This is a genomic window from Clostridium kluyveri, from assembly GCF_001902295.1.
Classification (GTDB): Bacteria; Bacillota; Clostridia; order Clostridiales; family Clostridiaceae; genus Clostridium_B; species Clostridium_B kluyveri_B.
Map to the genome: position 1 here is coordinate 2710562 of NZ_CP018335.1, position 115343 is coordinate 2825904.

Genomic DNA, 115343 nt, shown 5'->3' on the forward strand with positions numbered 1-115343 from the left:
GTTACATCCATAGGATAATCCGACCTTGCAATTCCAAGTCCCGTTAAATCCTGAAGCACATCTGTTATCTCATATATAAATTTATTGGTGGCATTAAGTCCTGTACCTATGGCAGTACCTCCTATATTAATTTCTCTAAGCCTTTCTTCCACCTTATATATTCTCCACCTGTCTCTGGCTATTGCTTTCGCATAGGCTCCAAATCCCTGTCCTACCATCATAGGCAATGCATCCATAAGCTGAGTTCTTCCAAGCTTTATTATGTCTGAAAATTCATTCTCCTTTACCTGCAATTCTTCCTGCAAATCAGCCAGACAACTGCTCAGCCTTCTTATGCTTCTTATAGCTGCAATCCTTAAAGCTGTGGGATAAACATCATTAGTTGACTGTGACATATTTACATCATTTAATGGGTGCACCAGATTATAATCTCCTTTTTTTCCTCCCAGTATTTCTATCGCCCTATTGGCTATAACCTCATTTACATTCATGTTTGTAGATGTACCAGCACCTCCCTGAAATGCACTGAGAAAAAACTGGTCATTAAAATTTCCTTCTATAACCTCTTCACTGGCTTTAATTATAGCTTCTGCCTTATCTTCTGGAAGTTCTTTTAAATCTTCATTTACTATAGCAGCTGCTTTCTTTATAAGTGCAATTTCTTTTATCAGATTTAAATTTACGGTTTTTCCTCCTAGATTGAAATTTTCAAGAGCCCTTTTGGTATTAATGCCAAAATAAGAAGAATTATCAATTTCTTTTTCTCCGAGTAAATCCTTTTCTATTCTAATCTGCATACCAAACCTCCTAATACTAAGCTGAAAATTATTATATACTCACTTTTCTAGGTTTTTCACAAGGGGTAAAAACTTTTTATAATTAGCAATTATGCCTAAGTCTAACTCTAATTCTATGTTCATATTGGCCTTACTTATCAACATTTCATCATATATATTCAATTCATCCTGTTTTTTATAAAGAATATCTAGTTTTTTCCTTATATCCTTCTTTTCTTTTTCACAGGAATGTTCCATTTTATAGGACAAAAATTGTATGTCTTTATATATTTTATCCTGAATCTTATTTACATAACAGTTTCTTATTATAGATAAAACTCCCTTATGGTACCTGTGTACATAAACCAAACAATTGAAGGCTTTATATTTACCTGATGTAAACAACCAATATATAGGCCTTTTTTTATATATTTGAACATGGTCTTTAAAAAAATTATTTATAAAATATCTTCTTAGGGTGTCTTCATCTGTTTCCCCTTCCTTTTTTCCAAGAGTATTTGCTATAAAACTTAAATTTTCATATAAAGTTTCTTTGCCAAAAACTACAGATACAAACTGTATAAATCTATCCACTATATCATTTTTAAAACAACTGTGACAAAGTATGGGAATAATATTATCTTCATCTGGTAAATACCTTGTGAAATCTGTATTTTTCTGCCCGCAAAAACTATAGATACCTTCATCAGAACAGATAACACCTTCTCTATCAATAGAATACCTGCCAAACATACATCCTACCCCATAGGAAATGAATGATTTAACATCTCTTTTTTTATCCGCTCTCCTAATAGTAATGTCTTTATCCAAAACTTCCGGTGTCAATTCATCCTGTAGACCATAAATATGGATAAATATTTTATTTAGTTCTTCTTCCTTTTGTTTTAACCGGTTGAACTGATTCTCTGCAAATGATTCCCAGATGTTAAATATATGCCCTATATAATAGTGAATCTGTGAATCATAACTGTTTGGTAAACTCCATCTGTCTTCACACATTAATATAAAAGGATGCTTTTTAAAATTCCAGGATGTCTCAAAAAAATCCCACTCCATTTTTGATATACTTATACATTCTTCACACAGGTCATTAATTTTCTTTTTCATATCTGGATCTTTTTCAATATATATGGGAATTTGCTTAACCGTTCCTGCAGTGAGATTTAAGGTGGGGGATATAAATTTAAATATATTCATCATTATCTTGGTGTTAAAGAAAGCCAATATATAATTATAATCCTCTGGATTTTTAACAAATATAGAATCTGCAGATTGGTCAAAAATAAATCCTTTATTTAAAACTCTTATGGTATTATTTCCTGAGGTTATTCTCTTCCAGCTTATACCCTTCTTAAAAAAAAATTTTTCATTTCTTATAAGGGAACCTTGATCCCTTCTTACCTTTTCTCCATTGTTTCTCCAGTAGATTACTTCTGAAATATTGCCATACCATTTTCGGGCTTCTCCTCCCATTTGATAGGGTATCCAATATTTTATATTATTACTTTCTCCCTTAAAATTTATAAGTTTATATTTTACTTCAAACCAATGTCTTATATATTTATTATTATTTCCGGTTTGCATACCGGTACATGGAAAGGCTGCATCTCCTATTATACTTGCCCTGCTTAGTATTTCAATTTCCCCTCTGGTAAGCCAGTACCCAAACCTGCTTCCGGGAATGCTTTTCATTTTGTCTTGATTTAAGGTAAATCTATAATTCACATATGGATTATCTACGGCTTCCCTAGCCTTAACCGGTTGATTATTAGATCCCTTAAAATCTGATAACTTAATATAACTGCCTTTCATGTTAACTTTATAATTTCTTAAAGTAAATGTACATATGGGTACTGTGGCTTCTTCAAATCCAGAGTACTCCAATTGAATTAAACTAGTTATACTTTTATGGTCAATTATCTTTTCCCTCAACTTTTGATAAGACTGTATGAACATCCATACAAAAGGAGTCATAAATGCCAATTGACCATTATATTTTACCTTCGAAAAGCCATATGCCATAAAAGCAGAAAATATATCACTTTTGGCCTCTGGATAATTTTTTCCAATATACTTTGCCAGAAGTTCAGGTAAATATTTATTACTGATATAAGGAGGATTTGTTACTAAAATATCATATGTATACCCCATTATGCGAGCCTGTTTTATTAATTTTGACAGCTCTCCAATAATTTTCTTTCTTCTTTTTTCCTTAAGTAAGTTACTTTCCCTTATATTTTTTATATATTCCAGTGTATTTAATAGAATATCCTCTTTAAACTCCCTTAATTCTATAAGAGAGCCATATATCTTTGCATCCTTAAATTGGTCTATGAAATTTTTTAAAATATTATAATGTGTATTATAATTATCACCTAATACATATTCTATATCCTCATCACTGAAATTATTAGTTTCCCTTATAGATACTATATTAAATTTTACCGCTTTCCTCTTCATTTTTTCAAGAAGATATTTGTCATATTTCATTCCTTCCATACCAATAATGAAACAGGCAAGCTGGCAGGCTCCATCATGTATATCCATCCCATAAATATTATTTTGTATAATCATCTCTGGTATTTCATCTTCGCCATATCCACATTTTCTATATATCTGATATAATAATCGAAACATATATACCAGTATGTGTCCAGATCCACAGGCAGGGTCAACACATTTTATGTCCCTAACTTTTAAATCCTTATCTATGTAGTATTTTAATTCCTGCTGCAGTTCCAAATTTTCTATATAAAATTCCCAGCTTTTTTTTAGAGACTGATGTTCTGGGTGAGCTTCTATCCAGTACCTTCCCAGTGAATTCTGAACCATATATTTTACTATCCAGTCTGGAGTGAACAGTTGAGTGGCATAAGGTATTTCTTGTTTTGTATATTTTTTTTTTGAACTTATTATTCTATTTTGTTCCTCAGATATGTAATATTCATAAAGCCACCCCATAATTTCTACATGATACCATAACTTTTCTGGTATGGTATGGATAAGTTTAAATACAAAATTTTTTTCACCTAAAAGTTCCTCCGGAAATAATAATTCTGTATAATCCGGCCATCCTCGAAATACAAAAGGCAGAAACTCCTTTAAATCACTGCACCTTGATAATACTATATACCTCAAGATACCCTCTGAATCGCTGTTTAATTTTATACTCTGAATTTTTTTTAAATCTAAAGAAAAATTTATTCCATGAATATTCTGCATTGAATCGTATTCATTATATTTTACAATAAAGGTTTCAGGTATGTATTTATTAACTTCCATGAATCTTAAAGCAATAAATCTAATAAACCAGGAGTAGGCAATTTCTTCAATAACTATGTCATAGCCTTTCTCTCCATTTTTATTTAGGGATTCTATTCTGTTTATAATTATTTCTCTCTGAATTTTTTCCTTTTCACTAAATATTGTTTCTCCAAATCCTCTAATTATATACAAGTCTTCAGTATAACCATTCTCTATACCTTTTCTTGCAGCTTTTATTTTAACTCTTTCTACAAGTTCCTTTCTGCTTTTAACTGCAAAATTTTTTAATATATTCTTATTCATATACCATATCCTCATTTTAAAATACTTATAACAAAAACACTATTAAAATCAATGAATTTTAATAGTGTTCTTTAATTTTAAGCTTTATTAAAATCCTTTTCCTCTTCAGAATTTAATGTATCCTTAATAGATTCAAATATTGATTTTATAGTCTTACTGGTAAAGTCCTCTATTTCATTCATTATTTCATCCTTACTTTTTAATTTAGATATATATACATCCAGCTCCCCTTTATGCAGATTTTTTATGGTTCTAACCACAGCATACTCTCCGCTATTATCCCCAAGTATTATGGAATCCCCTGATTGAAGAGTTAGATATATAGGGTTGGTTGTCTTTATCTGGCTATGGAATTCCTTTGAAGTTTCCAAAATATCGTCTGAAATAATATAAAAATTTACAGTAATTTCCATGATTTTGTATACCCTCCTGTTTTCAATCTGTTTCACTGTATTATATTATTTCAAATTTAAAAATGTTACCTTTGAACTTTTAAGCTAGTCTTTTTTATTTGAATATGATTTAACCAGTATTGCAGATACAACTGCAGTAATTGGAACTGCAAAAACTAACCCAATGCTGCCTGCGAGAGCTTTTAATATCTCTGCGGCTATAATATCTTGATCTATGGCAGTAGAAATAGATGTACTATAGGAATATGCAGAAACCATAATCATTATATACATGGCTCCTCCTGCATAGGCGAGTATGAGGGTATTTGCCATAGTGCCCATAATATCCTTTCCCACATTCATACCTGACTTTATAAGCTCTTTTACAGTCATATCCGGTTTGGCACTTCCAATTTCCTTTATGGAAGAAGCTATAGACATACTTACATCCATAACTGCCCCTAAAGCCCCCATAATTATACCTGCAAAAAGCAATCCTGAAAAGTCAAAATTGGCACTTTGTGCCGTATATATAATGGACTGCATTTCTTCATCAGTAAGTCCATTAACCCTTATTATAAAATTTGAAAATACCGCTATAATTCCTGCAATCAAAACTCCTCCGGAAGTTCCTATAATAGCAGCCAGAGTCTTTTCATTTTTTCCGCTTATTATGAGAAGATTTACTACAATTACAAAAATACATACTAGAGAAGACACCAATGTAGGATTAAATCCCTGTATTATAAGAGGTATAAGTACTTTTATTACCACAAATCCAGTTATAATCAAAGTTATAATGGATTTTAGTCCTTTTTTCCCTCCAATAACCGCCAGGGATATGATAAAAAACAATGCCAGTCTGTATAAGTACTTATACCTTACTATTTCATATATATAGGCATCTTCTACATTTCCTTTTTCATCATACCTATCTATGTTAACTAATACTTCATCTCCTACTTTTACAAAACTCTGAGTACTGCTGCTCTCATCTTTAATCTTTCCTCCTACAAAATTTTGAACTGTAATTACTTTGCCTTTAAGTTTTCCTGAGATTATTTTAACATCTGCATTGGAAAATCTCTCAGAGCCCTTATTTTCTGTGGAATGTATTTTGATAACTTTTCCGTGAACAGCACTGTTATCCCCATCTTCACCGCTTAAAGATGACATTACAAAAAATATAACTATGAGTACTGCAATAAATGCTATTAAAAAAATTACATTTTTTTTATCCCTCTTTAATATTTTAACTCATCCCTCTCAACATAAGTCATCTTATAAGCTATTGTTCCTCACTTTTGATTTTTATACTATCATTTTCTACATCTATAATACTAATTGTATTTTCAATATTGTCATTAAAAAGTACTTTATCTACAAAATAAGGTTTTATATCCTGCTGAACTATTCTAATTATTTCTCTAGCTCCGTATTCCAGTGATACCCCTTTTTTAGACAGCCATCTATAACATTTATCTGTTACATTTATCTTTATATCTTTAGATAAAAGTTGTTTTTCAAACTGACCTACAACTTTTTTTGCAACTAAATATGCCATATTATCATTCATTGAATTAAAGTATATTATATCATCCAATCTATTTCTAAACTCTGGAGAAAATATTCTATTTACCTCTTCACTAATAGCATCTTTTTTTACAATTCTCTCTCCAAATCCCATAAGTGCTTTTCCCACAGATCTGGCACCGGCATTTGAAGTCATTATAATTGTAGTGTTTTTAAAATCGGTTTTCTTTCCTGTATTATCGGTAAGAGTTGCATAATCCATGATCTGAAGCAGTATATTCAATACATCTGGATGAGCCTTTTCTATTTCATCCAAAAGTAACACGCAATAAGGAGTTTTTCTTATAACATCTGTCAAAAGTCCTCCTTCTTCGTAGCCTACATATCCCGGTGGGGAGCCTACAAGCCTAGCTACTGTATGCTTTTCCTGATACTCACTCATATCAAATCTAATAAAAGGAATATTTAAAGCCTTTGCCAGCTGTTTACTTATCTCTGTCTTTCCCACCCCTGTAGGGCCCACAAATAAAAGACTTGCCACAGTTTTATTATCTTCATTAAAACCTGCTCTGGATCTTTTTATAGCCCTTACCAGAGAATCTATAGCTTCTTCTTGACCAAACACTTTTTCCTTAAGAACCTTATCTAAATTTTTTAACACCTTGGTTTCATCTTGGGATAATGTCTGCTCTGGTATTTTAGCCATGGCAGCTATAGTTTTTTCTATGTGTACTTTATCAATAACTATTTTTTTATCATCGCTGCTGTGAAGTCTTACATAGGCTCCTGTTTCATCTATTACGTCGATAGCCTTGTCTGGAAGGAATCTATCATTTATATATTTTACAGATAGGTCTACTGCAGATTTTAAAGCCTCTTCTTTATAAATTACATTATGAAATTTTTCATAATTCTCTTTTATACCTAAAAGTATGCTGTAGGTATCCTCTACACTAGGCTCTGGCACTTCTATTCTTTGAAATCTCCTAGCCAGTGCCCTATCTTTTTCAAATATCTTTTTATACTCATCATAGGTAGTTGAACCTATAAATTTAATCTTCCCACTGGTTAAAAAAGGCTTTAAAATATTTGCTGCATCTAAAGATCCTCCAGACACAGAACCTGCCCCTATTATAGTATGAATCTCATCTATATATACAATAGGTTTATCTTCCTTTTGAATTTTTTTAAGTGTATTTTTTATTCTATCTTCAAAATCTCCCCTATATTTGGTTCCTGCTAAAATAGACCCCATATCCAGAGAGTATATCTTACTATCTTTTAATAAATTAGGTACTTTATTTTCCACGATTAATTTTGCAAGACCTTCTGTAATGGCAGTTTTACCTACTCCTGGCTCTCCAACATGAATAGGATTATTTTTATTTCTCCTTGACAGCACCTGTATAGTCCTGTAGATTATATCCTCCCTTCCGATTAGTGGATCCATGTCTCCCATTTTAGCTTTTTGTGTAAGATCTACTGCAAAATCTCCTATATTTAAAACACTTTGTGTATCTTCTTCATCTACTAAGTATTTAGAATCTTCTTCAATGTTATAATCAAACATAGTTGCTGAAATTCCATGGGTTATATAATTTAATATGTCAATTCTCCTTATGCCCTGTTTCCTAAGAAAAAAACTGGCAAAACTCTGTTCCTCATCATATATGGATATAAAAATATCCCCCAGCTTTATCACTTCTTTTTCAGCAGCTAAAACATGTTCTCCTGCAGAAGTCAATATATTTTGAAGACCTATGGTTTCAAGAGGTTCTTTTTTTTCTGTAGTTTCTATATTATCATTGAAATACTGTAATAAATCTCTCTTGATATTCTTAACATTGCCTCCACAACTTTCTATTATATCTATTCCTTCTGGAAAAAATAACGCAGCATACAATACATGTTCAGGCGTAAAGTATTCATGTTTACAATACCTTGCTTCATTATAAGCTGCAGTTATAATTTCATTTACTATTTTATCTAGTTTCATAACAACTATTCCTCTTCCATACTAAATTTTAGTGGGAATCCACTATTTCTTGCCATACTGATAGCCTGCGCCGTTTTAGTAGCAGCTATATCATAAACATATATGCCAGCTATACCTATACCTTTTCTGTGAACATCGTACATTATTTGCACAGCCTCTACATCACTCTTTTTAAATATTTTCACTAAAACATTCACTACAAATTCCATGGTAGTATAGTCATCGTTGTATATAATAACCTTATACATAGGTGGTCTTTTAATTTCAACTTTTGAATTTTGTTTTAAAATAGTTTTTTGCGGCATCTCAAACAACCCCATAAGCTTTTAAAATATACTTATACTTAAAATCATTTTAACACACTTTAAATTTAAAGTGTATAATATTTAAATTTTCAAAGTAAAAGCACTGTACTAAAGTTCAATAAAAATTTTACTATGATAGTAACCTGAATTTATAAAGATAATTTCACCCTAAAATGCAAAAAATCCCATGAAGATGTTTTATTTATAGTAAGTAAAATGTAAAATAAAACAAATATGAGACTTTCACAAAAAAATTATTGACAAAACTATATTAGTTAATAATTTTTATTATCTTTTCAATTTTAAATATTAATTTTTTAAAAAATCACAAGCTATCTGGGCATATACTGAAGCCCCTACTGAAAGACAATCTTCATCAATTGTGAAATAATTGGAATGTTGGGAATACATATACCCCTTTTCCTTGTTTCCACCGCCAAGTATTAAAAAAGTACCTGGTACTTTTTTTAAATAAGACGCAAAGTCTTCGGAACCCATAATCGGTGGTATCTGAATTATATTTTCTTCCCCTATGACTCCAACTACTGATTTCTTTACAAATTCAGTTGATACAATTTCATTAACAGTAGGACCACACCCCATTTCATATCCAAACTGAGCTTTGCAGCCATATGTATCACATACATTATCTATCATTTTCTTCATCCATTTAGGTATCATTTCTCTAGAATATTCTGAAAATGTCCTATTTGACCCGGTTATTTCAACTTTTCCAGGAACCACATTAAACCTTTCACCTGCATTTACAGTACCTATATTAATAACTACGGGATTTCTCGCATCATTGAATCTAGTCACAATAGTCTCAAATCCCTTCATTACTGATAATGCACATGGCATTGCATCTATCCCCTGCCATGGTGAAGACCCGTGGCAGGATTTTCCTTCTATAGTAAGGTGCCAGGTATCTATGGAAGCCATAAGAAATCCTTCCTGAACTACTACTTTCCCTATTTCGATTAATCCAAAAGTGTGCATTCCTACGATCATATCAACTTTAGGATTCTCAAGGACTCCATGTTCTATCATATATGCTGCACCGGCTCCAAGTTCCTCTGCCGGTTGAAAGATGAATTTTACACTGCCGCACAATTCATTTTTAAAATGGGACAATATCTTTGCAGCCCCCAAAAGTTTCGTAATATGAGTATCATGTCCACAAGCATGCATATATCCCGGATTTTTTGAGCTGTAGGAAAGGCCTGTTTTCTCTATAACTGACAGGCCATCGATATCTGCACGAAGTGCAATGACTTTTCCCTGATTTTTTCCTTTTAGCAATCCAATAACACCTGTTTTACCTACAGCAGCAACATCTATCTCCATGTTTTTAAGTTCTTCAGCTATTACTTTTGACGTTCTTACTTCTTCAAAAGATGGCTCAGGATACATATGAAAATCTCTTCTAAGTTTCACCATCCATGACTTCAGTTTCCTAGCTTCATCCAAAGTATTCATTTTCTTATTACCTCCAATTTTAAAATTAAGCTTTTAAGAAATCTAAAGCTGCCTGAACATAAGCTGCAGCTCCTATAGGTAGACAGTTCTCATCAATGGTAAATCGATTGGAATGCTGGGAATGCATATAGCCTTTTTCTTTGTTTCCCCCGCCAAGTATCAAAAAGGTACCTGGCACTTTTTCCAGATAAGAGGAAAAATCTTCAGAACCCATAATTTTTCCTATCTGAATTATATTTTCTTCACCTATTAATTTAGCTATTGATTTTCTTATAAATCCAGTAAAGCTGTCTTCATTGATAATAGGCTTAAATCCCTGTTCATACTTAAAATCATATGTACAGCCATATGCACTACATATGCCATCTATTATTTTCTTCATCCATTTTGGCATCATTTCTCTTGAATAACTTGATAATGCTCTATTCATGCCCGTTATTTCAACTTTTCCTGGGACCACATTAAACCTCTCACCTGCATTTACAGTTCCTATATTAATAACTATAGGATTTCTTGCATCATTAAATCTAGTCACAATGGTCTGAAATCCCTCCATTATTGCTACAGCACAAGGCATTGCATCTATTCCCTGCCACGGCGAAGAACCATGACAGGATTTTCCCTCTACAGTTAAACTCCATTTATCTCCATATGCCATAAAAGAACCTTTTTGGACTACTATTTTACCAGTTTCTATCATTCCAAAAGTGTGCATACCTACAATTATATCAACTTTAGGATTCTCAAGAGCCCCATGTTCTATCATATATGCTGCGCCAGTTCCAAGCTCCTCTGCTGGTTGGAAGATGAATTTTACACTGCCGTACAATTCATGTTTTAAATCAGATAATATTTTTGCAGCTCCTAAAAGTTCCGTAATATGAGTATCATGTCCACAAGCATGCATGTACCCAGGATTTTTTGAACTGTAGGGAAGTCCTGTCTCCTCTGTAACTGACAGGCCATCAATATCTGCACGAAGTGCAATGGCCTTTCCCTGATTTTTTCCCTTTAGCAATCCAATAACGCCTGTTTTACCTGTGGTAATAACTTCTATGTCCATTTTTTTAAGTTCTTCAGCTATTACTTTTGACGTTCTTACTTCTTCAAAAGACGGCTCAGGATACATATGAAAATCTCTTCTAAGTTCTATCATCCAAGATTTTATATCTTCAGCTTTTTTTAAAGTATTCATTTTTACAATCACTCCAATTTAGTAATAAAATAATTATTTATTGAAATTTTTATTTATATAGTTTCACATTTGTAAAAGTTTAATTATCTTGTATTTCTGGGATCAAGAGCATCCCTCAAACCATCACCAATAAAATTAAATGCCAATACAGTGAATATAATCATAATTCCAGGTGGGAACCATAACCAAGGTTTGGTTGTCAAAACAGTAAGAGCCTGAGCATCCGTAAGCATATTTCCCCAACTTGCAGTAGGCGGCTGTACACCCATGCCCAGAAAGCTAAGTGAGGCCTCATATATAATAGCTCTGGCAATTCCAAAAGTTGCATTTACTAAAATAGGTGCCATAGTATTTGGAAGTACATGAGAGAATAACAGTCTTGGAGTATTAAAACCCAGAACTACCGCTGATTTTATATAATCCATTTGCTTGATGGAAAGCACATTCCCTCTAACTAGACGTGTTACACCTGGCCATCCAAGAAAACCTAAAACCCATATAATATTTTTAAGTCCAGGTCCAACGATACTTACTACAATCAATATAAGCATCATTTGGGGAAAGGACATGAAAATATCGGTTATACGCATAATAATCATGTCAATTTTACCTCCAAAATATCCTGATATAAGGCCAAGTATCGTACCTATGCTTACACTTAAAATCATAGTTCCAATACCTACAATCAAAGAAACACGAACACCATACACAAGGCGACTTAATACATCCCTACCAACCTGATCCGTTCCAAGTACATGACTAGAGGATGGTGCAGCCCCAAACAAATTTTCTACAGCATATGGACTTTTAGGAGCTATAAGTGGAGCAAATATTGCAATTACCGCTAATATACATATGAATATAACTCCAGCTACAGCCATTTTATGCTTTTTAAATCGTTTCATAATTAAATATATATAATTCTCACTAGTTACAGCTGTTTCGACAGCTAATGCAGTTGAACCTGAATCATTTTGCAATTCCGCTTCCATTTTGCTCATAACATTAATTTCCCTCCTAGTTATATCTAATACGTGGATCCACAATAGAATATATAATATCAATTAATAGATTAGCAATTATGACAACTACGGTTCCAAATAAGATAAGACCCATTAAAGTAGTATAATCACGACTCATTACAGAAGATATGGTAAGCTGGCCTATTCCTGGCCACTGAAATACCTGTTCGGTAACTACGGAACCACCAAGTAGTGTAACAATCTCCAATCCAGTTACAGTTATAATAGGCAGTACGGCGTTTCTAAAAGCATGTTTATTTATAACAATAGATTCTTTTAATCCTTTGGATCTTGCTGTACGCAAATAATCCTGATCCAGTATTTCAAGCATACTGGAACGTACATATCTAACAAGCGTGCCTGCTTCATTTACTCCAAGGACAACAGCAGGCAGTATTAAGTGTTTAAGTACATCTGAAAAGCCGTTATCCTGGCCTAAAGTTATCATTCCTCCAGAAGGCAATAATTTTAACTTTAAAGCAAAAATATATATAAATACAAGACCTAAGAAAAAAGTTGGAACTGATATTCCAATAAGTGATCCTGTTGAAGATATATAATCTAATTTTGAATACTGTTTGGTAGCACTTAAAATTCCAAGTGGAATAGCAATTACAAATCCAATTATAAGTGCGGAAAACATAAGTAAAAAAGTTGGAAATATCCTTTGTCCTATTATTTGTGATACAGGTTGGAATGAAGTCAATGAATATCCTAAATTTCCGTGAAGTAGATTTTGAAGCCAACTTAAATATCTTATATATAGAGGTCCATTCAATCCAAGTGCAGCTTTTCTAGCTGCAATATCAGCTGCAGTAAGATGCGGATCAATCATTTTATCCAGCGGGCTGCCTGGTGCCATATTAATAATTATAAAACTTATTATAGTTACACCAATTAAAACTGGAATGCTTATTAATATTCTCCGAACAATATAGTTAATCATTTAAAATGTCCTCCTTATTAATTAAAACTATCCTGAAAAAAACAAGCTGACAGATGTTCCTCCTTTTCCACACCCTTTACCTGTTTTAACTCTGGAGTTTCCCTACTGCATATATCTTTAGTAAATTTACATCGGGTATGGAATCTACAACCGTTTGGTGGATTTGCCGGACTTGGTACATCACCTTCCAGAATAATTCTCTTTTTATCACGCATGTGGGGATTAGGTATTGGATATGCACTTAAAAGCGCTTTAGTATATGGATGTTTTGGATTTGCAAAAATTTCTTCTGTACTTGCAATTTCAACAATTTTACCTAAATACATAACTGCAATTCTATTACTTATATACTTTACTGCTCCTAATCCATGAGCTATAAAAAGATAAGTGAGTTTTAATTTTTTTTGTAAATCCTTTAAAAGATTTAATACTTGTGCCTGTGTGGATACATCCAATGCTGACACAGGTTCATCGCAGACAATAAGTTTTGGTCTTAAAGCAAGTGCCCTTGCAATACCAACACGCTGTCTTTGACCACCTGAAAATTCATTAGGATACCTATTTTTAAAACTTTTAGGTAATTCTACCCAATCCAGGAGTTTGTCAATTTCATCGGATATTTTATCCTCAGGTATAATTTTGTGAACTTTAAGAGGCTCTGCCAATATATCATATATACGTTTTTTAGGATTTAAAGAAGAATAGGGATCTTGAAATATTATCTGTAAATCAGTGCGGATATTAATCATACGTTTATTAGAATATGCTGCGATATCTTCATCATTAAAAAATATACTGCCTTCTGTAGGATCTTCAAGTCTTAAGATTGTACGACCTATGGAGGATTTTCCACACCCTGATTCTCCTACTAATCCTAATGTTTCTCCAGGATAAATTTTAAAGTTCACTCCATCAACTGCTTTTATATACCCTACAGTTTTGGATAAAACACCCCTCTTTATGGGGTAATAAGTTTTCAATTTTTCAACAGAAAGTAAAAATTTCACTCGTTTTTCTGCCTCTTTAATCATGTATCATATTGCCTCCTTATCCACTTCCTCTATACTTTTAACTAAAAAGCACCGTACTTTATGTCCATCAGCAATAGAATTTAAAGCTGGAGCTTCATTTATACACCTTTCAGATGCATAAGGACAACGATTGTGAAAACGGCATCCCACTATGTTTTGATAAGTAGATGGAACCATTCCTCTTATGGTTTCAAGCCGTTTATTTATATCTAAATCAATTTGAGGAATTGATTTTATAAGTGCGCTGGTATATGGATGTTTTGGATGATCAAATAGTGTAAAGACATCTGCTTCTTCAACTACCTGTCCTGCATACATTACAATAACCTTATCTGCCATTTCTGCCACTACTCCTAAATCGTGGGTAATAAGCATAACCGACATTCCCATCTCTTTTCTGAGCTTCTTAATCAAATCTAAAATTTGAGCTTGAATAGTTACGTCCAATGCAGTTGTAGGTTCATCCGCAATTAAAAGTTCAGGTTTGCAACAAAGAGCCATAGCAATCATTACTCTTTGCCTCATTCCCCCTGAAAGAGTATGCGGATAATCATTAATTATTTTATTTGCCCTGGGTATACCTACCAGATTCAACATATTTACCGCATATTTTTCAGTTTCTTTGTAATCCATATCCTGATGTAGTTTTATAACTTCCGTTATCTGATTTCCTATTGTAAAAAGAGGATTTAATGATGTCATTGGTTCTTGAAAAATCATGGATATTTTATTTCCTCTAATCTCTCTCATTCCTTTATCATCCAGTTTTACAATATCTTTATTGTTAAATTTTATCTCACCTTTACGTATATATCCTTTCTTTCCCAACAACCTCATTATAGATAGAGAAGTTACACTTTTACCACATCCAGATTCACCAACTACGCCAACTGTTTCTCCAGAATTTATATCGAAACTTACATCCTCAACAGATATCACTTCTTTTTTATTTGATTTAAATGCTGTTTGAAGGTGCCTCACAGAAAGTAAACAACTCATATTTATCACCCTTTCTATAAATATTTATGATTTAATATGGCAAAAGACTATAGGTTTAATTAGCATATAATCTTTTGCAAATTTAAATTATTTACTCTGTACATCCCATTTATATACATCAATAAACATTCCATAATTTTTAGGCTTTCCATAAGTTACCCTTTTATTTACAGCCCTTAACTGATTTTGAACATATATTGACGGACAAGGTAAATCCTGTGCAAATATTTCCTGTACTCTGTCATAAGTTGCTTTTACTTGAGCTGGATCGATTTGATTTAAACCACTTGTAAGTAAACTATCCATTTCTGCATTACTATACTGTGATAAGTTAAGCCCAAACCCAGTTTTTAATATGGATGATATATCAGGATTCATAGGATAAACAGGTATACCTACCAGGTATATATCAAAATTATGTTTTTTAGCTGTAGCAAGACTTGTAACGAAATCATATTTTTGAGGATTTACTTTTATTCCCACGCTCTCTAAATTTTGAGTTATGATATCTGCTACTTGTTCACGGACCTTGTTTCCTGTGGGTATATCAAAATTTACAGCCTTATTTGAATCCCATCCCGCTTCTTTCAAAAGTTCCTTAGCTTTTTCCGGATCATATGGAGTAGGTTTTAAATTTTTATTTATAAATTTACTTTCTTTCAAATATGGTAATTCAATCACTTGACCTTGACCTTTTAACAAACTGTTTATTATCATATCTCTGTTTATAGCATAGGAAATTGCTTTCCTAATCTTTGAATCAGGTATAGTCTTTGTATTTATCATCAATGTCTGTATAGTGCCTTGAATACCTGATGAATCTGTATTAAGATTACTCATAGCCTTTACTTTTTCATTATCTTCAAAAGGTATTTGCCCTAACTGAGGATCATTCATATCAATTTCTCCACTTTGCAATTGAGCAGTTATATTAGCCCCAGGCATAATTTTGAAAATCAATCCATCTAATTTTGGTGTTCCTTTGAAATAATCTTTATTAGCTACAAATTGCACATACTGATCTTTTACATATTTTTCAAGTTTAAAAGGTCCATTACTTACATTTGGATTTTGGATAAAGGAACTCTCATAAATCTTGTCCGGTGAAGTGCTTTCAAGAATGTGTTTAGGAAGAGCTTTAAGTTTGGTACCTATTGTATCTTCAAATAAAGTCAATTCCATAGGTGCTTTCGTTGTAATTGACATAGTATGATCATCAATTTTCTTTATACCGGATATATCAGTGCTGCCGGTAGTATTTTTACCTGAATCATTTAATCCTTCAACAATATTAAAATTTGATGCCACAGTAGATGGTACTTTAGGATCAGATATAAGACCAATGGTATATATTTCATCATCTACAGTTACAGGTTTTCCATCACTCCATTTAGCCTTTGAATTGAGCTTAATTGTAAATGTCTTATTATCATCTGTAGTAATGGAATCCGCTAGCATAGGCTTATACTTCATATCATCATCTAATTCAACTAAAGCTTGAAATAGCAGTCCACAATTTACTTCCTGTGCGATGTCTGTCCATTCCAGTGGATTAAAGCCACTTGGAGCATTCATCATTCCTACATTAATAACTTTTTTGGCACCTTCTCCAGAACTCGTAGATGAACTCCCACAACCAGGTAGAATTAATGCAACTATACATATAAATAAAATTAATATTTTACTTTTAATGAACTTTTTCATTCATTATCAACCCCCAAAAAATTATTTTTTTGATATCAAACTAATAATTAATTTGATTTACAAAGCTTGTCTCCCTCCTAATATCATTAAAAATATTTCACACATAATTTACATGTTTTTATAATAATACCACCATTTTTTATACAATTCAACATAATTTGTGAAATTAATGCATTGTTTGTTATAAAATTATTAACATAACAGCGTAATATTGATAATTTCGTAATACAAAAACAAGCTCCCGAATTTATAATACTATACAAATGCATATAATTGATTTTTTATAATAATTACAAAATTATAAATTATGATTTACCATATATAACATTTTCACCATATAAAAAAACACTATTAAATTCATTTTATATAATGACTTTAATAGTGTTTTTTATTAACATTTATTTTAATTAAAATTGCTTTTCAATATATATATTACTTTCTTTCTGCTCTACAATAACTTTAATTGTCTGATCTTTATTTATATAAAATGTAACGGGTATATTTAAAGTTCCCTTTGGACTTTCCTTTAACCCTAAAACATTTATTACACCTATCTTCTTATTATGCTGACATTCTTTATGTTCTCCCTGATAGATTTCTATACTTATTTCCCTCTCATTATCCTCTGAATTTGTAAATGTCACAGTTTCCTTATATGGAATTGCCACATTCTTAGGAATAATCTCTACAAAATCTCCCTTATCATCTTTTAGCCCTAATGCATGGGAATTTATAAGAGTTACCTCCAGTTTTTTATTTTGGGAAGCTCTGTTGTTTAAATAAGCTCCATAAATAGCCGCTCCCTGACAAACTGCAAGTTCTGGATTTATATCTCCATATATTTTTCCATCTCCTACAACATCATTTATAATCTCATCTATGAACTTTATTTTGCTGGAGCCGCCTATTTTTATTACCTTGTCAACACTTCTAGGGCTTATTCCTCTTTCTTCAAACATCTCTCTTATAATTCTCTTTATTTTCTGGGTATATTCTCTAATACAATTTTTTAGTTCGTACAGAGTAACTGTACAATCTACAAAATTTCCCGGCGGCACATCAAATGCCTGTATATATGCACTATTGTCAAAAGATAATGCCTCCTTTGCCCTTATAATCTGTTCCATTAATTTATTTTTAGCTATGTTCTGCTGCCGTTTATCCTTACAGGCAGAAAGTCTGATTCCCTCTCTATCTACTATATAATTGTAAAGTTCCTCATCAAAATCCATACCTCCCAATCTATCATCACCACTTGTGGCTAACACATTAAAAGATATTCTATTTGAGGAATTATTTAGATTAAATAGTGTCAGGTCAAAAGTACCTCCTCCAAGGTCAAATACCAATATATTTTCATCTTTTAAGGCATCACTACTTAAATGAAGTCCGTAGGCCAGTGCTGCAGCTATAGGTTCTTGAATTATTCCTATTAAATTCAATCCTGCCATTTTAGCGGCCTTTATTGTATTTGAAATTTCATTTGCCCTAAAATGGTAGGGAACAGTTACTACCACTCCTTCTGATTTAAACTTGCCCTGTGGAAACATTTCCTCCACATTTCTATAAAGGTATTTCAAAATTTCTGCTGATATCTCTATAGAATTATAATCCTTATCTCCCAGCTTTACGGGAGCATATTCATTTCCAATTAGACGTTTTACCCCTCTGCACATATTTTCAGGATTCATAATCCCTTTCATAAATGCAATTTTTCCTATAACAAACTGACTTCCATCATTATATACCACAGAAGGAATATTATATTCTCCTTTCAGAGAATAAACTTCTGCTTTAGTTCCAGTCCATCTGGCAATGGAACTAAAAGTTGTTCCTAAATCTATTCCTACTACAGGTGAATGTACACTATCATAAATCACTAAAATATCCCCCCATTTTAAGTCAACTTCATTACTTCAGTTTTATTTATCCCGCTTTGTATTTCTTCAATTGTTACTTTCACTTCTTGAGAGCGTCCTACTTCAAAGGTAATTTTTATTTCCAGTTGATATTTAGCCATAGCTTTAAGTCCCATAACTTTCACAGTTCCCACATGTTCATTGTCTCTGGCTCTTTTAGCTGTGCCCTGATATACTTTAACATCAATTTCTGTCTGATTGTCTTCATCTGTTGTAAAGGTCAATGTTCTCTTTGCCGGTGTCTTTTGATTCTGGTGAATAAGTACAACAAAATTCCCTCTTGAATCTTCTACTCCAAGTGCGTGAGCGGCGGCAGTTTCTATTTTTATGTTTTTACTATAATTTAAGTTATTTGAAATATAGGCAGCATATATAGCCGCTCCTTCCCCAACACACAAGCTAGGGTCAATATCTGAATAAGTCTTGCCCTCTCCTACTTCATCTTCTATTATTTTATTCATTATTGGTATCTTACTAGATCCCCCAACCTTTATTATCTTGTCAACTTCATAAGGAGCTATACCTGCACTTGCTATAGTCTTTTTTATAATATTTTTGATTTTAGCTATGTAGGGTTCTATGGAAGTTTCAAAATCTCTCCTGGTATATTCAGCATCTACATGTACTCCAGGCACTACATCAGGCACTGCAATATAAACACTCTCTGTAGCACTTAAAGTCTCCTTGCTTTTTATAATTGAATCAAGAAGTTTTTTCTTTCCTATTTTTTTTATCTTTTCATCTTTTACACTTTCAAAATTAATTTTCTCCCGATGAATCACATAGTCCATAAAGGCCCTGTCAAAATCCATTCCACCTAATCTGTCGTCTCCCCCTATGCCTAAAACATCAAAAAACAGATTCTCATTATCCTCTTTTACTTTTATTATGGTTAAATCAAAAGTACCTCCGCCAAGATCGAATATTAAAAGTTTTTCCTCTCTATTTAAATGTTTATTTGAATGATGAAATCCATAGGCCAGTGCCGCTGCAATAGGCTCCTGTATAATTCCCAGTAATTTAAGCCCCGCCTCTTTAGCAGCTTCAGAAGTATTCTGAAACTGATGAGCTTTGAAATAATAGGGAACTGTAACCACTACCCCTGAAGCCTCGTACACTCCAGAGGGAAACATGGATTTTACATTATTGTACAAATTCCTTAATATCATAGAAGATATCTCTATAGGATCATGTACTTTACTTCCAAGCTTTATTTTGGCATTTTTATCATCCATGAGTCTTTTAACTCCTACAATTACATTTTCAGGATTTAATATACCACTCATAAATGCTGTATTTCCAAAAATATATTTGTTGTTTTTTTCATCATAATAAACTACGGATCTTACCATTCTTTCACCTTTTGGACTGTAGGTTTCCGCCTCTTCTCCAGTCCATCTAGCAATGGAACTGAATGTAGTTCCAAGATCTATTCCAATTACAGGTGAATTTTGAGCATCATAGGCCAATTTTCACACCTCTTTCTTTTTAAACATCTTTAAATCTTTACACTATACAGAAGTATTTTCAGGTGCCTTAAATTTATAAGCTATAACCTGCACTTGCCTTACAATATAATTAATACCAGTACTATATATATCTTCTAAGTATTCATACCCTTTTCTAATAACTTCTGCCACAGTTTCGTCCATTTCTTGTATTTTTGTATATTCTATGTCTATAGCCTGATGTAAATTAAAATTTATGGTCTCACTTTTATCTGTCTTTATCTCTCTTATTTTGATATTTTCCAATAATTTTTTTAATACCCTATCCATATCTCCATATATGTCTGATATTATATATTTCAAAGCTGTTATATTGTTTGTATTTAAATATTGAATGCCGGAATCCACCCCGTCAATTATAGGTAACAGCTGTGAATTGATAAATTTAAAATATGCCCTTACAATAGAATCCTTTTCATTTCTAATACTGGTTATGATATTATAATTTGAATTAAATATATTGGTAATTTGCTCTTCTGTTAAATTTTGAAAATCCTCTATAGTGCATAGTTTATCATAACTTTTTTCCTCAATATTTTTTATTTTATTCAATCCCATATTCAACATGTTTCTGCACATTTTATTTATCATATTTATACCTTTTATTCTATTTGTTAAAAGTTCTTTGTCTTTTTCCTCCAACATATCAATTTTATGCTCTATACTGACATTGAACTCTTCTATAATATGGGATATATCCATACAATTTTTTTCAAGGCATACGACTAATTCCTTATTCCTTACAATCCATGTTTTATACTCTAATAAACTCTTCTCATAGGCTATATCATCACTTTGAAGCTGCTCTTTATATTTTTTAATTTTTTGTAATTCTCTCTGTTTTTTTTCTTCAACATCCGTACCTATAGATGATTTAAAATTGAAATTATCTATAAGAGGAAACATATACGAATTTACAAGAACAAAATATTTGTCAATGAGACTATCCCTTTCTTTTATACCATCTTCTATTATATTACGGTTAGCATTGATATAACTTTTAATTTGTTCTTCCATTGAATTTCTAAAATTATCCACATTGAAAAGTTTATTGCAGCTTACCTCATCTATCTGGATCATTTTTTCTAATTTTATATTCAATTCATTTCTTCCTGATTCTTTTCCAATATTTTCATAACCTTTTTTAATATATGCCACAAGTTCCTGGATTCTAGATATCCATTTTTTATAGTCTAATATTACATTTTCATATAATACATGTTGGTTTTTAAATTCCTCTTTATATTTCCCAACTTTATTTGAAGAAAACTGAAATCTTATATTATATTCTCCTGAAGAATCGATTGCCGTTTCATCTATTTTTTCTTCTATTTCAGCTTGTTTTTTATCTTCACCTTCTTCTATAATCTGATTTCCCTTTTCCTCCGGCTTTTCAATGTTTTCAGTTTTCTCTTCAAATATATATTCTTTTTGTATTTTTTCTACATTTTCAGGTGAATTCTTAGCTAACTCATTTAGAATTTTCATATGGATGTAATCTTCTTCAAGGGGCTTTTTATAATCCCTATAGTTTTTTTCAAAATCATTGGATTTTTCATCATAGACATTATTTTCTTTTTCATTATCCAATAAATTTCACCACCTTAAATTCTGTCTACTTTAAGTGTTATTTCGTTGCTCTCATTATTACTTGCACAAGTTGCTTTTATCCTGATCATATTCTCTTCATTAACTTCAAATTGAACCGTTATTTTTTCCTTTCCTTTAACCGCTTTTGGTATATTCTTTAATTTAAATTCACCTATGCATACAGCCTTGTCAGTATCATCCTCATTTTTCTCATTTATATATTCAATATCCTCATCACATTGATATATGATTATATTAAGCTCCGTTTGATTTTCAAATTGTGTAGAATACTCCTTTTCCTCTATAACAGATCCTTCTTCTGGTATTTCCGTTCCTTTTTCTATAAGCTTAGAAAACCTCATACCGGAAATCATAATACCCAGATTATGGGTAACTATCTGATTTATATTTATGTCTCCTTCTGGTTTTTCCTCATAATTGTCTATACAATCCGAAGGAACAGACATTGTAGCTCCAAAAACAGCAGCCCCTTCTGCCACTATGGTTATAGGATTAAAATTAGAATAAGGTTCAACTCCAAACATTTCCTTTATTTTTTCTTTTATTATAGGAACAAGAGTAGACCCCCCAACAAGTATGATTTTATCTATATCGTCAATAGTAAGCCTTGCATTTTCCAGAGCCTTTTTTACAGTATCCTCAGTTTTATAAATCAGATTTTCTATTCTATCGTTAAATTCTTCCCTCTCAATTTCTACATCTACATTAAGCCATTCCCCTTTTTCATTTTGAATTATATTAGGTATCATAACATTGCAGGCATCTGCTTCGCTTAATTCTATCTTGGTCATTTCCGCAGCTTCTTTTAGTTTTTGCATGGCTTCTTTTAATTTTTTTCTGCTTACTCCCTGATCCTTTTGTGTATCTAAAAGATCCATACCGCATTCATCCTGGAATTTTTCATTAATAAGTTCCATTAGTTTTCGGTCAAAATCATCTCCACCTAGTTTATTAATACCTTCCTTTGCAAGTATTTCATAGTTGGCATTTCCCTCTTCTTGAGTTTCAGCCTTCAAAATGCATACATCAAAAGTTCCCCCACCTAAGTCGTATACTAAAATGTTTTGATCCTTTGAGGAATTAAATCCATACCTGATAGCCGCTGCTACAGGTTCTTCCAGTAGGTACAATACCTCAAGTCCTGCAATTTCAGCAGCTTCCATAGTTGCCCTTTTAGCATTATCTGTAAAATTGGCCGGTACACATATAACTGCATATTTCAATTTTCCCATGGAATCAAAATCTTCCGAATTCATAGCAGCTTCCACTATTTTTTGAATTATTTCTGCGGATATCTGCTGAGGGGTATATTCCTCATCAAATACCTTAACTGTATAGCCATCTTCTCCCATATGCCTTTTTATAGATTCTATAGTATTTTCTGAGTCTATTATAGCCCTTCCCTTGGCCTGCGCCCCTACAATTATGGTTTCACTATCTAAAAATGAAACTACAGAAGGTATGTACTCCTTACCATCTATTTTAATAATTCTGCTTTTACCTTTTGTATATACGGACGCAATAGAAGTAGAGGTTCCTAAATCAATTCCTAAAACATACGAACTCTTTGTTTCCACTATACCCATAATTACCCTCCTATTTCAAATGAGCTTTTGCATCAATTTCTATTTTTTTGCCCTTTAATTTACCTTCAAGTAAACATTTATTTATTAAATCCACATCCATATTTCCACCATCATTTCCTGCACTGTCCATAAGTTCCCTATATTCTTCTGTCATAGGTATTTCAATACTTGTAAATGTAATTATCATATTTTCATCTATTTCAAATAAAGCACATACCGGTACATTCTTCTCAGAAACATTCACTATGTCAAGCTCCAATTCGCCTAAATACTGATTTTCTTTTACAGATTTTGATTCTCCCCGATAAATTGTTATGACTACACTTTTTTGAAGAGGTGTTGAAGTATATCCAAGTACTGCCCCTTTAGCAGGTAGTGTAGACCCTCTTTTAATTATAGACCTAAAATATAATTTACGATTTTCATCCAGCATATCTATTCCATAGGTAAATACCACTTTTTCTTTTACTATAATTTTTTTGTCTAAATTGACTCCATTAATTTCATTGACTCTATTGACTTCATTGGTTCTATTAATTCCATTATTTGTCTGTGCCATGTCATAAGTTTCAGGTACACACAAACTTGCAGCCATTATAGCTGCACCTCTTGAAACCACTTCATCCACATTAGGTGCTACATAAGGATCTTTAACTGAATCTCTCACTTTTTCCTTCACTATAGGCATTTTTGTAGAACCCCCTACAAGGAGCACTCTGTCTATGTCATCCCTGGTAAGATTAGCTAATTTAAGTACATTATAAATTTTATCAATAGTTTCCTCCATCAAGGGTTCTACAAGCTGGTTGAATTCATCCCTTGTCAAAGTCATTTCAAAAGAATAATCATCTATTAAATTTGGAATTATTATTTCAACTTCTTCCAAATCAGATAAATCCATCTTTGCTTTTTCTGCATTTTCTCTTATCTTCATAAGGGCAGAAATATATTTTTTATCTTTCTTTGAAGTAATATCCTCCCCTAACTCATCATTTATTTTATCATACATCCTGCTGCAGATTAATTCATCAAAATCATCTCCACCAAGCCTTGAGTTACCATCTACAGCCAATACTTCAAATTCATTTTTATCTACTTTCATTATTGAAATATCAAATGTTCCCCCACCTAAATCGTATACCATTATAATTTGGTCTCTCTGTTGATCAATACCATAGTCTAGAGCAGCCGCTGTGGGTTCTGGCATAAGTCTTAGTACATTAAGTCCAGCCCTTTCCGCTGCTCTTTTGGTAGCTTCCCTCTGTTCAGAAGTAAAGTATGCAGGTACTGTTATTACTGCCTGATCTATTTTCTCTCCTAGTATGCCACCTGCTTTTTCTTTTATTGTTTTCAATATATAATAAGCTACATCTTCTGGTGTAAACATTTCTGTTCCAAGATCATAGGTGATATCTTTTCCCATATCCCTTTTAGTGGAACATACAGAGGTCTCTGGAGACAACATCATTCTAGCCTTAGCTTGACTTCCTACAATAATTTCCCCATCTCTTATAGATAAAACAGAAGGAAAAATATTCTTTCCATCAATAGGTATTACTTCTGCTCTTCCCCTTTTCAAATATGAAACCACTGAATTTGTAGTTCCTAAATCTATACCTACAACTACTGACACATAAATTCACCCTTTCAAATTATTTCTCATATAAAATTTAATATTAGTCTGATTGCCTTCACTGTTTAAATTTTACCATTATATTATTTACTTTTCCAAAACTTTTTATTTTCAAGTCTTCGAATAAATAAAAAAAGCACATTTACATTTGTTGAATAATATCAAACATATCCTGGTAAATTCAGATATTTGAAAACAGACAACAAGTCAAAAATGCTTTGAATATTTTTTTAGACGTAGAAACAGACTCCCTTTAGAGTTTAACTATAACGAGGAGGCTTGTTTAACACTATACTGTATACTGTAAAACAAGCATTTAACTAGTCATTACTTTGAGTATAATTTACTCCGAATTCTTCGCATAATGCAGCTAACCCACCTCTAACCCCCTTATTTATTTCTCCAAATTTCCATGTTCTAATATATTTATATAATTCTCCTATAACCACAGCAGTTTCATCAGAAAATTTTTCACTTAAATCATATTTTAATAATTCTTGATTATTATTTGCGTTAACTATTCTAATATAACAACTAATACCTTGTCCAAATTTTTGATTCTTAACCCCTGCCCTATATATTGCAGCTGCAAAAGTTATATTACAAATGTCAGGAGGTACATAAGCTAAGTCTACAATTATTTGTTCACCTTTTCCATCTCCTAAAAGATTATCTCCTAAATGTTCAACAGCTCCCGAAGGATGTTTTAAATTGTTATAAAATACAAAATCCGAATCCTTATGAACCCTTCCATCTTTCCCAAGGCAAAAAGCTGCTATATCTAAATCAATATCCTTATTACCTGAGTTTGTATCCCACTGCAGCTCTATCAATATTTTTCTTAACAAATCATTATCTTCTATAAAATCTATATCTTCCGTTTTTTTTATCATTATCCCCATAATATGCCTCCACTTAAACATTAAGCACTTTTATTTTCGATTTTATTATACTTTTGCAAGAGATACTTGTCAATTTCTATCAATTTAACAATCTAAAAACTATTAGTAATGAAATAACTTTAACTTAAGTAAAGGATTACTATAATGGATTTACTCTTCCTCCCACACTCTTTCACCTTTTTTATTAATATAAATATATTTATCATCACATATTACCATAGCAAGCCCGTTAGAAAAATTATTTATGTGTTCAAATTCAGGTTTGACTATAAAATTACCTGATTTATCAATACATCCCCAACTATCTTCTACTTTTACAAAAGCTCTCTCTTCTTTAAAATTAAGTGCATCATCAAAATTAGGTTTTATAATAACCTTATCTTCTTTATCTATATATCCCCACTTTGCGTCTATTTTTACATTAGCTAGTCCTTCTGAAAAACCATCTGCAATATCATATTTAGGCCCTATTAATAGATCTCCTGATTTATCCATAAATCCATATTTGAAATTCGACATAATTTGGGCTAGATTTTCATGAAAATCAAAAACACAATCAAAATCACATTTTAAAACCACTTTGCCCTTAGTATCAATATACTCCCAATAATCTCCTTCATTTACTCTGGCAATTCCCTCCGAAAAGCCAAAAGCGTTTTCATAAATAGGCTCTATAACACAATTTCCTCTTTCATCCATAAATCCGTACTTTTTATTTTTCATAACAAGTGCCAATCCATTAGAAAATTCATCAATAAACCTAAATATTGGCTGTACTACTACATTTCCTTGTCTATCTATAATCCCCCATCTATCATTTATTCTTATAGATGCAAATCCTTCGCAAAAATTCCATGCTTCATCATAGATATAATCTATTACTCTATCTCCTTTTGCATTAATATATCCCCATTTATTATCCATCTGAACCGAAGCCAAATCTTCGTTAAAATCCCATGCATATTGAAATACAGGTGGTATAATAATTTTGCCAAGTTCATTAATATATCCCCATTTGTCATTAACCTTAATTCTAAATAAATTTACACATTCCTCCATATAAATTCCCTCCCATTCATAAGTTTTTCAATTTTATATAACTACTCATTTAAATTTAATTTTAACACATCTGCAAATTAAATAAAATAAAAAAGTCAGAATCTTCAACGTTTAACATTGGATTATTCCCTAATTTAACATTCTAAATAGATAATTTTTCTAATATAAATAATATAGCTATAAAAACCATATTATATGATTAAAGTATTTATATTATAAAATTTATATGGTACAATAGATGTCATAAATAAGTTCTTTCACAGCCTGATTTATGTCTTATAGAAATTTTTATTATATATAAAAGGAGTAACCAATATGGATAATTTAACAGTTTTTCTAATAGGGGCCCTTCAAATCACTTTGCTAGATATAGTTTTAAGTGGTGACAATATAGGTGTTATAGCCCTAGCCACTAGAGATTTACCAAAAAAACACGCTAAGTCTGCATCAATTATAGGAGTATTTGTTGCAATTTTTTTAAGAATAGTATTTGCTTGTCTAATTACTTATATACTTCTTATAAAATGGCTTCCAATAAAACTAATTGGAGGAATACTGCTTATAAAAATCACATGGAACTTTATAAAACCAGAACCACCAAGATTGGAAGAAGCAGCTGTAAATACATCAAACAAATATTGGAGCGCAGTATCTAGTATAGTTCTAGCAGATGCAGCCATGAGTTTAGACAATGTACTTGCCATTGCAGGTACAGCCCAAGGGCACATAGGTCTTATAATATTTGGTCTTGCACTAAATATTCCTATTATATTTTTTGGAAGTCAATACGTAGCAAAAATTATGAATAAACATCCTATAACCATATATATAGGTGGTGCAATACTTGCCCATACATCCTTCAAGATGCTTCTTGAGGACAACCTTCTACATAACTTTACTTCTCCTATGATGATAAATATAATATCCTTCAGTGCCGCCATAATAGTTCTCTTATATGGATTATACACTATAAACAAACCTATATCCTACTCCCTGAAAGAATTTAAGGATCAACACTTTTAAACTTTAACAATATAAGGATCTGTGGTAAAACAAACTGTATTTTACAATAGATCCTTATAGATTTTCATCATCTTCATTATACAGATCACTATATACTATTTTAAACACCTCCAATGATTCTTCGATTTTATTTTTTAAAAGATTTTTTCTTTTTTTAAACTCACAGACTCCAAGGTCTGTTATTTTATATATTTTCTGCATTTTATTTTTAGAATGATCCCAGTTCCCTTCAATCAGTTTATCTTTTTCTAATTTTTTCAAAAGGGGATAAATCCCTCCAGTGCTTGGAATCCATCTACCTCCAGTCCTCTCTCCTATTTTATGAGATATATCATTTCCATTGGTAGCATTAATATTTAAAATATAAAGTACATATATAGGGAGAAGACCTTTTGTAAAAACCTGACCTACAGCGTCCTGTTCTTCTTTTACTCTTTTTAACTCTAAAAGTTTTTTCTTATACTCCTCATATAAAAGCTTCTCTTTTTCCTCTGTCTCTCTTTTAAAATTAAATTTACCCATAAAAATTATTCTTCCTCAAACAATATTAATCCTACCAGTCCCGGCCCGCTGTGCACACCAGATACAGGACTTAAAGCCCCTCCAAAAACTGAAGAAACTACATTTGGATGTTTCTTTAATTCTTGAAACATTTTTTGTGAATCTTCTAAAGCACATCCATGCACAACACATAATCTGCATTTTTTAGTTTTGAGGATATTTTCTCCAATCTCAATCATTTTATTTAGAGACTTTTTTCTTCCCCTTACCTTATCATAAGTATAATATTTACCGTCATTTATATCAATAGATACTATAGGTTTTATATTTAAAAGTTCTGCAATAGTTCCTGCCACTTTACCTATTCTGCCGCCTTTTTTGAGATATTCCAAGGTATCCACTACAAAAAATAAATTTAATCTTTTTCTTATATCAGGTATTTTATCAACTATTTCACTAAAACTGGCACCTTTTTCTATGAGTTTTCCACACTCTTCTATTATTACTCCTTCTCCCATAGAAATGGACTTAGAATCAAATATGTAAGTTTTTATTTCAGGATGGTTTTCGCTAACCACTCTTATTCCATTATAAATCCCCGTTAATCCAGCAGAAAGTGTTACAGCTATGGCATGAGTATATCCTTCCTCCTCCAATTCTTTAAATACCTTTTCTATTTCATCCATAGATGGTATTGAAGATGTGGGTATCTCCTTATGTAAATTATTATACACGTATTCTGGAGTTATATCTATTTTATCTATAAACTCTTTATTTTTATATATTATTTTGTAATGAAGCATTTTTATATTGTATTTTTTTATAATATTTTCAGGCAAATCACTGGTGCTGTCTGTTATCAATGCAATTTTTTCCAATTATTATTCCTCCTATTTTTCAATATATTAAAACATATTTAATGTCTATATTTTAAAATATACATAATTATATCATCTTTTTAGTTATTATCAATACTGATATATCAGTATTGATAATAAAATTTAAAATATAAAAGAACTTAAATTTTTAATTTGCTTAAAGGTTACAGCCACCGTATCCCTGTGGATAAGTTCTTCTAAAGTTCAAATAGAGAAAATCCTTATTTACAATCAAACTCTATCTAAACCTTAGAAGAACTGCAGCAGAGTATCAAAATTCTAAGTTCTTTTAAGATTTACTTGATTTTTTAACTTCGTAATAATCTACATCTATAATTTTTTTATGAGAAAAATCAAAGGGTTCCTCTTTATCCTTCTTTATGTTCTGTTTATCTTGGCTTTTAAATACATAATTTTTTTTGTCTTTAAAATATCTTTTTACTTTTAAAATCAAGAACAGTAAAACTCCTGCTACTGCTAATAAAGGTACTATTCTTATAAATACAACCAATACGATTAAGGCCAATATTATTTTCCAAACCACAGCAAAATTTTTACCTACAAAGTCCATATTATTTCCTCTCTTTTCTATTTGAAAAAGTTAAATTACCTGCCACTTTTTCAGTTATCATTTATATTTTATATTATAACACAAAATCCTTAAAAGAGGTATGAAATACCTCTTAACAATTATTAATATTTTTACTTTTTTTTGTGAATATTCTGCAGTTTTTTTTTAAATTCATTGAAATCCGTTAATATCAATACGATTAAGCTAACAGGTATAATAACTATAAATATAATAACCATAAGCTGGAATATACTTTTTAGTATCATAGTTGAATTTTTCCTTTCAAAACAAAATTCTCCTACATAAATACTATGCTTAAAAGTCAGTTATATTATTGTTCTAATTAAAATAGAGATAGGACACATGTGCTCTATCTCTATTTTTCAATTTTCATTTTACTTTTTTTCTGTAAAAGTCTTTATTAAGTTGTGATTTAGCAAATCATCACAATACTGCAATTCTTTGGTGTATTGATTTTTTTCTTCTTTCAATTCTTCCGTTTCATTTATCTTTTCTCCTGACTCCAAACTATAATATGTATTAGTCCAGGATACATATAAGTTTTTCCCATCTATAAAAGAGCCATTTCTAAAAATAACTTTTTCATCATCTCCATTGAGCATGTCCTTTCCAAACATATAATTTCGAGGTAAATTGTATAGATTAGCCAATGTAGGATATAAATCCATTTGACAACTGTACTTATGATTTACTCCTGCATATTCATCCTGTGGAAAATGCAGTAATAAAGGTACTTTCTGATATTTAAACCAGGTAAAATCATCACTTTTCTCTTCATTTTCAAACTTGAAAAGCTCTTCTGCATTGTCCTTTGGAATAGCAAAATGATCACCATATAACGCTATTACAGAGTTATCCATTATTCCCTGCTGTTCAAGAGCATCTAAAAATTCTCCCAACTGGGCATCTGTGTAATGTATTGCCTTCAGATAGTTTCCCATAAAGGTTCCTTCATACTCTCCTACATCAAATTCTCCATACTTATCTACAGCCTCATATGGAAAATGGCTGGTCAAAGTAACTAAGAATCCATAATAAGGTTCTTTAAAACTCTTTAACTTCTCTAGAGATTGATTTAAAAATGATTTGTCACTAAGTCCCAATCCTATTTTTTCATCTATATTAAAACTATGTTCTCCAAAAAAGTCATCAAAATTTTGTGCCTTATACATAACATTTCTATTCCAGAATCCTTCACTATTTCCATGCATGGCTGCTGTATAATAATTTTTATCTTTTAGGGCACTTGCCAGGGAATCATATTTATTTCCACTATAAGTATAGTAGGCAGAACCTGATTGTGCAGGATAAAGTGAATTATTTGACATAAATTCCGCATCGGATGTATTTCCCCCTGCAACCTGATAAAAATAATTATCAAAATACATGCATTTATTTACCCATCTATTCAGATTGGGGGTTATCTCCTGTCCATTCACTTTTTGGTTTATTACAAAATTCTGCAGTGCTTCAACCTGAATTACTATTAAATTTTTCCCCTCTGCTTCTCCTTTAAAATTAATTTCTCCCGTACTCTTATTATTATTTTCTAAAAAGTTTTTAATTTCATTTTCTCTATCCTCAGATAATTTTTTAGAATTCTTAACGCTGGTACTTATATAGTTATATGAATCCACCATGTGAAAATTTATATTTCCTATCATAGTAGTAAGATATATTCTATTACTCATAGCCGTCAATAATGTAGGTTGCACTTTAGACACCCAACGAAAAATAGCAGCATTAACACTAGCACCTAAAATGAACATTGCCAAAAAACTTACTAATCTTTTTGATATAGGCTTTATGTTTTTTATTCTTCTTTTATAGAACCTAACTGCAGGTAATAAAATGAATATATCCAGCAGGTAGTATAAATCTTTAATATTTGCCACACTTCCTACACTAGCAGATACTCCTTGAAGTAATTTAGCATTTTTTACTGCTGCTAGTGTAGTAATATCTTTAAAATATCTATAATACATCAAATCCGCTATAAGTATTAAACTTACCACCACATCTGCTATATATAAAAAAGTAACTCTGCTTTTTTTCTTAAAGATAAGAGAAAAGCTGACCAGTATCAATACTGAAGCTGCTATGGGGAAAAATACAAGCCCACTCAGATAGCTAGAGGATATATTTCTAGCATATGACATGACTTTTATACAGATTAATGTAAAAAATAAAATTATATCTATATTATTATTTAAGAAATTTAACAATACCTTAAATAACTTATTGTTTTTTATATATTCAAGATTCATTTTTCTTCCTCTTTCTATAGAACTATTTTAAAACTTAAAAAAGATTTTACAATACTTACATGACATTAACATGTCAAGTTTATTAATAAATTGTTAATAATTCTATAATATATTCTAAACAAATCTATAATATATTCTAAACAAATCTATATATAATTATATTTTATCCATTATAAAATAAAATCTTACACCTGTATCTGTATTTTCTACACCATACTGAAAATCATGAAGCATCAGTATATTTTTTACTATGGAAAGCCCTATACCTGTTCCCCCCAATTCTCTATTTCTAGACTTATCTACTTTATAAAAACTGTTCCATAAATTATTCAATTCCCCTTCCGGTATATTTTCTCCTGTATTTTCTATGGATACAATAATCTTATCTTTTTCCTTATCTTCTATAACAAAATTTATATATCCCCCTTCTTCTGTATTTTTTATGGCATTAGTTGTAAAATTATCTATAACTTGTTCCATCTTATCCCAGTCTGCATATACTCTGATTTTAGGTATCATATTAAAATTTATAGTTATATTTTTATCTTTTATAACCTTAGAAAATTTTTTTAATGAATATATTATAAATTCATCCATAAAAAATTCTTCTTTATTAAGTTTTAAAACACCGGATTCTAAATGAGAAAGATTTAACATATCTGCCACCAAATTTGCCATCTTATTACTTTCATCTATTATAATGTCAATATAATGATCCTTTTCACTAGATTCAAATATATTATCTTTCAAGCCCTCTGCATAACCTCCTATTAAATTTATAGGGGTCTTAAGTTCATGAGAAGCAGAGGCTATGAATTCTTTCCTGATTCTTTCTATTTCTCTTTCTTTTTCTATATCTTTTTCTAGTTTCACATTAGCCTCTTTAAGAGAGGTCAATGCCTTATCCAGATTATAAGCTAAAAAATTCAATGTATCTGCCAGATTTCCTATCTCATCTCTGCTTTTTACAGTGCATTTTTTAGAAAAATCCATTAAAGCCATCTTTTTTGCAGTATCATTTAATTTAACTAAAGGCTTTGAAACCGTATTTGTATATATTAAAGATGATATCAAAATAAGCACTATTGCGCCTATATAAAAATAAATATAGAATTCTTTTATTACAGAAGAAGCTTCATCTACCGGCTGAAGAGAAGTTACTGCAAATAATATTTCCTGTCTATTATTATCGGGAACTACAGTTATTATATTTTTTGTTCCATTAATTCTCTTTTCTGTAATAAATGTTATAGATTTATTATATCTTTTTATTTCATCTAGTAAATTTGAATCTCTTATCCATGTAACTATGATATCCTGTATAATTTTTATTCTTTCTTCATCATATCCCCTATTATCTAACTTTGTTATAAAATTTATTTTTCCTTCACTATCCATTATAACTATTTTAGCATTATTACTATCTTCGAATTTCCTTATAAGTTCTGTTACTTCATTATCATTTTCTGTATTATTATAAAGCACTCTGAACTTTTTAACTTCACTTTCTATAATTCTTTCCTTTTTGTTTATATAAAATTTACCAAAGAATAGAGACTGAAAAGTTAAGGTACTGCTTATAAATATAGTAAATATCAAAGCAGTGACTATAAATAATTTCCATGTTATATTTTTTCTTATTTTCTCTATAACTTTATTTTTATATATAATGCTCCTTATTTTCATTCCTTCTTTACCTCAAATTTATAACCTACACCTCTAACAGTTGTTATTAAATAAGATTTAACGCCTAACTTTTCTCTCAATCTTTTTACATGGGTATCTACTGTTCTTAAATCTCCATAGTAATCTATGCCCCATATGGCATCTAAAATTTTTTCCCTACTTAAAACTATATCCTTATTCTTAATTAAATAGCATAGAAACTCAAATTCTTTTGGAGAAAGATATATATTTTCCCCATCTATTTTTACTTCATGACCCTCTTCATTTATAAAAAGTCCGTCATAAGTATTGTCTTTAACCTGGTTAATTTCATCATAATAAGTCCGTCTTAAAAGGGCTTTTATTTTAGCCACTAAAATTTTAGGACTTACAGGCTTTGTCACATAGCTGTCTGTTCCCAGTTGAAACCCTAAAAGTTGATCTTCATCCTCTCCTCTGGCTGTAAGCATAATTATAGGCACATTTGAAATCTTTCTAAGTTCTCTGCATACAGTCCAGCCATCCATCAAAGGCATCATTATATCAAGTACTACTAAATCTACATGATTTTCTTTAAATTTTCTAAGTGCTTCCTCTCCATTTTCCGCTAAAAGCACTTTTAAACCCTCTCTTTTTAAATATGCTTCTATAAGAAGTCTCATTCTTTCCTCATCATCTACCATTAAAACAGTTTTATTCATTCTAAATATCTCCTAAAATATATTAATTTTTTAACAAAATCCTATACTTTTTAAGTATAGGATTTTAAATAGTTTTTATCAATATGAATTATTGCTTGATTTTCTCTGTGTATTCATATAACTCATCTACACTCTCTGTTAAATACTTATCCACCACCGAAGCTTCATCTACATGTAATGTGATTTGATCATTTGTATCCTTCAATATGGTATCTATAGTATCTATTTTTTCCATAACTTCACCTACATTATCTATTTGCATGGACATTGTATCCGTTAAATTCTTTACTATACCCTCTAAAGTTTCAAAAGAATTTAATGTATCGTCAATCTTCTCTTTGGCTTCCACCGAAACCTTAATTCCATTTGAAATCATATCCGTGTTTTTTTCGGCATCTTTCAAAACATTTTTAGTTTCTCCATTAATAGTGTTTATAAGTACAGATATATCTTTAGTACTGTTACCGGTTATTTCTGCTAATTTTTTTACCTCTTCTGCAACAACAGCAAACCCTCTTCCACTTTCTCCAGCTCTGGCTGCTTCAATAGCTGCATTTAGAGCCAACAAATTAGTTTGATTGGCTATTCCACTTATAAGGTTGGTTATATCATTTACTTCCTTAAATCTGTCCGCCAATTTACTCATGCTGTCAAATGTTTCTTTTATCCCATCTTCCAGTGAGGTTATTATACCCATAATAGATTCTACTGCTTCTTTTCCTTTTATAGATTTTTCAATAATACTTTCAGTTATATTATGAAGCTTATTTCCTTCTTCATACAACTCGCTGGTGGATTCTTTGGTTTGATTTGTTATGGAAGATATACTTTTCATATGATTTTTTATATCCTCTGTAAGTTCAGCCAAAATTTCATGTTCACTATTTACTGCATTATGTTGTTCTATTATATTTTCTAATTTTTTATGCAGTTGATTTAAAAATTCAAAGGTTTGTCGATTTATATCATTTTTTTTCTTTTCATATTTTTGTTGGTATTGAATTTCAATATCACGAGAATTAAATTTAGAGGTAGAATTATCTTTATCTTTTAGCTTAAAAAAACTCATATTACTCATCTTTCCCTTCTACAATTTAAAAAGTTACTTTCTAAATTATTCTATTTGTTATTATAATAATATAAGAAATAAGTCGATTTGTACAGCATTGATTAATACATATGTAAATAATAAAAACATTAAAAAGAATACATTCTTTTTAATGTTTTTAGAACATTTGAATCTAAGAATTACTTATAGTGCCCATATAATTGTTATAAATATTTTCAAGATACTTATCTGGTTCAGGCATAGGGTACTTTTTCCCCTTTTTGGATAATCTTTTATGTTCCTTATACCGTTTTACTATACTGTTCCAATCTTCTGGATAATTTTCCTTAAATGTTTTTATGAATCCTTCCAAATTTAAACTTTTACCTAAATCACTAAATATTTTCTCTATCTTATCTTTTTTATCCTTTATTATTTGTGATTTTACAACATGTTTTTTCCCCATAATAACATTCACCTCTTTCTTAATATACTATATTCTTCTCTTTTTTAATAATTCCTTTTATATTCATATAATTTTAAGAAAAATTTAAATATTGATAAATATCACAATAATTATTTAAATTCTTTATTATAATATTGCACAATTTTAAAACCTTTAAACAAATTCCTTAACTTTACATACAATTTTATCTATAATTCTATCCACGCACTCATTCATAATAAGATGTTTATCTTCATCAAAAATCAGCATTTCCTTATGGGGAGCTTTTATCAGTTTAAAAACTTTTTTAGTATATTCAAAGGGAAATAAAGGATCTTTTTTTCCTACTAAAACTACAACAGGACATTTTATACTGCCATCATATACCTGTTTTAAATCCGCACAAAACAGACTAGTCAAAAAATAAAGTGGATATTTCATAAACCCAATGGGATCATGCTCTAATTTGGCATATACTTTTTTATCTCTTATAACTTTTTTTACATCCAGATAAAAAGAAACATGCAGTTGTAATCTTGGAACTACTTTTCTTCCTATTTTCATCGTTATAATAATTAGCTTATATATGTGCTTAAAACTATTTGGGAATCTTGTTACACAAATTGAATCTGGAAGGGCTGGAATTAAGATATTATGAGGAAAAGCAGCCTTAATTCTATTATCAAGCCCCGCTAATGCTATAGTTAAAATTCCCCCTTGACTTGAACCCATAATAAATACCTTATTATTAAATCTACGAATTCCATAGGAAATAGCATCCTTTCCGTTTTGAAGCATTTCATCAAAACTATACAACTCTTTTACTCTTGGGCTTTTTCCATGACACACCAGATGCACTCCAATGACATTGAAACCATTTAATGAAAGTAAATTTAAAAATTCTTCATAGAACAAAGGATGGGTCATTGTTCCCGGAAAAAAAACTATACAAGGATCTTCCTTCTTACTTTTCCATATAGATAGTACAATGGGAACAGAATTAGACTTTATAGTAACTTCTTCATAATATTCTGGTCTGGATATGCCTTTTAAAAGTACTTCATCATAATCTTTCATCTTCCACCTCCAGCTATAATTAAATAATTTTTTATTACCTAGATAAAATCTACTTCCCTGCAATAATTTATCATATTTCTTATATAAAAATTATCAACCTTAGGCCAATAAAATCCCATACTCCTTAAAATTAAAATGGTCTTTTCACAAACTATTTCAAAATCAGTATTTTTAGTGGATTCCAATATCCTGGAATGAAGTAATATATTCTCAACATAATCTCTCAAGTTTTTGTTTTCATGATTTCTATATAAAAAATCCAAAAATTTGTTAAAAGGCACAACTTCCAGATTAAAACCACAGTATTTTAACAATTCACGTAAATCAAATAAACTTATATAGTTATTATTGTAGATATGAAATATATCATTTTTCAAATTTTTTTCATTCATTATTAATATGAACGCTTTACTTACATAATCAATAAAAGAAAAATCAAGTTTTTTTAATTCAATATTCGGAACTTGTCCTAATTTTATAAGTGACTTTATTATTTTATAAAAACCATTATCATTTATATTTTCCTGGAACTTTCCTGTCTGGGAATTGCAAATAAGATTTCCTACTCTATAAATATTACACATTAATCCTCTACTTCTGGCCATTATTAATTTTTTTTCCGCTTCAAACTTTGTCTGTATATAGTAGTTATTATCTTCTTGTCCCACATCATGATCATATTCAGTATAAATATAATAATCTACATCAGGTATTTTTCCCCCAGCCACACCTACTGTTGAAACATGATGAAAATCCTTTTTATTGCCCTTAAGTGCAAATTCAATTAATCTTTCAGTACCCTCCACATTCACATTATAAAAATCATCATAATTTCCATAGTGTTTAACATTTGCAGCTGCATTAACTATACAGTCTATTTTTTGTAATAAATAATTATATTCTTCAGCTTCCAGTGCAAAATTTTTCTCTAAAAGATCTCCACATAATATAATAATTTTATCTCCATAGTTTTGAAAAACATCTTCCTCAAAATAAAATTGCAATTTTTCCCTGATTCTTTTTTCACCATCTTCTTTATTTCCAGATCTTATCAATAAATAGATAATACTATCAGTATTTTTTAACAGTTGATAGAGCAAATTCACACCCAGGTATCCGGTACTTCCTGTTACCATGATATTTTTATACTTGTTTCTAATAAAGCTGGTAGATAAATCGCCATATGATTCGATACTTTTTTTATATTTATAGATTTTATCCTCATATTGACTATAATTTCTATCCTCTTTTTTCTCTACAAAAGAAGATTTAATTTCTTCGATAATTTTCTTTAGATTATCTTTCTTATATAAAATATTTTGTGATAGTTTAGATATAGTCTGGAATTGAAATAAATCATTTATTTCAATTTCAAAATCCATGGACATTTTGGATATAACCCTCACAGCTTTTAGGGAATTTCCGCCCAAATCAAAAAAATTATCCAAAATTCCTATTTTATCTACGCCTAATACCTCTTCCCATACCTCCACCATTCTTTTTTCCATTTCATTTCGCGGAGGAACATATTTTATACCCACATGGGAAATCTGATCAGGCTCAGGCAAAACTTTTCTGTTTATTTTTCCATTTATTGTTAAAGGAATTTTATCTATTTTTATAAAAAAAGCTGGAATCATATAATCCGGCAGCTGTACGGATAAATAATATTTTATATCATTTACAGATAACTCCCTATCTGAAACATAGTAAGCACACAGGTATTTATTTTTATTAAAATCTTCCCTGTCAATAACTACAACATCTTTTATAAATTCATATTTTAAGAGTCTGCTTTCTATTTCTGCCAATTCAATTCTATAAGCACTTATCTTTACCTGTTGATCCATTCTTCCTAAAAATTCAATATTTCCATCTAATGTCCATCTGGCAAGATCCCCTGTTCTATACATTCTTTCTCCCTTCACAAAAGGATTTTCAATAAATTTTTCTTCAGTAAGTTTTTTTCTATTTAAATAACCTCTTGCCAGTCCTCTGCCGGATATACATATTTCCCCCTGTGCACCTATGGGTTGAATTCTATTATATCTATCCAATATATAAATATGTATATTTGAAATAGGTTTGCCTATTGGAATATTGTAATGCTCCTTATCTATGACAACACTGGTTGTTACTACTGTATTTTCCGTAGGTCCGTAATTATTCACTAATGTATAATTAACAGGTTTGAAAAATCTAAGTTTGTCACCCCCTGTTAATAAAAACCGCAAAGAATTATTTTCAATTTCCATGAATTGCTCACAGATCTGTGTAGGGAAAAAACTTATTGTGATATTATTATTTTCAAAATATTCATTAAGTCTTACAATATCTAACCTTAAATTGCTGCTTATAATATGCACTGCAGCTCCTTTCGCCAAATAAGGAAACAACTCCCATACAGATGCATCAAATCCAAATCCTGCATATCTTGTTGAGTTATCCAATTCACTTATCTCATAGTAGTTGTTATGCCAATTACATAAATTCACCAGAGATTTATGCTCTACCATTACCCCTTTAGGTGTCCCTGTGGTTCCCGAAGTGTAGATAACATAAGCTAAATTTTCCGGTAATACTTTTACAAAAGGATTGCTGCTGCTAAATTTATTTAAAATATTAAGATCATGTTGATATTTGTATTTATGTACTGTCTTAGACTGCTTTCCTTTTAAACTCTTATCAATATATATAATGGCATCAAATCTATACTTTGTAAGTTCATTTTCAATAGTACCTATCTTATTTGAAAAGACAATTTTATTTATTTCTTCAAATTCATATTTTAAATCCCTAAAATAATTCCTTGACAAAAACAGTTCTTCAGTCCAGTCCGTCTTGGTTTTAATATCTTCACTTAAATGTTTATATTTAAATTCCTCCAGTGAATTTACCAATTCATATTTCAAATCTTGATCCATTATATCTCCGATAAAAATCTTTCCTTCTTTATTAATGAGATCTACAGCCTTTTTTAAAATTTTTCTAAAATAGTTATGTCCATGAAAGCATTGAATAACACTATTTATAATTACAATATCAAAATCTTTCTGATGGATCTTATCAATTTCATGCGCCATCAATACATCTAATTTAATATTTGTAATCTTTTCTTCTTCATTTCTCTTTATATTTTTATTGATTATTGCATTTGACATATCTGTACCATAATATAAACCTACCAAAGGAGCTATTCTATACATGGAAATTCCAGAGGCACAGCCTATCTCCAGAACTTTAGTATCATTTTTTAAAAAAGGCATTAATTTTTTCAGAACATTATCCCCATATTCATCCATTTCTTTCTTTGTGAAATTTTCACCGGTATAGCTATTAGTCCATCCTCCTCCTGTGATTTCATCCTCGGCTCTATTCCCTACATATTCCCAGAGCTTTTTATCCATTAATCCATTTTTTTCTTTTTCCTCTTCATTATATACATCATCTGTATCAATACAAATATAGGCACTTAAAGTTTCACACTCCCATTGAAGTCTGTTTAAATTTCTTATATATTTTTTACTGGAAATGATTACTGTGGCACCTGAATCATTTATAATACTTTTTATTCTTTCTTCCGGAGTATCTACATCAATTGGAATATATGCCCCTCCAGCTTTTAAAACTGCCATAACTGAAATCACCTGGTTTATTGAATTCTCAAGTAAAATACCTACAAATTCATCTGCATGTATATTTCTGTCATTCACCAGATAATTGGCAATGGAATTAGCTCGTTCATTTAACTCCATATAAGTAATTTTCTCATTTTCATGAACCAGGGCAGTTTTATGTGGAAATTTTTCTACCTGTTTCTTAAACATTTCAACTATGGTATCATGTGAATTAAACTCCAGTGTATTATTATTAAAATCACATAATAGGCACTTTTTTTCATCTTCACTGGAAGTGTCAATATCCATAAGCTTTGCACTGGTATTATCTACCACAAAGCTATAATAGTTAATTAAGTTATTTCCTATACTTTCAATAGTTTTTTGTGAAAATAGTGCTGAATTATATTCAATACTCAAAAGGATAGACTGCTTAAGAAGCTTGAATGAAAAAATCATATCTGACTTTATATATTCTATATTACTTTTATCTTGAATATTTTCCAGTAACACAATAGTTTTAAATAATGGTGTATATTCGTCATTTTTAATATTTAAAATATCCGCAATTTTATCCAGAGGAAAATTTTGATTCTTATCTGCTTCTATTACGGTTTTCTTTACAATTTCCAAAAAATCCTTAAAACTCATATGGCCATATATATAGATCCTTATAGCCAATATATTATTAATGTATTGGCCTTTTTCTTTTTGTCTGAAAACCGGCATTCCGACTATAATATCTTCACTACCTGTATATGTGCTAAGCAAAAATTCCACCCCTGAGAGTAGTATCATAAATAATACATGCTGAGAATTCTTACTAATTGATAATAAGCGATTAAAAGTATGCCCCTTAATTTCAACATGAAAGCTTGTCTTTAAATACTGGCTTAATTTAGGCCTTGTAGAATTTGTTAAAAATCCACTCATTTCTACATCTCCCTCCAGCCTTTTAATCCAGTAATTTTTTTCATCTTCAAACTTTCCACTAGATATTAAAATATTCTTTGAATATTTGCCCACAGCCATTTTTATCACTCCTAAAATATTTCATTTACAATTTGTCTAAAAATCAAACTCCACTTCATCTAAAGAAGTTTCTTCAAGTAATTTAAGATTATATTCTATATCAATTTGTTTTAATTTTATATCTGGATTTTTAACCACAGTCTGTAATATGTTAATGTAGTCTCTCACGAATCTTTCCATAGTATCCCTCTTAAAAAGTTTTACACAATATTGTACATTTAAATTTATAACATCCTCTCTTTCTATTGCTTCAAAAGTAATATCAAATTTACACTTTTTATTTTCATCAAAAGGTGTAAATTTAAGTCCATCTATCTTAATATCTGGAATATCCATATTTTGCAGTGCAAAAACTGTATCAAATATAGGATTTCTAGCCACCTCTCTGGTGGTAAGAATACTGTCCACTAAATCATCAAATTGATAATCCTGATTTTCAAAAGCCTCCAAAACATTATATTTTACTTCGTATAAGAACTCCCTATAGGATTTATTTATGGAAGCATAATTTCTAAGTGCAAGCATATTGACAAACATTCCCACAATATTTTGTAGATCCCCATTAGGTCTACAAGCTACCGGAGAACCTATAACTATATCTTCTTGTCCACTATATTTTGATAACAAAATATAGTAGGCGGATAATAAAACCATAAATAAAGTGTTTTCAGCTTTCATACAAAAATTCAAAATATTAGAGGTCAATTTTTCATCCAAAGTAACTTTAAGTATATCCCCTTGAAAACTCTGGATTTCAGGTCTTTCATAATCTGTAGGCATATTTAAAATCGGTACTCCTGATTTAAATAAATTATTCCAGTATTTTTCCTGCCTTTTCATATATTCAGATTTATTGAATTGTCTCTGCCAAACTGCAAAATCTCTATAGTGCAGCTTTGATTCACTTACTTTTATTCCATTGTATAAGTCTGCAAAATGCTTAAGTAAAATTCCCATAGATGTTCCATCCGAAATTATATGATGCATGTCAATAATCATCACATATTTATCCTCATTGATTTTTAAAAGAGCTGCCCTCAATAAAGGAGCCTTATCTAGATCAAAGGGCCTCACAAAATTTTCAATGAACATCTGAACACTATCTAAATTCAGATTTTTATAATACACTTCAAATTCCACATTTGAACTTATTTTTTGAACAGGCTCTTCATTTTCAATATGAAAGGATGTCCTAAATGCCTGGTGAATTTCAATCAATTTTTTAAAGGTATTGTCAAAACGCTTAATGTCCACTTTCCCATGGATAACAACTGCAAAAGGCATATTATAGTTTATATCAGAATGATTTAATTGGCTTAATATATAAAGCCTTTTCTGAGCTGAAGATAGGGGATAATACTCCATCTCTGCTGCCTTGGGTATTTCATAACAACATTCAGTATTATCAGCCTTGCTGTAAGTTAAATATCTGGCAAAATCATATATTGTCTGATATTTTAATACCTGTGAAATGTTAATTTGTTTTCCTATTTTTTTATTTAAACTATTTACAATCTTCACAGCCATTATGGAGTCTCCCCCAAGCTCATAAAAACTCTCAAATATGTTTATTTCTTTAAAGCCAAGTTCTTTTCCCCAGATCTTCGCTAGCAATATTTCAATATCGGAATATTTCTCATTTTCCTTCTTTCCCTGTAAAATCACCTCATAATCCTCTAATTTATCTTCCAAATTAACACTTTTTTCAATACCATCAGGTATTTCCAGCCAACATCTCTCCCTTTGAAAGGGGTAAGTAGGTAAACTTATTTTTTTTCTCCTTTCATTTTTATAAAATCTGCTCCATTTAAAGTCCGCTCCTTTAACATACATACTGCAAATCTCTTCTAACACATCTATGGATTTATTGTGGTGAAAAAATCTATTCATTATATTTTCCAGACTTTTAATATTAACCTTTTCTCTTTCACCAGTTAGAATATTACCTCCATAGAAAATATTGCTATTATATTTATTAATGGATTCATAACTATCAGTGCAGCACAAATAATCCAGTTTTTCTCTTAAATCAAGAATATCTTTTGAAATGACAGCTATCCTAAAATTATAATGCTTTCTGCCTGTTGAGGCAGTATAACAAATATCCTTAAAATTTATGTCCTCTGCATTCTTTAAAAAAGTATTATATTTTAATATAAGTTCCTTTAAAGTTTTTTCTGTTTTAGCGGATATCACAAAAATATTAGGTTTAAAATGAACCTCTGGTTTTTCCAAATTATTTTCAAGAGGAGCTTCTTCTAAAACAATATGACAATTTGTCCCACTGAATCCAAATGAGCTTACTCCTGCCCTGAGAGGACCACTCCTGCTGTTCCACTTTTTTAATCTATCATTCACATAAACAGGACTGTCTTCAAAATTTATTCTTTTATTTGGGGTAAAAAAATTTATACTTGGTGGAATATATCTGTGCTTCACAGCCAATACAACTTTTATAAAACTTGCAATCCCTGCACAGTCATATAGATGGCCTATGTTAGATTTTACAGAACCTACTCCACAGAATTGCTTTTTATGGGTGTATCTTTCAAATGCCTTTTTTATTCCATCTATTTCAATAGGGTCTCCAAGCTTTGTTCCAGTTCCGTGGGCTTCAATATAAGAAATAGTCTCAGGATGTACCCCTGCATTCTTCCATGCTTTTATTATTACACTGGACTGGGCTTTTACATTTGGTGCAGTAATTCCAATTGAACTGCCATCCTGATTAACTGCGCTTCCTTTAATAACTGCATATATATTATCTCCATCTTTCAAAGCTTTATTTAATGGTTTTAAAAGTACCGCGGCTACCCCCTCTCCTATACCCGTACCATCTGAACTTTCATCAAAGGCTCTAGTTTTCCCATCTGAAGATTCTATCCCTATTTTTTCACTACTTTCAAGAGGTACAATATAAACTTTTACTCCTCCTGAAAGAGCTAATTCACATTCTCCATTTTGTATAGCTCTGCAGGCCATATGAATAGCTACTAAGGAAGATGAGCAGGCAGTATCAATCAGCATGCTGGGTCCTTTTAAATCAAGTATGTACGAAATTCTGCTGGGTATAATTGAGGAAAGATTTCCCATTACAGAAATGGCACTATTTGATTCATCAATTCTAGAAATCATATCTCCGTACTTATCTCCCTGAAAATCTCCTATATATCCCACAAATACACCAGTATTACTTCCTACTAACCCACTGCCTCCATATCCTGCATCTTCTATGGTCTTCCATGCAGTCTGAAGAAATAACCTTTGACTGGGATTCATTAAACTCGCTTCCTTAGGTGTTAAACGAAAAAACCTATAGTCAAATTTATCAATTTCATCTAAATATCCTGCTTGTAAATATTTTATTTTATCTTTTGACATTCCAATATAATTGAGATATTTGTCAATGTCTTCTTTTCTTTTTTCAGGAAAATTACTTATACAATCTTTTCCATCAACTAGATTACTCCAAAATTTATTCAAATCCTCATCTTTAGGAAATGTTGCTGCCATACCTATTATGGCAATATCTTTAGTTGAAGTAATTCCTTTAAATTCACTGCTATATGATTCTATTGCATTGAAACTTTTCATAGATAATGAATTGTGTTCCATTTATAATAAAACCTCCAATTTTAACTACTATTTTTATGATTTTATTACATAAGAAGATATTTGTTTCATATTTATTTCATTAAAAATTTCATTCAGTCTTTCTTTTCTCTCTTCCACAGGCACTTTTTTTGTATCAAACACCATTTTCAACATATCTAAAGCTTCCTCTACTTTCTCCAAATTAGATTTACATGCTGATTTTTCAATATCTTCTCTCATCTTTTTAATTTGTCTGTAGGGTATAATTACTCCCTTATAATATTCAGTGCTGTTCCAATTATTATTTTCAGTACAGATGGCAGCAGCCAGACACCTGTCAATTAACTTCAGTGCAGTACTTTTTTCTTCATTATAAATATTCAATAAAAAATTTTTTCTTAAAGTTTCAAAGTTTTCTATGGATTCAAATGAATGTACGGTTATATCACTTGTTATCTGTCTGGTTAAATTTTTCAAAATAGTTCCAGGACCCATATCCACACAAATATGAATGGATTGATCCTTTATATAATTTATTGATTGCTGCCACATTACAGGATTAGTCATTTGTGCTGTTAAATTATATATAATATCCATATCCTCCGTCTTCATATAAGGCTTTCCAGTTACATTTGATATTACAGGCCATTTAAAATTATTGTATTTATACCCTTTTAATGCCTCTTTTAATTTATAGGCAGCACCATACATGATAGGACTATGAGAAGGAACACTAACTTTTATAGGTATTACTTTTCCCCTTAAATTTTCTATTTCAACTTTAAAAATTTCAAACACATTATCCTGCAGGGATACCGCTACCTGCTTGGGAGAATTATAGCATGCAATACATATTAAACTATTTTTTCTTTCACTTATTGACTTACATATCTTTCTAATATGCTCTACTTCCATCCCATGTACTACGGCCATCATTCCCCCACTTATTGCAGCTGCTTCCTGCATCAGCTTTCCCCTCAAGCTCACTATTTCAAGTGCATCAGAAAACTTCAGCACTCCACTGCAAGTTAATGCGGAATATTCCCCCAAACTGTGTCCTGCACAAAACTCAGGATTGATACCTATTTCTTTCATATATACTTGAAAAGCTGCATAACTTACAGTTAATATTGCCGGTTGAGTAATTTCAGTTTTACTTAATTCTTCAATATTTCCCTGAAAACACATTTTAGCCACATTATATCCTAAAGTATATTCAGCTTCTTGAAAAATTTGCTTTACCAAAGGGTATCTATCATACATGGCCTTTCCCATGCCTACATATTGTGAACCCTGTCCTGGAAATAAAAATGCTAATTTACTCATTTTACACCTCTCATATATTGCTTAAAATACTATTTGCATAATCATTCATCAGTTTACTTATTCCATATGCACTTAATTTTAAATTATTGTACTCACAAAAAAATTCCACCTCATCGTCTTTCATGGTTATTTCCATAAGAATGTCATAAATATTAATTAGATCTATATTGCAGCTCATAAACTCCCTATTGTACAGCAATATGGCATATGATGATTTATCTCTTTCAAGTCTCACCTGGTCCACATCATTTATAGAATACCAAAAGCCTCCTTCTGATATTTTGTCTGGAGATAAGTGGGAAAATTGTTTCATTTTTGAGATATTGTAACTGCCCGAATAAACCATATCTTCTTTATGAGTCATAAGTTGAATTGAAACTAAAGGTTCTTTTGAAACCTTAGAAAGCATAAAAATATACAATGATGTTATAAAATCCTCCACACTAATATTTTTATTACGGCATAAATCCTGTACACTTTTATACTGCTCCTGGTATAACTTAAATTGAAACATCACTGGTGAAGATATAATATCCCTATTTTTATTAATAAACTCCTCTGGAATTTTAAGTGTAGGTAAAGTTATAGCTTGTCCTTTTTGCAGGAAGGCTGCGAGCTTTGCAATAGTTGGATATGCAAATAAGTCCGTAACTGAGATCTTTCCAGGGTATATACTCTCTAATCTATGAGTTATTTGATTCAATATAATTGAGCTGGCTCCTATATCAAAAAAATTATCATTTATGCCTATGGAGCTTACCGGTAAAAATTCCCTGCAAATACTTACTAAAGTTTTTTCTATTTCTGTAGTAGGATTTTCATATACTTTGTGTTTACATAGTTTCTCCTTAAGATATTCCATTTCTTTTAAAACATCATTATATTTTCCTTGAAAATACATATCACCCAACTTGTATCTTTGAATTTTTCCACTGGTAGTTTTGGGAATATGCTTTACCGGTATGATAAAATCCAAATTTACTCCCCGATTATAACTTATATACCTTTTAAGTTCTAAAGCTAATGGCATAAATTCTTCAATTTTCTTTTTAAACATTATAAATGCCAGTATAACATCTCTTTGAAACTTATTATCAAAGACACCACACAAGGCAATTTTACCAAGTTCAATTCCCTCTACTCCTTCAGATGCCTTTTCTATATCATGCGGATAATAATTCTGTCCATTAACAAAAATAATATCTTTAGCTCTGCCAGTGACAATTAGACGGTTGTTCTCCATGAACCCCAAATCACCTGTATCCAGCCAGCCATCTTTCAAAATAAGTCTAGAGGTGGCTTCTTCATTGTTATAATACCTTTCTGTTACATTATCACCCTTTATTTGAATATTACCCAAAGTTTTATCAGGTAGAATTTCATTATTATCATTACAAATTCTTACACTGCAATCTGTTACCGGACTTCCCAAATCTGCAAGTCTTATACTGCCATTGCCCTCGCCTTCAATTACCTTATCTCCAACAGATAAACTGCTTCTTAAAACATGTATACTTGCCATTTCTTCATTAACAGAAGGAAATGTTACTGCAAGGCTTGCCTCTGCCAGACCATATACATTAAATATTGATTTTTTATTTAACTTATAACATTCCATTTTATTTAAAAATTCTTCACAAAGCTCTATAGAAATAGGCTCCGCTCCATTAAATATTAGACGAACGCAGGATAAGTCCCATTCTTCAGCAGATTCAGGTTTAAAGTAAGATAAGAAATACTTGTATCCAAAATTAGGAGATGAGGTTAATGAAATTCTATACTGGTTGACTTTATGCATCCAAAGATTGGGTCTTCTGATGAATAAAGTTGTAGGTATTATATATTGGTTTATTTTTAACATTGTAGTGGTCAGATGAAATCCTATCAATCCCATATCATGAGTTAGGGGCATCCAGCTCAATGCCCTGTCCCCAGCTGTAAGTTTTGCACAGTTTATTATGGCATTAATATTGGTCAATAAATTTTTATGAGTTAGCACTACCCCTTTTGGATCCCCTGTAGATCCTGATGAAAATTGAATAAAAGCTATATCATCCAAAGAGGATTGCATTAATTGGCCGCTGCGTTCATTTTCTTTCATTTCCTCTAAAAAAATAGTATTGTGTTTAATTGCTTCATACTCTTCAGTGCTGTGATTTTTGAAAACATACTTTTCTATTGATAAAAAAATTTTTTTATCTGTAATAAGAAAGGGATTATTTAATATTTTCCATACCTTTAATAATTTAAGTCTATATTCATCTTTATTTGCAACAGTAATAGGTACTGGAATAATTTTCCCCAATATGCATGCCCAAAATACAGATATGAATTTTTCGTTATCTTCAATCTGAAAAACCAATTCAAACCCAGGTTTAATTCCACCCAATTGAAGTACTCTAAGAATTTTACAAGCCTCTAAAAACAGTTCATTATAACTCAGATATTTCTCCTTGTCTTTTCCAGATATAAAAGTAATTCCATTAGGACTTTTTTTTGCCGACTCAATTACTTCCAGCAAACTATTGTATACCATATTAAATCTCCTTTAACTAATAATTACATCAAGGCCTCCTATAGCCCGACCCTTAAATAAGTTTTTCTAATCTCTATTCATTAAAGCTTCACTTAAAGATATTTTATTTATATATTTTTTTAGTAAAGTAATACTCGTAAAGTATGAACCTAATATAACTACAGCTATAAAACAATAGTCCTTAATTGTTAACCCTATTTGAAGATAAGACTGCATATTTGCTATTAGACTGGGATAAATAGCCTTTAAAGCAATATAACTTAAGGGAACAGCTACTATTGAAGTAAATATAACTGTGTAAAGGGAAGTACTTAAATACAATTTATCAATTTCTTTTTTATTGAATCCAAAAATTTTAACCAGAGATATACTTAAAGTACTTTTATCAATCATGAGTTTTAACAGCAAATATAAACTTATAACAAAAAGCATGGTTGAAATTACTATAATTATTACAATCATAGGTAACATTATTGAAGTCATGCTTTTAGCTGATTTTATAACATTTTTATTCGTTGTAAATGAGTATATATAATCTTCATTAATATTAAGTTTATCCTTGGATATATAACCATTAAAATAATATTTGGATTCATTTATTAAAGAATTTAATTGTTTTTGATTCATAAATACATATAGACCAGAAGAATATTTAACAGTTCCCTTGACTTTCAGATTATATATTTTTGTCTCTGTAGTATCCTTTAAATTTATGAAATCTCCCACTTGCAGTCCAAATTTTTTCCCTATGCTTTCAGATATGTATAGCCCCGGATCATCATCTTTTATTTTAAAATCATAAAAATTGGTATCTTCCTTTATTCCCTGAAGCACAATATCCATATCCTGTGATAAAATTTTATAATATATTGACAAATTCTTAAATGTAGTTTTTTCAGTCCTTTTATTTTCTGTGATTTCAATAGGAAGTTTTAGTATATATGTGTATTCAAACTTTGATTCATTCTCAATGTTCTTTACATATGTAGAAATACCAGTATTAATTCCAATGCCAAATACAAGTAGAAAAGTAGCTATAGACATTCCACAAAATAAAATTATATTACCTTTTATTTCTCTTAAGAATTCTCTTAATCTAAATTTTGTTATGAACTTGAATTTTTTAATTTTAATAGTATTTAGTTTGTTTTGTTTCTTTTCCCTCCTTAGCAGTTGAAGGGGTGAACTTTTCAATCTTTCCGATAAAGTTTTGTAATTAACTATAATTACTATTATAACTGGAACTACTATACCTGTAAAAAATAAATAGGGGGGATACACTCTTCTTATAACAGGAAGACTATAGTATGTTGTTATAGTTTGGGAAAAAGAGGCTTCTATTATAAACCCTATACATGTACCTGCAATAGCCCCTAATGAAACTATAATTATGGGAAGAATCATAAAATGTCTTAAAAGCTCTTTTTTTATATATCCCAATGCATAAAGAGCTCCAATTGTAGGACTTTCCTTGTCAATATTGTTGATTATGGACATAGATATCATAAAGGCTATCATTATAAATAATATAAATCCAAACATTACTGCAATATTTTTATTTCTTTGGCTGTCATGCATATATCCATTTATTCTAGGATTATCAGTTGAATTTATAAAAGATATTAACTTTCCGTCCCTTTGCAAAATATTTTTTACCTTGTGATATGATATTCCATTTAATTTAAATGTATAGGAATATTTTTTATCTTTTAATTCAATAAAATCTTTACTAGTTAAAAAACCAATACCAAAATTTTTAGAATTAGCCACCACATCCCCTAATTTTTCAATGACAAGAGTATAATCTGGGGCTGCCGCATAGCCCTCTATAATATATTTTTTATTACCTATCTCCAAGCTGCTTCCCAATGTATAGTTATTTTCTTCTCCAAAGTGGGTATCTATAATCACCCTGCCATTTTGTCTTGAATTTTCACCTTCCACCATAGATACTTTATTTATGTTTTTTCTTTCTTTAAATAATCTTATCTTCTGATTGTCATTTATTTTATAGTCAACATAAAAATTTTCATCTACAGTCACGCCTAATTTTCTGATTTTTTCTAAGATTCCATTGTTCAGTTGTGACTTTACCTCAAAGTTACCATCTTCAATATTATTTTTTGAAGCAGCTTCCCTGCCGCTTTCTATAATACAATCCGATGAGTTTGCAAAACCTACAATTGCCATGGAACTTATTAAGACCAGCAGCATCATTCCTATATACTTGACTATATTATCTTTAAATTCCCTTAATATTCTTTTGTTTAGTATCATAAACCTAGCTATCCTTATTAAAAAAATTTGATTTACCAGTTGATATCCTTTGCAGGAATTGCCTTTTCATTTTCATAAAATTCCTCAATGGCTCCATCCCTCACTTTGACAACTTTATTAGACATGTATTTTATAGCATCATTATGTGTCACTATAATCATTGTAGTGCCATACTTCTTATTTACATGTTCTATTAATTCAAGAATTTCTTTGGATGTTTTATAATCCAAAGCCCCTGTTGGTTCATCACAAAGCAGCAGCTTTGGATTTTTAATTAGTGCCCTAGCTATAGCTGTTCTCTGTTGTTGTCCTCCTGATAACTGCCTTGGAAATTTATCTCTATGCTTCCAGAGTCCTAATGTTTTTATTAATTCTTCTTTATCTAAGGGTTCCTTTGTAAGATATTCACACACTTCAATATTTTCTAGTACAGTAAGATTTGGTACCAGATTATAAAATTGAAATACAAATCCCAATTTACTTCTTCTATAAGAACATAAACTATCAGACTCCAAAGTTGAAATTTTTATTCCATCTACCACTACTTCTCCTGAATCTATGGTTTCCAATCCTCCAATTACATTGAGAAGTGTGGATTTGCCTGAGCCAGATGGCCCCAACACAGTACATATTTTCCCCTGTTCTAGCTGGAAGCTTGTACCTCTTAAAACCTGTATCTTATTTTCTCCATATCCATAAGCCTTCATGGCATCTTTAATCGTTAAAAACATCTATTTTACTCCATCACCTTACTTTCACTTGATTTTAATAGTTTCTCCTACCTCATAATCCAAAGGATTATTCAACACAATAATCCCATCTTTTATGTAATTTCCCGTGACCTCTACATAGGAATCCGATTCCGTACCCTTTGTCACCGATACCTGTTTAACTAAATATCCCTTGTTTTGTTTTTCTGCTATGTAAATACAATTATTATCATTTTTATCTTTAAAAACACTTTCATAGGGAACTTTATATACATTATTTTTTTCTTCTAAAATAATATCCGCTGTTGCCTTCATGCCTATCTTAAGTTTATGATTTAAATCTTTTATTTTTATTTTTACTTCAAATTTTGCCTCTTCATCATTAGAATCATCCTTAAGCTTAAGCATGTCATTATCTTCTTTTTTAGCCATGTCTTCTATTTTTATAATCTCCCCTTGAATAATTTTATCCCCGGTTGAATCTGTTTTCACTTCCACTTTTTGTCCACTTTTAACTTTATCAATATCAGCTTCCTTAACTTCCATAATTGCAACTATATTATCTGTGCTTTGAATTTGAAGTAAACTTCCAGAAGCAGGATTCCCTTCAACTCCATTAACACTGCTGACTATTCCATCAGCGGGAGCCGAAACTGTACAGTCCGACAACTGTTGTTTTTTTCTCTCAAGTGCTATTTGCTGCGACTTATCTTCATAAAGGGATTTAGCCTGTTCATAATTGCTTTTAGCAGTATTCAAATCCAAAATCACCTTATCCTTTATATTGTTCAAAGCTGCCAAAGATTCACTATAGGTATCCTGGGCATTTTTAAAGGAGATTTTACTTTTATTTAAATCCTGCTCTGATATTGCACCACACTGAAATAAAACTTTGTTATTTTCATAAGTATTTTTCTTATCATCAAGATCCAGCTTTGCTGCATTTACTGCCCCTTCTGCAGATGCAATCTGTGAATTTGCACCTTCCCTACTTAATTTTTCTGCATTGTCATAGGCTTTTTTTGCATTATCCAGTTTACTTTTATTAGCTGCCTGTGTAGTTTTTAACAAAGCTTCCATTTGCTCAATTTCTTTTTGCAAGTCTTTGGTATCCAGTAAAGCTAATACATCCCCCTGTTTTACTTCATCCCCTGTCTCTACCTTAATTTCCTTAATTATATTGGATGAAGTTGTATAGACCTCAGTGGTATTGTCACTTTCAATTTGCCCTTTAACATTTATTTTATTTATACTGGTTCCTTTTTTAAGTACCGTATACGCATCACTCTGTAGACCTGACTTTAAAATACTTGCCATTACTACAGTAGTAGATAAAATTAAAATAATTATTATAAATATAAAAAATTTTAGTTTCTTATGTACATTGAAATTAACACTAATCACCTCTTTAAAATAATAATTATTGATAATGAATTTCAATATCAATAATTATTATATCACTGGTAATATTAACAGTAAAGATAAATAATTCAACATATTTTTACTTTATCTTCTTTTTTAGTTTTAAAATACTCATAGAATATACTTTTTACATATAATAAAACCCATATATACAAAATAAGTTCAGATAGAGAAAAGCTTCTTTACGAGCAAACTCCACCTGAACTGCTGAGTGATTTAATACATTTTATAACAATCTATTTAAGTCTTAATTTACAGATCTAATTTATTTTCTATAAGATATGCTATAGCATAGAACATAGCCACTATTATTATTATGGATAAAACTATAAGTGATATATTTAAATCAATTCCCGAAGGTAATACGTCTATAAATATATTATTTACATTTTTCACTTTCAAATTAAATGTTTGTGGAAATATATTTAAAAATATATCTTCCAATTTAACTTGTACTAAAGACAATAATATAAATATACCAAAAGCACCTAATTTACCGAACTTCCTATTTTTTATAGCCACTCTTCCAAGTGTTATGGATAGATATATAGTAAGTAAGAATGTAATATATACTACTAGAACAGACAATATGGCTAACACCCAAAATTGAGGGGTAAAGGCATTAATAAATTGTCTGAGGGCTGTAATATCCAATGCCATAAAATTCTGGGTAAGTTTTAAAATCTGCAGCAGGATAACTGTAAAAATTCCAACAATAATAGACACTATAAGGCATTGGATAATAGCTGTTACAACTTTATTCATCAATATATTCTTTCCACTTTTAGGTGTTGTAAACACAAGATAGGATGTATCCTCATATAAGTCTCTGCTAAATATAGTTACATTCCATATTAAAACCACCACTGATGCAACGCCCCCTATAAGTAAGCTTAAAAAGAATATAGCATCGGAACTCCATACATTTATTCTAGTAAGCAGTGCCAAATTTAAAATTATTATGGTGGAAACCATTATTATAAAATCTTTAAAACATCCCTTAAGATCATATTTTGCTAATTTAAACATTACTAAACACCTCTCTGTATATCTCATCTATGGACATTTTTCTTTCAGCTCTAAGCTCTTCTGCATTACCTGACAGTATTATTTTCCCCTCAGATATAAAGGCTACATCATCAAACAATCTTTCAATATCACTTACAAGGTGAGTAGTTATAACTATGGAACTATTTTCCGTATAATTTTCAAGTATTGCATCCAATATTTTTTCTCTGGTTACAGGATCCACTCCTCCTAATGGTTCATCTAATACATAGAGTTTAGCTTTTCTAGAAAGCACCAGTGTAAGATAAAATTTTTCACACATACCTCTAGATAAAGTCTTAACTTTACTATCCTCTTCCAGGTTCATGAATTTTAAAAGTTCTAGAGCCCTATTTTTATCAAAATCATCATACATATCCTTAAAAAAATCTATGGCATCATTTATTCTCATCCATTTGAAAATATAATCCTTATCCGGTAAATATGAAACCTCGGATTTTGTCTTTACTCCAGGTTTATTTCCATCTATAAGTATTTCCCCGGAACTCTGCTTTAATATGCCTGCTGCAATTTTTAAAAAAGTAGTTTTTCCACTTCCATTTGGTCCCAAGAGTCCTGTTATTTTACCTTCTTCAACTTCCAGATTAAGTCCATTTAAGGCTGACTTTCTAAAATAAGATTTCTTTAAATCCTTACATTTTAAAAGTGGTTCCATTTTTACACCTCCTGCACTTTTTCTTCTACAATTTTAATTATTTCATCAGAAGAAAACCCTAGTTCCTTCATTCCTTTTATAAAATTATATATAATATCTCTTGCCATTTCCCCTTTTAACTTTTCTATCATAGATACATCCTCCCTTAAAAAAGTACCCATTCCTCTTTGTTTATATGCAATATTCTCTCTCTCTAATTCCAAATAAGTTCTCTGAATGGTATTTGGATTAACCTTTAAAGAAGCAGATAATTCCCTTACAGAAGGAATTTTATCCCCAGGTTTTAATTTCCCATTTATTATTTTTCTCTTTATAATGTTCATTATTTGAATATATATTGGTGTATTAGGTTCAAATTCATCATTCATTTTATCACCTCCGCATATAATAGTGTTCTATTATAATAATACACTAATTCTATCATTTAGTCAATATTTTTAAATACCAAAAGTTTAAGTAAGAAATGAATTAACCTGTATGGTAACAAAAATAAATGGCCACTGGTTACAATGGCCGTAATATATTCATGTATTCTTTGTTACGAAGATACCATTTTTAAATATTTTCTCAACTGAAAAAGAAAAAAAGTAAATGATTATAAATATAAAGGGGAAGGCATAACGACCTTGACCTTCCGTAATAAAATATACAGAAGTGAACATATAAAAGCAAATCAAGCTATAAAGATCGTAAGAATTAATATTTTCTTTTTTTAATAAGTTAACAATTACTTTTTTGCTGTATATAATTATATATATAATTGCTATTGTAAATAATATTGCTTTTGTCAAAAATGCATAGACAATTAATAATATTTCAATATATCTATTCAAATTTGCTCCATTTAAACTAAAAAGTACATCGTCAGCAATAAAATATGTATTAAATAATCTTTTAAATCCAAGTTCTACAAATTGTAATGGATGATTGATTATCCAGTTTTTAGCTGATGTAGTTAAAATTTTATTTTTTTGCGTCATATTAGCTTCAATATATTCTTTTTTTAACACAACTGAATTTTCTACTTTTTCAGCAGACATCCATCTACCATATTTATTTTGTGAATTATTATTTATGTAAAGTACAATGCCTCCATTATTTGAAATAAAAGTAAGCTGACCTATAAATTTCGTATTTCTATATATCCATGGTGAAATACAAATAATACTGATTAGTAATATTATAGTGGTATGTTTTAATACGTGTACAATACTATACTTTAGAAACAACTCTACTATAAAAATAACTAAAAAGAAAATAATAAAAAAAGGCTTTATCATAGCGTTAATAGCTACAAGTATTCCAATTAAAACATATTTTAATTTAGTATTACTATAATATATCAATGTTATTGTAAGCAATATGGTAGTAAATAATATTTCAGTTGCTATTATACTAGTATAAAAAATATTATTAGGGAAGAAAACAAATACCGTATAAATAACTTTTCGTCTAATTTCGCTTAAATTTATTTTATTCAATATTTTGTAAATTAATATATAATTTATAAGTGTTAAAGTTACATTGAAAATTTTAGCTACTGTTAAATTAATTCCAAAAATTGAATATATAAATCCTAGAATAATTGAATATCCAACACTTGTATATGTATCTCCCCATTCACCACCCTCAGCGATTTGTTGTGCAAGTTTATTGTAGTAATGAAAATCAGAAAATGGTTGTGTATTAACTGTTATGATCCAAATAATGCAAATTAACAATCCCAATATTGCTATTGTATTATAATAATTTTTTCTAAGACCATTCATTGGTATCACTCCTGTAATTTTATAATTATTCAGGTTCTATAAGTTCTAGATATGGTTAAGCCTTCTTTGGCACCTGTTCTTCCAACTGTTTGATTTAGAGCTGCCGATATAAGTTCAGTTCTCATATGGTTGTCCATGGCCCAACCTACAAGCCTGCGGCCATATAAATTCATTACACCAGCTAATATTGTTCATTCATCCATATCATTCCTTTCACTTTTAGTATAGCACGAGTTTACCGTGTCTATCAAAGTGGGTAAGAGACAACATTTACCAGAGATAGACTTGAATATGTTGAAAATCAGATGGCTGCGAATGAATAATTCACCCGAAACTTTTTAAAGTTCCGGGTTTTTAAATAATTTGAAAAGCACTCTATAGTAACACATCCATTCTATAATTTAGTCAATATTTTTATAGACTAAAGAATGACTATGGTTTAAACCATAATCATTTAAAATGCGTAATTAAATTTATTTAGCATATACAAACTTATATAAATAGAATACTATCGTTTACCATATATGAAATAGCTCCTTTTTTATGTCCCGGAAATACAATAGCTTTTATTTTTATATTTCCTATATTTAATACATCTCCATCCTGTACTTTTAAATATTTTGTTTTGTTCTTCTTCTTTTTATTGAATTCCATATGTTTTAATTTTTCATCAAATACTTTTGAGGGTATGTAAATATTTGAATTTTTAAATAATTTAATACCTCCCATGTTATAGAAATGGGGATAAGTTATAAATACATTAGAAATAGATTCAGGTTTAATGTTTATTTTACCTAATTCCCTATTTACAACACAGGGAATAAAACCCGAATTAAAACATACAGCAGCTCCATAATTGGAATAAATAAAAAAGTTAGAAACAAGTGTTCTCACTACATATATATTACCTGATATCTTACGAGTCTTACCTAATTTAAATACCATATGTTTTCTCCCCTATTTATATCCTTCGTTATTCATGGTAAAATATTTTTTCTAATTGTATCATATCCCATTTCTATTAATTTATACACCCTTACTATCAATTTACAGTTCACAATTATAGCTTGATTTTAGTTATTTAATAATTCACGTGTATCAGCCAAAATTTTATATTTTTATCACTCCATCCAAGATCCCAAGGTACTTTATTTCTGTCTGTATTATGACAGCTTACCAGAGAATATCCTCTGCAGTCTGCACCTGTCACCATTGATATATGAGTAATATCTCCTTTTTTTTCATATGCTACAAAATCTCCTGGAAGAAGCTTGTAAGAAGCCTTGTAAACTTTCTCATAGCTGCCATGGGCAATAACTGAAGCTCTTCCACTGTATATCATATAATCTTTAAATCCATCTGCATTCAGCCAGGCGCTAGTAGCTCCTGAATTATCATAATTCCAGGAATGATTTTTTCTGAATTTCCCTCCTTCATGTAATATTTGGGATGCAAAATTAGCACAATCTCCCCCCTGAGAATTATAATTTCTATATTTTTTATTATATACATAACCATGTTTTTTTTCTGTAGCTATGCCGCAGTATTTATCTGCATATTCCACTGCAGATTTTCTTCTATCTCCTATATTTGAAAGCTCTCTTTCATTTTGAGACAGTATATATTGTTTTATGGAATCAACTTTTAAGTTATCTAAATTAAGAGAATCTGCAAAAGGATCTTTATACCACTCCTTAGTTATTATCCATCTATTGTCCTTTTTGGCCACATTTAATACATGGGAGGTTCCTATTCTACATCTATTTATAATTTCAGGACAATTTTCATATACATATTTATATTCTGTTGAACATATCAAATTTACAGAAAACTTGTCATCTTTTCTCCTAATTCTTTTTATTACTATGTCAGGAGTAATATCTGTAAACCTCACCCCCTGCTTTTCTTCCCAATTTTCAAGATATTTTTTCTTGGTCTCTTCATGTTCATAAGCCCAGGTGCCATATTTTGTGTTTTTGTCATAGCTAACTTCTATTAATTTTAAATCTCCATTTAATATGGCCTTATTTCTATTTCGAAATATTTCCTGTATGGAATTTGATATTTCTTCTTTAATGAGAGTTTCCTCTTCCTGTGCTTTTATATAAGGCGATATGCAAAATATAAATAGAATTATTACAATAAACTGTATAAAATGTTTCTTTAGAAAAAATTTCATAGTTGTACTCCTCATATAATTATAATTTAACAGTTATCAGAGTTCATATAATTTTACAATTATTATTCCCATTAAAAATAATAATCACTCTGTAAATTTCAGGTGTTAAATATGTTAATTTATAGCTTTTCATCTATTTTTTTTATACAGTTTTTCACCATTTCGTCTTCACAGGGTACATTTCCATACCAGAGCTTATCATTTTTATTCTCGTGTTTAAAATATTTAGTTTTTAAGATTATTTCCGGTCTATACTCAAAATGCAAAATATCAAAGTGGCTCCACTTTCCTCCCCAGACAAAATTATTTTTTTCAAATATTTCTACGATTTCTTTAGGATATTCTTTTAGTCTGTTATCTCCCTCTTCCTTAGATACCCACTTCCAATAATCTCTTCTATCTCTGGCAAGATCTATAGCTATTCCAAAAGCATGAGGACTTAATAAACTAGTTCCAGAAATACACCTATAATTAAATGTGCCACTGCCTGGAAATAAGCATCTTGAAATATCTGCTCTTTTTTGTGACAGCGGAATAAGTTCTTTCATAACATTGTCCAGGGATTCTGAAGCATCATTGTTTCCATTAAATTGAAAACTACCATATCCCAGGTTAACTCTTTTCAAATTAGCTTCCACAGAACTTTTACTGAATCCATATGCTTCCTTCAATAGTGAATAAACTCTAAATCTCCCCGGATCCATATCCTTATCCATAACTTTATTTATGAAATCCTCTGGATAGGGCTGTTCCATCATATCCTGTAGATCTGTGTTATTCAACTTTTCTTCAAAACTCTTTTTCTTCTTATCATCATATAAAACTTTTTTGCCGGATTTAGTAATTAAATATACATTTTCATTACTGTCTTTTTCTATATCAACTATATAATCCTTATATGCCATCATAAGACATAAAATATCCTGTTTCATTGTAATATCATAATTACTTGACAGAGCTTTTACAGGACTTGACCACAGACAGCTGAATATTATGATTAAAATCATTTTTTTCATAAAATATGTCCTCCAATCTTTGAAATATATAGATTTATATTGTACACTCTATATTAAGCTTATACATTGGAGTTATTACCGAATTTAGCTTATATAAATATTGTAGCCAGTGGTATAGAAATTTTAACATTTTACATGCAAATTTCTATACCACTGGCTACCTATCTAATATAAGGTAAAATAAGTTTCACCATGCTTTCAATTAAATTTAACTCTTTAGGAGAGCATGTCTCCAGTAACTTATGTAATACACTGCTCTTTTTCTTATCAACTGCTGAATTATATTCTTTAAATTCCTCTTTTATAATATTTTCATTATTTTTACATTTATCCTTTCCATATATCAAATAATCTGTTGTTACACAAAGAGAATTTGCTATTTTAACTAGTGCCGTAAGGCTCATTTGTCGTTCCCCTCTCTCCAGTTGTCCAATATAAAGTGCGGAAAGATCCACAATTTCAGCAAATCTTTCTCTTGTCAAATCTAATTTTTCTCTATTTTCACGAATTCTAATCCCCATTTCCTGTTTATTGATTATATTTATCTTCTTCATTTGTCTTCACTCCTGTCTAAACCTCTTAAGATAACTTTATACATAACCATTAATTAGATAAATAAGCTTACTGTAAACAAATATTATTTGCATTTAGCATATTTATTGTGTAAAATTAATTATGTAATTAATCTGCAAACTTAAATTTTAGAATAAGATACAATTATATGTAAATTAGAGAGAAGCTATCTGCTATTTCAAATTTTAAACTATACATTTGGAGTGTTAAATTTGTCAAAAAAAGATATTTATAAACTAAGAAAAAAATTGAATTTATTAATTCGTGAAAGAGATAATTTAGATCGAGAAATTTTAGAAGTAAATAATAAACTGGACAAAATTATAGGAGAGCTTATGCATGAAAATATAAAAAGTACTCTGGATACAGAATAACTTCTCAAAAATCTAGTTTGTAGAATTAAAATGATAAAATCGTTGATGATTTACAATTTATCAACGATTTTATTATTTTTGTTTATCTGTAACTATATATTTATAATTTTTTTATTTAAACTTCCCTGTAGATATTCACTCATAGGTCTATATTCTATGGTTCCTCCCTTTTTATCTACCAATATGGCATCTGCATAGACGTCGGCCGTATCTATGCAGGTAAATACCACTTTGTCATGAGCCAGGGCCGTATGCCTTAATTTAAACCCTTCTCTTGTACCATCATATCCCTGAGTAGGTATATTTATAACTATATCTATCTTATCTTCTTTTATATAGGATATGGCATCTTCTATAGAAAGCTTACTGCACTTTATGCCTTTGGCATTTAAAAATTCAAAGGTTCCAGAAGAAGCAAGTATATTGAAATTCAAAGAATTATATTTTTTAATTACCTCTAGAGAACTGCACTTATCTCTATCATTTACACATACATATAAATTACCTTTTTCAAGGATTTCAGCTCCAGCTGCCTTAAAAGCCTTGTACATTGCCTTATCCTTATCAAAATCAACTCCTAAGACCTCTCCTGTGGATTTCATTTCCGGTCCCAAAGCTACATCTACTCCAGGTAGTTTTTTACTGGAAAATACAGGCATTTTTACAGCAAAAATATTACTGTATTTATACATGTCCTGTTTATAATTAAATTCTTTTATTTTTTTACCCAGCATAACTTCAACAGCTATTTCCACCATAGGAACATCTGTAACTTTACTCAAAATAGGTACAGTCCTTGATGCTCTTGGATTTACCTCTATTACATATATCTTATCTCCATCAAAAGCGTATTGAACATTTAAAAGACCTTTAACATTTAATTCTCTGGCTATACTTACCGTATACTCTTCTATTCTCTGACACACCTTTTCAGGTAAATCGGAAGCAGGATATATAGCTATGCTATCCCCTGAATGTACTCCTGTTCTCTCCACATGTTCCATTATCCCTGGGATTATTAAATCCTGTCCATCTGATATGGCATCCACTTCTATTTCCCTTCCAAGTATATATTTATCTACAAGTACAGGATGCTCTTTAGATAAATTTACAGCCTCTTTTAAATATCTTTCTAATTCTTCAGGATTATAAACTACCTTCATAGCCCTTCCGCCTATTACATAAGATGGCCTTACAATAACTGGATACCCTATTTCAGAAACCAGTTTATAAGCTTCTTTCAAACTGGTTACGGACCCTCCTATAGGAGAATTTATATTGAGTTTTTTAAGGAGTATCCTGAATTTTTCCCTGTCCTCTGCCAGATCTATGGACTCAAAAGAAGTTCCAAGTAAATTTACTCCCCTGTCATTTAGTTTTTTAGATAAATTTAAAGCAGTTTGTCCCCCAAATTGTACTATAACCCCATCTACTTTTTCTTCATTTATTACATTCATTACATCATCTATATAAAGGGGATCAAAATACAATTTATCTGAAATATCAAAATCCGTACTTACAGTTTCAGGATTGTTATTTATTATAATAGCTTCATATCCTGCCTTTTTTATAGCCCATACGCCATTAACACAGCAGTAGTCAAATTCTATGCCCTGTCCTATTCTAATGGGACCGGAGCCTATTACAAGTATTTTTTTATTATCTGAAATAACATTATCATTTTCAAGATCATAGCAGGAGTAATAATAGGAAGTCTTAGCTTCAAATTCACCGCTGCAGGTATCTACCATCTTATATACCACTCTTATGCCGTTTACTTCTCTAAGCTGCTTTAAATCTTCCAGCTTCATACCCATCAAATTACAGATGTATTCATCTGTGAATCCCATTAATTCTGCTTGATGAATGATATCTACATTTGGTACATTACTTACCAATTTATTTTCCATATCTATAATATTCTTTACTCCACATATAAACCATTTGTCTATTTTAGTTATTTCATAGAGTTCATCTACACTTATTCCTTTTCTAAGAGCTTCTGCCAGAGCAAAAAGTCTCTCATCATCTTCTTTTTTTAATTTATCTATTATTTCAGATAAATTCATGTCTTCAAATTTATCCAGTTTTAACCCTACTATCTTTCCTTCAAGACTTATTACTGCCTTTAAAAGAGCACTTTCAAAACTCCTGTCTATTGCCATAACTTCACCAGTAGCTTTCATCTGGGTTTTGAGAGTTCTATTGGCAGTCTTGAACTTATCAAAAGGCCACTTAGGCATTTTAACCACACAATAATCCAGTGCCGGCTCAAAAAGAGCACTGGAATTTCCTGTAACATAATTTTTTAGTTCATCTAAAGTATACCCTATAGCTATCTTAGCTGCTATCTTGGCTATAGGATATCCTGCAGCCTTTGAAGCCAGTGCACTGGATCTGCTTACCCTTGGATTCACTTCTATAACCATATATTCATTGCTGCTTGGGTTTAGTGCAAATTGAATATTGCACCCTCCTTCTATTTTCAACTTTCTTATTATCTTTATAGAAGATCTTCTAAGCATTTGATATTCCCTGTCTGTAAGCGTCTGTGACGGTGCAACTACAATACTGTCTCCTGTATGTATTCCTACAGGATCCATGTTTTCCATATTACAAACTACCATACAATTATCTTTTTTATCTCTCATTATCTCATATTCAAGTTCTTTCCATCCAGCCAGACTTTGCTCTAACAATATCTGATTTATAGGACTCTCCTCCAGCCCATTTTTACATATTTCCAGGTATTCCTCATAATTGTTTGCAATTCCTCCTCCAGTTCCTCCAAGAGTATACGCTGGTCTTATTATAATAGGTAAACTAACCTTGTCTAAAAAGGATTTGCACTGCTCTAAATCTGTAGCAATAGTACTTAAAGCTATAGGTTCTTCTATTTCTTCCATTAAATTTTTAAAACTTTCCCTGTCCTCGGCATTTTTTATTGATTCAGTTTTTATTCCAAGAAGCTCCACATTATACTTTTTTAATATACCAAGTTTGCCAAGTTCCATAGCCAGATTAAGAGCTGTCTGTCCCCCAAATCCCGCCAGAACCCCATCTGGTCTTTCTCTTTTTATTATTGCCTCTAGTGATTCAACAGTCAAAGGTTCTACATAGGTTTTATGTGCAATATTTTTATCTGTCATTATAGTAGCAGGATTACTATTTACAAGTACTGTTTCTACACCCTCTTTTTTTATGGCTTCACAAGCTTGTGTTCCTGAATAGTCAAATTCTGCTGCCTGGCCTATTATTATAGGACCTGAACCTATTATTAAAACCTTCTTCAAGTTTTCTCTTAACGGCATTATATCACTTCTCCTTGTTATTTATACTAAAGTCATCAAACTTAAAAATTTATCAAACAAATAGCTTGTATCAGTAGGTCCTGGAGAACCTTCAGGATGAAACTGAACTGAAAATATAGGTAAAGTTTTATGTCTAAATCCTTCTACTGTATTATCATTTAAATTAACATGAGTTATTTTTATATTGTTTTTATCTAAACTATCCCTTTTAACAGCATAGCCGTGGTTTTGAGATGTTATAAAGGATTTATCCGTATCACTGTCACACACACCGTGGTTGCCACCCCTATGCCCAAATTTCATCTTATAAGTGTCTCCTCCAAGTGCAAGAGACAAGAGCTGATGTCCAAGACATATGCCAAATATAGGAACAGTATTTATCATCTTTTTTATTACTCCCACCACATCATATACATCTTTAGGATCTCCCGGTCCATTACTTAAAAGTATACCTTTAGGATTCATGCTCATTATGCTTTCATAAGAAGTATTATATGGAAATATAGTTATATCACAATTTCTGCTCTTTAGATTTTCAATAATATTATTTTTTATGCCAAAATCTAACACTGCCACTTTAGGACCATTTCCCTTAATCTTTTTTATAAAAGGGGTACTTACCTGAGCCACCAACTTTTCATCATCATAAAAATTCAACATATTCTTTATTTCATTTATAGATTCATTCCTGCTGCATATGACACATTTCATAGTTCCGCTGGCTCTTATTTTTTTGGTTATACTTCTAGTATCTATACCACTGATGCCTACAATATTGTTTTCTTTTAGGAATCCTTCAAAACTGTTTTCACTTAAATAATGAGATGTATCATTATACATATTCTTTACTACTATACCTTTTACCTGTATTTTTTCCGATTGACTAGAATTATAATTTATGCCATAGTTGCCAATGTAGGGATAGCACATAGTTATTACCTGCCCTGCATAGGAAGGGTCTGTAAGTATTTCCTGATATCCTGTCATTGAAGTATTAAATACCAGTTCTCCCACAGTTATTCCCATCTGTCCTATGGCCTTTCCCATAAACACAGTGCCATCTTCTAAATATAATATGGAATTCATAATATTACCTCTTTTCAAATATTTCCTGAGCTCAAAGTTGCTACCATAACTGCTTTTATAGTATGTAATCTATTTTCCGCTTCTTCAAATACTATAGAAATTTCTTCATTTTCAAATACATCCTCTGTAACTTCCAATGCCTCATAGCCAAATTCTCTATATATTTCCTCTGAGACTTCAGTCTCCCTATTATGAAAAGCTGGAAGACAGTGCATAAACTTAACTTTTTTGTTTTGGCAGGCTTCAATTAACTTCATATTTACCTGATAAGGCATTAAAGTTTCTATTCTTTTTTTCCAGAGGGATTTTTCCTCGCCCATGGAAAGCCACACATCTGTATATATAATATCTGCCCCTTTTACACTTTCATATATATTTTCACTAATTAATATATATCCCCCATTTTCTTTGGCCATCTTTTCACACTCTTTTACCAGTTCACCTTCTGGAAAAAGTTCTTTGGGAGTTATTATTTTAAAATTCATTCCCATTTTCGCAGCACCTATCATAAGAGCTTTTGCCATATTATTTCTTCCATCACCAATGTAGACAAAATTTATATCTTTTAAAGGTTTATCTACATTTTCCTGTATAGTTAAAAAATCTGCTAGAACCTGAGTAGGGTGATCTTCATCTGATAGCCCATTCCAAAGGGGTATGCCCGAATACTTTGAAAATATCTCCATATCTTTTTGAGAAAATCCTCTGTACTCCACACCATGAAACATTCTTCCCATTACTCTGGCAGTATCCTTTATAGACTCTTTTTTACCCATGTGGCTTCCTGTAGAACCTATATAGGTTACATTTGCACCTTGGTCATAAGCGCCAACTTCAAAGGAACATCTAGTTCTTAAAGAATCCTTTTCAAATATTAATGCAATATTTTTTCCCTGTAGTCTTTTCTTTTCTTTTCCGCTGTATTTTTCTTCTTTTAATTTTTTAGAAAGTTTAAGCAGGTATTCTATTTCTTCTGGCATAAAGTCCTTTAAAGTTAAAAAACTTCTACCATATAAATTGTTCAAAATATCTCCTCCTAAGTTAATCTTTATAGGCATCAAATCCAAACCATTTTACAGAAAGCTTGGATAAAGTTCCATCCTTTTTCATATCTCCGATTATTTTATCCACTTCATTTTTAAGAGAATCATCTTCTTTTCTATAAGCTACACCCATAGGCTCTTTACTTAATATGCCCTCCAGCATTTTAAATTCGTCTTTTTTCTTCTGGATATAATATCCTCCTACCTGTTGATCTATTATGGTAGCATCTACTCTGCCTATTGACATATCTTGAAATGCTTCAGTTATCTTATCATATTTTTTTAATTCTTTAACCCCTTTTATACCATTTGCTACATTTTCTCCAGTAGTTCCAAGTTCACAGGCTATAACTTTTCCCTTTAAATCATCTACTCCCTTTATATCTTCTCTTCCATTCTTAACTGTAATAACCTGTCCGCCCACTACATAAGGTGTAGAAAAATCAGTAGTCTTTTTTCTCTCATCCGTTATACTTATGGAAGCAATGGCTGCGTCAAATTTTTTGGAATTAAGGGCTAGTATAATTCCATTGAAATCCATAACCAAAAACTCTGCTTTTACCCCCAGTCTCTTTGCAACCTCATTGGAAAAATCCACATCAAATCCCACCAGCTGACCATTTGAATCTCTAAATTCCATAGGAGGATATCCCTCTTCAGTTCCTATAACAATTTTTCCTGACTTTTTTATATTTTCCAGTAGGTTAGAACTTGTATCTTTTTTAGTGCTGCTTCCACAACCTGTGAATAATATTGCACCAAATATAACAGTTATTATAATTGCAGTTATTTTTTTCATTATCAGTCCCCCAAATTTAAATAAGTTCATTTCATTTTTCTTTAAAAAGTTTTTTATTCTGTGATTAAACTCACCTTAACCTTTTATAATTTAATTGCCTAATATACCTTATAATTATACATATATACTAATAATAATTCAATACAATTTTAAAACTTTTTATTTCTAAATAGTTTTTATAATACATGTCACTTGTCATCCTTGATATTTATGCATATACATTCATTAAATTTGAATTGTAACCTATAAAAATACATTTCTTTATAATCTATGTAACCTAAATATTTTTAATCCCTGAATATTTATTTATTCCAATATAAATTAATGGGAAACATTTATTACATTATTTACTAAACTACCTATTTTCTCTATATAACATTCTATACTATCTCCTTGTTTTAACACCTTGATAGGAGAAAAGCCCATTCCTACACCACTTGGTGTACCCGTTGCTATAATATCTCCTTCCTTTAAAGTCAATCCTTTAGATAAATCACTTATTATATAAGGTATATCAAAAATTAAGTTCTTTGTATTTGAATTTTGCCTTAATTCTCCATTTACCCAGCATTTTATATCTAAATCTATAGGGAACGGTATTTCATTTTTATGTACTATGCAAGGCCCCATAGGACAAAAAGTATCAAGACTCTTTCCCTTAAACCATTGAATATGACTTCCCTGAAGATCCCTTGCTGATATGTCATTTATTATGGTGTAGCCGAATATATAATTTTCTGCTTCTTCTTTTTTTATATTTTTCCCATTTTTTCCTATTACCACCCCAAGTTCAACTTCATAATCTACCTGATTGGTAATCTCACTTGAAAATTCTATGGAATCTCCATTTCCTATAGCCGGTGATGCAACTTTGGTAAAATATATAGGCGCTTTTGGTATTTCATTACCTGTTATTCTAGTTAACTTTATCTCCCTTGCATGCTCCTCATAATTTTTCCCAAGACAAAATACATTTCTTTTGGGATAAGGTATGGGTGCTTTTAATTTAACTATATCTGGAGATACCCCTTGCAAAGCTTTACTTTTTAAAAATTCTTCTACCCCATTCAATTTATCTTCATCTAAATATTTTATAAGCTCCACCATATCTTTGGGAGGATTTTTTTCCCCAATTTCATAAAATATACTTTTAAAATCCAAAATACTGTTATCCCCTAAAACTCCTATTTTTTCTTTTCCTTTGTAATCATAAGTTACAAATTTCATTTTACCACCTCTTTTAAGATATAATTTTTTACTATAATAGCTCTTATTTTATCATAATTTATACTATCTGGAAGTAATTCTTTTATGGGTTTCAACTTAGATATGCCAACTTTTTCTATGGCCTTTAAAACTTCTCTTTCCTCTGAATAGGTAAATAACTCTTCAAATTTTATATTTATATCCATAACATTTTCTTCTTCAAAATATTTTGTAATATGAGTAAGTATTGTAGATAGGGTAAGTTGTCTTTTTTTCGCAATTTCTTTTATGTCCATATTGTCTCTAAGCATATTAATTGTTATATGATGGGTTTTGGGTTTGTCATTTTTTCTTTCATTTTTACTAGTAATACTACTTTTAAATGACCAGTTGGGCTCAATTTTATTTTCCTCTATATATTTTTTTATAATACTTAAAAATCTTTCACCATATTTTTTTAATTTTAAATCCCCCACTCCTGATATATCCAGTATTTGATTTGAATCTATCGGATACCTTATACTTAGTTCTTTTAAAGTTGCATCTGAAAATACCATATAGGGTGGAATAGATTCTTCCAAAGCTATTTCTCTTCTTAAATTCCTAAGTATTTCAAATAGATCATTATGGGCAGTGATCTTATTTGCTTTAACTGATTCTTTTAAAATTACTTTTTCTTCACCTTTTAAAACTTTTATGGACTGGGTATTTAATGCCACAGTGGGATATTCTCCTTCTTTTAAGGTTATATACTTATGAGCTATAATGGTATTTATAAAATTTGATAATGCTTCTTTTGAATAATCTTTCATTATGCCATAAGTGGATAGTTTATTAAATCCATAGTGAAGTACTTTTTTTTGAGAAGACCCCCTTAAAACATCCACTATCATATTTACTCCAAATTCCCTTTTCATCCTATATACACAGGAGATAACCTTTTGTGCATCTACGGTTTTATCCACGTATTCCCCGGAATTTATACAATTACTACAGTTATCACACTGATTATAATTTACCTCCTCTCCAAAATAATTTAATATGAATTTTCTAAGACAACCATTATAATGCACAAAATCTATCATATGCTGAAGCTTTTTATATTCATTTATTCTTCTTTCTGGAGATTGTATACTCGTTTCTATTAAATATTTCTGGGTAATTACATCCTGTGGAGAAAACATTAATATACACTCACTGGATTCTCCATCACGGCCTGCCCTGCCTATTTCCTGATAATAACTTTCTATATTTCCAGGCATATTGTAGTGAATTACATATCTTACATTTGATTTGTCAATACCCATTCCAAAAGCATTGGTAGCCACTATTATATTTACCTTGTCATACACAAAATCCTCCTGATTTATTTTTCTGTCCCTGTCTGGCAATCCTGCATGATATCTTGTAACAGATAAATCATCTGCCTTAAGTTTTTCATATATATTATCCACTTCTTTTCTGGTGGATGCATATATTATTCCAGACTGTGCTTCATTTGTTTTAACATAATTTGATAAATATTGAAATTTATTTCCCGTTTTAAGACATGATATCTTTAAATTTTCTCTGTCAAATCCTGATATAAAAACAGCCTCTTTTTTCAATTTTATCTGGTTTACAATATCTTCTCTCACTTCTTCAGTAGCTGTGGCAGTAAATGCCGTAACCACCGGTCTTTTAGAAAAGCTCTCTATGAATTTACATATATGTGTATAGCTTATTCTAAAATCATGTCCCCACTGGGATACACAATGTGCTTCATCTACCGCCACCTGTGAAACTTCTATGGTTTTCATAAGCTGATAAAATTCTGGAGAATCTAATCTCTCCGGTGCTACATATAATATTTTTACTTTTCCATTCCTTAAATCTGAAAATATACTTAAAATTTCTTGCTGAGAAATAGAACTATTTATATAAGACGCCCTTATACCTAATTCACTTATGTTATCTACCTGATCTTTCATAAGAGAAATTAAAGGAGATATGACGATAGTTACCCCTTTAAAAAGCACTGCAGGTATTTGATAACATATAGATTTTCCTCCGCCTGTAGGCATAATCGCCAAGGTATCTCTTCCACTTAATATACTTTCAATTACTTCTCTCTGATGCTTTTTAAAAGTTTCATAGCCATAATATTTATGCAGAACTTCTTCAGCATTGCCAATCACTATTACTCACCTCTATATTAAAATTTATTTTATATATTATAGCATATATAGGCTTATGCGTTTTAAATTTGTAGTATGCTTTTAAACGCAATAATACTTTATTCAATATCAAATGATTCTTAAAAGTGCTTATTCCCCACTTTGAAGAAGATGAGGGTATCAAAGATAGCCGCTGTTTTGATAAAAGAAAAGACCTAACAATTTAAAAGTTAAGCCCTCTTAATTATTACTTCTTTAATTTCTTCACTACATCCATAGATAATCCTATCTTGGGTGATATAGTTTCAATATCTTCAGGTACTTTAATTAATATTATCCCTCCAATAATAAATAAAAATATTATACTGAAAACTCCATAATTGCTTTTTCCTGTAATTTGGGTTACTATTCCTACTAAAAACGGCCCTATTATAGCTGCAAACTTTCCGAATATATTATAAAATCCAAAGAACTCATTGGCACTTTCCTTTGGTACCAGTTTCCCAAAATATGACCTGCTTAGTGCCTGTATCCCTCCCTGGGATGAACCTACAAGCATGGCAAGAATCCAAAAATCCAGGGTACTTTGTATAAAATAGGCATATACACAAATAAAAATATAGATAATAACCCCAACATAAAGCATTGTCTTTCCTTTGTATTTATCAGCAAGCCTTCCGTAAAGTATGGAAAAAGGAAAAGCTATAAACTGAGTGAGAAGAAGTATTATAAGAAGGCTTGTACCACTTATACCAAGATCCGAACCATATGAAGTAGCCATTGCTATAATTGTATTCACCCCATCTATATAAAAGAAATATGCCAGTAAAAACAAAAACATTTTTTTATGCTTTTTTATATTTTTTAAGGTACTTTCTAATCTTTTAAAACTATTTATTAGAGGATTGGGTTCAATGTCTATACCATGTACCTGCCTTACATTTTTTATCATAGGTATAGTATATAATCCCCACCATATGGCAGTTAAAATAAAAGATATTCTACAGGCGGTAGATGTAGAAACAGGTATTATACTATATTGAGCCAATATAACAATCGCCATACAGATTATAAAAGGTATTGTGCTTCCTATATAACCCAATGCATAACCCATAGTAGATACATCATCCATTCTTTTTTCTGTTGTAACATCTACTAAAAATGCATCATAAAATATATTGCTTCCAGAATACCCTATTGAATTCAGTATATAAAATAACAACAGAATGTTCCAATGTGTAGTTGGTACTGCAGCAAGTAAACCTGTAAAAGCTATTCCAACAGCAAGAAACATATTAAAAAATTTCATTTTGTATCCTTTATAATCAGCTATTGTTCCAAGGATAGGAGCAATTATTGCTATTATAAGTGTTCCTATGGAATTTGCATATCCCCAGTAGGCTGTGGACATCGACGCACTTCCTCCTGCACTTTTATATATACTCTTAAAGTACAAAGGAAGCATTGTTGATATAATAATCATAGCATATACTGAATTTGCCCAATCATAAAGTGCCCAGCTTTTCTCAATTTTATTAAGTTTTATCATACTAGTATCCTTTCTTAAAATTACTTAACACAGATTATATACACATTTGCACTACATCCTTTTTACTGAACTCACCCGGAAGCATATTATTTTTTCATTAAAATACATTTTAATTATAGTATACATATTTTATAATCTCACTTTCAATGTTAACTTATCGAATTTTGGGGTTATAAATTAATGAATTATACTCATTAGTCTACTAAATAATTGGGTATATTATAAAGTAACTTCCTACTGCCTTATAAAATCTATAAAGTGTTTCATTGTTTCTGTTAAATATTTATTTTTATGATATATAATTTTAAATTGTCTTTTAAATTTAATTTCTTTAACAGGTATTTCACAAAGTGTTCCAAGGACTAATTCATTTATTACTGAACATCTTGAAATAACTGATACTCCCAACCCTTCTGAAACTGCAATTTTTATAGTATCTGTATTATTACATGTCCATGAAATTTGCCATTTTAGATGATTTTCTCTCATCTTGTCTTCAAATGTCCTGCGAGTTCCACTTCCCCTTTCACGAATAATAAATTTTTCCTTTTCAAGTTCATAGGGCTCAACACAATCAAGTTTTGCAAATCTATGATTATTTCCGCATATAAGTACCAATTCATCCTCCATAAATGGCCTGTTTATAATATCTGTATGGGCTGTTTCTCCCTCTACAAGAGCTATGTCAATTTCATCCTGAAGAAGCATTTTTTCAATTTTTTCAGTATTTTCCTCATGTACTTTTATATCAGTTTCAGAATTTACTTTTTGAAACTGTGAAATAAGTTTAGGTAATACATAAGCCCCAATAGTAACACTTGCACCAATACGGATAGAACCATTTTCACTTAAAGTTTTCATATCATTTTCCAATTCCATATTTAATTTAATAATGTATCTGGCATAACCTAATAATTTTTCTCCTGCCTGAGTTATATAAAGCTTTCTTGACAACCTCTCAAAAAGTCGCACACCATAGTGACCTTCAAGTTCAGAAATTACCTGGCTAACTGCTGACTGGGATATGAAAAGCTGCTCTGCAGCTTTAGTCATATTCATTTTGTCACACACAACAACAAATATATTAAAATGTCTTAAAGTCATAATATTCTCCTTATATATTAGTATTTACTTATTATAATAATAATATAATAATATTTTACTTACATAATATCAAGGTATATCATAAAAGTCAGACAGGAGGAAGATATTATGGAAAAAATAATTAACAAATCATATGGTATTATATTTGCACTGATTATAGCAATTCCTGCATGGCTCATTGGAAATATCTTTCCAATTATAGGCAGTCCTATACTCGGAATTTTATTTGGAATGATTTTAGCATTTTGGAAAAAGCCAAACTATCTTAATGAAGGTATAATATACACTTCAAAAAAATTGCTTCAATATTCTATTATTCTTATGGGATTTAGCATGAATCTTTTCAATGTTTTTAAAGTGGGAAAACAAACGGTTGTTTTAATGATTTTTACCCTCTCGGTATCACTTATTACCGCCTATGTTATAGGTAAATTATTAAAAATAAATGACAAGACAGCAGCATTAATAGGTGTTGGTTCTTCTATATGTGGTGGTTCTGCTATTGCAGCAACAGCTCCAGTGATAAATGCAAATGAGCAGGAAGTTGCCCATTCTATATCAACTATATTTCTTTTTAATGCTATCGCTGCTTTTTTATTTCCTCTGATTGGACATCTATTCAATATGAGCAATGAATGCTTTGGCCTGTGGAGTGGCACTGCGGTTAATGATACTTCATCTGTAGTGGCTGCTGGCTATTCTTACAGTAATACAGCTGGCAATCTGGCGGTTATAGTAAAACTTACAAGAACCCTGGCAATTGTTCCTATTACTTTGCTTTTGGCTATTTATACTTCCAAAAAAGAAACTAAAAACAAAAAAGTATCTTACAGTATGATTAAAATATTTCCCTGGTTTGTACTGGGCTTTATAGCTGCATCAGTAATCAATACATTTGTGCCATTTCCAATTGAAGTCACCAAATTTTTATCACAAATTGGGAAGTTTATCATTGTAATGGCAATGGTATCTGTAGGACTAAATACTAACATCAGAGAGCTTGTCCAAAATGCTGTAAAGCCAATTTTTTTAGGTTTTATATGTTGGATAGTTTTGTCACTCACTTCACTTGGAGTTCAACATTTTATAATGTCAATTTTTTAAAATAATAAGATTCAGATGGGGAAAATCAAGTGATTCTTAGGTTCAGGTGGAGTTTGCTTGTAAGGAATACGCATCGTAATCTGAACTTTAGAAGAACTTATCCAGGGGCGTAGCAGTGCTTATCCCCCACTTTAAAGAAGAAGATGGGGGTGTTAGCAATGGTAGCCTTCGGATAAATCATTTTTCTATAGCAAACCCCATCTGAATCTCAAGGTCACTTGTAATAATCTACAAATGTATATTTGTGAACTAAATTTTAATACTGTTGTAATCTAGACTTTAGTATTTCCTTAGGCTGGAAACCCACTATTCTATCTACTGATTTACCATCTTTAAAAATCATCAGTGTTGGTACACCTTGAATTCCATATTTTTGAGCCAGCTCAGCACTTCTGTCTACGTCAACTTTAAACATTTCTACTTTTCCTTTCATCTCTTCGCTCAATTCCTCAAGAACTGGAGCAATCATTTTGCATGGTCCGCACCAAGTTGCAAAAAAATCTACTAATACTGTTTCACTACTATTTAAAACATTCCCTTCAAATTCACTGCTATTTATCACCTTAGCCATAATTAATAACCTCCTCACCGAATTTTATATAATCGTTATATTTATATATTACGATATTGCAATATAAAGATCAATAGTTTTTTTTATTTTTTTCTTCAATATCCATAATTTCTAAACAAGTTTAATACTTTAAATTCAATAATTTTTTATAAACACTGGAGTTCTCATCTCCACATAAACAGATAGCATACTGGATAATTTCTTGTACACATGACTTAGGAACACTAATTGAATTTTCCCTGCTGTAATTTAAAAAACATGTCAACTGATTGTATATCACTTCAGCAATTTTAGTTCCAATAGGATTTTTATGGTTAATATCCCTAATCATATCAGAAAAACCTTTCAACTTTTCCCTGGAAACATCAATTTGTATCCAGTTTGCAGGGAAATTCATAAATACGCTATTATACATACTACCATTATCATCTCTATCATGGTTAAATTCATTATGAAATAATGCATCTAGAGATGTCTGTTCTACTCGAATTCCCGCATTTAATATTACTTCATCATAATTATAATCCATATTATCCAAATTAGCTTTTATTAATAATCCATATTCATATTTATCAATAAAATTTTCTGAAAGTACTTCCTCCTTCCAATGGATATTTAGCACCTCTCCATTTTCTTTAAAAGGAACAAAAAACTGAAAAGCTTTAATTCTATTATTTTTTCTAATATAATGAGCCGGTATTTCAATGACTTCTTCTTTTCCTTCATCTCTATAGCTTATAATAATATCGTATTTAACATCTAACATAACTTTTTTTATATAATCTATTATAATATCTACATGTATTTCCTTATTTAAATATAATTTTATCTCTGTACCAACATCTATATTTTCCTCGCCTTCAATAAAAAAGCATCCATCGTAATTAGGTATATAAAGTTTTAAACCTTCACTACCGTTAAAAAAGTATTTGGTTCTTACTTCTATTTCCCTGCATACCATAAATGAAGACAAAAAACCTATTCCAAAATTACTAATAGGTTCATAACTGATATTTAAATTCCTATACTCATCACCTGAATAGTAACTCCTCCCAATATTAGTAAAATATCTTTCAATTTTATATCTGTCCATGCCTGTTCCACTGTCTTTAATTTTAAAATATAGTCCAGCATTTTTATCTTTTCCAAATTCAATACGAATTGATTTCATAAAATCAATTTCCTCTTTAGCTTCTCTAACCGCTGTGGCATCTATGGAATTTTGAATTAATTCTCTTGCAAATACCTCTTTTGAAGAATATATATTGTCTCCTGTTAACAAAGGCAGCAGAGTTGGTATATAGGCCTCAAAATTACAACTATCAAGTGTATTCTTAAAATTATTCTTATCTATTTTAGGAATTAAATAATACATTTTAAATCCTATTGATTTAAAACAATGTTGAAACTTATCTAGTATTAAATCAAATTCTTTAACAAATAAAACGGCAATTTTATATACTGTAGCCTCATTGCACAAAAACTTTACATAGGCACTTCTTCTATCAGCATTGGATTCAATAGTTATTCTTGGCGCAGGAACATTTGCATGAAACTTATTTTCTTCCATTTTAATATTTACCTTATATTTAATATTTTCGTTATAAAAGTCATCTGCATATTCTGTGAATACCAAATACAAATCTGAAAAAAATATACCAATCATACTAAAGGCTAAATACTGTTTAGTAATTTTATTCATATTTTCATTTAACAATTGATTACACTTATCCGCTAAACTTTTTAAACTTTTTATTTTAAACAAAGAGTGAAAATCTTCATCACTGATATTAAAATGGGGACATGATAAAAAATTATCGAATATTTCTTTCAATATTGATGATGCATACTCTAAATATTGTGTATCCTTTTCTATAATACTTTTATAGTTTAATGTTCTACAACTAACAGAATATAATAAAAACAGAATATTCCTATAATCCCTATCCAAATATTTATAAACATCACAAAATCCAGTTATTGATTCACTGATCCAGTTGATTATTTCCCCACAAGTTTTATAAATTTTAAATAGTTTTTCAAGAGATGTCATATATAACATATACGCATCATAATTTGTAAATTTTAATATCTCTAAAAGTTTAACCACTCTACCTGAAATATTCTTCGAAGGAATCTGCTTTTTAGAAATAGGCTCTAGTGATTCTCCATTGTAAATAAATTTATGTTGAATTAATTTGATATCCTCTCTTTGCTTATAAAAATCAATTATGCTAAAGGTATGCCTATCCTTTCTATCTGTACCAACAGACCCCCCTGCAAATACATCAATAATACTTTCTGTTGTTTCATAATAATCATCTGTAATAAATGGACGCTCTAAATCAAAATGTTTGTGTCCATGTAAAACAGTTTTTACATTCATATATTTTAAATGTTGAATGAAAGCAGTATAATTTCTAACCAGACTTGAATCTCCATACTTTTGTGCTACTTCCGGGAAAAGATAAAAATGATGATGAAGCATGGCAACTATATTGTATCCATTTAATTTTCTAATCTGTCTCTCAATATCTGCTATCTGTGCCATAGATACTTTTCCATAATCATCATATTCGTTTGCCACTTCACCTTCCAACAACTCAATTAACTGTTTTTTATCAATTCCCTGCTTTTTTAATGTTTCTGATTTAATATTTTTATCTATCATATTCAGATATGTTTTGTCAAAAATTTTCTTCTTCTCAATCTGACAGGAATTAAATCCAATAAAAACTATTTTTTCTTCATAATAGGGCCTTAACACTGAATAATTTTTTGTATTATAATATCCTGGTATATTAATATAAAATCTTTTCAGGAAACCATTATATTTACTCCATCTTAATTCATAATCATCTACTCTAATTAGATCATGATTACCCGGTATAAATATAAAATCATCTTTTGTTAATTTATATTCATCTTGATTGAGATTGATTTGTTCTAACAAAATATTAAAAAAAATTACAGCTTCACTAATTAATTTTTCATTAATCTGTACTTGCCCATCAAAAATATCCCCTGTTACAACTACACTTCTAACAGTACATAATCCATTATGGGTTATGTCATAAACAATTTTATATGCTATTTCTTCAGATTTGATATAGGTTTTTCCTATGTGAATATCTGATAAATGCAACACTCTAAAAGCTGACATTTTAATCTTTCCTCCCCATCAAGTGATTCAGAGGTTCAGGTAAACTTTGCTATAGAGAAATACTCATCTCTATCTGAACCTTAGAAGAACTTATCCAGGGGCGTAACAGTGCTTATCCTCCACTTTGAAGAGATGGGGTATTAGCTAATTGCCGCCTTCGGATAAATTACGACAAATGACCTGTAGTCAATTTATTTAGGATTGGTATTTATAATGTAAATGTAGCATAGGCATATTCTATTTAAAGCATAATAATGTAAAATAGACGTTAAAATATTTTAACATCTATTTTACACTTTAAATTTCTAGATTCTTGTTTACTAATCTCTGTTTTATTTTGGCAGTAATTAAGGAATATACTACTGGAACAACTATAAATGTTAGAAAAGTAGCTGTTAAAAGACCAAACATTATAGTTACAGACATTGGACCAAATAATGCACTTTTTGAAAATGCTAGTGGTATAAGTCCTGTAATAGTTGCTGTTGAACTTAATATGATTGGTCTAAATCTTTGGCTTACAGCCTGAAGACAAGCTTCATCTATAGAAAGTCCTTCATCTCTTCCATCATGTATATATTCTATAAGCAATATTGCATTTCTTATAACTACTCCGATAAGACTTATTATCCCCATTACAGCAGTTAAGGACAATGGCATTTTAAATATTAGAAGTCCTATTACTACTCCCATTAATGATAATGGAAGAGAACACATTATTATAAGAGGCTGTATAAAGGATTTAAATTGAATAAATAAGAGTACATAAATTATCAATATAGTAAATGCTCCTGCTATGGCAAGACTGGTAAAGTTTTTCTGTATTTGATACTTTTCTCCATCATAAATTACCTTTACACCATTTAAGTCCATCTTATCTATTTTTTCGCTTAGGGTATTTTCTACATCTACTGAGTTGTACCCCGTCTTTATGTCACTATATACTGTTACTGTTTTATCCTTTTTGTAATGTTTTATTTGATCCAGTTCCGGGCTAAGACTAATGTCTGCTACCTGTGATAACAGCACTTTATTATTGGTAACACTTGATTTAATCTGCAAATTTTCGAGATCTTTCACAGATGAAATATTAGTTTTAACTAAAATCTCATATTCACTGCCATTTTTTCTATACACAGAACTACTATAGCCACTTAAGGCAATATTTATCTGCTGCAGTATATCAGATTTTAATAAACCAAGTTGTGATGCTTTAGTATCATCTATATTTACTTCATATTCATAAGTTTTTTTTGCCGCATCATCCCTTACATTTAAAGTTCCAGGTATGTCTTTTAACTGCTGTTGTATTTTATTTGAGGCAGCATAAATTTTATCCAGGTCATCTCCAGTGAGTCTTAGCCTTATAGGTGCTCCTGTTGGTTCAGCTTGCTCCAAAAGTTTTACTGTAGCTGTACCTTCATAAATTTTGCTATCTAATAGACCTTGTATATGTTCAGCCAATTCCTGTCTCGTTTCAAATTTCTTAGTCTTATCTATATTTACCCTTACCATGATTTGTGCTGTATCCTTTGAGAGTGCCACTGTGGGCAAGGTAATATAAAATTTCGGCATACCACCACCTACAGCTGAAGTATATCCTGTGACCTCCTTTTGTGTTTTTAATATATCCTCTACATGTTTTACCAAATTGGCTGTACTATTTATATCATCAACCTTTTCATTTGAAATATCTATGTAAACTATATTTTTATCCACATAAGGAAAAAACTGCATTCCAAGGGTTTTCATTATACATATAGATACTACAAATACCCCTATGGCTGCCATAACAACAGTCTTTTTATGTGAAAGTCCATAAGTTAAAAGCCTGTGAAACATTCTACGAACTTTACTTTCCCTGTTCACCTTTTTACTTTTCTTAAAGACTAAAGAAGCCATAGCAGGAGTTACAAATAACGCCGATAGGTAAGAACAGGTTACACATATCATTACCACTTGAGGCAATGATTTTAAAAATTCTCCTACTGCCCCAGGTATTGTGAGTAGTGGAGCAAAAGCTCCTACAATAATTAATGTGGAGGTAAACACAGGTACAAATAATCTTTTTATACCATGCAAGGCAGCCTTATCCCCTGTCATACCCTGATCTATTCCTACCTGTATAACATCTCCTATTACAACAGCATCATCTACCAGTATTCCAAGAGCTATAATAAGTGCTGTAGTGGACATCTGCTCCACTTTAATTCCAAGCACATTCATTACCACAAAAGACATTGCTATAGATATAGGAATAACTGCAGATACTACTAAAGAATTTCTAAGCCCCATTCCTATGAGAACTGTTATAATTACGAGAATAACACCCTCTCTGAGATTTTTCATGAAAAATGAAACTGAATCACTTACATCTTCAGGTTGAAATGTAACTTCATCTATGGTTAAATCCTTTGGCAGCTGCTTTTTTATCTCATCTAGTTTTTTCTTTACATCATCACCTATAAGTACTATATTCTTATTATTCTCAAAATATCCTGCCAATAGCACTGTACCAGTTCCATTATCAGTAAATTTCAATTCAGAATCATCATCATAATCCATATATACTTTTGCTATATCTTTAATTTTCATAGTTTCTCCAGTGGTGCTTGAAACTCCTACAATAGTATTTTCTATATCCTGCAGGGAAGTAAACGTACCTGGTGTATTAACCTTTATTTTTCCCGTACTTAGGTCTAAAGATCCCGAGGGAATATCTATATTTTGTGCTTTTAATACACTGCATACATCTTCAATGGAAATAGAATATTTATTTATTTTACTCCAGTCCACTTCTACCTTTACTTGTTTATCCTGCTTTCCATCTACATCAAACCTTGAAATACCACTTATATCACTTAATTGTTTTTTTATGTCCTCTGCATAATTTCCAAGTTGTTCATAAGAATAGTTTTTACCAGATACACTTATAATCATACCAGCTGTTTCTGTGAGGTTAGTATTTATTTTACTATCCTGGCATCCTTCTGGAAGATCAGACTTTAAATCTTTAATTTTGTCTCTCAAATCTCTCCAGGCTTTATCCTTATCCGTATCATTGTTTAAATATATAATAACTATGGAAGCACTATTTTTTGAATATGACTCTACATAATCATAACCATCTATCTCCTCAACCTTGTCTTCAATCTTCTTTGTAACCAATTTTTCTATATCACCTGGAGAAGCACCAGGATATATTGTAGTAATCATGGCCGCTGGGGATGAAACATCTGGACTTTCTTGCTTAGGAGTTATGTAGTAGCAGTAAAAACCGCCTATAATGATTACAGCTACTAAAAACAGTACTATTTTTTTATTTTTTATGGCAGCTCTAATTAATCCCATAGTAGATTCTCCTTTACTTTACTGTAACTTTATAGCCAGCTTTTATATTCTTCATGCCTTGAACAACAAGTTTATCGCCTAATTCTAAACCTTCTACTGAAACTTTATCTTCGTTTGTATCTCCCAAGGTCACATTCTTTCTAATAGCATGTCCACCTTGTACTACATAAACACAATCCTCTCCATCATTTAAAATACTGCTAATAGGAATCCATATAGAATTTTTTGTTCCCACATTAATGTACACTTTTACGTCTTCTCCTATATAAAACTTACTATTATCTATTGGATTTAACAGCTTAATTTGAGTACTGTATGTACCTGATGTTTCATCTGCCATTTGAACTATATTTATGATTTCTCCATTTACTGTAGTATTATCTATCTTTACCTGAGCTTTTGTACCAACAGTTATCTTCTTCACATCCTCCTCAGATAGTCCCACAGTAACAACCTGATTTTCACTTCTTAATAGAATAACAGGATTGCCAGCTGCCTGCATTTCACCTTCCCTGCAAAGTACATCTACTACATAACCATCAATATCTGCAGTCAGTGAGGCATCTTGAACCAAGTTAACCTTTGAATCATAATCAGCTTTTGCTGTATTTAATTGCGCTAAAAGAGCTTGTTTATCTTCTTCTCTGGAACCATTTTGAAGCTGCTGCAGGCTTTGCTTGGCACTATTTAAGGCACTTTCGCTGCTATCTAATTGAAGTCTAATATCATCAACCTGCTGCTTTGAAACTGCGCCGCTTTCATATAATTTTACATTTTTATTATACAAATCTTCATAATAACTATAATTATTTTGGGCATTCTTTACTGCTATTTCAGCTTTATTTATATCTTCTGCTTGAGAACCATTTACTGCTTTATTATACTGTGCAGAAGCTGCATTCATCTGTGATTTAGAAGCTTCCATTGCAAAATTCAAATCACTTTTATCAAGCTCCACTAGATTATCTCCTTTTTTTACATGCTGTCCCTTATATACGTATATTTTTAAAATCTTAGCAGAACTTTTAAAAGAAAGCTTTCTCACTTCGCTGCCTCCTGTTATTCCCTCATATTCTAAAGAAACAGGATAATTTTCATTTTTCATCTCCAAAATCTTTACAGGATAACTCTTGCTGCCAGTTTCTTCTGAATCATCTCCTTTGCCGCATCCACTTAGTACAATTGCAACCACAGCCAAACATAAAAAGGACAAAAATATTTTTTTCACGCTATCCCCCCTAATTCAAATAAAACACTTGTACTTTTATAAACATGTGTCTATTATAGAACGTGTGTAGTATAACTTCAATCATTAATCTATTATTGATTTGAAGGTTATTCAACATATAATCAACAAGTGTTGGATAAATATCGAAATATTTTCGGGAGGTTACCATGGAAGAAAAGAAATTGGATAGACGTATAAGAAAAACTAAACAAAGTCTGTTTCACGCCCTAACAAAACTCATGTCTAAGAAAAAAATTAATAATATCACAGTAAAGGAACTTACTGATTTAGCAGATGTCAATAGATCAACTTTTTATCATTATTACAGAGATATATTTGATATGGTGGATAAAATAAGAACTGAGTTCATTGATGATTTCAGCAAAACTTATGATAAATTTTCAAAAGAAGCCACCACCTATGATGATTTATTATCTTTTTTTATATATATTTTTGAGTTCGTTCAGATTAATGCTGGAATATTTAAAATATTTCTTTGTGATGATATGGACTATACTTTTATAGAAAAACTTAAGGATGCTATAAAACACTATGAAATTCCTCTAGATGATACATCCTCAGAATTAGAAGCTCACTATTGTATGCCTTTCATTATATCAGGATGTATCGGGGTAATACAACAGTGGTTGAATAATGATATGAATGCTTCTCCTAAAGATATGGCATCAATTATTGTTAAAATGCTTTAAAACGCCTTTTTACATGAAACAATTATTTTTTCATAACCAAATTTTATTTTTTCGCACTCAACTTAACACTCAATAAATATTAAAGTATCCATCGAGTAAAATACTCCACTTAAGTAAATACTATAAAGAGAAGTAATAACAGTCTTTATATTTAAAAGCCTTTACTTTATATACATTTGTAATTCATTAATTTTACAGGAGGAATTGTATGGATAACAATAAAAACAGAGTGAAAGATAGACCAAAATCCAATGCTGAAAAAAGGAAAATGTGTTCTGAAGCAGGTGCCGAAATAGGTATTGAACAGGGTAAAAAAATAGGCTCTCATGCGAATGGGAAAAAATACACAAAAAGATCAAAATTATCTCATAATAAATAAAAATCAATTTAAAAAACTTATAAACTCAAGTGCTGAATAGGAATGTACCTAGGTTTGTATAAAACAAATCAAGGTACATTCATTTCCCTAAAAGATTTTACTCATCCTCATTAATTTCTCCTATTTTAATCCCAGCTAATTTCATTAAATATACAGCATTTCTTGTAGAGGAAATTCCATTCTTTAATTTATAATCAAAATAAATTTTATTCTCCCTATAATATTCAGAAAAATGATAGTTTTTAATTTTTGAGTCTTTATGCTTTGCCATTTCACCTAACTCTAAATCATGAGTGGATATAACCCCCAAATTTCCTGTTCTGTTTAATTGATTTACTAAAGTTATAGCTCCAATATGTCTATCTCTTGAATTAGTTCCTTTAAAAATTTCATCTAATAAAGACAATACTTTTTTCCCTTCTTTTGAAGCCTCAACAATACTTTTAATTTTTAATATTTCTGCATAAAAAGAAGATATACTTTGTCCTAAATTGTCATTTATTCTCATACAACTATACATCTCCATAATAGTACAGTAAAATTGCTCTGCACACACGGGAGCTCCAGCATAAGCTAATACAATATTAATTCCTATAGTTCTCATAAATGTGCTCTTTCCAGACATATTAGAGCCTGTTATGAGCATAACTGGATAAGTTTCTTCGAGCTTTAAATTATTACATACTCGTTTTTCTCTCAAAAGAGGATGTCCCATATTTTTCGCTATGATCTTTGATGGTCCATCTATAATTTTAGGCATACTCCAATTAGGATTATCATATTTGATAACTGCAATACTACATAGGGCTTCTAATTCTGCTATTATATTAATCCACTTTTCAAAGTTATTTCCTGATTGTATCTTCCATTTTTCAATAGAAATAGTCCAGTAGTATTCTATCATAAGAATAGGATTTAAAATGAAATATAACATATTACGTCTATTAGCTATAGATTCACAAATTTTAGAAAAAACATCTATCTGTTTAGATGCATTTTGACCATTATTATAAAGTTCTTTACATAAATTTATAATATACTTTGATTTAAATTTACGTTTTTCTATATGTGTAAGCATATTTTTATATGCTTTTATGCTACAATTGTATTTCTCGGCAATAATTAAATTTTTCATTCTATCTTCTTTTTTCATCCTTAAAATAATACATTGAATCAAAATGAAAAAAATAGGAATGTAATAAGGAATTATGTAGAATATTTTCGGTGCACTTTTGTAAGTTCCAAAAAAAACAGATAATACATAATAAAGTATTTTCACCAGTAAGGTTAAAGTAGTTATTGTGGTTACTACTGACAAAATCCTCAAAATCCAAATTACTTTATTTTTTAATATGTAATTACTTCTTTGTTTCATCCATAAAAAAAGTTCTTGAGGATTTTGTTTGTCATTGCAAATTACTTTTCCTTCTGCTTCAAGCCTCTGCCTGAAATATATTTTCTGTCCAAGTTCTACAACCGCAGATTGTCTATCATATATATTCTGTTTATTTTCAGGCTTTTCTGTCAATATTTGCTTCAATTTTTGTCTTCCAATGTGAGTATGGGCTGTATTTATCCATTGGAATAAAGAACCTTTCCCAAAAACATCAAGATCGTACGAATAATTATGATTTTTATCTATAAAATCTTCACCAATATCCTGAAAAGTTTTCCATTCTCCCTCCAATCGTTTTATTGAAGTTTTATTTATTTCATATAATACATTCAAATAGTTCTTTTTACGTTCCATTTTTTTATGTAAATAAGTTAGATAACAAAACAAAATAATCATAACTAAAACTATAAAATCAAATATAAAATGTCTTCTTAATATATACATTATTATCAAAATCATAAGTCCTAGTACAAAAGTAGCCAATCTTAAATTACTCAAATTACCTATATATTTTTCTTGCTTTTTAAATAATAGATTATATTTAATTTTTCTCTTTTTATATTCCTTTAGTACTGATATCATTCCTCACCTCCAGCTAATAACCCCATAAATGGAAAATGAAGTTCATATAAGAACTATTCTAAAAATAATATAAACCACCAATTCATAGTATAAAATTGATTTGCATAACAATTATACTGGAAAAGGTAATTTATATATGCTCAAAAATATATTACTACACAATTAAAAAATACTACAAAAAGTTGATATTGTATACAAAAATTTTTTAAACAAATAACTTGCATTATACATCTAAAAGATATATAATAAATACATCTTTTAGATGTATAGGAGAAGATTAAAATGATGAATGAACTTTTTATTTTAGGTGAATTAATGGAAGAACCTCAAAGTGGTTATCATTTACGTAACGCACTGCAAGTTTCTTTAGGACATCATCGAAAAATCAGCTATGGCGTGATTTATCCTCTACTTGAAAAATTAGAGAAGAAAGGTTTTTTAGAAATAACCAATGTAGAATCAGACAAAAAAAATAAGAAAATTGCCACTATTACAGAAAAAGGGGAAAAACGTTTTTTTGAACTAATGAAAATGCCTGTTCCTAAGGGTGCTCACAATGCGGATATATATTTAATAAAGCTTGATGTGATGCAGCATCTTGCTCTAGATGAACAAATACAATTATTAGATCAATTCTATCAGGAACAAAAAGATATCATCAAAGATACACAAAATGCACTTCAAAAATTAGCTGAAAAAGATTCAAAAGATCACTGGTATGCAAGTAGGAAGTTTGAGCTACGACTACGACAAACCACTGTAGCAATTGAATGGATTGAAAAGTTTAAACATGAATTGAAGAAAGAATGGTGAGCAGCATGACAAAAGAAATAAAAATAGCCTTATTAATGGCTGCTAGTCTCTTTATGGAGATCTTAGATGGAACAATTGTAACCACCGCACTACCTAAAATGGCACAATATTTTCATACAAGTTCATCAACAATTGCTTTACTGGTCAGTGTGTATTTGATTACAGTGGCCATTTTTATCCCATTAAGTGGATGGATGGCTAATCGATTTGGAAAAAAGAAAATTTGGATTATTGCTGTTATCATCTTTACCTTTAGCTCGTTAAGCAACGCATTAGCACCTAATTTTTCTCTCCTTTTGCTAATGAGAATTGTACAAGGAATTTCTGGTGCTTTGATGACACCTACCGCAAGATTGATTGTACTAGAAAAGACGCCGGCTTCACAGCTGTTGAAAATGGTTAGTTATCTTATTTGGCCTGCATTGATAGCACCAGCAATAGCACCAGTGGTTGGTGGATTTATTATTACTTACTGGAGTTGGCATTGGATTTTCTTAATTAATATCCCAATAGGCTTAATTATCGCATTAATCGGCATAAAATTGATTGATAAGGATCAGGTAAATAAGACATCTACTTTTGATCTTTTAGGATTTATAGAAATTGCCTGTTCATCCGGCATAATTCTAATTGGAGCAGAACTGGCCACTCATGGAAAAAACTATTGGTTTAGTGCATTAGGATTAATTATTTTAGGAGTAATACTAGGCTTTATGGTTTTCAAGCACTTGAAAAAAGCATCCAATCCATTATTTTCACTTGATGGGTTAAAAATAACTTCTTTTAGAATTTGTCAGACAAGTGGTTCTATTTTATGGTTATCTGTGGGGGCAATGCCCTATCTATTAACAATTTTTTTGCAAACAATCTTTCATTGGTCCGCAGTAAAAGCAGGCAGTTATGTGCTATTTATTTTTATTGGAAATATTGGAATCAAACCTTTTACCAATCCAATTATTCGTAAACTGGGCTATCGAGGTGCACTATTATCATCATTTGGAATGGTATTTATCACATCCATTGCTTTAGCATTTATTGAAACCACTACTTTGCCTATTTGGATAATGTTTCTTGCATTAGTCTCAGGTGTAGGACGCTCACTAGCCTTAACTGCTTATAATGGATTGAGTTTTTCTGAAATAGACCCTAAAGATAGAAATAGTGCAAATACTTTAAATGCTGTTGTTTCAACATTAGCTCAAGGTATGGGAATATCACTCATTACAGTGGTTGTAAATTTATTTCAATTTTTCTTTTTAATTAATACTGCCTATGAATTAGGTTTTATCTTTCTTGGTCTATTGATGCTATTCCCAGTAATTGAAGTACTATTTCTACCTGAAAATATTGGTCATGCCACAATCAGCTAATCAGCTAGATTTACTTACTACATGGGAAAACATTGAACAGTTTGTTGCATAGTATTAGTATTTATCAAAAACTACACTTGTTTTATTTATTGTTAGTATCTTTCATCTTGATTCTACCCTTTCTATTTTTATTCTAGCACTACTTTACTCCTTTCAATTTCCTTACATGGAAAAAGAGCCAATGCTTCTTCGTGAGAAACATTGACTCTTATCATTGTTATAATATATATTTAGTTTTTATTTTAGTTACAACTCACTGCATTATTGAAATTATGCAGTCTGATTTAATTTTAAATATTTCTTCCTTTTTATAAGAATTATGAAATATATATTTGAGATTCATATTCATATTTTTTGCAGTTACCTTTGGTATAATATTGCATTGAGTAACAGGATTTTTTTAATATTTTATTCCGTTTCGATACCATCATAAGCATCACCCATTGAAGCAAAATCCTCTCTTAACCAATACCACCTTTCACCATTGTTTTCAACCAATCTTTCAACCAAATCAGTAAACGATAATGCAATGACTGTACATTCTCCAACTACCCCATGTCTGTCCCAGTAGCTATCATAGCATTTTCCAATTCTTTCAGGATTCATATCTATTGTCATATAGTCACCATTTCCATCATTAGCAATTATATACCATTCTGATGTAATATCCTCTTCACAAGGTTCTCCTACAATTACCGGGTTTGCTAGAATGAATTCATCTGGAGATACTATATTGGCGATATAGTTTTGATTTTCGAACAATATAATTCCACCACAAAGTTCATAAAGCTCCTTCACATCATCAGGCAAATGGTGTTTTGATTCAACATTTGGTAATCCTTTTGATGGGTATACTATACAATTAGGTAGTTTTTTTATTTTCTCTACTAGTTCTTTAATGTCCATATCTAATCAACTCCTTAAGTTATTTAAGATTATAGATATATCTGTTAAACTCTCTATAATACTCTACTCTTGCCTCCTGAGGAACTTTTGCTGCATCAAACATTCTTTCGCTTAGACTTTGTATCTCCTGCGGAGAAACCTCACTCCAGTTGACTTTTCCACCGACTTTTTTGCCTGTTCTTTCAAACAACCAGTCTCTACTCACTTACCCGTAGCCCTGTGTAGAGAAACAGGAGAATTATCATCTTATTCCTTTTGCTTACCTTCTCCTCATTTTGGATATAGAATAGAATCCTTTCTACTTGTTTATCTTCCAATACTTCTACCTGTCTTTCAGAACCATAGGTTAGCTTTACTCTATCCTTTGCAATATCCACCACAACCTCTTTTGTGTAGCCATTATCTACTAGATATTTATTGAATGATTGGATACTGTTTACTTTTTTATTTATGGTTGATAACTCATACTGATTTTCAATGAGGTGGTTCCCGTAGCTTGTGATGTGGAATCTTTTCACCTCTCCATTGAAGTTTACACCTTTACTTTCAAGGAATCCTACAAAAGCAGCGGTATCTCCTACATAGCTTTCTATTGTTTTAGTGTTTTTTCCACCTTCTATTAGGTATCTTTCGAATTTTTCTACTAGGTTCATCATTTTTTTCTTCCTTTCATTTTTTATTTTTGGGTATAGCAAAAAGACCAACAACAGGATCAACTTCCGTTGTTGGTCTCTCTTTTTTTATGCTTAGGGTGTGTCTAGGACATACTCAGGGTGTACTTGATTTATCCCGAACCGTTGGTATCACTGAGTTTAGGCGCAAGGACATAGTTTGTGGCAATTCATTCTACCTCTACATAGAAAAATCCAATAGACACTATTTCAGCATCTATTTGACCCTCTCCTTGATTTTTGTTTTTTAGTTGATGTACTCACATTGGTTAACTTTGTATAGAATTTAACGCAAAAAAACCAAGCTTCATTGCAGAATTGAGATTATGCAGTTACAATATCTATGGCTATTATATTAAAAATTAATAAAATCACTACTTTAAGTATTTATATCTTATTTTGCAGTCGGTTTATTAAAAATTTTGTAGTGAGTATAAAAGACAATAGAATACGGGTGGATATATTATTTAAAAATACCCAGCCCTTAAACTTACTTTAATGCATTATTTATCTGATTTATGAATTTTTGAAATACATTCAACCTTTGTTTATCTAAATTTACTGGTTCAATTCTTACATTGTATTTATAGAAAAATCTGTCTCCAACTTCAACTTCTAGAGAGCGTAATTCTTCTTTATCAGTATGTTTTTCAAGAAAATCCAACCAATCATTGACCTCTTCTTTATGCCAAGTCAATATTTGTTCTGAAGAAACTTTTCTCATCTCCTCAATTATAGTTTTAAGTTCATTCAAAGTACTAATCAACTCTTTATGGCATTGTTGAGTTATTAAACTCATTTTAAATCACCTCATTTTATAAAATTTATCGGAGAAGTTTGTATCCATCTCTCTGGAACTGCATTAAAGTCAATGTAAATTTGATGTGCTCCACCATATAGACCCATTCCTTGTGGTCCAACTGTACCATCAAGTCCTGAAATACTTGACCCCTTAGGAACAGTCATTTTATACAATGTACTTCCATCATTGCAGAATTCCTGTTTAATTGCAGTTTTTACTCTCCACTCATACTCTGTTGCTGGTGGTGGATTTAAGCTCCAAAAACATCCGTTCTTGCCGCCAACTCTGTACAAAGTCGTACCTTCTCCATAGGTTTTCTCAACTGCATTTCCACCTTCGAAAGAATTTAAAACATTTCTTTGCCATTGACTACCTTCTGGCAATTGAGACGCTTTTACATGTACAGATTCAACCGCCCCCTCAGATGCCTCTTTTCCCCTACCAACAATCTTTTTAGTTATATTCTTAGCCAGTTTTTCAATTTCACTAGCTCCACCAGCACCATTCATTGCAAATACAGTTCCGTTACTTAATTTGCCTGCTGCCTCTTCTACTTCTGGTGACATTCCTGCTTTTATTCCCTTGTATATCTTTCCTAGTAGACTTCCTGCACCCAGCGTGCCTAGTCCAAACAACTGATCTCCTGTACTATAGTGCTTTCCTGATACTAAATCCTTTCCTTCAACTATTTCACCTAACATTTTAAGTTGACCAAATACTGGTATGAAATCTGCTGCAATAGATGCTGTTCTTTCACCATTCGTTTCGTAATCAAAGTCTGATGAAGTTACCATTTTTTTTATGTAATCATCACAACTATTTATTTTTTCCTTATCTATTTCCGAATCAAATATAAGCTTACTAATAAAATCTGGCAGGAATTTTGAAGCATTTTCTGAACTATATTTTGGCAAACTTGCATTATAGGCATCTATTTGAGATTTTATCTGTTCATACTCTTGATGCATAGCCATTGATATTCTTCCAAAGCCAAGTAGGTCTTCCAAGCCTATTTTATCCTTGTTAATTCCATCTGATACTTTTGTATTCATATCAAATATCGATGCAGGTCTTTCTCCTTGTATTCCTACATTGTTATCTATTCTTATATCTTGTAACTTCGAATCTCTTAGCTTTTTTATTGTTTTAACCAAATCATTATAGAATACATCATCTACTTCTCTTTGATACTCCCCTATAAATCCATCATTGCTGCTATAACCTACAGTACTGCTTTCATATGTGGTAGATTGCAGACTTACTACAGAATTATTATTATACAGTATAAATCCTTGCTCCTTTTATTAATTTTACTATCTACTGTTATTAACTATTTTTTATACAGTTATTTATTGCATAATTTTATAGCGACTATTAGTCCTCATCATACATTAAATCATCCATTTCTTGCATATCTCTTTCAATATCACCATACATATCTATTAAATTCATTAGAAAATCTATTGTAGTAACTCTATCATGCTCGTATATTACCACATTAACTCCCAAACTTGTAATTTCTTTATAAGCTTTTACTATATTTTTTATTCCATCTTCATTTGTGTATCCGCATATCATTACATACTCATTATTTATTATTTTATCCTTAATCTCTCCTATTGATAAGTTGGTATATTTTCTTATGTTACTAATGCACTTTGTTATTTTATCATTACTTTTTATTTTAATTCCCACGGTATCCATATTTCCCTCCTACTTAAAAATCATTTATATCTATTATCGGCTCTCCTGGACTACTATTTTTAAAGTTTCCTCCATGCCATCCCTTTAAATGTTCATTTGGTGTAACTGGATATATTATTTCCCCTTTATCAGCTAAATGAGGATATTGGGATGCACTATACGAATGATGTCCTTGAATAGGCTTACCATCATATTTGGGAGTTCTACCATTTAAAATATCTTCAATTTGTTCTGTTGTCCAATTACGTGTAGTGCTTTCTCCATTTATTATTCTTTCTCTTTCTTGATTCCAGAATTGTTTAACACCTTCACGTCTTCTAGCTGAAAATCTTTTATTCCACTCATATGCTTCATATTCTGCTTTAGTTACTGTTCTATTATCTATTTTGCTTTTAATTTCTGACATTTTCTTTGAACTTAACTGCTTATTCGTTAACTGATGTTCATTTAAATCTAATCCAGAAACCCTTTCAGAAATTATTTCTTTTGCATTAGGATTTCTTACCCCCTCAGATGCCTCTTCTCCCTTACCAACAATCTTTTTAGTTATATTCTTAGTCAGTTTTTCAATTTCACTAGCTCCACCAGCACCATTCATTGCAAATACAGTTCCGTTACTTAATTTGCCTGCTGCCTCTTCTACTTCCGGTGACATTCCTGTTTTTATTCCCTTGTATATCTTTCCTAGTAGACTTCCTGCACCTAGCGTGCCTAGTCCAAACAACTGATCTCCTGTACTATAGTGCTTTCCTGATACTAAATCCTTTCCTTCAACTATTTCACCTAACATTTTAAGTTGACCAAATACTGGTATGAAATCTGCTGCAATAGATGCTGTTCTTTCACCATTCGTTTCGTAATCAAAGTCTGATAGTGAAAGTATTTTACTTATTATCTAGCATATTTTACCACACCTACAAATTTAAATTGATAGCCTTTATTATTTACAGCTTTTATACTTCCATCATATTGAAAATTATAAAGTAGAATCCCTGCATTGAATTTTACTGATGATACTCTACCAATCAAATTCTCATATTTGGGCATTACTATATCCTCATATGAGCACCCTGAAATAAGTTCAGTAATTGAATTAGTTTCTTTCTCAAGACATACTCTCTCTATAAAATCTTCATCAAAATCATCTATATTAATATTAAAATCTTGTAAAAATTGTGATGGTAAAAAATCTCCTTCATCTGTATAGACGAGTTCAACATATTCTAAAAGTTCCTCATCTGATTTTGAGTTACCAATCCATAAAGATACATATCCTTCTCTTTCCATATACTTATTCTACTCCTTTACTTTAGTCTAAGCCCTTCTGGCAAAGCATCAACTCCACCATTAAGCCTATAATTAGCCCAGTTATTTAATCTACGTGTGAACATGTTATAATCAATTGAAGAATCAATTATATCCAACAATTCGTTATGAGCTGTTGTAGAACCTAGTTGACCATGCTTTCCAACTGGATTTATAAATTCCACATCACTTATAGCAGTTCTTAAATCTCGAATTTGTTCTGCACTTACTCCCCAATTTTTAAATTGAGGTGCACGTGAAACTATATAATTTGAACTAACAAATAGCTATAATTAAAATCTCTAAAATGGAAATACTAAAATAAATAAAGTATTGGAGATGATATTTGTGGGAGAAAGATTAAAAGTTAATTGTAAACATAGTTCTTATGATATGTTAAAACAGCTGTATCAAACAGAAAAAGATGTAAGGATGAAAATAAGGCTGCTCGTAATACTATATTTTGGGGAAGGTTATTCAAGTCTTAAAATTGCAAAACTTGTTCACCAATCAGATTCTACAGTGAGGCGATATCTGCATAGATATAATAAATTTGGATTGCCAGGTTTAAAAGATATACCCCATCCCCCTAAAAATACTATATTAAGTAATGAAGAACTTAAAGAAATTGATAAGAATTTATCTCAAAGTCCCCGTGATAGTGGCCTGGAATACAGCAATTGGACAGGAAACCTTTTAGTTGCAATGGTAAAAAATAAATTTAATAAAATCATATCATTGGGTACAGCATATAATATTCTCCATGAATTAAATTACTCCAAAACTCGTCCAAAGAAAACAGATAAAAGAGTAAATAAAGAAACATTAGAGAATTTTAGAGATAAACTTGATGATTTGCTTGAATCAAAAGATGAAAATACTGAAATCCTTTATGAAGATGAAGCTATAATAACTTCAGAGCCAACAACTACGGCAACATGGTCAAAAGTAGGCTCTCAAACTGTAGTTAAAACTAATAGTAGTGGCACAAGACAGAGAACTGTAATATTCGGTGCAGTAAATCCAGAGAAAGGCAAGTTAACTCAAGAATTAAATGATAAAGGAAATACTGAGAATTTCAAGTCTTTTTTAAAATAAGGTGTCTGAAGATTATCCTGATAAAAAAGTTATAATTATAGCTGATAATGCAAGATACCATCATTTTAAGGGAATAAATGAATATTTAGAAGGATTAAAAAATATAGAATTCTTGTATTTGCCACCATATTGTTCTCAGTTAAATGCTATAGAGCACCTATGGAAAAACATTCGTTCCAATGTAACATATAATACTCTTTTTAACAGTTTTTCAGAATTGTTACATCAAATTAGTTCCTATTTGGATTCAATAAAAGAGGACAAGGCTATATTGAAAAAACTATGTGCATATATCTACTAGCTCTTACCCCTATAAAGTTAGCTATTTGTTATTGTAAATTATATAAATGCCACTCATGCATTCCTCCTGGTTCGCGTAACTGTCTTTCAATTGCTCTTCTTGTTGATTTATTCTGCCACATACTATCTAATTCACCTACACTTAGTGAATTAAACCAGTCATTAAATTCACCACTCTTTACTGTAGGAACTTTTATTTTTCCCTCAGCTTGTGTAACCCCCTCAGATGCCTCTTCTCCCTTACCAACAATCTTTTTAGTTATATTCTTAGCAAGTTTTTCAATTTCACTAGCTCCACCAGCACCATTCATTGCAAATACAGTTCCGTTACTTAATTTGCCTGCTGCCTCTTCTACTTCTGGTGACATTCCTGCTTTTATTCCCTTGTATATCTTTCCTAGTAGACTTCCTGCACCCAGCGTGCCTAGTCCAAACAACTGCTCTCCTGTACTATAGTGCTTTCCTGATACTAAATCCTTTCCTTCAACTATTTCACCTAACATTTTAAGTTGACCAAATACTGGTATGAAATCTGCTGTAATAGATGCTGTTCTTTCACCATTCGTTTCGTAATCAAAGTCTGATGAAGTTACCATTTTTTTTATGTAATCATCACAACTATTTATTTTTTCCTTATCTATTTCCGAATCAAATATAAGCTTACTAATAAAATCTGACAGGAATTTTGAAGCATTTTCTGAACTATATTTTGGCAAACTTGCATTATAGGCATCTATTTGAGATTTTATCTGTTCATACTCTTGATGCATAGCCATTGATATTCTTCCAAAGCCAAGTAGGTCTTCCAAGCCTATTTTATCCTTGTTAATTCCATCTGATACTTTTGTATTCATATCAAATATCGATGCAGGTCTTTCTCCTTGTATTCCTACATTGTTATCTATTCTTATATCTTGCAACTTCGAATCTCTTAGCTTTTTTATTGTTTTAACCAGATCATTATAGAATACATCATCTACTTCTCTTTGATACTCCCCTATAAATCCATCATTGCTGCTATAACCTATAGTACTCATATTATAATTATATCCACTACTACTATTTTGTCCATCACCACTAGATACTGCTCCGAAAGCCTTATATTTATCCATGTATTCTTCAATATGTTCCATATTATTCTTTATTGATGTATAATCCACATTTCCTAATTCATCATGAGCGTTTATTTCTTCAAATGCTTCCTTGCTAATTTCCTCTATCTTATCTAGAACTGGAAGCATATCATTTAGCATGGAGTAAGCAGCAGTAGTTTTCTTAGATAAAAGATCTGAATCTAAAATATACTTTCTCACTTTGCATTCTCCTCATATCCTTTTCATTTTGCTCTTGACATATTACCAATTTGCTACGCTACACCATATTTGCATCATAACTTTCTGCTTCTTCTTCATCTTGCTTACTTAAATTTTCTAAACAATAATTTACATAATACTCTGCTTGTCCATAAAAATAACTTAATGTATTTAAATCTTTAACAAAATTATCTGACAGCACTTTCTCATCATTCCCGGCTTTTCCTAAATACATTCCCATAAAACTTTCAAATGTTTGTTGATACATTTTGGATGCATCACTTACTAACTCTGATGCTTTACCTATTTTGTCTGCAATATTTTTTAATTCACCACTTACCTTTATGGTATCATCCATTTATTTATTCACCTCAAGTTCAAATATATTTGCAAGTTCTAGCCTTATATCTCTAGGATTTACTTTGATTAACTGTTTATTTAATAAATTATATTTATATACACAATCTTTTTGATAATAAATATTGCATACTCTAAAATTTTTATTTTCTTCTTTTTGTATGCATAAGATCTGATTTTCTTTTTTATCTTGTATTTCATTTAATATAAAATTATTAGGTTCTATTATTTCTTTTTCGCTATCCTCTACCTTTGTATTATTCCATAAAAATTGATAATTTTTTATTATCTCATACAGCATAAGAGATTTGCTTGTTCTCTCAATAATAAATTGTCCTTTTTCTCTGTTCTTTAAAAATACTAAAAGATCAGTCTTATCTAGTGATATTAATAAATCATTAATCCATATGTGTTTTTTTGCCTTTTTATATTTTTCTAAGTTATTAATAATTCTAAAGGATTTTTCATTTAATCCATTATTACTTTGTAGTATCTTTTTCTTAATTAATGATTTTTTTGGTGAATTTTCACCTTTATCATTACTAATCAAAGTTTCAACGGGATTTATACCCAAAATCGGTGTCCCATCTAGTGCCCTATTTAGATAGTATAATTCACTTGCACTAATCATTTTCATTCCTCCATACTACTTCCATAAAGATGGCATTTTACCGCTGTGCATATATTCTTCAGCTTTAGTTTCTAACTTAACCATTATGTCTACATTATCTTTGGCTACACTTAAAAGCATTTCATGATATTTTTTTAATATTGCCATCAAATCTATTGCTGATTCTTTACTCTTCCCTTTCCATACATCTGTATTTAAGATTGATAATACCTCATTAACTGTATCTAAAGACTCTTGTAAAGTTTTATTACCATTCATAAAATTTCTTATGTCATCATGTATACTATTATCTAATCTATAAAGCATCTTTTATCTCCTAACTAAAATAATTATTTTTCTAATTATCACATTCACATGCTTCTTCATATAATTGTCTATACTTGTTATATAATTCATCAGCTTCAGCTCTTTGGTTATCAATAATACTTATATCATCTTCAATTTTACCAAATAGTTGATTAACTTCCTTGCTAAAATCCTCTGACTTATAATTAAAATTATCCATAACTTCCCCTTGAAGATTATAGCTTGCTTCATATACAGTGTTAAAGTCTTTAAAATCTGTCCTACAGCTGTCTAAATATCTATCAAGCTCTTCTTTATATGATGCCAATTTGTCTCTAGCTTTTTCATATTCAACCATTTTTGTTTTATAATACTCTTTATCACCCATTATTCCTCTCAATCCAATATTATGTAATTTTAAATAATTATATAATACAATAAAATTACATACTTTTGCAATATAATATACGCATAAACCCAGGGGTTACGCATGAATATTTTTTTAACCGCATCCCCGATAGGAGATTTTTAAAAAATAACCATTGCAGCTATATATGTGGCATGATAATATTTTTTGTGGCAGTCCTAAAATTATAATGATATGGAGTTGAAGCGTTTCAGGGAACTTCATTAATTTAATCAAGATTTTTTGCATAGAAAACCAAACAGTCCTTTTCGGATATGTCTAGTAATTGTTATACGGATTTTTCCTGTATTATCTTATATGAAGTTTTTGATAAGTACTTGTTCTAGATAATTATTGTCTACAGAAGCAGCAAACCTTTTAGATTTTAAACTATACTTAGGTTCAGTAGTGTCTTTTTTTATTATATTTAGAGCCAATCGCTTTAGCAGGGCTAAATTTTGCGGACCATAATCTTTCCTTACTCTACGACCATCTTCTTTAAATACAACATCAAGAATCCAATGAGTTGATTCTATTTCCCAATATTTTCTTACTGTTGTTGAAAATTCTTCTATAGAGTCTTTTAAAGATGAAATATAATATCTTTTTTCATCTGTTTTTACTTGTACTAGTACCATTTCATTTTCACTAGCCCATGCACTTACAATATGAATTGGTGACTTTTTATTATCTGTATCAAATGCTCCTCGCATAGTCTTGCCATCAATGGCTACTACAGATCTTTTAGTGTTGCTATTTCCTTAACCCAATAAACAAAACACTTTTCAAATTGTTTTGAATCTATCCATCTAAAAACCCTCTCAAAAGTATCATGAGATGGTATACCATTTGGAAGTTCAAGAAACTTGCTAAATCAATCTTCTCGCTTCTTTGCAAATATTTCAACTTCCTTCCAATCACTTGCATTAGCAATGGTTGCAGCTACTGCAATAAAAAGTATATCTATTAGTAAATGACGTACTTTGGCTTGCTACCTTACACCTCTGATTATTTGAAAATAATTAAAAAATATAGACTCTTTGTTGCTCATAAGTTTATCCTTCTCTTCTTTGTATTTATATAAAAGTAATATATAAACTAATTATATAGAATCAAAAAACAAAGAGTGGATTAAACTCCTATATTTAGGATTATCCACTCACTTTTTTTGTTTGTTTACAATTTATTAACTCATGATTTAGCCCTAATTTTCCCTAAATCAATATAGAATACTTTAAATCATTGATGCTTCTTAAGAAGATATTTATAATACCATAAAAGAAAATTTACTTAAACTTCCCCCATGAAATAGAAGAAAAACTTGGACAGTAGGCTTTAAATGATATGCATATACATATATCCGGCATTCGTTATAGTGAAAAAAAGGAGAGGAATCATCTACCCTTTCTTAAAAGTGATTTCAATTATGTAGACTGTTTAAGAAGTCTAAAAGAATTCAAAGCAAAGGGATGTATAATCTGTGAAAGCCCTATGCTTGAAAAGGACGCTTTGATGCTAAAAAATACATATGAAAAATTATAATATTTTTTATAGGCTTTTTATAGAGATTTTAGATGGAATAATTATAACCACCGCACTACCTAAAATGGCACAATATTTTCATACAAGTTCGTCAACATTTGGATAATGTTTCTTGAATTAGTCTCAGGTATAGGACGCTCACTAGCCTTAACTGCTTACAATGGATTAAGTTTTTCTGAAATAGATCCTCAAGATCGAAATAGCGCAAATACTTTGAGTGCTGTTGTTTCAACATTAGCTCAAGGGATGGGAATATCACTCATTACAGTTGTTGTAAATTTATTTTAATTTTTCTTTTTAATTAATACTGCCTATGAATTAGGTTTTATCTTTCTTGGTCTATTGATGCTATTCCCAGTAATTGAAGTACTATTTCTACCTAAAAATATTGGTCATGCAACAATTAGCTAGGTTTACTTACTATATATGGGAAAACGCTGCTAATAATCCACTCTTCTTTAAAGTGGTAGATTATCACTATTACGTACCTGGATAAGTTCTTCCCCTAAAGGATAACATATTCTAAGTGCTAAAGACACTAAGAGTACTGTTAATAAGGTTCATCTGGAAATAAACATTTCTCTACATCAAACTCCACCTGAACCTCTGAATCACTTAATTAAACCAATCTCTTTCCTCTAATTACAGAAAATAAACCTCATTCCCCATAGTTTCAGCCTCAACCTTGTCATGGGTTACCAATATAACAGTTCTACCTGTTTCCCTCTGGTGAATTAAAAATTTTTTTATTATACTGCTTTTCAATCTGTCATCCATGCCCTTAAAAGGCTCATCCATCAAAATCAAGCTGCTTTTATAAGCAACAGCCCTTGCCAGGGCAACTCTTCTTTTCATTCCCCCGCTTAATTTATCTGGAAGCTTATCTTTATACTCCAATAATTCCACCATGCCTAAAAATTTATTTACAGCTATGTCCACTTCCATTTTATCCATGGTGGATTTTAGTACGAATGCAACATTTTCATATACTGTGAGATGCGGAATAAGTCTGTCTTCCTGAAACATATAGGATATGCTGTCATTTTTCAATATAACTTCCCCGCTGTAATTTGTTTCAATGCCGCTTATAATATTTAAAAGAGTAGTTTTTCCACAGCCTGATGGTCCCAAAACAACTGTAATTTTGCCTTTTATGAAGTTTATACTTAAATCAGAAAAAATAGAAACTCCATCATAGGATTTATTCAAATTTTTAATTGTCACCTCATAATTGTGTTCATGTTCCACTACCATATCTCTGTCACCTTTGTAAATAATATTTAAACACCTTCTCAAACATAAAGCTTAAAATAACTACCACAATAGTCCAGGCAAATAACTCTGCTGTCTCCAAAGTGGTTTTGGCGCTTAAAAGATTCAGCCCTATAGAGTATCTTGGAATGCTTAACACCTCTGAAGCCACTGAAACCTTCCATCCAATTCCCATACACATAAGTATTCCTGATACAATGTAATTTTTTATGGAGGGCAAATATATATCTTTAAGTACATATTTCCTTTTTACTTTAAACACATTTGCCATTTGTATAAGGCTTTTATCTATGCTTTTTATTCCCTGAAGCACATTGGTATATACTATTGGAAAACATATAAGTATAGCTGTAAAAATCACTACATTAGATGAATTAAACCACACCAGGGCTATAATAATTATGGATATGACAGGAGTTGCCTTTACAGTGATTACAACAGGTTCCAAAAGTTCTTCCACAAATTTGTTAAGTCCTGCTGTTAACCCAAGTACAATGCCTATAATCACAGACAGCAAAATTCCAATTATCACCCTTATTACACTGCTTAAGACACTTTTCCAGAAATAAAATTTACCCATAAGCAATACAAGCGATTTTAATACTTGAAATGGAGAGGGCAGGAGAAGTTCCTCATTTATAAAAACAGAACATACATGCCAAATTAATATCCAAAATATTAATATACCTATTTTTTTAATTATTTTTGTTTCCGCTGTAATAGAAGTTTTCATCTGGAATTGTTCCTCCAATGGACTTTGGATCATTTTCATTTAACACTTCATAAAATTTTTGTAGATCATCCTTACCTTCTTCAGCACTAATAAACACTATATTGCATTTTGGAATTGCTTCTTCTGCTACTTTGGCCTTTGGAATCACACCATATTTTTCTATAAGCTTTGATGCTTCTACTTTATTATTATTTACAAAATCCACAGATTCCTTATATTCCTTTAAAAAAGCATCTACATCCTTTGATCTACTATCTATAAAAGATTTTCTAAATATCAAAGTTCCCATTATAAGCTTGCCTTTTCCCTGGGATACCTTGTCCCATTCTTTTGTCAAATCTATAGGTACTTGAAGTTCATTGTCTTTCATTTTAGCGGTAGTTACAAAAGGCTCTGGCAGTACTGCCAGGTTAACCTTTTTAGATGCCACTGCAGCAGCCAGATCACTGTGATTCATCTTGTAATCCACTATTACATCCTTTCCTGCAGTTAATCCATTCTCTTTCAATATATAGTTCAATGCAAATTCAGGTACAGAACCTTTTCCACTGGAGTAAATAGTTTTATCTTTTAAATCCTTTATATCCTTTACAGTATTTCCGTTTTCCACTATATATAAAATTCCCAGTGTATTTATACCTACCAATTGAATCTGTCCTTTTGTCTTATTGTATAATACAGATGCCAGATTAGAAGGCACAGCAGCAGCATCTAATTGTCCATTTACAATTTTAGATACTATTTCATCCGGGGAATCGTATACAGTAATATCATAGCTATTCTTATTCTCCATAAGCTTTGCCATACCCATGCCGGTAGGCCCCTTTAATGCCGCTATTTTAATTTTAGTGGATTCTTCAGAGCTATCAGCTCCATTGGAACAACCAGTAACAAACAAAACAGAAATTACAAATATTAACATCATTCCAATAATACCTATTTTTCTTTTCATAAAAAATACCTCCCTTAGTAGTGTCTAATTAAAATTATACACCATTAATTAAATATTTCATGATTTTTATGGAAGTTATTTTCTTCTTATTCTATGTTTTTGAGGTCTTATGGTAATATCTGTTACAGCTATATTAGAGCCTTGCATCAATATTGATTTTACTGTATCTGCTATAACTTCACTATCTATATAGAAATCAGTGTCACTATCATCTTCACTAAAATTTGCATTTCTATAAAAATTACTCTTTGTCATATCAGGATGAACAGAAAGTACCTTAACTCCGGTTTTTCTGATTTCTGAAAAAAGACTTTCTGAGAAGTGGGTTAACCCTGCCTTTGTAGCAGCATAAGCACAACCATAGGTACTTACATATTTTGCAGTAACTGAAGATATATTTATAATCATGCCCTTGTTTTTCTTTAAATCTCTTAAAAGCACATTGCAAAGCACCATAGGTACCTCCAGATTGGTTGAAACCATCAAATGTATTTTTTTAGGATTTAATTCTTCATGAGGGCCAAAATATCCCACCCCTGCATTGTTCACCAATAAACATACCTTGTTTTCTTTTTTAATTTTCTCTATAATTTTTACAAGTGTATTTACCTCTATAATGTCGCAGACTTCCTGAATAAAATTGGAATCATAAGAATCTACTTTGGAAAAATCCCTTCCAAAACCATATACTTTATAACCCATTTTAAGAAGTCTTTTTGAAATTTCAAACCCTATTCCTGAAGAAGCCCCTGTTACAATTGCAGTTTTCATGATTCACACCTTCCCTATGTACAAAATATCTTTTCTTTTTTAACATAATTCCCTACCATATTATACATAAAATCTACCATGGACTTATGATGTTCCTCTGAATAAGTATATATCCCATCTATAGTTTTAAAGGGATACGAGAGTAAAATAGAATTAGGATTAATTTTCTCCATCTTCTTAAAATAATCCTTTGCAATTCTAAATACTCCGATACTTACATCTTCAATATTGGATTCTGAAACAACTTTAAAGGTATCCTCTACACACCTTGTATAATACTCTTTCCATCCAGGCACATAAAGAAGTGGATCAAAGCAGACCCTTACCTTCCATCCCTTCAAAACAGCACACCTTAAACTACCTAATCTAGACTTTAAGCCTGGAGTATTACTCTCATATTTCCCTATAATCTCCTCTGGAGAAAGAGTCCATGCCAGTATCACATTGGATCTTGGTGCTATATCTTCTATACTTTTAAAATTAGAACTTTTAGTTCTCACTTCTATCTTTAAGTGAGGGTAAAGATAGCTAAACTCTATCCATTTCCTGGTGAATCCAGTTATATTTTCGAAAGCTAAAAGATCTGTATCATAAGATATACAGATATATACTGGATGCTTTTTCAAAAGACACTTAAGTTCAGTAAAAATATCATTTAAATTTACAAATATCACTATATTAGCCGAAGGATACATTCCTTGCAGATAACAATATTCACAGTTGTAAACACAATTCATCATGGAGGAGGTATAATAAAAATGATCATTTCCAAAACTCTCACATACTCTGGCTCCCTTATAAATAAGGTTTCCATCTTTACAGGCCAATATAATTTTGGGACTTTTCTTTTGAAGAACAAAATCTTGATTATGCCTTGAGAACACATCTTTGTAGTGATGTATTTTTATTATACTGGAATTTTTAAATTTAGATAATATATATTTGGTATTTTCATTATCTAAAGCTTTTTCTTCCACATAAATATGAGAAAAACTACATAGATTCAAGCTGCCATATAAGTCTTTCAAAATACATCTTCCTTTCAACTTTAGTTTTACAGTAAATTTGAGTAAAAGGTTCAAGAGCCAATATCAAATTATCATTTCTAAGTTTATACCCTTTGGCCAATCTTTTAAGCTTATGCTGCATAGAAACAGACAAATTTAAATTGCTTGCTATTTCATTTATGTAATCCATATCCTTTTCATCCAATATATCGAAAGGTTTTGCATACTGATTATAAATATCCTTTATCCATGTACATATTTTCTCTGAGCTTCTATGGATTAGCTCTGTAACTTGTAATGCTGTTAAGTTATGGCTATTTAAATAATCAGATACTACTTTTAAACAATATATTCTATGGGGAGGAATAAATATGGATACTGCCTGAAAAAAAGCAGCCCCTTCCATATCTACAAAGTCTCCTTTTACATCTCCAGCATCCTGCTCTTTAATTATTTTGGGGAAGCTCTCCAAGTTTCCTTCTTTAAAAGGATGTCTGAAAATCATATCTGGGTAAAAATCCTTGTTTGATGTATTTTCAGTTATTTTATTACAAAGTACTGTGGTGCCAATAGCAACAGTTTTATGTTTACTGCCGCATATACCTATATTTACAAAAGTATCATAAGCATTAGCTTCAAATTTATCTATAATATGCATACAGGCACAAGCCGTATTTATAGCTCCCCCTTTAGTTACCACAAGGACAATTTCTTCATTTTTGAATACCTGGAATTTATTTATAAGGTTATACTTTTTTAAAGCAAAGCCATCTATAAATGGCTTTGCTTCACAATACAATGCTGTTACTATGAAAACCATATTCTCTTTTTCATCCTCTCCACATAATTTCATCCGTATCATATTCTTTTTAACAGTGTTTCCAAATAATTATACCTCAAATATGTGTTAAAAGGTAAATAAATTAGTTTCTTTGTGTTTACCTATTTTACTCCTCTATATAAATATCTTTTAATTTTAAAACTCCACTCTCTGTATACTTCATTATATTGTTCTTTCACTATTTTCAAAAATTCATCCAATACACCTAATTTATATAGGCCCTTCATAAGATGTCTTGGGTAGTTTCCCCCCCTTGAATAATTGTTTCTGGGATCTATAACTTTTATAGAAAAATCATTATCAATATATAAATCCTTACACCGTATATCCAGTTTAGTAAATTCAAGTTCTTTAAATTCCATGAGCAATTTGATAATCTCACAAGATATTTTTTTATTTATACCGTTTTTTCTAATATAATAGTCAAGCCTTTCTCCTGGTACATAATCTTTTATAATATAGTAAGGTCCATGAGAATACACTTGGGGAAAGTATTTACTTTTTTCAGTTTTCTTTAAAAGTTCATATTCATTTTTACAGATATCTTTATCTTTAAATATTTTTATTACTTTGTTATCTTTCAGTAAATATACTATACCATTGTGACCACAGCCTAAAAAGTCTCCCGCCCTTAACATATTTTCGGCTGTTTCATCCAATTGAACATAATACCCATCTCTCCTTGCCATAATCCATACCTTTCCATATTACTACTATTACTATTGTATGAAACCTTTTATCTTAATTTGATAATATATATAAAATTATTCCTTAAACTAAAAACAAAACTTAACATTTGGTACTTTTCCTTGACATAGTACCAAGGTTTACCTTTGGGACGAGTATACGGAAGGATGTGGATACTTGCCTAAAGAAAGTATATAATTTACATATTTACATGTGTACCCTTATACAAAACCGGTATTGCAGCTGCTATAAGGATCATCCCCATAAAAGCGGGTGCGGCATGATCAAGGGACACATAGATTTGCCCTCCAATGATCGGACCAATCATTCTTGCTAAAGCCTGAATCGATTGGCTGCCTCCTTGAATCCTTCCTTGTTCACTGGAATTGACAGACTTGGAGAGCATCCCATTGAATGAAGGCCCAAAGATCGAATCACCAAAACCAAATATAAACATTCCAGCGATAAGAAGAGGATAGAATGAGAACAAAGCCGATGCTGCAATCAGACTGTAGCCTATAATCTCCGAAACCATTCCCAGAATGGCTATCTGTTTATCATGAAGTTTCAGCAAAAGCTTTGGCATGATGAAACCTTGTGAAATAATATCTTGGAAGCCCATGATTGAAAACATAAGTCCGATTAGGGCAGGCTTCCAACTGAAAGTATCCATTGTAAATTGTGAAAAAACTGCCTGTAAAGATCCGTTGGGTATCCAAAGTAAGAATGCTGAGATAAGCAGTCTTTTTAAGTTTTTCATGGAAAGTATGTTTGCAAGCTGTATAAATGGATTCAGTCTTACAAAGGTAATCTCTTTCAGTCTATTATTCTTGTCAAGGCTCTCAGGCATAAAAAAGAATCCATAAACAACATTCAATAAAGTTATGATTGCTCCAAAATACATGGGTACAGAATAACCAAACTTGGCAAGTAATCCGCCTAAAGTTGGGCCAATGACGGTGCCTACACCTACAACCGCACTCACCCATCCAAAGTATTTGGTTCTCTGTTCTGGAGGAATGATGTCTGCAAAATATGCGAAGATAGTGCTTATGTTCCCGCCTGTTATACCTTCTATTATGCGCCCAGCAAATAGTACCCATAAAGCTCCTCCTATGCCAAAGACTAAGTACCCGATTGCGGAGCCCAAAAGGCATACTAAGAGTACTGGGCGACGGCCATATTTGTCGCTCAAAGCTCCAAGTACGGGGGCCGCAAAAAACACGCAGACTGCATAAACAGAAGTCAGCAGCGTAACAACTATAGCTTGTTCTCCCGGATTGCTTGTATAAGGCTTCACTAAGAATGGGACGACAGGTGCTATGATACTTAAGCCTATTCCGCAAAGAAACACAGACATAAGACCGAATATCAAAGCCTTTTTATCTATGGTTTGTTCTGTGTTCTGTTCATTGTGTGATCTAAATTTGAACACTAAAATTCTCCCTTCAAAAGTTATGTTTTTGCTTCCTCGGAATCATATTTATCGTATCATCATTTTACTTCCTTGTCAACAAAATAATAGCAATAAAAATGCAGCCTGTTCTCAATAGAGCTTGGCTGCCTGTGGTTTTATTTTCATTATTCAAATTTATTCTGACTTAATATCTACACCCAGTTTCTTTATTTCTGCATCCAAATGCCTACTATACTTTTCCACGAAGCTAAGCATACTGTCAAATTGTTCCTCGGTTACTTGCTCAAATACGGCTTTATCCCGCTCTTGAAACTCTTTGTGCAATTCCTCATGGACTTTATAAATTCTTTGTCCTTGTTCAGTAAGCCGGAAATAGATTTCTTTCTTATTATCTAGCTTCTGATAGCTTTTAATGATACCCTTTCTTATGAGCTTCTTAGTTAGCTTACTTATGGCACCGGTAGTCATATAAAAGGACTCTGCAAGTTTTGTCACGTTGGAATCTACATTTCTTCCAATGTATTCGATGCAATGTACTTCAGAAGACTTATAACCCTTAAGACTATCTTCCATTTTAAACTTATTAAGCCGAACCAACTTGTTTAATAAGTCCCTGAAACCCATTATGACCTGTTCTTCTTTTTTCATGACCTGTCCTCCACTCGTTGGTATATTAACAATATTATATTAAATCTTTGTTTCTATTTCAACAATATTAAAATAATTATTTTAGGAATCGAGCTATACGTGAAAAAAGAGAGCCAAAAGCATCTAAGTACTGAGTAAATAAACGCTAGTTATCATCTGATAATAATTGATTAAATAAACCAATCCACTAAACGGCAAGCGGTGCAAGTGTCAAGACACTTGCACAAGACTGTAGACTTAAGTCTGACTAAGACTTTGTCTGAAGTCTGAAACTGTAACATTACTTACAGTTTGTTTCTTTAAATCAAATAATTTTTTTAATCTTCTCCCCAGATACTATATCCTCTACTGGACATATGTTTAGACACAGATGACACCCTGCACATTTATTTTTTAATAATGAAGGTTTCCTATTTTCATAGTCCCACTTTATGGCCTGATGGCCTCCATCATAACAAGATATATAGCATCTGCCGCAGCCTACACAGTTGTGATATGTAAACTCTGGATACACTACATAACTTCTGTCCAGTTTATCTGCTGGAACTACATTTTTGAGTGCAAAACCCACTAAGTCTTCTAACACATTAAATCCTTTTTCCTCCATGTAGTAAGATAATCCGCTGATTAAATCTTTTATTATCCTGTACCCATACTGCATAATTGCCGTAGTGACCTGAATATTTGAAGCTCCCAAAAGCATAAATTCTACTGCATCTTCCCAAGTTTCAATTCCACCCATGCCACTTATAGGAATGCCTTTTAATTTAGAACTTTTAGCCAAATCCTGTATAAATCTAAGAGCTATAGGTTTTATGGCTTTCCCTGAATATCCAGATACTGATGATTTTCCCCCTATTATAGGATAAGGTGAAAATTTATTTAAATCTACCCTGGTTATACTCTTTATTGTATTGATAGCAGCTATTCCATCAGCTCCACCCCGTATGGAAGCAGCTGCAGGTACTACCATATCTGAAAGATTAGGTGTCATCTTGGCAAGTATAGGTAAGGAGCTTCCCTTTCTCACTGCCCTGCAGTAATTTTCCACAAGTTCAGGGCTCTGCCCTACATCCGCCCCCATGGACTGTGAAGACATTTGGGGACAGGAAAAATTGCATTCAATTATATCCGCTCCTATTTGGGTAACCATCTCCGCCAATTTGGTCCACTCTTCTTCAGTTTCTCCCATAATGGATGCGACTAAAATTTTTTGGGGATATTTTTGTTTTAATTTTCTCATATGTTCCAGATTCTCTTCTAGGGGATGGTCTGAAATCTGCTCTAAATTTCTAAAGCCTACAAAAGGTACATTTTCTTTACCTATTACATCAAATCTTGGAGATACTTCATTTGGAATATAAAATCCAATAGTTTTAAATACTACACCTGCCCATCCCATATCCAGTGCCTTGGAACACATTTCAAAATTATTGCCTACCACAGAAGAGGACAAAAAAAATGGATTTTCACATTCTATACCACAAAATTCTATTGAAAGATCTTTCATTTATTTAACCCCCTCCAGTTTTGAATGCTTTTTATATAAAAATTCATGTACCATCTTTATTTTTATAGGTCTATCAATCTTGCCTCTTATACAGTTTCTCTGACAATACATCTTATTATTACAGGCCACACCACATTCTCCCGCCCTATTCAAGTCTTCCATAGTCTTATAATAAGCTCCCTTATAATTTTTAAATCTTAAAGACATTATAATATCTGATGGAGCCTTTTTACCTGGACATGCTTTACTACAGGGTGGATCATAACATAAAAGGCATCTTGCCACTTCTTCTATTATCTGTTTGAATTTTATATTACCTTCCATTTAAAAGCCTCCTATCTACATTAAACTATATTCTCCTCTTCCTCTTTAAAAATTTTCCCCAGCCAGGTTCTCCTAAAAATTCTCCATCTTTAAATACCAGCCTTCCCCTTGAAAAAGTCATAACAGGATATCCTTTCAATTTCACTCCCTCCCATATGGTATGATCCACATCTGAATGCATATTCTCTTTGGAAATAGTAAAATCCTTATGTGGATCATATACAACAATATCCGCATCTGAGCCCACTGTAATACTGCCTTTTTCAGGAAAGCATCCATATATTCTAGCAGGATTTGTAGAACATACTTCTACTACCTTATTAAAAGAGAGTCTTCCTTTATTAGCTTCACTTAACATGTAGGGATACATATTTTCTATACCCATACATCCATTTGGTATCTTAGTGAAATCGTCCTTTCCCCAATCCTTTTCATAGGATTGAAATGGGCAGTGATCTGTAGCTATAGTTGCAATATCTCCAGTTTTTATACCCTGCCATAGGGCATCTTGGCTTTCCTTTCCCTTTATTGGAGGAGAACATACAAAATTTCTCCCATCTTCCCTTTTATAAACTTGATTGGTAAAATATAAATATTGAGGACAGGTTTCTGCATATATTTCATATCCTTCATCCCTGGCCTTTTTAACTTCTTCCATCCCTTCCTTATTCGCAAGATGAACTATATATAAAGGAGCATTTAATGCCTTAGCCCAGTGCATTGCCCTTTTATCTGCTTCCGCTTCTACAAATTCTGGTCTTGAAAGATAGTGATACCAGGGAGAAGTTTTTCCCTCTTTTAAAAATTGCTCCGTCCTTATATCTATTAAATCAGGATTTTCTGCATGAACTGCTATAATGGCACCTACCTCTTTGGACTTTTCAAGCATCTGACACAGTACTCCATCATCTGCCATCAGCCCTTCCTTTTTATATACCATAAATACTTTAAAACTGGGTATTCCATAATCTACACAAGTTTTTAATTCCTCTAAAATTTCTGGTCTCAAGTCCGACACCACCAGATGAAAAGCATAATCAACACAAGCTGCAGGTGCACATAATTCATCCCTTTCTTTGGCAGTTTGAATTAATCCATACCCCTTTTTCTGAAGTGCAAAATCAAAAACTGTGGTTGTTCCGCCGCAGGCAGCAGCTCTTGTACCTGCTTCATATCCATCTGCTGATACCGTCCCTCCAAAGGGCATTTCAAGGTGAGTGTGAGCATCTATAGCACCTGGAAGTACATACTTTCCTTCTACATCAACTATTTTGGCATTTATATCTTCGAGCTGGCTGGCCACAGCTGCAATTTTTCCGTTTTTTATTCCTATGTCTGCCCTATAGGTATCTGATGCCGTTATTATAATACCATTTTTTATAATCGTATCCATTTACTTATCACCTCTCTATTAATCTGAACCTAAGAATTACTTGATTCATTTGCAAGTCCTGCAGCTGACTCTGGCTCCTTTGAAGAAGCGCTTAATAAATAGTAAATCACAAAAGATACTGCAAAACCTACGAACCAGGCATAATTAGCCAATCCGCTTAAACTTGGAATTATCTTGCCTATAAGGGCTGCAAATATGCCTACAATCAGTGAAATAACAGCCTTTAAGTTAAAACCTTTGTTATAAGTATATTTCCCTTTTGTTAGATATAGATCCTTAAGAACTAAATTTTTCTTTTTTATAATCCAATAATCACAAATAATTATTGCTGCTACAGGTCCAAGAATTCCAGAATAAGTTCCAAGCCAAGCATATATATATCCACTAGGATCAGACAGTAGTTTCCATGGCATTATAAGTATTCCAATAATACCTGTAATAAGACTTCCCATTTTAAAGCTTATGTGTTTAGGCGCCATATTTGAAAAATCATTTGCCGGAGAGACAATATTTGCCGCTATATTAACAGAGAGAGAAGCCACCACTATTCCGAAAAATCCAATTAATAATGCTATAGGATTAGTAAATTTGGCTATTATATCTACCGGATCCCACATGGCTTTACCATATATAACTACGGTAGCAGAAGTTATTATTATACCCATTGCGGAAAATATAGTCATAGTTATAGGAAGCCCTAAAGACTGTCCCACCATTTGCTCTTTTTGTCCTTTTGCAAATCTTGTAAAATCAGGTATGTTCAATGAAAGAGTAGCCCAAAATCCTACCATACTGGTAAGTGCTGCAGGAAATACCTTCATAAAATCACCCATATTTTTCAGCTTACTTTCCTCACTTAAAAGAGGTCCAAAGCCATGTGCAGAGCTAACTGCCCAAATTACCAAAAATACGGCTAAGACTATTACTGCCGGTGCAGCCCAATTTTCAAATTTTTTAAGCTGTTCCATTCCTTTGAATATAATAAACATCTGTATGCCCCAGAATATCATAAATGTTATAGCCGCAGGCAAGCTCAATCCCGCTATTTGAAAGCTTCCGCCCAGAGTTTCCCATCCTGGAATTACAGCAGAAAATAATACATTCAACGCACTTCCACCTATATAAGTATTGATTCCGAACCATCCACAGGCTACAATAGCTCTGAGTACTGCAGGTATATTGGCACCAAATACTCCAAAAGCCGCTCTGGAGAAAACAGGAAAATTTATTCCATATTTAGTTCCAGGATGAGCATTTAATAAAATAGGTATTAAAACTATAAGATTCCCAAGAGTAATGGTAAATAAAGCCTGATTCCAATTCATTCCCAGTGATATTAAACTCCCTGCCAGCATATAGGTAGGTATGCAGTGGGCCATTCCAATCCAAAGTGCAGTAAAATTATAAGTATTCCAGGTTCTCTCTTTAACAGGTACAGGGGCATTATCATCATTATATAATTTACTTTCTGTAACATTTATATCTGATTTATCTAACTCATATATTTCTTTTTCTCTGAGTTGTTCCATAATAATCCCTTCTTTCTTTTAATAAACAAATATATTGTTTTACATCTTATCTATATCTAATATAGTCTGAAGCAATACATTAGTCCCTTTTACACAATTATCAAGAGGAGTTTTTTCTATTTCACAATGGCTGTGTCCACCAATACTTGGAACAAATATCATAGTTACAGGCAGCATATCAGCTGCAAACTGGGCATCATGTCCAGGTCCACTGTACATTCTCATATTGGAGTATCCATAAAGATCTGCATTCTTTTCAACTAAATTCACTAATTCTTTATTAAAGCTGACAGTTTTACGTGCCCACAATTCCTTGTAGTTAACTTTACAACCTGCAAGTTCACAGGGAATGTTCTTAATGATTTTAACTACCTTCTCTACTACTTTTGGATCTTGGTGCCTTGCATCCAAAGTAAATTTAACATGCTCTGGTATAATTGTGTGCACATTGGGTGAACAGTTAATTCTGCCAGTAGTATAAACTAGCTTATCATCAAGTTTGTCAAGTTCTCTGTGAAGATACAAAATGGCCTCAGAGGCAGCTAAAAGGGCATCTTTTCTCATTTTTTGTGGGACAGTTCCTGCATGTCCAGCCTGACCTGTAAATTCAAATTCATAGTTGACCATTCCAACAACACCTTCTACCACACCAATGTCCTTTTTTGAGGCCTCAAGTACTGGTCCCTGCTCAATATGCAGCTCAAGAAGAGCTTTATAATCCTTAGGATTTATCCTATTCTTTTCATCACCTTTATATCCGCTTGCATCCAAGGCTTCTCCAAAAGTTATACCTTCTGTATCTTTTGATGCCAGCATCTTTGCCTTATCAAACTTACCAGTAACAACACCTGATGACATCATGGCAGGATCAAAACGTGCTCCTTCTTCATTAGTCCAGATCATAACCGTAATTGGATGACGATGTGGAATATTTTCTTTAACTATAGTTTCAACTGCTTCCATTGCAGTTAAAACCCCTAAAATTCCGTCATAATTTCCGCCCTGTACTACTGAATCACAATGGGATCCCATTGCAATACGTGGAAGATTTTCTGAACCTTTAAAAGTAGCATACATATTTCCCATATCATCCGTTATAATTTCTGCCCCTAGTGCTTTCATTCTTTTTGAAAATTCTCCCCTTGCCTGAAGGGCTACCTTCGATAAGGATAGCCTTGTTATACCGCCCTTTCCAGTATCACCAAATTTACTAAAAGTTACAATTTTATCCTCCATGCCCTCTTTATCACAGGTAATTTTTTTCATTTCTTCTACTTCCATGAATAAATCTCCTTTACAAATTCGTTAAATTAGTTTAGAATATAACACGCGATTATTTTTAATTTATAGATGCCTTTGTATATATTTTAAAAGGCACTTATTTTTTAATTTTTTCTATTTCTCTATATATTCATCTACGAAATCTAATACTTTATCCAAAATATCCACTGCCTCTTCCAATTCTTCCTTCTTAATAATAAGTGGAGGAGCTACCATTATACAATTTTCATGAGAATAGGTTGAAAATCCTTTTTCCTTTAACATACCTACAATTTTACCCATTATCCCTTCTGGATCCTTTCCATAAGGAACTAGTGCTTCTCTTGTATTTTTATTTTTAACCAGCTCTACCGCAGAAAATAGACCTATATATCTAACATCTCCTACACTTGCATGTTTTTGTTTTATCTGTTCTAGTTTTTGTCCCAAAACAACACCCATTTTTTTAGAATTTTCTATTAAATTTTCTTCTTCATACACTTCTATAGTTGCACATCCTGCAGCACATCCCAGTGGATGGGCATTATAAGTAAGTCCACACATAAGCACATTATCATCAAAATATTCACCTATCTTTTTGCTTACAATAACTCCTCCCATAGGCACATATCCACAGGTGACACCTTTTGCAAAAGTAATAATATCTGGCTCTACATCCCAATTATTGCAGGCAAACCATTCCCCAGTTCTACCCCATCCGGCCATAACTTCATCGCATACCATCATTATTCCAAATTCATCACATAGCTTTCTTATACCTTGAAGATATCCCTTAGGTGGAATAATTACACCATTGCTTCCTGTTACAGTTTCTAGGAAAATAGCCGCCACAGTTTCGGTTCCCTCATATATTAATTGCTCTTTTAATTTTCCAAGATAATATTCACATGCTTCTTCTTCACTTTCAAATCTTATACTTTCCCTATAAACATAGGGATCAAAAAATTTAACAAATCCTGGTATACCAGGTTCACAGGTATACCTTCTTGGCTCTCCTGTTAAATTTGCAGCTCCAAAACTTGCCCCATGGTAAGAACGGTATCTGGAAAATATTTTAAATCTTCCTGTTACCATTTTAGCTATTTTTATGGCATTTTCATTAGAATCTGCCCCACCTAATGTAAAAAATACTTTTCCCATATTTTTAGGAGCTTTTTCTATAACTTTAGCCGCAAGCTTTGACCTTACATCAACTGCATATCCAGGGC

Annotated in this window: 98 protein-coding genes and 2 pseudogenes (2 of these 100 running past the window's edge); 11 read left to right on the top strand and 89 right to left on the bottom strand. The window is 31.1% G+C overall.

The annotated features are described in order from the left end of the window. From BS101_RS13045 to BS101_RS13140, 20 genes are all read right to left on the bottom strand, one after another. On the bottom strand, window positions 1-797 hold the 5' portion of the coding sequence (locus BS101_RS13045) for an aspartate ammonia-lyase (RefSeq protein ID WP_073539215.1). It extends 601 nt beyond the left edge of the window; 797 of the gene's 1398 nt are visible here — the first part of the coding sequence; its start codon is at window positions 795-797; the stop codon falls past the left edge of the window. Between the two features lie 39 nt (window positions 798-836). After that, window positions 837-4364 carry a BREX-1 system adenine-specific DNA-methyltransferase PglX gene (pglX, locus tag BS101_RS13050; RefSeq protein WP_073539216.1) on the bottom strand — a complete coding sequence of 1176 codons (3528 nt, stop codon included), beginning with the start codon at window positions 4362-4364 and terminating at the stop codon, window positions 837-839. 77 nt (window positions 4365-4441) lie between these two features. Further along, window positions 4442-4777 carry a hypothetical protein gene (locus BS101_RS13055; RefSeq protein WP_073539217.1) on the bottom strand — a complete coding sequence of 112 codons (336 nt, stop codon included), beginning with the start codon at window positions 4775-4777 and terminating at the stop codon, window positions 4442-4444. An 84-nt stretch (window positions 4778-4861) separates the two neighbouring features. Then, window positions 4862-5932 carry a YibE/F family protein gene (locus BS101_RS13060; RefSeq protein WP_242951263.1) on the bottom strand — a complete coding sequence of 357 codons (1071 nt, stop codon included), beginning with the start codon at window positions 5930-5932 and terminating at the stop codon, window positions 4862-4864. A 112-nt stretch (window positions 5933-6044) separates the two neighbouring features. Then, entirely contained in the window at window positions 6045-8285 is a 2241-nt protein-coding gene (gene clpA / locus BS101_RS13065) for an ATP-dependent Clp protease ATP-binding subunit ClpA (protein WP_073539218.1), read from the bottom strand. Between the two features lie 5 nt (window positions 8286-8290). Further along, the gene (locus BS101_RS13070) at window positions 8291-8590 is read right to left on the bottom strand and encodes an ATP-dependent Clp protease adaptor ClpS (RefSeq protein WP_073539219.1); all 300 of its coding nucleotides are present in this window, start codon (window positions 8588-8590) and stop codon (window positions 8291-8293) included. 309 nt (window positions 8591-8899) lie between these two features. Then, window positions 8900-10069, bottom strand: coding sequence for a M20 metallopeptidase family protein (locus tag BS101_RS13075; RefSeq protein ID WP_073539220.1), 1170 nt, complete (start codon window positions 10067-10069; stop codon window positions 8900-8902). 25 nt (window positions 10070-10094) lie between these two features. After that, a complete protein-coding gene (locus BS101_RS13080; protein WP_073539221.1) occupies window positions 10095-11264 on the bottom strand; it encodes a M20 metallopeptidase family protein in 1170 nt (389 codons plus the stop codon). Window positions 11265-11347: 83 nt separating this feature from the next. Beyond that, complete coding sequence (gene opp4C, locus BS101_RS13085; protein WP_073539222.1) at window positions 11348-12265, bottom strand: oligopeptide ABC transporter permease; 918 nt, start codon at window positions 12263-12265, stop codon at window positions 11348-11350. Between the two features lie 16 nt (window positions 12266-12281). Next, window positions 12282-13232 carry an ABC transporter permease gene (locus tag BS101_RS13090; protein WP_073539223.1) on the bottom strand — a complete coding sequence of 317 codons (951 nt, stop codon included), beginning with the start codon at window positions 13230-13232 and terminating at the stop codon, window positions 12282-12284. A gap of 17 nt (window positions 13233-13249) precedes the next feature. Then, window positions 13250-14263: an ABC transporter ATP-binding protein gene (locus tag BS101_RS13095; RefSeq protein WP_073539224.1), complete on the bottom strand. Its 1014-nt coding sequence runs from the start codon at window positions 14261-14263 to the stop codon at window positions 13250-13252. Between the two features lie 3 nt (window positions 14264-14266). Then, window positions 14267-15262 carry an ABC transporter ATP-binding protein gene (locus BS101_RS13100; protein WP_073539225.1) on the bottom strand — a complete coding sequence of 332 codons (996 nt, stop codon included), beginning with the start codon at window positions 15260-15262 and terminating at the stop codon, window positions 14267-14269. A gap of 87 nt (window positions 15263-15349) precedes the next feature. Continuing rightward, on the bottom strand, window positions 15350-16966 hold the full coding sequence (locus BS101_RS13105) for an ABC transporter substrate-binding protein (RefSeq protein WP_073539226.1): 1617 nt from the start codon (window positions 16964-16966) through the stop codon (window positions 15350-15352). Window positions 16967-17373: 407 nt separating this feature from the next. Further along, window positions 17374-18846: an Hsp70 family protein gene (locus tag BS101_RS13110; RefSeq protein ID WP_073539227.1), complete on the bottom strand. Its 1473-nt coding sequence runs from the start codon at window positions 18844-18846 to the stop codon at window positions 17374-17376. 17 nt (window positions 18847-18863) lie between these two features. After that, window positions 18864-20354, bottom strand: a complete 1491-nt coding sequence (locus BS101_RS13115) for an Hsp70 family protein (RefSeq protein ID WP_073539228.1) — start codon at window positions 20352-20354, stop codon at window positions 18864-18866. Between the two features lie 42 nt (window positions 20355-20396). Further along, window positions 20397-21983 carry a hypothetical protein gene (locus BS101_RS13120; protein ID WP_073539229.1) on the bottom strand — a complete coding sequence of 529 codons (1587 nt, stop codon included), beginning with the start codon at window positions 21981-21983 and terminating at the stop codon, window positions 20397-20399. A 14-nt stretch (window positions 21984-21997) separates the two neighbouring features. After that, window positions 21998-23590 carry an Hsp70 family protein gene (locus BS101_RS13125; RefSeq protein WP_073539230.1) on the bottom strand — a complete coding sequence of 531 codons (1593 nt, stop codon included), beginning with the start codon at window positions 23588-23590 and terminating at the stop codon, window positions 21998-22000. A gap of 10 nt (window positions 23591-23600) precedes the next feature. After that, on the bottom strand, window positions 23601-25223 hold the full coding sequence (locus tag BS101_RS13130) for an Hsp70 family protein (protein WP_073539231.1): 1623 nt from the start codon (window positions 25221-25223) through the stop codon (window positions 23601-23603). 320 nt (window positions 25224-25543) lie between these two features. Further along, window positions 25544-26125, bottom strand: a complete 582-nt coding sequence (locus tag BS101_RS13135) for a TerD family protein (protein ID WP_073539232.1) — start codon at window positions 26123-26125, stop codon at window positions 25544-25546. Window positions 26126-26275: 150 nt separating this feature from the next. Beyond that, the gene (locus BS101_RS13140) at window positions 26276-27184 is read right to left on the bottom strand and encodes a WG repeat-containing protein (RefSeq protein ID WP_073539233.1); all 909 of its coding nucleotides are present in this window, start codon (window positions 27182-27184) and stop codon (window positions 26276-26278) included. A gap of 315 nt (window positions 27185-27499) precedes the next feature. On the opposite strand from BS101_RS13140, the gene BS101_RS13145 reads away from it, so the two are divergent. Continuing rightward, on the top strand, window positions 27500-28207 hold the full coding sequence (locus tag BS101_RS13145) for a TerC family protein (RefSeq protein ID WP_073539234.1): 708 nt from the start codon (window positions 27500-27502) through the stop codon (window positions 28205-28207). A 54-nt stretch (window positions 28208-28261) separates the two neighbouring features. Here BS101_RS13145 and BS101_RS13150 read toward each other — a convergent pair whose 3' ends face one another. The 25 genes from BS101_RS13150 to BS101_RS13270 all read right to left on the bottom strand — a co-directional run bounded on the left by BS101_RS13150 (window position 28262) and on the right by BS101_RS13270 (window position 61136). Next, window positions 28262-28729, bottom strand: coding sequence for a PadR family transcriptional regulator (locus BS101_RS13150; RefSeq protein WP_073539235.1), 468 nt, complete (start codon window positions 28727-28729; stop codon window positions 28262-28264). Between the two features lie 5 nt (window positions 28730-28734). Continuing rightward, a complete protein-coding gene (locus BS101_RS13155; protein WP_073539236.1) occupies window positions 28735-29586 on the bottom strand; it encodes a DegV family protein in 852 nt (283 codons plus the stop codon). A gap of 289 nt (window positions 29587-29875) precedes the next feature. Beyond that, window positions 29876-30157, bottom strand: a complete 282-nt coding sequence (locus BS101_RS13160) for a hypothetical protein (protein WP_073539237.1) — start codon at window positions 30155-30157, stop codon at window positions 29876-29878. A 395-nt stretch (window positions 30158-30552) separates the two neighbouring features. Beyond that, window positions 30553-32445 (bottom strand): LTA synthase family protein, encoded by a 1893-nt coding sequence (locus tag BS101_RS13165; RefSeq protein WP_073539238.1) that lies wholly within the window; start codon window positions 32443-32445, stop codon window positions 30553-30555. A 156-nt stretch (window positions 32446-32601) separates the two neighbouring features. Continuing rightward, window positions 32602-34131: a sensor histidine kinase gene (locus tag BS101_RS13170; RefSeq protein WP_073539239.1), complete on the bottom strand. Its 1530-nt coding sequence runs from the start codon at window positions 34129-34131 to the stop codon at window positions 32602-32604. Then, window positions 34128-34811, bottom strand: coding sequence for a response regulator transcription factor (locus BS101_RS13175; RefSeq protein WP_012102694.1), 684 nt, complete (start codon window positions 34809-34811; stop codon window positions 34128-34130). Before BS101_RS13175 ends, BS101_RS13170 begins: the two co-directional genes overlap by 4 nt. 88 nt (window positions 34812-34899) lie before the next feature. Continuing rightward, window positions 34900-35889 carry a methyl-accepting chemotaxis protein gene (locus tag BS101_RS13180; protein ID WP_073539240.1) on the bottom strand — a complete coding sequence of 330 codons (990 nt, stop codon included), beginning with the start codon at window positions 35887-35889 and terminating at the stop codon, window positions 34900-34902. Between the two features lie 163 nt (window positions 35890-36052). Next, the gene (locus BS101_RS13185; protein ID WP_073539241.1) at window positions 36053-36325 is read right to left on the bottom strand and encodes a hypothetical protein; all 273 of its coding nucleotides are present in this window, start codon (window positions 36323-36325) and stop codon (window positions 36053-36055) included. 153 nt (window positions 36326-36478) lie between these two features. Further along, a complete protein-coding gene (locus BS101_RS13190) occupies window positions 36479-37381 on the bottom strand; it encodes an alpha/beta hydrolase (protein ID WP_073539242.1) in 903 nt (300 codons plus the stop codon). A 38-nt stretch (window positions 37382-37419) separates the two neighbouring features. Further along, entirely contained in the window at window positions 37420-42030 is a 4611-nt protein-coding gene (locus BS101_RS13195; protein ID WP_073539243.1) for an AMP-binding protein, read from the bottom strand. 36 nt (window positions 42031-42066) lie between these two features. Continuing rightward, a complete protein-coding gene (locus BS101_RS13200) occupies window positions 42067-45645 on the bottom strand; it encodes a condensation domain-containing protein (protein ID WP_073539244.1) in 3579 nt (1192 codons plus the stop codon). A 33-nt stretch (window positions 45646-45678) separates the two neighbouring features. After that, entirely contained in the window at window positions 45679-46950 is a 1272-nt protein-coding gene (gene fabD / locus BS101_RS13205) for an ACP S-malonyltransferase (protein ID WP_073539245.1), read from the bottom strand. A gap of 10 nt (window positions 46951-46960) precedes the next feature. After that, entirely contained in the window at window positions 46961-49486 is a 2526-nt protein-coding gene (locus BS101_RS13210; RefSeq protein ID WP_073539246.1) for a non-ribosomal peptide synthetase, read from the bottom strand. 66 nt (window positions 49487-49552) lie between these two features. After that, window positions 49553-51763 (bottom strand): ABC transporter permease, encoded by a 2211-nt coding sequence (locus tag BS101_RS13215; RefSeq protein WP_073539247.1) that lies wholly within the window; start codon window positions 51761-51763, stop codon window positions 49553-49555. 32 nt (window positions 51764-51795) lie between these two features. Further along, on the bottom strand, window positions 51796-52494 hold the full coding sequence (locus tag BS101_RS13220; protein WP_073539248.1) for an ABC transporter ATP-binding protein: 699 nt from the start codon (window positions 52492-52494) through the stop codon (window positions 51796-51798). Window positions 52495-52518: 24 nt separating this feature from the next. Further along, window positions 52519-53877, bottom strand: a complete 1359-nt coding sequence (locus BS101_RS13225; protein WP_242951264.1) for an HlyD family secretion protein — start codon at window positions 53875-53877, stop codon at window positions 52519-52521. A 270-nt stretch (window positions 53878-54147) separates the two neighbouring features. Further along, a complete protein-coding gene (locus tag BS101_RS13230) occupies window positions 54148-54924 on the bottom strand; it encodes a hypothetical protein (RefSeq protein ID WP_073539250.1) in 777 nt (258 codons plus the stop codon). Further along, a complete protein-coding gene (locus BS101_RS13235) occupies window positions 54917-55618 on the bottom strand; it encodes an ABC transporter ATP-binding protein (RefSeq protein ID WP_073539251.1) in 702 nt (233 codons plus the stop codon). The genes BS101_RS13230 and BS101_RS13235 overlap by 8 nt, the downstream gene beginning before the upstream one ends. Window positions 55619-55620: 2 nt before the next feature. Next, the gene (locus BS101_RS13240) at window positions 55621-55986 is read right to left on the bottom strand and encodes a GntR family transcriptional regulator (RefSeq protein ID WP_073539252.1); all 366 of its coding nucleotides are present in this window, start codon (window positions 55984-55986) and stop codon (window positions 55621-55623) included. A gap of 156 nt (window positions 55987-56142) precedes the next feature. Then, complete coding sequence (locus BS101_RS13245) at window positions 56143-57387, bottom strand: hypothetical protein (RefSeq protein WP_073539253.1); 1245 nt, start codon at window positions 57385-57387, stop codon at window positions 56143-56145. A gap of 29 nt (window positions 57388-57416) precedes the next feature. Continuing rightward, window positions 57417-57560: a hypothetical protein gene (locus BS101_RS22785; RefSeq protein WP_156876048.1), complete on the bottom strand. Its 144-nt coding sequence runs from the start codon at window positions 57558-57560 to the stop codon at window positions 57417-57419. A gap of 319 nt (window positions 57561-57879) precedes the next feature. Next, window positions 57880-58332 carry an MBL fold metallo-hydrolase gene (locus BS101_RS13255; protein ID WP_073539254.1) on the bottom strand — a complete coding sequence of 151 codons (453 nt, stop codon included), beginning with the start codon at window positions 58330-58332 and terminating at the stop codon, window positions 57880-57882. Between the two features lie 136 nt (window positions 58333-58468). Further along, on the bottom strand, window positions 58469-59566 hold the full coding sequence (locus tag BS101_RS13260) for an amidase domain-containing protein (RefSeq protein ID WP_073539255.1): 1098 nt from the start codon (window positions 59564-59566) through the stop codon (window positions 58469-58471). A gap of 119 nt (window positions 59567-59685) precedes the next feature. Continuing rightward, window positions 59686-60582 carry a M15 family metallopeptidase gene (locus BS101_RS13265; RefSeq protein WP_073539256.1) on the bottom strand — a complete coding sequence of 299 codons (897 nt, stop codon included), beginning with the start codon at window positions 60580-60582 and terminating at the stop codon, window positions 59686-59688. A 161-nt stretch (window positions 60583-60743) separates the two neighbouring features. Next, entirely contained in the window at window positions 60744-61136 is a 393-nt protein-coding gene (locus tag BS101_RS13270) for a helix-turn-helix domain-containing protein (protein WP_073539257.1), read from the bottom strand. Between the two features lie 231 nt (window positions 61137-61367). On the opposite strand from BS101_RS13270, the gene BS101_RS22790 reads away from it, so the two are divergent. Continuing rightward, window positions 61368-61529 carry a hypothetical protein gene (locus BS101_RS22790; RefSeq protein ID WP_012102718.1) on the top strand — a complete coding sequence of 54 codons (162 nt, stop codon included), beginning with the start codon at window positions 61368-61370 and terminating at the stop codon, window positions 61527-61529. Between the two features lie 92 nt (window positions 61530-61621). On the opposite strand, the gene carB is transcribed toward BS101_RS22790, so the two are convergent. The 8 genes from carB to BS101_RS13310 form a co-directional block, all read right to left on the bottom strand. After that, entirely contained in the window at window positions 61622-64840 is a 3219-nt protein-coding gene (carB, locus tag BS101_RS13275) for a carbamoyl-phosphate synthase large subunit (RefSeq protein ID WP_073539258.1), read from the bottom strand. A gap of 21 nt (window positions 64841-64861) precedes the next feature. Continuing rightward, window positions 64862-65926 carry a glutamine-hydrolyzing carbamoyl-phosphate synthase small subunit gene (carA, locus tag BS101_RS13280; protein WP_073539259.1) on the bottom strand — a complete coding sequence of 355 codons (1065 nt, stop codon included), beginning with the start codon at window positions 65924-65926 and terminating at the stop codon, window positions 64862-64864. 14 nt (window positions 65927-65940) lie between these two features. Next, complete coding sequence (gene argF / locus BS101_RS13285; protein ID WP_073539260.1) at window positions 65941-66951, bottom strand: ornithine carbamoyltransferase; 1011 nt, start codon at window positions 66949-66951, stop codon at window positions 65941-65943. A gap of 16 nt (window positions 66952-66967) precedes the next feature. Continuing rightward, the gene (locus BS101_RS13290) at window positions 66968-67768 is read right to left on the bottom strand and encodes an ABC transporter substrate-binding protein (RefSeq protein ID WP_073539261.1); all 801 of its coding nucleotides are present in this window, start codon (window positions 67766-67768) and stop codon (window positions 66968-66970) included. Window positions 67769-68089: 321 nt separating this feature from the next. Continuing rightward, entirely contained in the window at window positions 68090-68995 is a 906-nt protein-coding gene (locus BS101_RS13295) for a fumarylacetoacetate hydrolase family protein (RefSeq protein ID WP_073539262.1), read from the bottom strand. Further along, window positions 68992-71151 (bottom strand): DNA helicase RecQ, encoded by a 2160-nt coding sequence (gene recQ, locus BS101_RS13300; protein WP_073539263.1) that lies wholly within the window; start codon window positions 71149-71151, stop codon window positions 68992-68994. Before recQ ends, BS101_RS13295 begins: the two co-directional genes overlap by 4 nt. Window positions 71152-71377: 226 nt before the next feature. Further along, on the bottom strand, window positions 71378-72679 hold the full coding sequence (locus BS101_RS13305; RefSeq protein WP_073539264.1) for an MFS transporter: 1302 nt from the start codon (window positions 72677-72679) through the stop codon (window positions 71378-71380). A 234-nt stretch (window positions 72680-72913) separates the two neighbouring features. Further along, complete coding sequence (locus BS101_RS13310) at window positions 72914-73783, bottom strand: LysR family transcriptional regulator (protein ID WP_073539265.1); 870 nt, start codon at window positions 73781-73783, stop codon at window positions 72914-72916. A 108-nt stretch (window positions 73784-73891) separates the two neighbouring features. On the opposite strand from BS101_RS13310, the gene BS101_RS13315 reads away from it, so the two are divergent. After that, on the top strand, window positions 73892-74887 hold the full coding sequence (locus BS101_RS13315) for a YeiH family protein (protein WP_073539266.1): 996 nt from the start codon (window positions 73892-73894) through the stop codon (window positions 74885-74887). Between the two features lie 256 nt (window positions 74888-75143). Here BS101_RS13315 and trxA read toward each other — a convergent pair whose 3' ends face one another. The 4 genes from trxA to BS101_RS13335 all read right to left on the bottom strand — a co-directional run bounded on the left by trxA (window position 75144) and on the right by BS101_RS13335 (window position 83200). Beyond that, window positions 75144-75458, bottom strand: coding sequence for a thioredoxin (trxA, locus tag BS101_RS13320; RefSeq protein WP_012102728.1), 315 nt, complete (start codon window positions 75456-75458; stop codon window positions 75144-75146). Window positions 75459-75579: 121 nt separating this feature from the next. Further along, a complete protein-coding gene (locus BS101_RS13325; protein WP_073539267.1) occupies window positions 75580-78621 on the bottom strand; it encodes an ATP-binding protein in 3042 nt (1013 codons plus the stop codon). Window positions 78622-78918: 297 nt separating this feature from the next. Beyond that, window positions 78919-81972 (bottom strand): efflux RND transporter permease subunit, encoded by a 3054-nt coding sequence (locus BS101_RS13330; protein ID WP_073539268.1) that lies wholly within the window; start codon window positions 81970-81972, stop codon window positions 78919-78921. 13 nt (window positions 81973-81985) lie between these two features. Next, on the bottom strand, window positions 81986-83200 hold the full coding sequence (locus tag BS101_RS13335; RefSeq protein ID WP_198039478.1) for an efflux RND transporter periplasmic adaptor subunit: 1215 nt from the start codon (window positions 83198-83200) through the stop codon (window positions 81986-81988). Between the two features lie 167 nt (window positions 83201-83367). Here BS101_RS13335 and BS101_RS13340 point away from each other — a divergent pair, with 167 nt between their 5' ends. Both BS101_RS13340 and BS101_RS22795 read left to right on the top strand, forming a co-directional pair. Then, a complete protein-coding gene (locus BS101_RS13340) occupies window positions 83368-83910 on the top strand; it encodes a TetR/AcrR family transcriptional regulator (protein ID WP_073539269.1) in 543 nt (180 codons plus the stop codon). A 208-nt stretch (window positions 83911-84118) separates the two neighbouring features. Continuing rightward, window positions 84119-84289: a hypothetical protein gene (locus BS101_RS22795; protein WP_012102733.1), complete on the top strand. Its 171-nt coding sequence runs from the start codon at window positions 84119-84121 to the stop codon at window positions 84287-84289. A 97-nt stretch (window positions 84290-84386) separates the two neighbouring features. Here BS101_RS22795 and BS101_RS13345 read toward each other — a convergent pair whose 3' ends face one another. Further along, complete coding sequence (locus tag BS101_RS13345) at window positions 84387-86267, bottom strand: MutS family DNA mismatch repair protein (RefSeq protein ID WP_073539270.1); 1881 nt, start codon at window positions 86265-86267, stop codon at window positions 84387-84389. A gap of 282 nt (window positions 86268-86549) precedes the next feature. Here BS101_RS13345 and BS101_RS13350 point away from each other — a divergent pair, with 282 nt between their 5' ends. Together BS101_RS13350 and BS101_RS13355 are read left to right on the top strand one after the other, a co-directional pair. Next, entirely contained in the window at window positions 86550-87080 is a 531-nt protein-coding gene (locus BS101_RS13350; protein WP_073539271.1) for a PadR family transcriptional regulator, read from the top strand. 5 nt (window positions 87081-87085) lie between these two features. Then, window positions 87086-88450, top strand: a complete 1365-nt coding sequence (locus tag BS101_RS13355) for an MFS transporter (protein ID WP_073539272.1) — start codon at window positions 87086-87088, stop codon at window positions 88448-88450. Window positions 88451-88858: 408 nt separating this feature from the next. Here BS101_RS13355 and BS101_RS13360 read toward each other — a convergent pair whose 3' ends face one another. The 9 genes from BS101_RS13360 to BS101_RS23350 form a co-directional block, all read right to left on the bottom strand. Beyond that, window positions 88859-89356 carry an SMI1/KNR4 family protein gene (locus BS101_RS13360; protein ID WP_073539273.1) on the bottom strand — a complete coding sequence of 166 codons (498 nt, stop codon included), beginning with the start codon at window positions 89354-89356 and terminating at the stop codon, window positions 88859-88861. A 19-nt stretch (window positions 89357-89375) separates the two neighbouring features. After that, the gene (locus BS101_RS13365; RefSeq protein ID WP_083585723.1) at window positions 89376-89561 is read right to left on the bottom strand and encodes a hypothetical protein; all 186 of its coding nucleotides are present in this window, start codon (window positions 89559-89561) and stop codon (window positions 89376-89378) included. Then, window positions 89554-90012, bottom strand: coding sequence for a tyrosine-type recombinase/integrase (locus BS101_RS13370; protein ID WP_083585724.1), 459 nt, complete (start codon window positions 90010-90012; stop codon window positions 89554-89556). Before BS101_RS13370 ends, BS101_RS13365 begins: the two co-directional genes overlap by 8 nt. Window positions 90013-90517: 505 nt before the next feature. Then, window positions 90518-90826 carry a hypothetical protein gene (locus BS101_RS13375; RefSeq protein WP_073539274.1) on the bottom strand — a complete coding sequence of 103 codons (309 nt, stop codon included), beginning with the start codon at window positions 90824-90826 and terminating at the stop codon, window positions 90518-90520. An 11-nt stretch (window positions 90827-90837) separates the two neighbouring features. After that, complete coding sequence (locus BS101_RS13380; protein WP_073539275.1) at window positions 90838-91983, bottom strand: pre-toxin TG domain-containing protein; 1146 nt, start codon at window positions 91981-91983, stop codon at window positions 90838-90840. Window positions 91984-92203: 220 nt separating this feature from the next. After that, window positions 92204-92533, bottom strand: coding sequence for a hypothetical protein (locus BS101_RS13385; protein ID WP_073539276.1), 330 nt, complete (start codon window positions 92531-92533; stop codon window positions 92204-92206). A gap of 13 nt (window positions 92534-92546) precedes the next feature. Beyond that, entirely contained in the window at window positions 92547-93428 is an 882-nt protein-coding gene (locus tag BS101_RS22375) for a pre-toxin TG domain-containing protein (protein WP_347472940.1), read from the bottom strand. Continuing rightward, window positions 93425-93820 (bottom strand): immunity 22 family protein, encoded by a 396-nt coding sequence (locus tag BS101_RS13400; protein WP_073539277.1) that lies wholly within the window; start codon window positions 93818-93820, stop codon window positions 93425-93427. The genes BS101_RS22375 and BS101_RS13400 overlap by 4 nt, the downstream gene beginning before the upstream one ends. A 17-nt stretch (window positions 93821-93837) precedes the next feature. Next, window positions 93838-94023: a hypothetical protein gene (locus BS101_RS23350; protein WP_198039479.1), complete on the bottom strand. Its 186-nt coding sequence runs from the start codon at window positions 94021-94023 to the stop codon at window positions 93838-93840. A 163-nt stretch (window positions 94024-94186) separates the two neighbouring features. Here BS101_RS23350 and BS101_RS13410 point away from each other — a divergent pair, with 163 nt between their 5' ends. Next, window positions 94187-94936, top strand: coding sequence for an IS630 family transposase (locus BS101_RS13410; protein WP_073539278.1), 750 nt, complete (start codon window positions 94187-94189; stop codon window positions 94934-94936). Between the two features lies 1 nt (window position 94937). After that, window positions 94938-95237, top strand: a complete 300-nt coding sequence (locus tag BS101_RS13415) for a transposase (protein ID WP_073539279.1) — start codon at window positions 94938-94940, stop codon at window positions 95235-95237. Window positions 95238-95265: 28 nt separating this feature from the next. Here BS101_RS13415 and BS101_RS13420 read toward each other — a convergent pair whose 3' ends face one another. The 7 genes and pseudogenes from BS101_RS13420 to BS101_RS24605 form a co-directional block, all read right to left on the bottom strand. Then, window positions 95266-96549: a pre-toxin TG domain-containing protein gene (locus tag BS101_RS13420; RefSeq protein WP_073539280.1), complete on the bottom strand. Its 1284-nt coding sequence runs from the start codon at window positions 96547-96549 to the stop codon at window positions 95266-95268. Window positions 96550-96607: 58 nt separating this feature from the next. Beyond that, window positions 96608-96907, bottom strand: coding sequence for a hypothetical protein (locus BS101_RS13425; protein ID WP_073539281.1), 300 nt, complete (start codon window positions 96905-96907; stop codon window positions 96608-96610). Then, window positions 96908-97537: a DUF5081 family protein gene (locus BS101_RS13430; protein ID WP_073539282.1), complete on the bottom strand. Its 630-nt coding sequence runs from the start codon at window positions 97535-97537 to the stop codon at window positions 96908-96910. Between the two features lie 15 nt (window positions 97538-97552). Then, complete coding sequence (locus tag BS101_RS13435; RefSeq protein ID WP_073539283.1) at window positions 97553-97843, bottom strand: hypothetical protein; 291 nt, start codon at window positions 97841-97843, stop codon at window positions 97553-97555. Between the two features lie 31 nt (window positions 97844-97874). Next, the gene (locus BS101_RS13440) at window positions 97875-98210 is read right to left on the bottom strand and encodes a hypothetical protein (RefSeq protein WP_073539284.1); all 336 of its coding nucleotides are present in this window, start codon (window positions 98208-98210) and stop codon (window positions 97875-97877) included. A gap of 332 nt (window positions 98211-98542) precedes the next feature. Continuing rightward, window positions 98543-98941, bottom strand: coding sequence for an ISAs1 family transposase (locus BS101_RS13445; RefSeq protein WP_073539285.1), 399 nt, complete (start codon window positions 98939-98941; stop codon window positions 98543-98545). A gap of 20 nt (window positions 98942-98961) precedes the next feature. Beyond that, a pseudogene (locus tag BS101_RS24605) lies at window positions 98962-99204 on the bottom strand (ISAs1 family transposase); the annotation flags it as partial. Between the two features lie 332 nt (window positions 99205-99536). Here BS101_RS24605 and BS101_RS23355 point away from each other — a divergent pair. After that, window positions 99537-99770 (top strand): annotated as a pseudogene (locus BS101_RS23355) (AP endonuclease); the annotation flags it as partial. A 105-nt stretch (window positions 99771-99875) separates the two neighbouring features. After that, the gene (locus BS101_RS23880) at window positions 99876-100058 is read left to right on the top strand and encodes a hypothetical protein (protein WP_242951265.1); all 183 of its coding nucleotides are present in this window, start codon (window positions 99876-99878) and stop codon (window positions 100056-100058) included. Window positions 100059-100412: 354 nt separating this feature from the next. Here BS101_RS23880 and BS101_RS13465 read toward each other — a convergent pair whose 3' ends face one another. The 15 genes from BS101_RS13465 to BS101_RS13535 form a co-directional block, all read right to left on the bottom strand. Then, a complete protein-coding gene (locus BS101_RS13465; RefSeq protein WP_073539287.1) occupies window positions 100413-101024 on the bottom strand; it encodes an ABC transporter ATP-binding protein in 612 nt (203 codons plus the stop codon). Window positions 101025-101031: 7 nt separating this feature from the next. Next, window positions 101032-101775, bottom strand: a complete 744-nt coding sequence (locus BS101_RS13470; RefSeq protein ID WP_073539288.1) for an ABC transporter permease — start codon at window positions 101773-101775, stop codon at window positions 101032-101034. Next, window positions 101738-102727 carry an ABC transporter substrate-binding protein gene (locus tag BS101_RS13475; RefSeq protein WP_073539289.1) on the bottom strand — a complete coding sequence of 330 codons (990 nt, stop codon included), beginning with the start codon at window positions 102725-102727 and terminating at the stop codon, window positions 101738-101740. The genes BS101_RS13470 and BS101_RS13475 overlap by 38 nt, the downstream gene beginning before the upstream one ends. A gap of 75 nt (window positions 102728-102802) precedes the next feature. Beyond that, complete coding sequence (locus tag BS101_RS13480) at window positions 102803-103498, bottom strand: SDR family oxidoreductase (RefSeq protein ID WP_073539290.1); 696 nt, start codon at window positions 103496-103498, stop codon at window positions 102803-102805. A 14-nt stretch (window positions 103499-103512) separates the two neighbouring features. Continuing rightward, entirely contained in the window at window positions 103513-104526 is a 1014-nt protein-coding gene (locus BS101_RS13485) for an SPL family radical SAM protein (RefSeq protein WP_073539291.1), read from the bottom strand. Next, on the bottom strand, window positions 104492-105367 hold the full coding sequence (locus BS101_RS13490) for a hypothetical protein (protein ID WP_242951266.1): 876 nt from the start codon (window positions 105365-105367) through the stop codon (window positions 104492-104494). The genes BS101_RS13485 and BS101_RS13490 overlap by 35 nt, the downstream gene beginning before the upstream one ends. A gap of 80 nt (window positions 105368-105447) precedes the next feature. Beyond that, window positions 105448-106035: a serine/threonine protein kinase gene (locus BS101_RS13495; RefSeq protein ID WP_073539292.1), complete on the bottom strand. Its 588-nt coding sequence runs from the start codon at window positions 106033-106035 to the stop codon at window positions 105448-105450. 197 nt (window positions 106036-106232) lie between these two features. Beyond that, the gene (locus BS101_RS13500) at window positions 106233-107468 is read right to left on the bottom strand and encodes an MFS transporter (RefSeq protein ID WP_073539293.1); all 1236 of its coding nucleotides are present in this window, start codon (window positions 107466-107468) and stop codon (window positions 106233-106235) included. Window positions 107469-107624: 156 nt separating this feature from the next. After that, window positions 107625-108098: a MarR family transcriptional regulator gene (locus BS101_RS13505; RefSeq protein ID WP_073539294.1), complete on the bottom strand. Its 474-nt coding sequence runs from the start codon at window positions 108096-108098 to the stop codon at window positions 107625-107627. 304 nt (window positions 108099-108402) lie between these two features. Beyond that, window positions 108403-109608: an NAD-dependent dihydropyrimidine dehydrogenase subunit PreA gene (gene preA / locus BS101_RS13510; protein ID WP_073539295.1), complete on the bottom strand. Its 1206-nt coding sequence runs from the start codon at window positions 109606-109608 to the stop codon at window positions 108403-108405. Then, complete coding sequence (locus tag BS101_RS13515; RefSeq protein ID WP_073539296.1) at window positions 109609-109932, bottom strand: hypothetical protein; 324 nt, start codon at window positions 109930-109932, stop codon at window positions 109609-109611. Window positions 109933-109957: 25 nt separating this feature from the next. Then, on the bottom strand, window positions 109958-111325 hold the full coding sequence (gene hydA, locus BS101_RS13520) for a dihydropyrimidinase (protein WP_073539297.1): 1368 nt from the start codon (window positions 111323-111325) through the stop codon (window positions 109958-109960). Window positions 111326-111354: 29 nt separating this feature from the next. Continuing rightward, window positions 111355-112854 carry an NCS1 family nucleobase:cation symporter-1 gene (locus tag BS101_RS13525; RefSeq protein WP_073539298.1) on the bottom strand — a complete coding sequence of 500 codons (1500 nt, stop codon included), beginning with the start codon at window positions 112852-112854 and terminating at the stop codon, window positions 111355-111357. Between the two features lie 39 nt (window positions 112855-112893). Beyond that, on the bottom strand, window positions 112894-114120 hold the full coding sequence (locus BS101_RS13530; protein WP_073541333.1) for a Zn-dependent hydrolase: 1227 nt from the start codon (window positions 114118-114120) through the stop codon (window positions 112894-112896). A 129-nt stretch (window positions 114121-114249) separates the two neighbouring features. Continuing rightward, a protein-coding gene (locus tag BS101_RS13535) for an aminotransferase class III-fold pyridoxal phosphate-dependent enzyme (protein WP_073539299.1) crosses the window boundary here: on the bottom strand, window positions 114250-115343 show its 3' portion. The gene runs 265 nt beyond the window's last position; the window shows 1094 of its 1359 coding nt (coding positions 266-1359); the start codon falls outside the window, past its right edge; it ends in the stop codon at window positions 114250-114252.

Bases quoted from the DNA above. Each gene is read 5' to 3' on its own strand.
- BS101_RS13385 (WP_073539276.1), bottom strand. From the start codon at position 92,533: ATGGATACCGTGGGAATTAAAATAAAAAGTAATGATAAAATAACAAAG.
- BS101_RS13100 (WP_073539225.1), bottom strand. From the start codon at position 15,262: ATGAGTTGTTTACTTTCTGTGAGGCACCTTCAAACAGCATTTAAATCA.
- BS101_RS23880 (WP_242951265.1), top strand. From the start codon at position 99,876: ATGTTTCTTGAATTAGTCTCAGGTATAGGACGCTCACTAGCCTTAACT.
- BS101_RS13105 (WP_073539226.1), bottom strand. From the start codon at position 16,966: ATGAAAAAGTTCATTAAAAGTAAAATATTAATTTTATTTATATGTATA.
- hydA (WP_073539297.1), bottom strand. From the start codon at position 111,325: ATGGATACGATTATAAAAAATGGTATTATAATAACGGCATCAGATACC.
- BS101_RS13265 (WP_073539256.1), bottom strand. From the start codon at position 60,582: ATGAAAAAAATGATTTTAATCATAATATTCAGCTGTCTGTGGTCAAGT.
- fabD (WP_073539245.1), bottom strand. From the start codon at position 46,950: ATGAGTAAATTAGCATTTTTATTTCCAGGACAGGGTTCACAATATGTA.
- BS101_RS13235 (WP_073539251.1), bottom strand. From the start codon at position 55,618: ATGGAACCACTTTTAAAATGTAAGGATTTAAAGAAATCTTATTTTAGA.
- BS101_RS13135 (WP_073539232.1), bottom strand. From the start codon at position 26,125: ATGGGGATAATGATAAAAAAAACGGAAGATATAGATTTTATAGAAGAT.
- pglX (WP_073539216.1), bottom strand. From the start codon at position 4,364: ATGAATAAGAATATATTAAAAAATTTTGCAGTTAAAAGCAGAAAGGAA.
- BS101_RS13530 (WP_073541333.1), bottom strand. From the start codon at position 114,120: ATGAAAAAAATTACCTGTGATAAAGAGGGCATGGAGGATAAAATTGTA.
- BS101_RS13345 (WP_073539270.1), bottom strand. From the start codon at position 86,267: ATGATATCAGTACTAAAGGAATATAAAAAGAGAAAAATTAAATATAAT.
- preA (WP_073539295.1), bottom strand. From the start codon at position 109,608: ATGAAAGATCTTTCAATAGAATTTTGTGGTATAGAATGTGAAAATCCA.
- BS101_RS13270 (WP_073539257.1), bottom strand. From the start codon at position 61,136: ATGAAGAAGATAAATATAATCAATAAACAGGAAATGGGGATTAGAATT.
- BS101_RS13315 (WP_073539266.1), top strand. From the start codon at position 73,892: ATGGAAAAAATAATTAACAAATCATATGGTATTATATTTGCACTGATT.
- BS101_RS13505 (WP_073539294.1), bottom strand. From the start codon at position 108,098: ATGAAAAAAGAAGAACAGGTCATAATGGGTTTCAGGGACTTATTAAAC.
- BS101_RS13170 (WP_073539239.1), bottom strand. From the start codon at position 34,131: ATGAAAATAAGGAGCATTATATATAAAAATAAAGTTATAGAGAAAATA.
- BS101_RS13060 (WP_242951263.1), bottom strand. From the start codon at position 5,932: ATGTCATCTTTAAGCGGTGAAGATGGGGATAACAGTGCTGTTCACGGA.
- BS101_RS13240 (WP_073539252.1), bottom strand. From the start codon at position 55,986: ATGAATGATGAATTTGAACCTAATACACCAATATATATTCAAATAATG.
- BS101_RS13055 (WP_073539217.1), bottom strand. From the start codon at position 4,777: ATGGAAATTACTGTAAATTTTTATATTATTTCAGACGATATTTTGGAA.
- BS101_RS13470 (WP_073539288.1), bottom strand. From the start codon at position 101,775: ATGAAAACTTCTATTACAGCGGAAACAAAAATAATTAAAAAAATAGGT.
- BS101_RS13375 (WP_073539274.1), bottom strand. From the start codon at position 90,826: ATGAGTTTAATAACTCAACAATGCCATAAAGAGTTGATTAGTACTTTG.
- BS101_RS13080 (WP_073539221.1), bottom strand. From the start codon at position 11,264: ATGAATACTTTAAAAAAAGCTGAAGATATAAAATCTTGGATGATAGAA.
- BS101_RS13070 (WP_073539219.1), bottom strand. From the start codon at position 8,590: ATGCCGCAAAAAACTATTTTAAAACAAAATTCAAAAGTTGAAATTAAA.
- BS101_RS13190 (WP_073539242.1), bottom strand. From the start codon at position 37,381: ATGAAAGATTATGATGAAGTACTTTTAAAAGGCATATCCAGACCAGAA.
- BS101_RS13095 (WP_073539224.1), bottom strand. From the start codon at position 14,263: ATGATTAAAGAGGCAGAAAAACGAGTGAAATTTTTACTTTCTGTTGAA.
- BS101_RS13360 (WP_073539273.1), bottom strand. From the start codon at position 89,356: ATGGACATTAAAGAACTAGTAGAGAAAATAAAAAAACTACCTAATTGT.
- BS101_RS13140 (WP_073539233.1), bottom strand. From the start codon at position 27,184: ATGGAGGAATGTGTAAATTTATTTAGAATTAAGGTTAATGACAAATGG.
- BS101_RS13090 (WP_073539223.1), bottom strand. From the start codon at position 13,232: ATGATTAACTATATTGTTCGGAGAATATTAATAAGCATTCCAGTTTTA.
- BS101_RS13245 (WP_073539253.1), bottom strand. From the start codon at position 57,387: ATGAATGGTCTTAGAAAAAATTATTATAATACAATAGCAATATTGGGA.
- BS101_RS13495 (WP_073539292.1), bottom strand. From the start codon at position 106,035: ATGGCAAGGAGAGATGGGTATTATGTTCAATTGGATGAAACAGCCGAA.
- BS101_RS13215 (WP_073539247.1), bottom strand. From the start codon at position 51,763: ATGATACTAAACAAAAGAATATTAAGGGAATTTAAAGATAATATAGTC.
- BS101_RS13150 (WP_073539235.1), bottom strand. From the start codon at position 28,729: ATGGGTAAATTTAATTTTAAAAGAGAGACAGAGGAAAAAGAGAAGCTT.
- BS101_RS13340 (WP_073539269.1), top strand. From the start codon at position 83,368: ATGGAAGAAAAGAAATTGGATAGACGTATAAGAAAAACTAAACAAAGT.
- BS101_RS13440 (WP_073539284.1), bottom strand. From the start codon at position 98,210: ATGGGTGATAAAGAGTATTATAAAACAAAAATGGTTGAATATGAAAAA.
- BS101_RS13210 (WP_073539246.1), bottom strand. From the start codon at position 49,486: ATGGTATACAATAGTTTGCTGGAAGTAATTGAGTCGGCAAAAAAAAGT.
- BS101_RS13185 (WP_073539241.1), bottom strand. From the start codon at position 36,325: ATGGGGAAAAAACATGTTGTAAAATCACAAATAATAAAGGATAAAAAA.
- BS101_RS13125 (WP_073539230.1), bottom strand. From the start codon at position 23,590: ATGGGTATAGTGGAAACAAAGAGTTCGTATGTTTTAGGAATTGATTTA.
- BS101_RS13370 (WP_083585724.1), bottom strand. From the start codon at position 90,012: ATGATGAACCTAGTAGAAAAATTCGAAAGATACCTAATAGAAGGTGGA.
- BS101_RS13425 (WP_073539281.1), bottom strand. From the start codon at position 96,907: ATGGATGATACCATAAAGGTAAGTGGTGAATTAAAAAATATTGCAGAC.
- clpA (WP_073539218.1), bottom strand. From the start codon at position 8,285: ATGAAACTAGATAAAATAGTAAATGAAATTATAACTGCAGCTTATAAT.
- BS101_RS13220 (WP_073539248.1), bottom strand. From the start codon at position 52,494: ATGTTTTTAACGATTAAAGATGCCATGAAGGCTTATGGATATGGAGAA.
- BS101_RS13165 (WP_073539238.1), bottom strand. From the start codon at position 32,445: ATGAATCTTGAATATATAAAAAACAATAAGTTATTTAAGGTATTGTTA.
- BS101_RS13200 (WP_073539244.1), bottom strand. From the start codon at position 45,645: ATGGAACACAATTCATTATCTATGAAAAGTTTCAATGCAATAGAATCA.
- BS101_RS13180 (WP_073539240.1), bottom strand. From the start codon at position 35,889: ATGAGTAATATGAGTTTTTTTAAGCTAAAAGATAAAGATAATTCTACC.
- BS101_RS13435 (WP_073539283.1), bottom strand. From the start codon at position 97,843: ATGCTTTATAGATTAGATAATAGTATACATGATGACATAAGAAATTTT.
- BS101_RS13160 (WP_073539237.1), bottom strand. From the start codon at position 30,157: ATGGACTTTGTAGGTAAAAATTTTGCTGTGGTTTGGAAAATAATATTG.
- BS101_RS13145 (WP_073539234.1), top strand. From the start codon at position 27,500: ATGGATAATTTAACAGTTTTTCTAATAGGGGCCCTTCAAATCACTTTG.
- BS101_RS13175 (WP_012102694.1), bottom strand. From the start codon at position 34,811: ATGAATAAAACTGTTTTAATGGTAGATGATGAGGAAAGAATGAGACTT.
- BS101_RS13325 (WP_073539267.1), bottom strand. From the start codon at position 78,621: ATGTCAGCTTTTAGAGTGTTGCATTTATCAGATATTCACATAGGAAAA.
- BS101_RS13310 (WP_073539265.1), bottom strand. From the start codon at position 73,783: ATGACTTTAAGACATTTTAATATATTTGTTGTTGTGTGTGACAAAATG.
- BS101_RS13230 (WP_073539250.1), bottom strand. From the start codon at position 54,924: ATGTTTAAATTAGCAAAATATGATCTTAAGGGATGTTTTAAAGATTTT.
- BS101_RS13445 (WP_073539285.1), bottom strand. From the start codon at position 98,941: ATGCGAGGAGCATTTGATACAGATAATAAAAAGTCACCAATTCATATT.
- BS101_RS22795 (WP_012102733.1), top strand. From the start codon at position 84,119: ATGGATAACAATAAAAACAGAGTGAAAGATAGACCAAAATCCAATGCT.
- BS101_RS13075 (WP_073539220.1), bottom strand. From the start codon at position 10,069: ATGAATACTTTGGATGAAGCTAGGAAACTGAAGTCATGGATGGTGAAA.
- BS101_RS13350 (WP_073539271.1), top strand. From the start codon at position 86,550: ATGATGAATGAACTTTTTATTTTAGGTGAATTAATGGAAGAACCTCAA.
- BS101_RS13305 (WP_073539264.1), bottom strand. From the start codon at position 72,679: ATGATAAAACTTAATAAAATTGAGAAAAGCTGGGCACTTTATGATTGG.
- opp4C (WP_073539222.1), bottom strand. From the start codon at position 12,265: ATGAGCAAAATGGAAGCGGAATTGCAAAATGATTCAGGTTCAACTGCA.
- trxA (WP_012102728.1), bottom strand. From the start codon at position 75,458: ATGGCTAAGGTGATAAATAGCAGTGAATTTGAAGGGAATGTTTTAAAT.
- BS101_RS13355 (WP_073539272.1), top strand. From the start codon at position 87,086: ATGACAAAAGAAATAAAAATAGCCTTATTAATGGCTGCTAGTCTCTTT.
- BS101_RS13480 (WP_073539290.1), bottom strand. From the start codon at position 103,498: ATGAAAACTGCAATTGTAACAGGGGCTTCTTCAGGAATAGGGTTTGAA.
- BS101_RS13515 (WP_073539296.1), bottom strand. From the start codon at position 109,932: ATGGAAGGTAATATAAAATTCAAACAGATAATAGAAGAAGTGGCAAGA.
- BS101_RS13330 (WP_073539268.1), bottom strand. From the start codon at position 81,972: ATGGGATTAATTAGAGCTGCCATAAAAAATAAAAAAATAGTACTGTTT.
- carA (WP_073539259.1), bottom strand. From the start codon at position 65,926: ATGAATTCCATATTATATTTAGAAGATGGCACTGTGTTTATGGGAAAG.
- BS101_RS13295 (WP_073539262.1), bottom strand. From the start codon at position 68,995: ATGAAATTTGTAACTTATGATTACAAAGGAAAAGAAAAAATAGGAGTT.
- BS101_RS13255 (WP_073539254.1), bottom strand. From the start codon at position 58,332: ATGGTATTTAAATTAGGTAAGACTCGTAAGATATCAGGTAATATATAT.
- BS101_RS13525 (WP_073539298.1), bottom strand. From the start codon at position 112,854: ATGGAACAACTCAGAGAAAAAGAAATATATGAGTTAGATAAATCAGAT.
- carB (WP_073539258.1), bottom strand. From the start codon at position 64,840: ATGCCGTTAAGAGAAAACTTGAAGAAGGTTTTAATAATAGGTTCAGGT.
- BS101_RS13475 (WP_073539289.1), bottom strand. From the start codon at position 102,727: ATGAAAAGAAAAATAGGTATTATTGGAATGATGTTAATATTTGTAATT.
- BS101_RS13465 (WP_073539287.1), bottom strand. From the start codon at position 101,024: ATGGTAGTGGAACATGAACACAATTATGAGGTGACAATTAAAAATTTG.
- BS101_RS13290 (WP_073539261.1), bottom strand. From the start codon at position 67,768: ATGAAAAAAATAACTGCAATTATAATAACTGTTATATTTGGTGCAATA.
- BS101_RS13490 (WP_242951266.1), bottom strand. From the start codon at position 105,367: ATGATACGGATGAAATTATGTGGAGAGGATGAAAAAGAGAATATGGTT.
- BS101_RS13260 (WP_073539255.1), bottom strand. From the start codon at position 59,566: ATGAAATTTTTTCTAAAGAAACATTTTATACAGTTTATTGTAATAATT.
- BS101_RS22785 (WP_156876048.1), bottom strand. From the start codon at position 57,560: ATGAATTTATATGGCCGCAGGCTTGTAGGTTGGGCCATGGACAACCAT.
- BS101_RS13400 (WP_073539277.1), bottom strand. From the start codon at position 93,820: ATGGAAAGAGAAGGATATGTATCTTTATGGATTGGTAACTCAAAATCA.
- BS101_RS13430 (WP_073539282.1), bottom strand. From the start codon at position 97,537: ATGATTAGTGCAAGTGAATTATACTATCTAAATAGGGCACTAGATGGG.
- BS101_RS13195 (WP_073539243.1), bottom strand. From the start codon at position 42,030: ATGGCTGTGGGCAAATATTCAAAGAATATTTTAATATCTAGTGGAAAG.